This is a genomic window from Streptomyces sp. NPDC053076 (genome assembly GCF_044546845.1).
In the GTDB taxonomy this organism is placed as follows: domain Bacteria; phylum Actinomycetota; class Actinomycetes; order Streptomycetales; family Streptomycetaceae; genus Streptomyces.
The window spans coordinates 57672-163222 of sequence record NZ_JBITZL010000005.1; the positions used below are offsets into that span (position 1 = coordinate 57672).

Below are 105551 nucleotides of genomic sequence, written 5' to 3' on the forward strand. Positions count from 1 at the left end.
CGGCCCCGAGGACCCGGCGCCGCTGTACGCGCACGGCGGGGAGTGGGAGAAGGCATTCGTCGCGCACGAGTTCGACGACGCCGGGCGCCTCGGTCACCTCCTGATCCGCTACCCCGCCTACTTCCCGGACGGCGAGCCCGCGGCCCGCGCGCGGATCGAGCAGCTGCTCACCGCGAAGGCCGGGCGGAACCGCGAGTACCACTTCGCGTGGGACGAGGCGGGCAACCAGCTCACCGTCACCGTCCTCGCCCCGTTGCCCGCCGACGTCCCCGCCCAGCGCTTCGTCACCGCGCCCGGCGAGACCGTCCTCGGCTACACCGACCCCAGCGAGGTCCAGCGCACGCTTCCCCTCTCCTACGGAGAGGAACAGATCGACGTCCCGCCGGTCGTCTGGCGCACCGGCATCCGCTCCACCGAGCCGCACCTGCTGGCCATGGGCCATCCCGGCAGCGGCACGTCCACGCTGCTGCGCTCCATCGCCCTGCAGGCCCTCCAGTACGGCGACGTGCTGATCGTCGACGGCGGCGGCACCGGCGAGTACACCTGCCTGACCGGCCGGGACGGCGTACTGGCCGTCGAGTGCGCCCTCGCCGGGGCGCTGGCCAGCCTGGAATGGGCCGCGCAGGAGACCGAGCGGCGGCTGATCGCGATCAACCTGGCCCGGCAGGTGGGCGACCCACCGCCCGCCGACACCCGGCGCCCGCTGTGGCTCCTGCTGGACCGGCCCGGCGTCTTCGCGCACCTGGCGGCGACGGACGGCCGCAAGGATCCGCAGGCCCTGCTGCAGGTGCCGTTGCGGCACGGGCGGGCGGCCAACGTGACCGTGGTCGTGGCCGAGCAACTGGACAGCGCGGAGGGGCTCAGCGACGCGGTACGGCAGCACACGCGCGCGCGTGTCGTCCTGGGGGCCGCGACGCCCCAGCAGGTGGAGGCGGTGCTCGGGGTGCCGCCGCACACGACGCCGCCGACGCACGTGCCGCCCGGGCGGGGGTACGCCCGGCTGGGCTCCGGGCCGGTGCACCGGATTCAGGTGCCGCGTACGCCCGACCCCTACGACGACGCCACGAGCGACGCCGACCGGCAGGCGGTACTGGAGTTGCTGCCGCCACGGACCACCGCCAGGGAGGCCGAGCCGACGGATCTTTCGAAGCCGACGGATCCGGCGGAGCCTGCGGGCCTGGAGCCGGCAGGTCTGGAACCTGCGGGTCTGACCGCGCCTGCGGGTCTGGAGCCGGGCTGAAGCCTGCGGGTCCGGAGCCGACGGGTCTGGCCGAGCCTGCGGATCTCACCAAGCCGGCCGCCGAGAGGGCACCGGTGCCGGCGGAGGCCATGGCGGCCGAGAGTCAGCAGGGCTCCATGACCGGGGCCATGACGGCCGAGAGCCAGCAGCAGGGCGCCAGGACCGGGGCCATGACGGCCGGGAGTCAGCAGGGCGTCCCGGACCGGTGCCCACCGCGCTGCGGCCCCGGCCCCGGCCCCAGTCCTGGCGCTGGCCGACCCCGGCCCTGCCCCGCGGTCCTGGCCGGCCCCAGCCCCGACCCTGGCCTTGGCCGGCCCCGGCCCCGGCCCCGCCCCGGCTACGGCTACGGCTACGGCTACGGCTACGGCTATCGGCTATCGGCTACGCCACGAACGTCCGCGGAGACTCCCCCGCCCCCGTCGCCCCCGACTCCACCAGCCGCGCCGCGGCGGCGAGCCGAGCCGCCGCCTCGTCGGCCACCGCTCCCCCGACCGTGAACGGCAGCCGCACGTAGCCCTCGAACGCGCCGTCGACGCCGAAGCGAGGACCGGACGGCACGCGGACCCCGGCCCGCTCGCCCGCCTCGGCGAGACGGGAGCCGGAGAGACCGCCGGCGCGGACCCAGAGCGTCAGGCCGCCCCGGGGCACCTCGAACTCCCAGTCGGGCAGTTCCCGGCGGAGGGCGGTCACCAGGGCGTTACGGTTCTCGCGGGCCTGCGCACGGCGCAGCTCGACCGCCTCTGCCCAGCCCCCGGTGCTGAAGAGCCAGTTCACGGCCAGCTGCTCCAGCACCGGCGTGCCCAGGTCGGCGTACGCCCGCGCGGCGACCAGGCTGCGGATGACGTCCGGGGCCGCGCGCACCCAGCCGATGCGCATCCCCGCCCAGAACGCCTTGCTGGCCGAGCCGACTGTGATCACCGTGGAGCCGGCCGGATCGAAGCCGCACATCGGGCGGGGCATGCCGCCGTCCCGGAAGTCCTCCTCGAGCCAGAGTTCGGACATCGTCTCGTCGGCGACCAGGACCGTGCCGGCCGAGCGGGCGGCGTCCACCAGCCGGCGCCGCTGGTCCTCGTCGGCGAGCGCCCCGGTGGGGTTGTGGAAGTCGGCGACCACGTAGGCGAGGCGCGGCGCGGCCTCGCGCAGGATCTGGCGCCAGCGGTCCATGTCCCAGCCCGACAGCCCCTCGGCCATCGCGACCGGGACCAGCCGGGCGCCCGCCTCCCGCATGAGCTGGAGGATGTTGGCGTAGGACGGCGACTCCACGGCGATCCGCTCACCGCGGCCCGCGAAGAGGTGGCAGATCGCGTCGATGGCGCCCATCGCGCCGGTCGTCACCATGATCTGCTCCGGCATGGTGGGGATGCCGCGCGCGGTGTAGCGCTCGGCGATCATGGAGCGCAGGGCGGGCAGCCCGGCCGGGTAGTCGCCGTGCGTGTGCGCGTACGGCGGCAGTTCCTCCAGGGCGCCCCGCACGGCCCGGGTCAGCCACGGCTCGGGTGCCGGGAGGGAGGCGCAGCCCAGGTCGATCACCGAGCCGAGGGACTCCGGGGGCAGCGGTTCCAGGCCGCGGGCCGGAACCGGGTTGCCGGCCGGGACGGCGGTCCAGCTGCCCGCTCCGCGCCGGGACTCCAGGAAGCCCTCACCGCGCAGCGCCTCGTAGGCCGCCGCGACGGTGGTACGGCTGACGGAGAGGGCAAGGGCCAGTTCGCGCTCCGCGGGCAGGCGCGCGGCCACCGGGACCCTGCCCTCCAGCACGAGCAGCCGGATGCCGTCGGCGAGGGCGCGGTAGGCGGGTGGACGGCGGGTGCCGGGGCCGGCCGGGCGGTCCTGCTGGGAGGTGAGAAGGCGGGCGAGTTGCGCGGCCCCCACCGCTGAGGTCCACTGCGCCATGAAGATCAGTCCACCTTCCCTGAATTGGCCATGGATGGCGATTGTTTCCAAGCCACAGAGTGTCATGTGTCAGGCCACCGCCACCACCCCGGGGGGTACCTCGTGTCCGTTTCCAGCACCTCCGCTTCCGACCGCCGTCGGGGACGACGGTTGGTCCAGCTGTATGCGGGGCTGGTGCTGTACGGCGCGAGTTCCGCGCTGCTCGTGGCGGCGGGGCTGGGACTGGAGCCGTGGAACGTGCTGCACCAGGGGCTCGCGGAGCTGACCGGGGTGAGCATCGGTGTCGTGTCGATCGTCGTGGGCGCGGCGGTGCTGCTCCTGTGGATCCCCCTGCGTCAGCGGCCGGGGCTCGGCACGGTCTCCAACGTCTTCGTGGTCGGCCTCGCCATGGACGGCACGCTCGCGCTCCTGCCGGACGCGCGCTCCCTGGCCGTACGCGTTCCGCTCCTGCTGGCGGGGATCGTGCTGAACGGCATGGCGACCGGCCTCTACATCGCGGCACGCTTCGGTCCGGGCCCGCGCGACGGTCTGATGACGGGGCTGCACCGCCGCACCGGCCGCTCGATCCGGCTGATGCGGACGGGGGTCGAGGTGGCCGTGGTGGTCACCGGATTCGTCCTGGGCGGCACCATCGGGGTGGGCACCGTGCTGTACGCCGTGTCCATCGGCCCGCTGGCGCAGGCGTTCCTGCGGGTGTTCGCCGTGTCGCCGGCAGCGGCGGGCAGCACGGTCGTTGCCGGAGCGACACCCGAGCGGGTCATACTGCGTCCGTGACCCTCACGACACCGCCCCTGCGCCACCCGTACCTGGACCACCCCGGGCCGATCGCGTTCGCCCACCGGGGCGGGGCGGCCGACGGCCTGGAGAACACCGTGGCGCAGTTCCGGCGGGCGGTGGAGCTGGGCTACCGGTACATCGAGACGGACGTGCACGCCTCGGCGGACGGCCGGCTGGTCGCCTTCCACGACGCGACCCTGGACCGGATCACCGACGGCGCGGGCCGGATCGCCGACCTGCCGTGGGCACAGATAGAGCACGCCCGCGTGGACGGCCGGGAACCGGTGCCGCTGTTCGAGGAGCTGCTGGAGACCTTCCCCGGGGTGCGGTGGAACGTCGACATCAAGGCGGAGCCGGCACTGCGGCCCCTGCTCGACCTGATCGAGCGCACGGCCGCCTGGGACCGGGTCTGTGTGGGCTCCTTCTCCGAGGCCCGGGTGCTGCGCGCCCAGCGGCTGGCCGGGCCCCGGCTGGCCACCTCGTTCGGCACGCGCGGGGTGCTGAACCTGCGGCTGCGCTCCTGGGGGTTGCCGGCCGCGGTACGCCGGTCGGCCGTGGCCGCGCAGGTGCCCGAGGCCCAGTCGGGCGTGCCCGTCGTCGACCACCGCTTCGTCCGCGCCGCCCACGCGCGCGGATTGCAGGTGCATGTGTGGACCATCAACGAACCGGAGCGGATGCACCGGCTACTTGACCTCGGGGTTGATGGCATCATGACCGACCACATCGACATGTTGCGCAAGGTCATGGAGGACCGCGGCGTCTGGGTCTGACCGCCCGGCCGCACGGCCCGAGCCTTCGCAGGGCAGCGGGGAAGCGAGGGCACGGGTGGGCACCGACACCGTGCGGGCACGGACGGCGGACGAGAGCGCCGCACTCAGGCGCGAGCAGCGTGGCTGGTACGCCTACGACTGGGCCTGCTCGGTCTATTCGACGAGCGTCCTCACCGTGTTCCTCGGCCCGTACCTCACCGCGGTCGCCGAGCGGGCCGCGGACGGCCACGGCTATGTGCACCCCCTGGGCGTCCCCGTCCGCGCGGGCTCCTTCTTCGCCTACTCGGTGTCCCTGTCGGTGATCCTGGCGGTCGTCCTGATGCCACTGGTGGGCAGCGCGGCCGACCGCTCGGGCCGCAAGAAGCCGCTGCTCGCCGCGGCGGCGTACACCGGAGCGGCCGCGACCACGGGCATGTTCTTCCTGGACGGCGACCGCTATCTGCTCGGCGGGGTGCTGCTGATCGTGGCCAACGCGGCGCAGTCCGTCGGGATGATGCTCTACAACTCCTATCTGCCGCAGATCGCCCCGCCGGAAGAGCGTGACGCGGTCTCCTCCCGGGGCTGGGCCCTCGGCTACGCGGCGGGCTCCCTGGTCCTCGTGGCCGACCTGGTCCTGTACTCGGCGCACGACTCCTTCGGCCTCTCCGAGACCGCGGCGGTCCGGGTCTGTCTGGCCTCGGCCGGCCTGTGGTGGGGCGCCTTCACGCTCGTACCGCTGCGCAGGCTGCGCGACCGTCACGCGCGCGTGCCGCACGCCACGGCGCCCGGGCTGCGCCGGCTGGCGGCGACGGTCCGGGACATGCGCCGGTATCCGCTGACGCTGGCGTTCCTGCTGGCGTACCTCGTCTACAACGACGGCATCCAGACGGTGATCTCCCAGGCGTCGGTCTACGGCTCCGAGGAGCTGGGACTCGGGCAGTCCACGCTCATCGTGGCCGTGCTGCTGGTGCAGGTGCTGGCCGTGGCGGGGGCGCTGGCCATGGGCCGGCTGGCGCGGACGTACGGCGCACAGCGGACCGTCCTCGGCTCGCTGGTGGCGTGGACGGCCACGCTGGCGGCCGGCTACTTCCTGCCGGCCGGGGCGCCGGTGTACTTCTTCGTGCTGGCCGCCGGCATCGGCCTGGTCCTCGGCGGCAGCCAGGCGCTGTCCCGGTCGCTGTTCTCCCACCTGGTGCCCCCGGGCAAGGAGGCCGAGTATTTCTCCGCGTACGAGATGAGCGACCGCGGGATGAGCTGGCTCGGCCCGCTGCTGTTCGGTGTGACCTACCAGCTGACCGGCAGCTACCGTTCCGCGATCGTCTCGCTGGTGGCCTTCTTCGTCCTCGGCTTCGTCCTGCTCGCGCGGGTTCCGGTGCGGTGTGCGATCGGCGAAGCGGGTAACTCCGTTCCGGAGAGGATCTAGCGCCGATTTAGCACTCGGCATGAAAGGGCGGTAGTGTACGCGTTTGGCCTGCCAGGCGTACCGTTACTGCGCGTCAAAGATGCCGAAACGCTGGGTGACATCTGCTAGCAGATGTGACAAACCGGGCGCCTGTGGGTAGAACAAGGGGCGGCTACGACGGCGACGCATGGCCCGGAACGGGACCCGGAACGGGAATCTTTACCGCCGACCGGACGTTGACCGGATGACGACGACAGCGACACCTGTCCTGTGGGCGACAAGCCCGGGAGGCACGATTCATGAGTGAGCGAGCTCTTCGCGGTACGCGCCTCGTAGTGACCAGCTACGAGACGGACCGCGGTATCGACCTGGCTCCGCGCCAGGCCGTGGAGTACGCATGTGAGAAGGGGCATCGTTTCGAGATGCCCTTCTCGGTCGAGGCGGAGATTCCGCCGGAGTGGGAGTGCAAGGTCTGCGGGGCCCCAGCACTCCTCGTGGACGGCGACGGCCCTGAAGAGAAGAAGGCCAAGCCCGCGCGTACCCACTGGGACATGTTGATGGAGCGGCGCACCCGTGAGGAACTCGAAGAGGTCCTCGAGGAGCGTCTGGCGGTTCTGCGCTCGGGAGCGATGAACATCGCGGTCCACCCGAGGGACAGCCGCAAGAGCGCATAACGCGCACGACAGCACCAGTAACCGCGGGCGCCGTACGTGAAGACGTACGGCGCCCGCGGTTTCGTGCTGCCTGAAGGCGGGCTCGGACACGGCGCCCGGGCCGCGCCGGAGGCGGCGGCTCAGCGCGTGAGCGGGGGACGCCGCTCCCCCGGCTCGGGGCGGTCCTCCCGGATGACCTCGCCCTGCACCACCTTGCCGTCGGGCCGGTGCATGCGGGCCTGCTGGAACGCATCGCCCAGTCCGCCCGGTGCGGCCTTGCGGAGGCTGCTGTCCAGGGCGTTCTCCGCGAGACGGCTCACCGCCTTCTGGACCGGCGGCAGCAGCAGGAGCAGACCGGCCGCGTCCGAGACGAGGCCGGGGATCATCAGCAGCAGACCGCCGAGCATCATCAGGCCGTTGCCGCCGCCGCGCGCCGGCGAGCCGCCCTGCTGCAGTGCCTCGTTCAGGTTCTTGAAGGCGCGGCGGCCCGCCCGCTTGATCACCACGGAGCCCGCCACGAGGCCCGCGACGAGCAGCAGGAACACCGTGAGGCCACCCGTCGCCCCCGCGACGAGGATCAGCAACCAGATCTCCAGCACCAGCCACGCGGCCAGACCCAGCGGCAGATACCTGCGCAGCCGGGAGCGCCGGCGGCGGGCGGTGTACGGGGAGGTGGGAGCGCCAGTCGTCATGCTCCCAGTGTGCCTGGGCGCGGCTCAGCGCGGGATAAGGGTGTGATCGGCCACTGTGCGCCGCGTGCCGGGGCCTCGCGACCGCACGCACGCCGCGTGCCGGGGCCGCGCGACCCCGGCACGCTCGGGGGTGCAGCCCTAGGCTTTCTTGTCCTTGCCGGTGACCTTGCCGATGCGGTCCCCGACGCCCCAGGCCGTGACCCGCCAGAGCGCCTCGACGAGGATGTCCTTGCTCATCTTGGAGTCGCCGAGTTCCCGCTCGACGAAAGTGATCGGCACCTCGACCACGTGGTAGCCGGCCTTGACCGCGCGGCGGGCCAGATCGACCTGGAAGCAGTAGCCCTGCGAGGCGACCTCCCCCAGACCGAGGCCCTCCAGGGTCTCGCGGCGGAAGGCGCGGTAGCCGCCGGTGATGTCGCGCAGCGGAATGTCCAGGGCGAGCCGGGAGTAGAGGCTGCCGCCGCGGGAGATGAACTCCCGGGACTTGGGCCAGTTCACCACCCGGCCACCGGGCACCCAGCGGGAGCCGAGGACCAGGTCCGCGCTCTTCAGGGCGGTGAGCAGCCGGGGCAGTTCCTCGGGCTGGTGGGAGCCGTCGGCGTCCATCTCGATCAGCACGCCGTAGTCGCGCTCCAGGCCCCAGCGGAAGCCCGCCAGGTAGGCGGCTCCGAGGCCCTCCTTGCCCTTGCGGTGCAGTACCTGGACGTGGTCGTCCCCGGCGGCCAGCTCGTCGGCGAGTTTGCCGGTGCCGTCAGGGCTGTTGTCGTCCGCGATCAGTACGTGCGCTTCGGGGACGGCCTTGCGCACCCGGCCGACGATGGTCTTGATGTTCTCCGCCTCGTTGTAGGTCGGAATGATCACCAAGGCCGTGCCGAGCGGGCCGAACCGCCTCCCGTGGGCCTTGGCCGCGAGGGTACCGTCGCCGTCGTTCACTGCTGCCCCTTCGTGTCGTACACAGGGGTCCACCATAATGGCCGCGGCCTGGGAAGACGTGACATCGCGCGCGCAGGGTGGTGTCGATTTGAAAATACCGGGGTATGGATGTGCTTTTCCGTCCGTTCCCCTCGTGTTCCCGGCGCCTTCACACTTCGGGTGGTCCGGCACCTTCGCACCCCGTGTTCCCGGCGTCTTCACACCCCGTGCTCCCGGCACCTCGGCAGCACGACGGATGGGGGCCCGGCGCCCTTCGGGCCGACCTGGGACCCGCTGGCTGCGGATCGACCGAAAGCCGTTGTCTACTGAGCGCCCGGGCCCCACCCGGGTCACACCTGGCCGACCAGCTGGAACGTTCACTCGTCGGCGCGGACGCTGAGCCTGGCTCCCAGTGACGGTGCCCCGGTGCGGCACACCGTCCCTGACCCAGCGGCGCTGCGACGAGCCGTCTGAACGCTCCCCGGTCGGGCGTCCGGTGGTGGACTCGGACGAACCTACCGGCCTCTGGCCGCCGACTGTCAACAGCCTCCCGGCCTGGCAGGTCATCGTCGGCACCGGGGCCCGTGCGGAGGATGCGCAGGTCGGGCGGCCGGCCGCGGCGGGGGGCCGGCCCCGCGCCACCCCGGGAGATCACTCGCCCGGCCGTACGAACACCGTCCGTCCGCCCACCACGGTCCGCAGGCAGACCGGCAGGTCACGGCCCGGGGAGAGGTCGGGCAGGCCCGGTGTGCCCGAGCGCGGGTCGGTGGACCAGCGGGCCACCCGGTCGTCGGGAGCCTGCACGACCAGCTCGTCCGTGCGCCAGACGGCGTAGTCGGCGGGCGCACCCGGGACCAGGACGCCCGCGTCGTCGCGGCCGACGGCCCGCCAGCCGCCGCGGGTGTGCGCGGTGAACGCGGCACGGACCGAGATGCGGTGCTCGGGCGTGCGGTGGAAGGCGGCGGCCCGGACCGTGCCCCACGGGTCGAGCGGGGTGACCGGGCTGTCGGAGCCGAAGGCGAGCGGCACACCCGCGCGGAGCAGAGCGGCGAACGGGTTGAGGGTACGGGCCCGCTCGGTGCCCAGACGCTGGGCGTACATGCCCTCCTCGCCGCCCCACAGCGCGTCGAAGGCGGGCTGGACGGAGGCGATCAGCCCCAGCTCGGCGAAGCCCGCGACGGTCTCGGGGGTGAGCATCTCGGCGTGCTCGACGCGATGCCGGGCGGCGCGGATCCGGGCCAGGCCCGCCTTCTCGGCGGCGGCGCGCACGCCCTCGACCACGGCGGACACGGCCGCGTCGCCGATGGCGTGGAAGCCCGCCTGGAGGCCCGCCTCGGTGCAGGCCAGCACATGGGCGGCGACGGCGTCGGCGTCCAGGTAGGCGGTGCCGCAGTGGCCGGCGTCGGCGTACGGCTCGTGCAGGCAGGCGGTGTGCGAGCCGAGGGCGCCGTCGGCGAAGAGGTCGCCCGCGGCACCGGCCGCGCCCAGCTCGCGGGCCCTCGCCACGCCCTCGTCGGCGCGCTCGGCCCAGTAGCCGACCACGCGTGGTCCCGGCACCTCGGCGGCGAGCCGCAGCAGGGCGGTGAAGTCGTCCTCGGAGGAGATCTGCGGGCCACCGCACTCGTGCAGGGTGCCGATGCCGAGGGAGGCGGCGTGCGCCAGGGCGGTGCGCTGGGCCTCGGCGCGCTGGGCGGGGGTGACGGCGGCGAGGGCGGCCTCGCGGACGACATGGTGGTCGTCCCGGGTGAGCGGGGCGTCCTCCCGGGCGACGGTGCCGGGGACGAGGTCCAGCAGGGCCGTGGTGACGACCGCCGAGTGCACGTCGATGCGGGACAGGTACAGCGGTCGTCCGCCGGTGGCCGCGTCCAGTTCCGCGCGGGTCGGCGGCCGGCCGCCGGGCCAGCGGGCGGCGTCCCAGCCGTGGCCCAGCAGGACCCGGTCGTCGGGGCGGGCGGCGGCGAACTCGCGGACTCGCGCGAGGGCCGCCTCCAGGGAGGGGGCGCCGGACAGGTCGAGGCCGGTCAGGGCGAGGCCCGAGGCGGTGGTGTGCACATGGGCGTCGGTGAAGGCCGGGGTGACCAGGGCGCCGTCGAGGTCGACCACCTCGTCCACGCCGTCGGCGAAGGCGTCGGCGGCGCCCTCGGAGCCGACCCAGGCGACCTGACCGCGCTCCACCACCATCGCGGTGGCGAAGGGGTCGGCGGGGCTGTGCACCTCCCCGCGGCGCAGCAGGACGGTCTGGGGCTCGGCGGACTGCTCACTCATGCGGCAAGTCTCTCGCGCGCGCGGGGCACGCCGGGCACCGGGGCTCCCTCGCGCGCGGGGGCACCGGGCACCGGGGCGGCCGGTTCAGATCCTCGGGGGGCGCGCCTCGTACGGGGTGGACAGCACCACGGTGGTGCGGGTGGAGACGCCGGCCAGCGAGCGCAGCCGGGCCAGCAGTTCCTCCAGCTCGTGCGGGGTGGACACGCGCACCTTGAGGATGTAGTTCTCGTCGCCGGCCACGCTGTGGCACGCCTCGATCTCGGGGACGCCGGCGAGGCGGTCCGCGATGTCGTCGGGGGCGCTGGGGTCGAACGGTTTGACCGAGATGAACGCGGTCAGCGGCAGGCCGACGGCCTCGGGGTCGACCACCGCGGCATAGCCGCGGATGACGCCACGCTGCTCCAGCCGGCGCACTCGCTGGTGCACGGCCGACGTGGACAGGCCCGTGGCCTTGCCCAGGTCTGTGTAGCTCATCCGCCCGTCCTTGACGAGCAGCTGCACAATTTGACGGTCCAGCTCCTCCATGTCGGCACAACCTACAGTGCGCCTGATCTCCTCGGATACCTGAGAGGCGCAGGTCATTCCCCGTTCGGCAGAAAAACACCGGGAAGGGCACCCGCGCGCGTCATGTGACGAACGCCACATGACTCGAACAGGCTCCGTGATGGGTTCGTGATTACCGCCGAGAGCGGACGGGAAGTGCTTGCTGTGGTCGAGGCCGCAGCGCCTTTCACGGCCCAGCCTTAGGGGGAGAAATCCATGCAGAGTGCCCATCGCCCTGGTCGATCCGCGTCCGCACGGCAGCAGTCGGCCGCCGAGCCCGAGCCGGAGGGTGTCGAACCCGACGCCTTCGACGACGAACCGGATGCGTACGACACCTTCGAGATGTACCGGGTGATCTGCCCGGACTGCGCGCAGCCGATCGCGCTGCTGGCGGATGAGGAGTTCCTGCCGGAACACGCGCTGTGCGCCTCGCCCTGGAACCCGTTCGGGCTCACGGTGTGTGCGGGTACGGGCCGTTCGGCGGCCGACGCCCGCCCGGCGGACGAGTCCGTCGAGCCTCAGGAGCAGGACACGGCCCTGCTGCTCACGCTTCCCCAGGGTCTGAACTGGCGGACGCAGCCCTTCTCGCACGTCGGCGGCCCGGGCTCGCGCCCGATGCACGTGCCGGTGATGCGCCGCCAGGCCGCCTGAGCCGCCTCACCCCTGCCAGTACCTGCCCTGCACCATGGCGCGCAGACTGTCGTGGTGCAGGATCAGCGTGTCCGGGTCCGCGGGCACGGCGACCTCGCCGAAGTACGCCTGCCGGTAGGCGATGCGCAGCATGACGATCGCGTGCCGCAGGGCGGCGTACAGGGTGTAGAAGTCCATGTCCCGCGGGGGATGGCCGGTCAGGCGGGCGTAGCGGTCCTCGACGCGGTCGCGGCGCAGGAAACCGGGCAGTCCCCGCTGTCCGGAGCCGGCCGTGAGGTCGTGGAAGAACCGGTGCAGGTAGATCGTCCAGCCGAGGTCCACCTCGCGCGGGGCGAGCGCCGCCATCTCCCAGTCCAGGACGGCGACGGGCTCGAAGCCGTCGTAGACGACGTTCCCGATGCGCGCGTCACCCCAGGTGAGGACGGGCTCGCCGGGGTCGCGCGGCCACAGCCGCTCCAGCCGCTCGAACGCGGCCTCGATGAGGGGTGAGCGGGCGAGACCGTCGATCACCCAGGCGTAGTAGGCGCGTTGGGCCGTGACGTGCCGGCGCAGCGCGTCCCCCTGACCGGGCAGGGCCAGGAACCCGGCCTCGGAAACCGGGACCTGGTCGTGCAGCCGGGCCAGCAGCCCGACCGTGGCCGCTTCCAGGTGCTCGCGTTCGGCGTCGCTCGCCGCGTGCAGCCAACTGCCTTCGTAGGTGTACGGCATGACGTCCGGCGGCACCCGGCCGGCGACCCGTTCCATCACGAAGAACGGCGCCCCGAGCGGGCCCGGGTCCTCCTCCAGCCACAGCACCCGGGGTACGGGCAGGTCCGTCCGCTCGGCGACGAGCCGCAGGGTGCGGTACTGGCGGCCCATGTCGTACTCGGGGAAGACGGTGTATGCCGCGGGGTCCGCCGCCAGTCGCAACGCGCAGGAGGTGAGCGGGGGTTGCGGGTGGTCGATGTCGAACAGCAGGGTCTCGCTGGACATGCCGTTGGAGGCCGGTACGCTGACGCCGACCGCCTTGGCGCCGGGCAGCCGGGTGCCGAGCCAGGCGGTGAGGCGCCGGGTCAGCTCCCCGGGGTCCCGGGTGCTGGTGCGGGGGCGTGGTGCCGTGGCCATCTCGTCCTCCCTCAGGGCGCGACCGAGTCGAAGCCGGTGAAGCCGCTCGGGTCGTGCCGGCCGAACGAGCCGTGCTCGAAGATGCCGTACCCGGTCCGCCCGTCGAGCCGGAAGCGGGCGGAGTGGTCGGTGACGCCGTAGCCGGCCAGGGGGTGGGGCAGGGTCATGTCGTAGGTACGGCGGTCGGTCCAGCCGGGACCCCGCCAGGTGCCGTGCTGCCAGTCGTCCGCCGGCGGGTAGCCCGCGCCGAGCGCGAGCGGCGAGGAGGCCAGGATCTCGACGTCCAGTTTCCGCGGCGCCCGCGCGTCGCCGAGGTGGATGACCGCCCGTTCCGGCCGGCGGGTGCCGGAGCGGTAGCGGATCTCGGCCTGCGGCCAGCCCAGTTGACGGTCCCGCTGGCCGGGGCGGACGAGGGTGGCGTCGTTCAGGGAGCGGTGGCCGTCGGCGTCCTCCTGGGTGATGACCATCAGGAAGCGGTCGTCGAAGCGGACCGGGCTCCAGATCCAGTGGAAGCCCTCGGCGGGATGGTCCGCGGCGAGCCGGCCGCCGTCCTCGCCGGGTATCGGCCGTACGCCCCAGCTGCGGTCCCGGGTACCGGTCCAGTCGTCGGCGGTGACCTGGAACTCCGCTCCCCCCGCGCGGATCACGCCCTCCGCCGTGCCGGCCTGGACGTAGCGGCGCCCCTCCAGGGTGAGCCGGTCGCCCCGGCGCTGGAGGTGGTGCGGCTCCCAGAGCGCGGGGAAGGCGGCGGTCCAGGTGAGGTCGTAGGACAGCCGGTCGTCCTCGCAGATCAGGCGCAGCTCCTTGAGCGGCTGGGTGACCTCGATGCGCAGCGGGCCGACGGCGAGCCGCATCCGGTCCTCGCCCAGGGCGTCCGAGGCGCGCACGGCGTGCAGGGTGTCCCCGGCTCGAAGGGTGGCGTAGGCGTCGATCACCCCGAGGTTGGGGTAGACGCCGAGGCCGCAGATGAGCAGGGCGCGGCCCGCGTGGTCGAGGACGTGGAAGATGCAGCGGTCGTAGGCGTTCCGGTCGCCGGTCGCCACGTGCTTCATGGAGAGCGGCACCTGGTGCACGGGGTACTCGTCGAGCGGTACGGGACGGTCGTCGGCCACGGTCACCCCCTGGTCGATGGTCCGCTGACGGTACGTCAGCCGACTGGAGGAGGCCAGAGGGGGAACCGGACGTGTATGGACTGACGCTCGAATCCCTCGGGGGGTGACCTGTCCGGTCGTCGCCGCGTTGCCCAGGCATGACCCCCACGTACCCGGCGACCGGGCGTCAGCGCCGTATCTTCGTCCCTCGCCCGGCAGAATCGGTTCCGCCTCCCGCGCCGCAGGATCCGCCCATCTACCGCGATCTCCTGCGGACCTGGGCCGACCGGGGCCGCACGCTGCCGGGCCGCCATGACCCGGAGTGGGTCAGGCTGGCGGCCCCGACGGTCCTGACGGGCCAGTTCAGCGACCTTCTGGCCCCGCCACGTGACGGGCGATGACCATCCGCTGGATCTGGTTGGTGCCCTCGACGATCTGCAGGACCTTGGCCTCGCGCATATAGCGTTCGGCCGGGAAGTCGGCGGTGTAGCCGTAGCCGCCCAGTATCTGCACCGCGTCCGTGGTGACCTTCATGGCCGCGTCGGTGCAGTGCAGCTTGGCCATGGCGGCCTGCTTGGCGAACGGCCTGCCCGCGTCCCGCAGCCGCGCCGCGGCCAGGTACAGCGCGCGGCCCGCCTCGATCTGGGTGGCCATGTCGGCGAGCATGAAGCGCAGGCCCTGGAAGTCGGCGATGGGCCGGCCGAACTGGCGACGCTCGGTGGCGTAGCGGACCGCCTCGTCGAGGGCGGCCTGGGCGAGGCCGACGGCGCAGGCCGCGATGCCGAGCCGGCCGGAGTCGAGCGCCGACAGGGCAATGGAGAAGCCCTGGCCCTCGTCGCCGATGCGCCGGTCGTCGGGAACGCGGACCCCGTCGAAGTGCACCTGCGCGGTGGGCGAGCCCTTCATGCCCATCTTCTTCTCGGGCGCCGCACCGCTGAGGCCGGGCGCGTCGCCGGGCACGAGGAAGGCGGTGATCCCGCGCGGGCCCTCCTCGCCGGTACGGGCCATCACGGTGTAGAAGTCGGCGATGCCGCCGTGCGTGATCCACGCCTTGGTGCCGTCGATCACCCAGCCCTCGCCGTCCCGGACGGCCTTGGTGCGCAAGGAGGCCGCGTCGGAGCCGGAGGACGGCTCGGACAGGCAGTACGCGCCGAGCAGGCCGCCGCCGAGCATGGCGGGCAGGTGCTCGACCTGCTGCTGCTTGGCGCCGTAGGTGGCGAGCGCGTAGGACGCGAGCGTGTGGACGCTGACGCCGAGGCCGACGGTGAGCCGGGCGGCGGCCAGCTCCTCCAGGACCTGGAGGTAGACCTCGTAGGGCTGGTCGCCACCGCCGTGTTCGGCGGCGTACGGCAGGCCCAGCAGGCCGGACTCCGAGAGCAGGGTGAAGACCTCGCGGGGGAAACGTCCCGCGTCCTCCTCCTCCGCCGCCTTCGGCGCGATCTCGCGCTGGGCGATCTCCCGGACGAGGGCGAGCAGATCCCTCGCCTCCTCCGTGGGCAGTTGACGCTCCACCGGCTGCGGGTCGCGGTCGGACATGGCGTCGGGCTCCTCCCTGTTCGGATCACCGGTACGGCCCGTGGTGGGGGCGGTTCCGCCTGATCGTTCCGCTGTGCCGACGGCGCCCGCTCCCGGGTCTCGGAAGCTGCTGACCAGCGGCATGCGCTGTGAGTATGCCCGATCGGCGACCTTCCGTCACCAGTTAACGACCGCTCACTTCAGGAATCCAGTCCAGGGCCCCACGGGGGCGATATTGGTCCGAACCATTGACCGAATGGTCTAGTCCTCCTACTCTGCATGCCCAACGCTTTACCGCGTTCATGCCAATCGGCGCGCGTTTCCCTCTCCCCACGAGGAGACACCCGATGCACACTCCCCACCGCTCCCTCGTCCGGGCGCTCGTCTCGGCCGCGTGTACCGCCGCCCTCGGCGCCGGCTTGCTGGCCGGTTCGGGCACGGCGACCGCGGCGGCACCCACCGCCCCGCGGCTCGCGGCCGGCTCCAAGGTCGTCGGCTACTTCACCGAATGGGGCACCTACGACCGCAAGTACTACGTCAAGAACATCGAGACCTCGGGCTCCGCGGCCAAGCTGACCCACATCAACTACGCCTTCGGCAACGTCACCGGCGGCAAGTGCGCGATGGGCGACGCCTACGCGGCCACCGACCGGGCCTACACCGCGGCGGAGTCCGTCGACGGTGTCGCCGACACCTGGGACCAGCCGCTGCGCGGCAACTTCAACCAGCTGCTCAAGCTGAAGAAGAAGCACCCCGGCCTGAAGATCCTGTGGTCCTTCGGCGGCTGGACCTGGTCCGGCGGCTTCGGCGAGGCCGCGAAGAACCCGGCCGCCTTCGCGCAGTCCTGCTACGACCTGGTGAAGAACTCCAAGTGGGCGGGCGTCTTCGACGGCATCGACATCGACTGGGAGTACCCCAACGCCTGCGGCAACACCTGCGACACCAGCGGGCGCGAGGCGTTCAAGAACCTGATGGCCGCCCTGCGGTCGAGGTTCGGCTCCGGGAACCTGGTGACCGCCGCGATCACCGCCGACGCCACCAGCGGCGGCAAGATCGACGCGGCGAACTACGCCGGCGCCGCCCAGTACGTCGACTGGTACAACCCGATGACGTACGACTACTTCGGCGCCTGGGACACCGCCGGCCCGACCGCCCCGCACTCCCCGCTGAACTCCTACTCGGGCATTCCGAAGGCGAACTACTACACCTCGGCGACCATCACCAAGCTCAAGGGCCTCGGCGTCCCGGCCTCGAAGCTGCTGCTCGGCCTCGGCTTCTACGGCCGCGGCTGGACCGGCGTCACCCAGGCGGCGCCCGGCGGCACGGCCACGGGCCCGGCGACCGGAACGTACGAGCAGGGCATCGACGACTACAAGGTGCTCAAGACCAAGTGCCCGGCGACCGGCACCGTGGGCGGCACGGCCTACGCCAAGTGCGGGAACGACTGGTGGAGTTACGACACCCCGGCGACCGTCGCCACCAAGATGACGTACAAGAACCAGCAGGGGCTCGGCGGCACCTTCTTCTGGGAACTGAGCGGCGACACCGCGAACGGTGAGCTGATCAAGGCGATCAACTAGAGCGTGTCTCTTTGGTGAACTCATCAGTTGATCGGATGTGACTGTCCGCTTAGTGATCACTGATGCGATGTGGGACCGGATCGAGCCGCTGATGCCGGCCGATCCGGTCCGCGGGCGGCGGTGGGCCGATCATCGCCGCACGCTCGAAGCCATCGTGTGGAAGTACCGCACCAACTCGCCCTGGCGCGACCTCCCCGACGAGCTCGGCTCTTTCCAGACAGCTCACAAACACCGCACGCTCGGTCACCAAGACCGTCACCATCGAGCGCCCCGTCCCCGACGTCTACGCCTTTCTCGCCGACGCGGCCAACTGGCCCGCCTGGGCGATCGTCAACATTCAGGCGATCGAGCCCACCGACGAGCCGGACCGGTGGCTGATGACCACCCCGCAAGGCCCCGCCCGGCTCCGTATCCGCGGCAACGCCGAACTGGGCACCCTTGACCACGACTACGTCGACGAGCAGGCGTCCTGGCAGGTCCCCGCCCGCGTCGTGGCCAACGGCACCGGCGCCGAATTCATGATCACGTTCTTCCAGCCGCCGGCCTTCACTGACGCCTTCTTCGACGAGCAGGTCGCCCTGGTCGACACCGAGCTCGCCACCCTCAAGCGCATCTTGGAAACCGGCGCGTGAGCCTGCCCCCCTCACGACTCGCCGAGGCGGCCGACCAGCTCACCGAGCAGCTCGCCCGCCTCGGCACGCCCAGCGCGCCGCCTGGGACCGTGACTACGCCCTCCTCGGCCCCGCCGACCTCGTGACGGTGCAAGCGATGCTGCGAGGCGCCCGCACTTGGGCCCTGGTGGACACCCTCGCCGTCCATGGCGCCGGTGCCATCACCCTCCAGCACAAGGAAGCAGCCGGAACTGTCCTCGACCGCTGGGCCATCGACCAAGACTTCTGGCTCCGCCGCTCAGCCCTCCTCTGCGCGAAGCGGTCCGCCGCCTTCACGACACCGACCGGACCCGCCTGATCAACGCCTACCGCCGTACCCACCGCCACTGACCTCGTTCCCGCGCTATCCGCAGTCACCTGAGACGGCGCGGGATCGGTGCGGTTATCCTGCGGGCCATCCTCATCTGGGCACACCGCTAACAGAGAGACAGAACCTAGCCGGCACCCGAGGGGGCATCGGGGAGCGGAGGCGTCCGGCCTCCGCTCCCTCGCGTTCAGCCGTCCCGGCGGGCGGGCGGCGGGGCCGGACAGGCGGGCTCCAGCTCCTCGATGGCGCGCAGGGCCCCGCCGAGCGTCTTCACCAGCAGCTCGCGCATGGTGTCACGGGACAGCTCGGGGCGGTCGATCCAGTCCAGGGTTGCGCCCTCCACGCTGCACACCCAGGCGAGCAGGCCCATCCTGGCCAGCGGGGCGATGTCACCGCGGCCGTAGGCCCCTTCGGCGATGGTGGCGACGATGGCCTCGCGCACGCCGTCGCGGATCGCGTGCACCTCCGTGTCGAAGCCGACACCGCCGCTGACGATGGTGCGGTAGGCGGCCTGGTGGTTCTCCGCGTAGCGCAGATAGCCGTCGATGGTGCGGTGCACGCGGTCCACGGCGGGCAGTTGAAGGCCGCCGGCCGCGGAGGTGACCAGGTCGGCGACGGAGTCCCGGACGATCGCCAGGTAGTAGCCGCGCTTGGACCGGAAGTAGTAATAGATCAGGCCCTTGGCGACCTGGGCGTGGCGGGCGATGTCGTCCATGGACAGCGCGTCGTAGGACGTGTCGGCGAACAACTTCCGGCCGATGGCGATGAGTTCGGCGCGACGCGCCGCGGAACGCTCGGTGCCGCGCACCTGGGTGGCGGCACGCTGCTGCGGCATGTTCAAGATCGACCCCGGTCTAGGCGCGGCGGGACATCCGCAGTATGTCAGAACATGCCGCAGGCGGAGGCGGTCGGTTCAGAGCAGGCCGAGCTGGGTCACGAGCATCGCGAACACCGCGACGAGGACCCAGCCCATGACCTGCTCGACGATCTTCGGGCCGTCTTCCTGGGGGCCTCCCGTACGGACGCGGGTGGCGGTGGCCGGGTGTGCGGTCATGGTGTTACTCGCAGAGGTCGGACGTACACGGTCGAATCCCCCCGTACCTCCGTCCACCATGCCACCCGCGAGGCCGTTTGCGGCGATGAGCTTGGTCACACGCCCGGGAGAAGGTCAGTGCACGCCCACCGCGGCGAGCGCCTTGCGCTGGCCCGGGGTCGGGTGGGCGGGGAAGTAGAGGTAGCAGACCCCTCCGGTACCGGAGGCGACCTTGCCGGAGGCGTTGTACCGCTTGGTCCGGAGCCAGATGTTCTCGGTATGGCTACGCAACTGAGCGCCATCTGCGCGAACGACCCGGCGGGTCCTCACATCGTCTCTGACCTGCATGACTTAGCGAGGATTAGCCTGACATAGAGGTTCACAGAGGAGCGTGTTCGCTCATCCTGGATCTCCCCGAGCACTCCCTGCGGCATGCTCGCTCCCCAGAGACTCCCCAAAATCGCCCCCCTTGAAATGGCCGCTACCAGCCCTATTCATCCGCCGCGAGGCGCCCAGGTCGGTAGGGGCGTCCGGCGCGCTGAGCCGCTCTCTCGCGCTCACCCTCCATCGCGATCACGCAGTCCTCACAGGCGCGCACGTCCTGGAGGCCGCCCGCGGCCGGCCGGACCGTCACGGCGTGAGCCGTGGCCACCCTCCCTTTGCCGGGATGCCGGAAGCAGACTCCTAGCGCCCAGTCGTAGAGGTCGAGGATCTGCTGCCGGTTCATGCTGGTCTCCCGTCGGGGCGCGCTTATCTCTGCGGCGGGGGGTGGAGTTCGGGTTCCCGGTCGGCGCAACCGGATGCCGGGTGGCCTGCCGGTTCACTCTTTCGAGGGAACACATGTTCGATTAATGGACACTACATCGAGCCCTGCGGCATATGCCAGTGCAGGGCAGGGCGCCAGCCCATTTCAAGATCAAAGAATGCCCGGTAAACCGGGCTGACTTATGATCATGGTCGGCAGAACGTGTGTCGAGTGCCCACCCTGCCCGATGACGACGCGTGGCTCCGACGCGAGCGACAGGCCATCGGCGACCGCATCCGCGTCACCCGACTCCGCGACAACCGCACCCAGGAGTCCGTCTTCCTCGCCGCCGGCGTGAGCCGCTCCGACTACCAGGGGGTCGAGTCCGGCACCGCCGACGCGCGCATCACGACGCTCCTGAAGATCGCCGCCGTGCTTGGCGTGCACGTCACCGACCTCCTTCGAGACTGACCGCCGTTCAATGCTTACCGGAAGACAACATCTTGTTGAGGGTTCACGCAAGGGTTCAGCCTGCATTGATCTGACCCGTTACACCCGCTCCGTGACGCACTGCACACGCGCTGGCCAGGGTTTACCCCGCAGGCACGATCAGCGGCGCGGCATTGCCTGCGCGGCAGGCCGTCCGGGCTTCAGCTGCCGGTAGATCTCGAACAGGGCGTCCCCCGTCGTGCACGGCGGGGCGTCGGCGCTTCGGCAGTCGTCGCAGCCGACGGCGTGGGTTACATAGTCGCTGTACGCCTGCTGTACCGGGCTGAGGTCTGCTCGCGCGGACGGGTCCACGGCGGGGGTGTCGGGTCTACGCTCGTCCACGCTGACGGCTCCTTGCAGCTGTCGGCCACGCCCCCGGGTCGTGTCCGCGACCGCGGGGGTCCTTGCTGCTCACGAGCATGACATAGCACGCCATGGCGTACTACCGATCGCCAGAGCTGATCATGGCTGCCTACGGTCGACGCATGGAGTTCGCAGTAGATCGCCCCAGGTGGAGGCAGGTCCACGAGGTGATCGTGGAGCGGATCCGGGTCGGCGAGTACCCGCCCCGTTCGCGTGTGCCGTCGACGGTCGCGCTCATGGGTGAGTTCGGGATCGCCAACGTGACCGCACAGAAGGTACTGCGCCAGCTGCGGGCGGACGGGCTGATCTACACAGAGGTCGGGATGGGGTCGTTCGTCACAGACCAGCCGCAGCGATCCGAGTCCTAGGTGAGTGTCAGACCCGGCCGATACAGTCGGATCATGTCCACCACTCCCCCGCCCCCGGGCCCGCGGCCGGCTGCGGTCGTACAGGCGGAGATCCGTGCACTGTGGACGCACCGTGACAAGCGGCTGTCGGATGAGGAGCGGGCGCGGTACGAGGCGCTCGTCAAGGAGTACGCGGCAGCGGTGCGCGGAGGCGTGACGACCGCGGCGTAGGATCCGCACTCGTGAGCGACATCGACTTCCCCGACGACCTGGTGCAGCTGGAGCGTTCCGCGTGGGAGGCGGCTCAGCAGGGCGAGCTCACCGCCGAGCAGGCCGCCGAGGTGCAGGCCGGCATCACCGCGTTCGCCGAGGCGACCGGGCTGGACAGATACACGGTGGAGATGGCGCTGAAGCGGGTCGTCCGCCACCAGGAGCCCGGCGCCTGACAGCAGTCCGCCCCGTCCGGCGCTGTACGGACGGGGCGGGATCAGCGCCAGAGCATGGGCTGATAGTGCTACGAGCTTACGACTCGCCACTGACAACGCCGGGGCGCGTCGACAGTCGGTAGGTGCCAGCCGCGAAGAGCTCGCCTGCCGACGGCTGGGCTCGCTTGAGGGCTGCCGCCATGGCCGCCCCAGCTGCCGCTCCCGCCATCTGCACGCCGCTGAGCAGCTTTCCCTCGAAGGGGGCCACCGGGCGCAGCGGCAGTATCGGCCCTACCTCGTCGGCGTGCCGGTCGATCTGCTTCAACGCGCGGTCGCGGTTCGGGTGCGGTCGATACCCCATTGCGCCTCCTTCGTCCGCGCCAGGATGGCAGACGCTCACGTCCCCTCGGGCCAGCTCGTCAACGTCTCGCCGGTCTCCTCGTCGGTGAGGGTGACCTGGGCGTCGGGCAGGGCCCCGTGCTCGCCGATCCAGCGCGTGAACTTCCGGCGCGCGGTCGACTCACTCCCCCACCAGCCGTGCTGGATCGGCTGGCCGCCGGAGGAGAGGAGCAGGTGGTAGCGGCCGGGGTCCGGGTTGCTCGTCACGTCCCCCATCATAGAATCGAACACATGCACGACCTGCCGCCCGACCTGCCCCGGCTCCGCACCCTGGAGACCTGGCTCGCCTACACCCTCGACCGGGTCCGGCAGCAGATCGCCGCGGCCGAGCGGCAGGAGCAGGAGCGGCAGCACGGCGAGCAGGCCCGGCCGCCAGCGCCGGACTGGGTGCTGGAGCTCGGACTCAACCGAGACAGCCCCGCCGTGTACGTGCATGAGGGCGGCTGCTGGAATGCGGGCAAGCGGTCGAAGGGCGTCGACCGGTCGACCGCGCTCCGGGCGCTCGTCGAGGGCGTTGCCGCCTGCCCGCACTGCCGGCCAGACTCGGCGCTCGGCTACCTGGAGGGGTGACGGCAGCCGCATAGCCTCCCGTGGGAAGCCGGGAGGAGCGGCGGGTCCTGCCGCCCCCAGGACGGCAGGACCCGAAAGGCGAACCCACCCGGGGGTTGAATGGATCACCCGCATGCACACCATGCACCAGAAACCAGCCACATGGATAGACGGCGGCCGAAAATGAATGCACTGCTGCACGGCCGGTGACAAGTCGGGGGGACGACCCGTAACGTGAGCGCGCGGCCTGCCTCGTTCGCAGCGACCCTTCGGGGCGTGGGGAGTACCCCGCAGGCAGGCCGCACCCTTGCCTACAGGCCGATGTCCTCGCTAGCGGCGTCGGTCCACTTGTCGGCTTCGCGGATGTAGCCCCAGAAGGCGGGGCTGTTGGCGGCGTGCCCGGACTGGGCACGGATCTTCTCCTCGCGCTTCCCTGCGACGCGGGACGCGGTGATGAACCCGGCCCGCATGCTGTGCCCAGTCAACCGGACGGCGAGGCCGGCGCGTTCGGCGTTGCGGGCGATGATCTCGCGGACGGCTTCAGGGGAGAGGTGGCCGGCGCCGAGGTTGCCCCAGGTGTCGATGGCGACGAAGGCGGGCCCGGTCTCGATCCCGGCTGCGGCTTTCCAGGTGAGCCAGGCGCGGACGGGGCAGGTGTCGGGGTTCTTGCCATAGGCGACGGCGACGTTGCGCGGGGGACGGCCCTTCACGGCGGGGACGTCGATGGTGAGCCCCTTGCTGCCGATGGTGATGCCGTCGGCGCGGAGGGCGGCGACTTCGGCGGAGCGTCCGGCGATGGCGAAGGCGAGGAGCCACAGGGCGCGGTCGCGGAGTCCGGCGAGTCCTGCGGGGACAGCGGCGGCCATCTGCCGCAGCTGCTCGGGGGTGACGGCCGCTGCCTTGCCCCGTCCGCGCGCCATGCGCTCGGGGTCGTTCTTCAGCGGCTTGAGGGCCTGCCGCGCGGCGACGGTCGCCGCCTTCGGGACTTCGACGCCGTGCTCGTTCCGCGCGGTGACGGTGACGCCGGTGATCCTTCGGTCGATCGAGTTGGGCGCGGCGAGCTTGATTGTGTCGAGCCAGACGACGAACCCGACGAGGGTGCCCTTGGTGACGGCGGTCGACGCGATCCGCTTGCCGGTGCGCTCCCCCAGCCAGTCGTGGAACTCCTCCCACAGCGCCCAGTCGTTGGCGTAGCTGCGTTTCGTGTTGTGGGGGCGGATGGCGTCGAGGTGCTTGTCGGCGGCCTCTTCCATGGCTGCGAGGACGGCGAGCGTCGCAGCGTCGTAGACGGCGGGGGTGACATCCGGCTGGTGCGGGGCGAGGTCGGTCACGCGGTCTCCATTCGAGTACGGTACGGGCGTTGCCCCGGCTGCTTCCTTCCCATCGCCCACCTTTCGCGCGGTGTGGTTCCGCCCCAGATGCCCTGCCGGTCGGTGATGCCAACATCCCCTTCTGCCTGTAGAGCCCAGGCAAGGCATGCTTCGGTGACAGGACATCGCGCACAGATGGCCTTCGCTTGCTCGATTTGTGCTTCGTAGCGGGCGGATTCGCCGCGAGGCTCGAAGAGCTCCGGATCCTCGCGGCGGCATTCGGCTTCAGCATGCCAGGCGGGTGCAGTCACGAGCGGGCCTGTTCAGACGCCGCGGGCGAGGGCTCGGATCTGGCGGACAGCGCGGCTGGCGTTGTGTTCGGCGTCCCGGAGCACGCGGTCGGCCTTGGCGCGGAGCGCCTCAGCGAGGGCAGGCTTCATCCTCTTCGCGTCGACCTTGGCGTCGCAGAGTTCCACGAGCGCGTCACGGACTTCGGTGAAGAGGCCGACCATCTGAGCCTGCCATGCGATCCGGCCGGAGCGGGACTGGGGAGGCGTGGAGGCCTTGAGCGCGGCGTATGTCTTGGCGAGTCGCGCGTCGGCAGCCTGGATGCGGCTGTCCTTGCGGCGGTCGACCGTCGCGTAGAGCGCGCCCCACAGGTAGTTCTGGTTGGCGGAGTCGACGTAGTAGTTGCCGTCCGTGTCGATGTGGATCATTCGCTGCCACTGGGTGTCGAGCGCCCGGACGTCGTCGTCGGTGGCGTTGACCTGGGCTGCGATGTCACTCACGAAAACCTTGCTATTCATCTTCGTTTCCCCTGCTCGCTTTGCATTTCTGTACCTACAGAATGCGCCTGCCGTGAACCCTTGTCAAGCCGTCCGGCGAGATGGATGCTAGTTTCTGTACCTACACACACAAGGGGGAGAGATGGCCAGGCCAGCAACGGGCAAGACGCCGCTACGGAACATCCGAGTGCCCGACGAGCTATGGATCGCAGCGAAGCAGGAAGCACAGGCAGAGGGTCGCAGTCTGACCGACGTCATCGTCAGCGACCTACACCGCTACGTGACCCGACGGCGACGCGAGCGGGGCGCCCTGGACGGCGAGTCGCAGCGCTCGCGAGAGTCGGACAATCACCCGCAACTCGGCACCAGTGGACGGGTGATGGAGGTCGACCGGAGGAGTCGTTAGGTCCCCCCTTGCTTTTTCCTTAGGTACCCCCTAACGTTATGGGTGTCGAGAGGGAGCGCCCCTCCCCAACACACCAGGGGGAACCATGAACCGCACCGAGATCGCCCACCAGGTCAGCCTCACCCTCGGCGACAGCATCGAGTCCTTCGACATCGACGGCATCGTCGACGACCTGATCGCCGCCCACGACGGAGACCTCAACAGCATCGACGACTTCGACTCCCAGTCCTACTGGGCCATCGTGGAGACTCACGACACCGGCGCACAGGCTGAGGCCGAGGCGGTCCAGGCCCACTCCGACTACCTCCAGGCCGAGGCCGCGTGCAAGGAGGCCACCGCCAACCGGCAGGTCGCCTTCGCCAAGGCCATCGACGCGATGGGCCGCGGCGGCAACGCGATCCTCTCGCGGAAGGTCGGACTGTCCGCGCCGACCGTGAAGAGCATCGCCGACCGGGGCCGCTCCCAGCAGAACGGCTCCTGACAAAACGAAGCGCCCCCGCTCCCCTGCCGGTTAGCAGGGAAGCGGGGGCGTCTGTCACGCGGGGTCGGTGCCGTCGGTCCATGCGCCGTCCGAGTAGGCAGGCTCAAGGAACGGGTCGGTGACCGGCTCCGGAATGGGCGGCGGCTCTTCGCGGCCGAGGGCGACGAGCACCGTCATATCGGCGGCGCCGGGATCCTCCCGGGGCTGCACCGGGCGAGGCGGCTCAGGCAAGGGTCACACTCCAGTTCGGTTGTACTCGTCCACCAGGGGATGCGGCGGCTCGGGCTCGATCCCCGCACGCGTCATCTGCCGGCACCAGCGGTCGGCACTCCACGAGAACGCCCGCAGCACCGACTCCAGTCGGGACTGCCGAGTTCGCAGCTCCCCGTTCTCCTTGTCCACCCGCTCCACGGTCGCCTGCAGCACCGACAGGTCCGTGGCCCGTTGTGCCGGGGCCGCCTGGGTTTGCGCTGCTGCCTGCGTCGCCTCCGCTGTTGCTGCGGCTGCAGCCTTCGTGGCCCGCGCGGCGAACCAGCCCGCCACCACCATGCCCAGCGTGCCGAACCCGGCCACGATCCCGCCCCAGAAGCTCACGCGGCCCTGCCTTTCCGGGCGGAGCGCGGCACGTGGGGGACCGAGTACTCGGGCACCGTGGCCGCCCACACGATGACCCCGCAGTGCGAGGTCAGGTACCAGATCGCGACCCAGACGCCGCGGGAGTACGTGCCGCTGACAACCGCGGCGGTGTAGGCGATCGCCCACACAGTGGGGGGGATGAGGGCGGCCACGAAGCCCGCCCAGTCGCGGCCGACCTTGAAGAAGGCGAAGGTCGTCGTCACAAGACCGCAGGTGATCCATAGCCAGGCCCAGTGCTGCAGGCCGGCGACGTGCGTGAGCAGGTGGAGCCCCTCGGGTCCTGGTGGGTCGACGAGGAACCCGACGCCCCAGCACGTTTTACCGACGCCGAGGATGAGGAGGAAGTGGCCACGGCGGCCCAGCATCTTTCGGATCCGCCGGACCGCCTGGCACGGCACTCAGACCGCCGTCGGGCCGGTCGGTGTCGGGTCCTTGGACGGGGTGACCTGGGCGCGGGTCAGCAGGGTCAGCCCGGCGAGGACGACGGTGTTGATGGCGCCGATGGTGGCCTGGCCGACGTCGTAGCCGAACGCGGCGACGAGGACGGCGCCAGCTGCGACGACCGCTGTGAACGCCTGCGGTGCGATGGGCCGGGTCACGGCGGCGGCGGTAGCGCCGAGGATCGCGGAGACGGCGGCGACGATGGCCCCGGCCTGGTCCGCGGTCAGCCCGGTGAAGCCCAGGCTGACGATCAGGCCGAGGACGGCCGACAGGCAGTTCAGGATGACGACCGGTTCGCGCCCGAACAGTCTCATGATGGTCTCGTTTCTTCTCTGGTCACTTCGTGACGGTCCAGCCGTGCTTGTCGCCGAGCCTGGTAAGGCTGGTCGTGCCGGGGATGCCGTCGGCGTCGGTGCCGGTGTAGCCGAGCTTCTTCTGCCAGGCGGCGTAGGCGGTGATGGTCTTGGTGCCGTAGGAGCCGTCGACGTACTGGGAGGCGAGGAGGCCCTCGGCGTGCAGCGCTTTCTCGACGAGCAACACCTCGTTCTTGTACGTGGTGTGGCCCTGTGCGGCGGCCGGATCATGGCGGGCCGCGTACACGACGTGGGCCAGGCTGGCTTTGGGCTTGGTCGCCGGCTTCGACGGTGTGGGCGTACTGGCGAACAGGTTCGGCATCGGCCCCGGATCGACATGGGAATTGCCGGGGACCTGGTTGTGCCCGTAGTGGCCGCCGAGTTTGAGCCAGGCGTCGAGGCTGACGGTGTCGCGCGCGAAGTCGGTGGGGGTGCCGCCCGGCCAGACGTCCGGGATGCCGAGGCTGCGCAGCCACGCCATGATGCCGTCGAGTCCCTTGCAGGGCGTCTCTCGCACCGAGTTGTACCGCTTGCCGTTCACGATCTCGCCTTCGGTGAAGACGATCTCGATCTGCACGCAGTACTTCCCGGTGCGGTTCGTCTTCACCGTGCCGGCGTTCTGCAGCGACAGCGAGCGGGAGTCGGCGGGGAAGAACTGTGCGATCTCGCCGGTGAACGGGTCCCACAGCAGGTGGGGGGCTACGCTGGCGCCGCCGCCGGTGAACCAGCCCAGTTCGCGCGCGAACGTCCAGTCCTTGGCGTTACTGGTGATGTGCCAGACGGCGCGAGCGGGCCCGCCGCTCATCGCTCCGGTGTTGCCGAGGGAGTGTCGGGTCGCGCCCGGCATCCACAGATCGACCATGGTCGGGCCCCTTTCTGGGCATGAAAAAGGCGCCCAGATCCGGGGCGCGGGCGGGTTGGGGTGCGGTCAGGTGGTCTTGATGAAGACCACGTGCATGCGCAGGTCAGTCCCCTGGACGATGTCTGCGCTGGAGGTGCGGAGGGTGCAGATGCCGTCGGTGCCGACGACCCATCCGCCGCAGGCGCCGCCGTTGTCCCAGTGGCCGTTGATGGTGTCGTGGGTGGGGCGCCAGCCCGACGGCAGGGTGCAGACCACGATGTCGCCGATGTTGCCGCCGACGCTGTTGATGTCGGGGCCGGTCCGGGTGATGTAGATGTCGATCGTGGTCACGCGGCCCTGACGGAAGCCGTAGAAGTCGATCCTGGTCCAGCCGGAGGCAGCGGAGAGGCCGGTGGTGGTGCTGGTCAGGGACGGCTCGGGGGTGACCCAGGAGGAGCCGTTGTAGACGTCGAGGCGGTTGACGTCTTGCAGGTAGCTGGCCATGCCGTCGACCGGGGCTACGGCCCCAGTGAGGGTGGCACCGCGGGCGGACGAGCTGGCGAACCGTAGCAGCGACCGGCTCGCCAGCTTGTTGGCCAGCTCCTTCGCCAGCTTCTCCGCGTCGGGCGCGTCGGTGAGGCTGGCGATGTTGATGCCCTGCCCGTAGTCGTCTGTGGTGGGCACAGGCCCCCCTTTCTACGCGAGGCGGGTGACCCGCATACTCGAACCGGCCGCCAGGCGGGTGGCGATGCTGGCGCTGGTGGTGGACTGGGCCCACTGCAGGGCGCACGTCCCGGCCGTGGTGGTGGTGACGATGGCCTCTTCCATCGCGAAGCACTGCAGGACGCTGCTGTCACGGTTGCCGTAGATGCAGGCGGTGCTGAAGGCTTGGACGCCCCACCTGCCTGTGCCGCCGGATGAGGTGCCGGAGAGGATCTGCCCCTGGTCGGGGCCCACCGCGGACCGGTTGCCGGTTGCGCCGGTGGGCACGGTCCAGGCGGTCCGGAAGCGGATTGCGTCGGTGGCCGCGTAGTGCAGGTGCATCTCGACCTTGTAGACGGCAGACGCGTCCAGGGCGATCGTAAGGTCCGGATCGTCGGTGAGAGTGTTCGAGAACCGGTCCAGGTTGGCCGTCTTGTAGCGGTAGATCGGCGTGTACAGCGGGGTGCCGGAGCTGGCGAGCCGGCCGATGGCGATCCAGTTGCCGCTGCTGGACTGGCTGATGACTGCCACGTCGCCGACCGCGGGGGCGGCGTATGTGTTGAGGCATCGGCAGGGGATGCCGTCCGCTGTGACGGTTCCGTCGCCTGGTACTGCGGTGACTGTGGCGAGCCGCCAGTCCGCGCCGCGCACGGATGGGGTCCGCTCCCCCGCCCTGGTGGCCTGCTGCTTGAGCGCCCACGCGAGGTCGCGGTGGACAGCGTGTCCGGACTTCACGCGTCCTCCTTGGCGCTGATCGTGGTGATCGGGAAATCTCCGCCGATGTCCAGCGGGACGCTGAACGACGCCACTTGGTGAAGTTCTCGGGTGCCATCCGGGTGGACGACGCGGATGACGTCGCCCGGCTCCAGTGCTGGGTTCGGCAGGCTGGAGATGTCGCCGCTGGCGTTGGGGGCCTTGGCGTCGGCGAGCTTGAGGCGGGCTGCGTTCGTGCAGGCGGCGGTGGTCGTCAGTGTGGACGAGCTGTAGAACATCGGCCGCCGGCCGAACGGCCCGCCCCAGTACGTCGGTGAGCTGGTGTCGCTGTCGGTGACCAGGGCGCTGACGGGGGGCCGGTTGTCTGCGGTGTTCTCGCCGCGAGCCAGCACGCCGTTGTAGACGCCGTCGCTGGTCATGGCCCGGCTCGCTGAGATGTACGCCCCGCTCTCGGTGGCCTCGATCGACCACACCGGGGTGGCTGTAGCCAGGTCGGGCAGGGTGGAGATGACGAAGCTGCCGTCGGCGTTGCAGTACACCTCGGCGCCGGCCGCGGCAGCCACTTCCTGCGCCGCGGCCCAAGGGTCGGATTCGACGTCCCAGGTGCGGGTGCCGATCGTGGTGTCGGTGATCTGGCTGAGCACGGTGGCGTCAGGGATGCTGCGGCGGATCAGGGCGGTGACCGCGGTGACGACGGTGCCGGTCGCCGTATAGACGGCCGTGAGCTTGTCGTCGGCGACGATCGCCTCCAGGCCCTTGCCCTGCAGGGTGACGGGCCCGTCGGAGACGTCGCCATCCACCGAGTCGAGCCGGAACATGCCGAGCGGCACCAACTCGGTCGAGCCGTCGCCGTAGTCGACGCCGCGGCTGATCCGCAGCTTCGCTCCGTAGGTGGTGAGTTGGTCGGCCGGTGTCCGCGGGATCAGGGTGGGGTCGGCGATGGTGACGGTGCAGGTACGGCGGATCGCCTGCGAGCGGTCCACCTGCACGCTGCCACCCGTGATCTCCAGGTCGATGACCCGGCCGTCCGTGAGGAACAGCTCGACCAGCGTGACCGGCGTGTGGGACTCGGCGAGCCGGTCGAGGAAGCGGTCGGATACGGGGTACACGCGACCTCACTTTCGGCGGTCGAGGAGCACGTCCTCCCACGTCGCGTAGGTGTCGAGGACGTCCTGCCAGGTCGCGAACTCGGTGAGAACGTCCTGCCAGGTCCGGCCGCGGGCGCCTCCGATGCCCACCGTGACCGGCATGTCGGCCTCCACCACGGGCAGCGTCCACGCCCGCCACAGCTCCTGTGCCAGCCCAGTGATGCGGGCCTCGTCGACCTGGGCGACGGACACGTACATGTCCTCCACGCCCATGCCAGGTGCGGCCTGCCACAGCAGGATGTGGCCGGAGTCGAGCAGCGCGTGCAGCGCTCTGCGCTCCTCGTCAGAGCGGGTCCAGATCGCGAGGTCGCCCTCCAGGCCCTGCCGCTGGCCACTGAGGACGACCTTGTTGCGCCGGCCGCGGACGACGTAGCTGGCCTGCTCGATCGGCCGCTGCCAGTCCGGGGCCCTCGCCACCATGACCAGGACGTTCCGCTGCGGATTGCCAGGATCTTTGAGCCAGCAGGTGTTGGCGTCGGCGAGGGTGAGCGTGACCACCGTGGACGTCCGTGTCGACGCGAGCGTCCCGGGCGCCGAGTACAGCTGGACGTAGTAGGACACCTGTGTGTTGAGTGGCGCCTCGTGGTCCTCGATGACCAGCACGTCGGAGACGACGGCGTCCTGCTCGATCAGCCCGTCGGCGCCTCGCACCAGAGTGCGACTGCCGTCGGGGCCGATCCGGTACACGGTGATCAGATCGCCGACCGGCAGTTCCCGCAGGGTGAGCTGGATGTAGCCGTCGGAGTCGACCGCGGCGACCGCGGTCTGCGGCAGCACCTGCCACAGCGCGACAGCGTCCACGTACATCACGGAGGACGTGCTACCGGCCGCAGCCACCACCTCGACCGCCGCCTGGGCGGTGCCGTCAGGGGCCACTGCGTCGGTGACGAGCTGGTACCAGCTGCCGGAAGGCAGAGAGTACACGGTGCCCGTGCTGGCCCCGAGGTCGCCGCCGCTGCCGTCGTACCAGTGGATTTTCACCGTCACTGTCGCCCAGGAGCCGGATCCGACCTTGGCGACAATCTGGGCCCGCCAGTTCAGGCCGGGCGCGTCCGGCACAGTGAACTGCGGGGAGCGAATAGTCGAGGACGTGGCGGTCGCCGAGGAGACGGCGAGGCCGTAGCTGCCGTAGTAGCCCCCGGCGCCCCACGGGGTGGAACGGGCCAGCGTCGCCACCCCAGCCACGGTGGCCCAACCGCCGGTGTCCTGCTCAAAGCTCCCGTTGGCGTAGGGGATGACCGTGCCCGCCATGATCTCGGGGGCCACTTTGACCGCGACGGTTTCCAGGCGCAGCACCTGCCCGGCGGACGCGCCGTCGAGTCCAGCTGCGATGCCGCAGGTGACAGCGGCGGCTGGGGCTGTGGCCGACAGCAGCTGGCGATGCATGCCCGTACTCACCGGCGCCAGGTAGGCCCGCTGTGAGCTGATCTGGTTGCCGTTGGCGTCGTAGAACCGCAGTTCCAGCCACGCCTGCGCCGACAGTACGGGCGGCATCAGGTAAGCGTAGGCCAGGTACTCGACGCCGGGCGTTACCGTGGGCCGCTCCGTTGTCCGCACAGCGGCGTTGCCGGCGGCGACCACCGTCATGGCCACGGCGTGGCCGCCCGCGTAGTACCAGGTGGCAGGCCAGGAGAAGACAGGGGCCTGCCGACTGATGGTCGCGTTGACCTCGGCCGTCCACCCGGATGCGTCGATCTCCGTGCTCTCGGTGTTGAACGGGAACAGGTTGCCGTAGCTGCGGATCGGCAGCCCGAAATACACGTTCTCCCAGTAGTGGAAGACGTTCGATGCGGCCGGGGTGGACGACAGGATGACCTGCGCCCGAGTCGTCCCAGTCGGCGCCTGCCCGGCCACGCTGACCCGATGCCACGTCGTGGACGCGGATGTCGTGGTCAGTGACCAGGTGGTGCCGAGGATGGTGCCCGCCTTGTCAAGCCAGCGAATTCCGATCCGTTCCGGCACCGTCCCCGAGGCGTCCGCGAACGCGTAGTAGACGACCCCGGCGTTGACGAGGACGGAGCCGAGAATCCGAGCCTGCATCTCCCCGGCCGCCGTCGACTTCACCGCGAGGACACCGTCACCGACCCGGCCGCCGGTGCCCTTGGAGATGCTGCAGTTCAGCTGCGGCACCCAGCCCGTCACCACCGGGTCCATCGACGAGGTGGCCTCGGAGAGGAAGTTCCCCGGGATCGCCATTCAGGGACCTCCTCAGCTGGCGTTGAGTACCTGGATCAGCTCACCCTGCGCCGTGCGCACCTCGGCACGGGCGATGTTCCGGATCGGCTCGTTGCCGAGCCACACGTTCAGCGACATGCCATCGAGACTGCGGTCCGTGGCGGCCGTCATGGTCTGCCACTGGGCGTTGGTCAGGATGGCCTCAGGCTTGCCGGTGGCGTTCACCGCCGTCGTCACACCTGGCGGCAGCCAGCCGCCCGCGTCATAGCCGGCCGGCGGCCGGTTGGCGTTGGCCTGCTGAACGTTGGTGATGTTGCCGTACCGGCGGGTGATGTACCGGACGGCGGCGGCGACGTTGGCGACCGGGTCGAGGATGTTCCACGACGTGCCCGGCACGTGGTTGGAGGCGAACGTCGGCGGGATCACCTGCGCCAACCCCTGGCTGGGGATGCCGTTCTGGGCGTTGATGTCCCACCGGTTGATCGCGTTCGGGTTCCATCCGGACTCGCGCGAGATCAGTGTGTTCATGCCGGCGAGCCACTGGCCGACAGCGCCCGGCGGAGGGACGTGCGCGGCGGCGAGGGCCTGGCTGATGATGCTGCGGCGCCGGCCCGATGGGACCGTCCCGCCGATCGGTCCGCCCCCTCCTCCGCCGCTGTCGCCACCGAAGGTGACCAGGTCGACCAGGCCCTTGACCATGCTCTTCGGGATACCGATGGCCAACCGGCCGAACGCCGTGTTCTTGATGTCGTCGAGGGGCTTGATGAGTTTGCCGACGAGGTTGCGGATCGCCTTGGCCGGGTCCCGCAGGAAAGCGGTCGCCGACGAGAAGAACCCGCCGATCTTGCCTCCGATCTTTCCTCCGAAATCCTTGAGCTTGCCGAGGATGCCGCCGTCGGCCATGAGCTGGCCGCCGGCCTGCTCCCACAGGGACAGGGCGCGGGCCCGGTAGCGGGGGTCGGTGGGGATGACGAACTCAGGGTGCTGGGGCCTGCCTTCGCCGACGATCGCGGTGGGCCGGTTGAACACCCCGGGCCGGACCGGGACGGTGCCGCCCTGCGCGAGCAGCGGCAGCGTCTTCAGGTCCGGGACGCCCGGGATCCAGTCGGTGATCTTCCGCCAGATGCTGACCAAGCCTTCGTTCCACACCACCCGCAGCACCCAGTTGATGGGTGCCTTCGTCAGAGCCTTGATCCTGTCCCAGGCTTTTCCGATGGCGGTCTTCGCGTCGGAGAACGCGGTGGCCACGCGCCCGATGGCGGTCTTGAGTGCGTCGAACGCGGGCTTGATGCCCTTCCGCCACACGCCGTTGATGGCACCGCTGATCCCGTCCCAGACCGGTACAATGATCTTGTCGCGGAGCCACTTGGTGACGCTGGCGACACCGCTGACGCCAGCGTTCATCGAATTGAACGCCGGCCGGATGACGTTCTCCCACGAGCCCTTGATCGTCTGGCGGATGCCCTTCCAGACAGGCTGGATGATCTTGTCGTTGAGCCACCTGAATGCCGGCCCGAGATGCTCGATGACCCATGTGACAAGGTCGGCGACCACGGTGATCATCCCGGACAGCCAGCCGATCGCCGAGGCCATCGACGAAGCGAAACCCTGCACAAGGAAGTCCGCCAGCCTGATCAGCGGCGGCAGCAGCCACGACAGCACGTTGATCGCCAACTCCAGCACCAGAGCGACCAGCTGAGCCAGCGGCGGCACGATCGGCAGCAGAGCCAGCGCGAGCTGCACGCCAGCCTCGGCCAGCTGCAGGAGTGACGGCAGCAGCTGCATGAGCACGCCCGCCGCCATATCCAAGAGCATCCCGGCAATCTCGGAGATCACCGGGAACAGCGGTATGAAGGCGTCGACGAGGGTGAGCAGCGCCTCGGCCAGCGGGGGCAGCGCCTGCGCCAGCGTGGTCGCGATCAGCCCCGCGAACTCGCCGAGGATCGGAGCGATGTCACTCAGGATCGGTGCGAGCCGCTGCGCGAGCGACGCCCACACGTCTCCAAGCGGACCCACGATCGCCAGCAGCGCATCCGCGATCACACTGAACGCGTCGCCCAGGGTCGGCAGGATCGGGGCGAGTGCATTGAGCACAGTGGTGATGAGCTGCATCCCGACCGGGATCAGCGGCTGCAACGCGCCGAGCAGCTCGCTGAGTGCCGAGGCGAAGACGGTCACGATCAGCTCGGCGACCTTCCCAAGGAGGTCGACGAGCGGCGCGAGGAACGGTTCCAGCGCCTGGAAGACGGCGGCGATGATGTCGCCGACCATCACCAGGGCAGGGGTCAGCGCCTGCACCACTTCGGTGAGCGGACCGACGAGGACATCGACCAGCCCGGTCACCACGTCGATCACCGGGGTCAGGGCGGGCGCCAGCGCGTTGATGACGGCCGCGATCAGGTCGGCGATCGGCTGCAGCAGCGGAATCACCGACTCGACGATCTGAATGATCGCCGTGCCGACAGTGATGAGCACCGGGCCAAGCGCCTGAATGATCGGCATCAGGGCTGCCCCGAGCGCAGCCGCCAGCTGCTGCAGCACCGGGCCCAGGGTCTGGGCGAGCTGTGCGATGAAGCCGACGATCGACGAGACCAGCGGCACCAGCGCCTGCACTACCGCCCCGATCACGGGGACGATCGCGCCGACGATCTGCGCGACGCTGCCGAACAACTCCCGCAGGCTGGCCTGCATCTCCGGTGCGGCAAGGATGTTCTTCAGCTCACCGAAGACGGATCCGAGCACGCCGACGATCTGACCGCCCGCATCCGAGGCGGCCTTGAAGATCTGCGTCACGACACCGAACGCGTTGCCCAGCAGCGTGCCGAACTGGGAGAGGATCCCGAACGCGGTGTCGATGGCGTCCTGCAGGCCGCCGCTCTTGAACGAGGCTGCGAGGCCGTCGGTGAACGAGGTGATGGCGCCGGCGAACTGCTGCAGGAGCCGGTTGAACGCGGGCTGGGCGGCGACCGTGAGCTGGCCGAACGCGGTGATCAGCTGGCGAGGGGTGTCCTGGAAGACTCGCAGGTTGTCGTTGGCTCCCTGCAGGATCTGCTTGAGGATGCCGCTCTTGGCCATCTCCTGCACGCCGGCCGCCGCGTTCTTGGCGATGGTGTTCCAGATCCCGGCGGTGGCGGTGAGTTGCTCTTTCAGGATCGGCAGGGTGCTGTGGGCGAGCCCGGACACGGTGGTGTCGAGGCCCTTGAACAGCTCGTTCTGCACCGCCAGGCGCATGTCGTCCCAGGCCGGGGCAAGGCCCTGGATCGTGGTGACGAACGACCTCGCGTTGGGCGCGAGCTTGGCCATGGCCTGGTCGAACTTGCTTGTCTGTGCGGCAGCCGCGGCCTGCGCGTCGGCCACCGCCCGTGCGGCATCGGCGACGGCCTGCTCGGCGTCCCGGATCTGCCGCGCGCCGTCCTTGCGGGCCTCGACGACGCCGGCCTGCGCGTCAGCGACCTGCTGCTGGGCGTCGGCAACCTGCCGGGCCCCGTCGACCGCGGTCCGGCGGGCCTCCTCCCGCGCATCGCCGACCGCACGCTCGCGCTCTTCGACGTTCTTGTTGGCGTCAGCGATGCGGTCCTTGGCGTTCTTGACCTGCTCGGATCCGTCGACGCCGTCCCGGTTCGCCTTCTTCGTGTCCTCGGAGAGGCGCTTCGTCTCGGTGCGCTGCTCCTTGAGGTTGAGCTTGGCCCGCTCGTAGGCGATCTGTAGCTTTTCCAGCTGCTGCGGCGTGATCCCCGGATTGGCGCGCGCCTTGGCGAGCTCCCGCTGCGCCTCAGTGAGCCGGATCGCGGCCTCACGCTCGTCGAGCTTGGACTCGGCTAGCCGGTCGTTCATGTCCTGCAGTGCCCGAGACGCCTCCTGCCGGGCACCGTTCAGAGCCTGCTGTGCCTGCAGGGCGTCCTGCTGGGCGCTGCGGAGATCCTGCTCCGCGTCCCGGACCTGTCGCTGCGCGTCCGTCTGCCGCTGCGCGGACTCCTCGACCGTGCGGGCCAGGTTCTGCTCGGCATCCGCGACGGCGCGCTGAGCGTCACGGACGCGCTCGGCCGCCTGTACGCGCGCGTCCGCGAGGCCCTGCTGCGCCTTGGTCAGGCCGCGCTGCGCCGACTCGACGGCACGAGTGGCGGAGGCTGCAGCGTTGGCCTCGGCGGTGTGATCGGCGAACGCGGCCTTGAAAGCCTCCCCGACGCCGCTGAGGCCGATCTTCAGCGCGCCTGCAGCCGCGCCCGCAGTGGCGAGCGCAGGCGCGAGAGCCGCGGCACCGGCAGCAGCGGCCGACAGGTTCGCGCCGATCGCCACACCGGCCAGCGCGCCAAGCCCTTTGAGGCCCGCGCCGAACGCCTTGCTGAACGCACCTGCGCCCGAACGGCCGGCACTGGACGCGCGGGCGTTGACGGACCGGGACCAGTCGCCTTCGAACTCCGGGCGGATCGAGACGTATCCGCGTCCGACGAGGACACCGCCAGCGGCCACCGCGCACCCCCGTTACTGGTTCGCGGCGGGCCTTCCGAACACAGCCGCCAGCTGTTTCGCTCCGGATCCGTGCTTGCCTCCGAAGCGGATGACGTTGCTCTTCGTGCGCTGCTCGACGCCCGGCCGCGGGATGGGGTCCGGCGGCTTGAGACGGCCCGTCTTCTTCGGGTCGCCGCCGAGCTTCACCGTGGCGAAGGTGTTCTCACGGACCGCGTCGACCACGGCCGCCAGCAGATGCCGGTCCAGCGTCCACGCCTCTTCCTCAGGCGACGCCCCGCGTACCGCCCGCGCCGTCGCAGAGTCCTGCGGCAGGTACCGCAGGAAGACACGCAGCTCCCGCCACGACATCTCCCCGCGGTACAGCTCCAGCAGCGACCGGCCCGGCCAGTAGCGGGCGATGTCCCACTCGACGGCCTCCCCGTACTCCGTCAGGAAGCGGCGGAGGCCGGTGATTCCCCCGGCTCCAGCCCGGACCGCTTCTGCCACTCCTGGGCGATCAGCTCGATGTCGAGGAACGTGAAGCCGGCGGCGTACATCTCCTTCAGCTTCTCCGCGCCGAGGACGTCCCGCAGCACGCCGGGCACGTTGTTCAGGTCGCCGACGCGTTCCTGCAGCTCGAACGGCAGCAGACGCATCGGCGGCAGGGTGAAGGTGACGTCGTGCAGCTCGTAGGTGGTCGGCTGCGGCAGCGCATCACGGCGCTGCTTGGCGATGGAGTCGAGAGAGACGACTTCCGTGCCGGTGGTCTTGCTGGTCATGGTCTTCTCCTACGGGTTCGCGGGTTGACCCCGGCAGGCGCGACCCGCGTGCGTGCCTGCCGGGGAGAAGGGGTTACGCCGCGGCCCAGGCCGGGTCGTTGGACAGCCACACCGCGATCTCGGGCGCGGCGTCGGCGTAGGCCGAGACGGTCATCGGCAGGGAGACAGCGCCCGAGCGGGCCAGGGTGATGCTGTCGCGGTTGGTGACCTCGCCCCGGGAGACGATGAGCCGGTTGACGATGTCGCCGTCCGTCCACTCCAGGCCGATCGCGCGCTCGTCCGGGTCCGGGGCGGCGGGGATGGCCAGCTTGTGCACGCCGGTCGTGACGTCCGTCATGGTGGCGCTCGGGAAGTACAGCGTCACCGTGCTGGTCTTCAACTCGATGCAGGTGAAGCCCAGCGTCATGTCGACACCGGTCAGGATCTTCCGGACCGGGCTGAGGGACTGCCAGGCGTTCACGTCCTCGGTGTCTGTGCTGTAGCTCAGCTCGACGCCGTCGTCGGACAGATAGCCGAGATCCACCCAGCCCGCCGGCCAGGCCGACTCCAGGTCGCTCGGGGCGGTGGTGCCCTTCGGGGCGATGTAAACGTTTCCGTTCAGGCCAACGCGCACGTTGTCAGCGTCGAGAGCCACGGGATGCCTCCAGGCATAGCGAGGACCCGCACGGCCAGACGCCGACGGGTGAAATGGTCAGAGGGGGATGCGGGTTGGTCGAGCTATGCGGGGCGGACCACCATGCTCATCACGAGCACGTACCGCGGGATCGTGTCCGTCTCGGCCGATGCCTGATACGGCAGCCAAATCAGGCTGGTCTCATCTACGCCGTAGATGCGGGCCTCGCCCTGCGTGGTGCCCTGCGCGGCAATCAGTTGTGCTGAGCAGCTGGCCGCCAGGTCGCGGGCCTGTTTCTTCGTCGCCGCCAGGACGTCGATGTCGACGGTGCGGTCCGCGGTCACGGCTTTCAGTCGAGATCCGCCCCCGCCCAGGGTCACCGACACCACGCCTGCAGCCAGCCTTGACGCCAGATTCGCCGGCCACTCGGTGCCGATGGTCGTGCCGGACGGCAGGACGCTCTTCAGGTAGGCGACGGTGACCTGCTCGACGTCCGGCATCACCGCCGCCGACAGGCCGCCCCTCACCGCTTCTTCCGGCCCGTCTCAGGCTCCGGCTGTGCGGGGTCCTTGGCGGTCTGGGCCGGAGCCTGCTCCTCCTGCGGGGTCTCCTCCGCCGGTTTGGCGACCAGGCCGTCCCGGCGCAAAGCCTTCGCAGTGGCCTCGTCGACGTCGATGGATTCCCCCGGGGCCTTGTCCCCGTACCAGTTGGCGAGCGTGATACGCATCAGGCACTCCTCAGTGCGTCCAGGGCACGTCCCAGCGGACGGGCCTTCGGGGACCAGCCCGTCTGGGGACGGTCCCGGGATGTGGCCGGCCGGCCGGAGCCAAACTCGACCTGGCCCCACCAGCCTGCCGTCGCGCCGAACTCGGCCCGCCATCCGTTCGGCCGCATGCTTGCCGCCGAGTAGATGCTCTGTCGGTACTCGCCGTGCCGCTGCACCGCCGGATCATAGGTCGGGCCCGTGTACGAGGGGGCGATCGCGCGCGCGACATCCGCGCCTCGGTCCGCGGCATCCTTCAAAGCGTCCCGCATCTGCGAGGACCGGGCCAGCTCGTCGTACATGCGGGGGTTCGCCACGAACCGGAACGAGGTACGGGCCATCAGGCCACCACCCTCAGATCCGCCTCGACGTGGTGCACTCCCCCGCCCGGCGCGGGCCAGCGGGCCACCTTGCCGATGACCTGCATCGTCGTATCCCACGCCTTGACGCGGTCCGTCTCGCGCAGGTCGATATCCACGCCCCGCGGCGTGTACAGGCGCCAGCCGGTGACGACGACCTGCTTGTCGTCGGTGTCCTCGATCGACCCACCCTCCGGCTGCACGTTTACGCCGGACACCGGGATGCGGGTCGCACCGTCGCCCCAGTCCTCCTGCTTGTTGCCGTACTCGTCCTCGGTGGTGCCGGGCCGGACGATGACGATGTCCTGCAGGTACAGCATCAGCGGCTCCGCAGTTGCACGCTGCCCGCCGTGCGCCGGTACCGGTCCAGCACGCGCTGCTCCGTCTTCGACAGCAGCACACCCAGGTACTCGCCGACCGCCGGAATCAGATAGGTCACGGACTCGCCGCCCACCGATTCCGACCGGATACCGGATGGGTTGACGATGACCCGGTTCGCAGCCTGCATCACGATCGCCTGAATGTCCCCGGGCACCGGGTCCCAGCCGTGCGTGTAGGTGACGGTCACCTGCGGTGGCCGGTGCGCGGCCGGTGGGCGATCCCACGTCCACCGACGCACCAGGAGATCATTGCCGTCCTGCCACCAGTCCGACGTATCGGTGCCGTTCACCTTGACCTCTGCGATGTCGATGACCGGCCGCTGCGGCAACGTCACCAGCCCACTGCAGCGGTGCTGCACTGGATCCGCCCGACGCATCGTGAACGTGTCCGTCGTCGTGGCCTGGGTGATGTCCTGCCGGACGTAGGCCCGGATCACGCTGGATGCTTGGTCCAGCAGGGCCTGCGCCTGCTGCTCCTGCTCAGGCGTGAACGTCCTGCCGAGCAGGGTGGCAAGGTCGGCCACCGTCGCCAGCGAGGGGAGCACAGCCACGGCGGCCTCCCTCCGTCAGCGCGCGCGGGCGTCGTCGTCGAGCTTCTGCCGGACCTCGCGGGCGTACTCCGGGTCCGTCTCAGGGGTCGGCGCCCCCGAGGTGACGCCCTTGAGGGTGTAATTCTCGTTCGGCGTGGGGTCGACGGCGATACCGAAGTACCCCTGCCGTTCGGCCTCGTTGGTCGCGTTCTGGATCTCCTGGGCGACCCCGTCGTCCGGCGTCTCCTGGGTGGACTTGCTCTGCCTGCTGGTGCTCTTGGACTCGGCCATGGCCGATACCTCCCATGACAAAGCCCCGACACCCGGGCGGCATCAGGGCGGCGTGTGCGGGTTCGGTCAGGCGCCGACGGTCTTCAGCACGCCCACCGGGTAGCGGGATGCCTCGGTCGGCTGGTCGTTGTTGAGGGTGTTCGCGACCTGCCAGCCCACGCGGAAGGTAAGCCTGATCGCGGTCATGTCCTGCTGCGGCAGGTTATAGACGATCGCCCCAGTGTTGTCGGTGATGACGGCCTGGTCCAGCACCTTCATGGTGATGTCCTGGCGGACCCCAACGATGAACTGGCTCCATTCACCGGCGAAGAGGCGCACGCCATCCACGCCGACACCGCCCGCCACCGGGAACAGACCCCGCATCGGGTACATGACAGGGTAGCCGTCGATGGCGTCGAGGCTGCCGGACACGCGGCCGTCGTCGAGCTTGCGGCCCTGACTGTCGCGGGCGGCTCGCAGCTTGGCCTTCGCTGACGTCGCGGCGACGAAGCCGGTGACGTCGAAGCCGTCCTGCTCGACGACGCCGTACAGCTTGTCGATGTCGCCGAAGAAGCCGCCCTGTGTGGCGGTCGATCCCTCGTTGACCGAGTTGCCGGCCGCAGCCGCGGCGGACAGGATGTTCGTGGGGAACGAGGCGGGGGCGTTAGTGCCGAAGAACACGGCGGTGTCCAGGACCCGGCCGAACGCCTCGACGAGGAGCGGCATAGCCGTGTCCCAGATGTTCGCGTCGACATCGGCGAGGACGTTGTCCGGCACCGGCATGATCGTCGCGATCTCTTCGATGTTCAGGTACTTGTTCGTCCAGTTGACCTCGGTGGTCTGCTTCAGGCCCGTGTCACCGGTGACCCAGTACGCCATCGGCAGCGCCGACAGGACCGGGAAACGGACCTGCCCGGCCTGCACTGGCACCCGGCGGAACAGCTGGAGCACCGCGGACTGCTCGGTCGCCTTGCCGAGCATCTCGTTGGAGACTTCCTCGGGGATGAGTGCCTGCGAGTCGGTCCGCGAGGTCAGGTTGTTGTAGGCCACGATCCGGCCCATCCTTTCGGTGAAACCGGCCGGACCGTGCCGTGCCGGGGGTGAGTCAGCCCCGACCGGCCGTCTGCCGGATCAGGTCGTTCATGGATGCCGGGCGCGCCGTGTGTCGGACACCGCCGTCGTAGTTGGGCGTCTGCCGCTGCTGCGCGTTGAAAAGCGCGAGGAGCTTGTCGGCGTCCGCGGCCATCTCCTCAGGTGTGGAGCCCTGCAACCGGTCCGCCAGCTCGGCGGGGAGCTTTTTGTCGGCCGCAACTCGAAACCGCATCAGCTCCGACTGCGCGACGGCGGCCGACTGTTCGGCTGCGGTGGCCCGCTCGGCGAGTTTCTGTGCCTCGGTTTTGTCGCGGTCCTCGAACTCCTTGAGCTTCAGACGCAGCGTCTCGGCCTCCTTGTTGGCCTTCCGCAGCGCCCTCTCGACCTCCGGCGGGATCTTCGTCTCGCCGGACTCGTTCGGCCGCTCGGCGGCCGGTGCCTCCGTACCCTCAGGCGCGCCCGTCTCGGGCTTCTCCTGGGCGTCCGGGTTGGTGCCGTTCTCGTCAGCCATCGCGGCCGACTCCTTCCAATCGCCCCACCCTCACGGCAGGGACACTCAAGATCGGCTAGACGATGTAGCCGTACCGGCGCAGCAACCGCAGCTGCTCCGCGCGGTTGTCAGAAACCCGGAGAATTTCCTCCGGCATCAAGCGGGGCGTCGTCACCCGCGAGTAGCGCTGGCCCGGGAAGCGGGCGAACTCCCCGCCCGCGCGCCGCGCGCGAGAGCCGTACAGGCCGCGGCGAGTCGTCCCCTCGGACGTTGTCTGCAAGGAGCGGCCCGCCAGATGCGCTGTGCCCATACCTCGCCGGGCGTTGACCACCTGACCCACATCCGCGCCAGAGCGGACCGCGTCGGCGCCGGCCGCAGTGAACACCCGCCGCTGCTCCGACTCCGGCATCCGGGCGAACAGCTCCTGCGGTGACGGGACGTCCGGCCACTCGTGCTCGCGCAGCGGCAACGTCTGACAGTCGCAGTTCGGGTGCCTCAGGAAGCCCTCGCTGCGGCTGTACATGCGACCCGACAGGACGATGCACCGCGAGCACGCCGGCAGTCGCACCACGCGCACGTAGGCCACGCAGCTGCGGTGCGTGGCCATCGCCACCTGGTCCGCCGAGCGGGCCGTGTCCGCGACCGCCGTGGCCGCGTATCGGGCCATGTCGGCGAGCCCGCCGAGCATCGCCTCTTGCGTCGCCATCCCGGCGGCCAGCCGGCGTCGCACACCGATCGCCGGCAGGAATAGCAGCGTCTCCAGCGGGCCGCCATCCGGGGCGATGCCGGCGAACGCTGCCGCCACGAGCGTGGCCTCGGCGAGGGCCGAGCCGCCCTGCGCAGCCATCTGTGCTGCGATGTATGCCTGAGCGGCGTCCGCGACAGTGAGCTGCCCCTCGGTGACCGCGGCCAGGATGGCTGCGCCGGCTGCGCCTTCCAGGTCATCCTCGATGGTGGCGGCCGAGACGCCCTTCCATACCTGCTGGACGCGGGCCACGACGGAGCGGACGACCGTGGTCACCTGCTGGTAGCGGGTGTGCCCCAGCTCAGCTGGCGTTGCCATCGGCCGCCGCCTGGTCCGTCACGGTCAGGTCGGGCTTCGGCCCGAACAGACTCGCCGGGTCGCCGCCCAGCACCCTGGCCGCCGCCTGATCCCGAAGCTCCCCCCACTGGGCGATCTCCGTCTGCGAGGCCCCCCAGCGTTCCCACAGCGCCTCGTGCGGCACGCCGAGCGTGGCCATCTTCACCAGGGCATCGACGAGCTCACCCTCGGTGCGAAACTCCGGGTTGTGCCAGATCACCTCGATGCTCGACAGGTCCCGACCGTCACCGGCGGCCTGCAGATACAGGCGAACGACCTCCTCCAGCCCCTCGCCGAGCGGCCGGCATCGCTGCCGCACCTTGGCAACCAGGCCAGATTCCGTGGCCTTCAGGGTCTCGCCGTTGACATTGGACAGCTTGCCCAGCAAGTACTGCGCGGGGGTGCGCGTGCGCGCGGCCATATGCTGAACATCGGCCTCGATGGAGTCCAGGTACGGGCCCAGGTCGGTTGCCGAGAACTCGCCGATCTGGACGCCCTCGTCCTCGATCACCCACAGCCGGTCCACGGCCGCCTTGAACGGTTCGATCGGCTGCCCGTTGTCATCGACCGGCACCTCATAGCCGGTCATCCACCGCTGCCGAAACGCAGAGAACTCCTGCGCCATCAGCCTGTCGATCAGGGTTTTGTTGATGCGGTCCTGCACATCGAGGACATCCTCGATCTCACTGTGCGCCTCACCCAGCAGATCAGGTCGATTCACGATCTCTACCAGCGGCACAGCGTCCAGCGGGTTCGGCGCCGGCCACACTTCGCCGCGAACCTCGCGCGGCTCCCACCGCGGATCGGTCGACATACCTACCTGCGGTGCAGGAGCGCGGTACTTGAACAGCTGGCCGTCAACAAACAGCGTCGCCCAGACGTCCCCCGTCCAGTCATCGACGAACGTCTTCAGCCCAGCCCTACGCTTCCGGCGACTGCCAGCCTCGTAGGCGACGATCGCCTGCGTCACATCCTCGGCCGTGATGATCGGCGTCGCCGGATCATCGGGGTTCGGAGCCACCAGCGCGAACGCCCGGCCCACCTTGACCGCCTCAGTGATCAGCAGATCCGAGTCGGCATCCATCGCGGACGCCTGCCAGACCCGCCACGCCTCCTCGTCGCCGACATCCTCGTCACCCAGCCGGAAACCGTCCACCTGGATCCGCTCGGCCGTAGCGTCCACCACGAGACCCGTGTAGTTGGAGCGGGCCTGCTTCAGCAGCCGCTGGAACGCCGGACGCGCCTTGTCCTGGATCATCGGCAGTGGGTGGTCGCCTGAGTAGTACTGGCGCATCGTGTCCGCGTACTTACGGCGCTCGGCCAGCTGCTTCCACAGCCGCTCCACCCACCACAGCGGCTCACCCGGCTGAGGCTTCTGCAAGGGGGCCACGAGCACCCCCTCGCATCAGAATCCGACCGCAACCCGCGACTTCGCCTTCGGCCGTCGTAGGTATCCGTCCAGGGCCATCACCGTCGCCGCGACGCCGTCGATCCGGGCCTGGCTCTTGCGCCTATCCGGCTTGGTCGGCCGGTAGTTGTCGTTGCCGTCAGCGATCGTCTCCACGCAGCCGGCCATCCACCGCAGGATCGGATGCCCACCGTGCCGGAACCGCTGCTCCAGCAAGAGCCGGTCCAGCTCCTTGCAGGCCGGCGACAGACCGAGGAACGTCTGACTGATCGGCGTCACCTTCACGCCGCGCCGCGTCTCCCGGTCCACGTTCTGCACCAGCTGCCCGGCGAACATACGGTCGTAGCCGATCCACTGCATGTCGAAGTGCTTGCAGTCCGCCAGCACCTGGCGCTCGATCGTGTCGTAGTCGACCGCATCGCCCTCCGTCAGCTTCAGGAAACCCTCACGGGCCCACTGCGCCAGCGGCACCTGCAAGTGCCGCTGCAGCTCTTCCAGTCGCTCCGACGGCAGCCAGAACCGGGAGACGAGTTCAACCTCGACGCCCGGTTGCTTCGACTCCACCGCCAGCACCCACGCCGACAGGTCGGACACCGCGGACAGGTCCAGCCCGCCCCACGCCCGGCGCCCCTTGAGCACACCCTCGTCAACCATGCCGGCCACCCGATCCCACGACCGAACATCGATCCACCTGGTGCTGGCCTTCTCGCGGATGTTCAGCGACAGCCGGAGGAATGTCGGATAGTACGAGGGCGTGGCCTGCGCCTTGTTCGCCTCGCGCCGCAGATACGCCAGCGTCGGTGACGTGCCCAGCCCCGGATTCGCGCGCCGCCACGTCCGCTCGTCGAACGGGTCATCTGTCTCGTCCGCAGCCCAGATCACGCCGTAGTGCGCCGGATCCTGCACAACGTTCTCGGCGACCTTCCGCGTGTACGAGTGCTTCTCGTCGTAGATCGAGCCCTCTTGCGCGTCATCCGCCGTCGTGATGAACACGATCAGCGGCTGGTCGCGGGCGCCCGTGCCCGTCTCGATCGCGTCGATCAGATCCCGACTCTTGTGAACGTGGACCTCGTCGATCACCGCACCGGAGACGTTCAGGCCGTGGGCGGTCTCGGCGATCCTCGACAGGGCCCGGAAGACGCCACCCGTCCGCGGCACCCTGATGACGCTCGTGAGCACCTCAGCGCGGCCTTTCACCGCCTTCGACGTCTGCGCCATCCGCTTCGCGTCGTCGAACACACGCTTCGCCTGCTCGAGCGAGCCTGCCGCCGCGTACACCTCGGCACCGATCTCACGGTCCGCCAGCAGCAAAGCCAAGCCGATCCCCGACGACAATGTCGACTTGCCGTTCTTGCGGGGGACCTCGATCCACACCGCGCGGACCACCCGCACATCCCGCTCAAGCTCCGGGTCATGCCACAGCCAACCGAACACCGGCGCGATCACCCACACGAACTGCCAGGGCGCCAGTCGCAATGGCGTGCCACCCCAGCGGCCTTTCGTGTGCTTGAACGATTCGATCGCGGCCTTCGCCCGGCGGGCTGCCGTCACGTCGAACCAAGCCCCAGGCTGCTCCGGCATCTGGAACGCGGACACCAGCGGGCGGGACAGCAACGCGTCCGCGATCTCCTCATCCGACAGACCCAGCTCATGCAGCGCGGCCCGCGGCACCGGCAGACCCTCCGAGCAGTCCTCGACGGACAGCTGCTCAGTCGAACGGGTCGTCGTCGTCGCCATCGTCGCCACCCTCCGGCGGCGTCAGCCGGCCCCGCGCCGACGGGCTCAGCCCCAGCTCCCCGATGTAGCGCGCGAGCTGCTGCCGGTACTGGCCGGCGATGGTGGTGGCACCGTTCTTCATCCACCCACGCTCGCCCTGGATGAGCATTCCGTGCAGGGAGATCTCCCGCTCGCACTGGTCGATCCGGGCTACGCACACGCAGTAGTCCATGACCGTCTGCGTATCGACCTCGGCCAGGCCTGCCGTGAACTTCAGCACCGGGACGACGCGCCGCCACTCCCGGCGTGCGATCTCCCGGCAGCGCGCGTTGATCTGTCGCTGTCGGTCGTCGCCCCGGACTGTCGGGAAGAGGTCGAGCCAGTTCGGCTCCTCCAGCGCTGAAGGGGGAAGCTTCACACCCTCGCGGACCGGCCGACGCCCGGGGTTGCCCTCACGGACCACCTGCAGCGGCGGCTTCGGCCGCGGCCCTGAGACCGCCACGAGAGACCCCCTAACCGATCAGCATCAGTTGCTCTCCACCGCCCCGGTCGCTCTTGATCGAGTTGCAGAGGAAGTGGGCGGTCTGGACATTCGAGGGCTCATGCGTGCCGCCGCGGGCAAGCGGTATGACGTGGTCAATGACAGGGGCCCGCGGGTGCGGGACGACGGCTGTGCGAAGTACGGTCTTGCCGCAGAGACGGCAGCGCCATCCGTCCCGCTCGAAGACCTTCGCGCGTTGCACGGGAGCCACGAACGCGTCTCTCTGCAGGGCCCGGCGCTTCTCTTTCGCCGCACTGCGGGCGCACCGCTTTGAGCAGTAGCGCGCTGCTAGCTGGTCGACGATCACAAAGGATTCGCCACATCGGGCACACCATCCAGCTACCCACCGGCGTGCCCTCGCCCGTTCGCGGCACCGTGCACAACTCGGGTTTGGCGAACGGTCGATCCATCGATGGCCGCAGTCTCCGCACTCGCGCCACGGGACGATGCACTCCCGCTGAGGCCACTGGAGGAACCAGCGGCACTCGGTCGAGCAGACCACCCGTTCACGTGTGCTTGTTCGCGGCGTATCAGCCCCACAGACCCAACACTCAACCATGGGGTAGGCGGTACGGACGCCGTGCCGCCTCTTCCAATGCATTGAGCAGAGGCCACGCGCACGATGGGGGCGGCCGCAGTCAGCAACTCCACACAGCCGATTCAGCGCAGGTCTTCCACGTCCCATTGACGTCTCCCAGGCATGCGGAAGGCCCCGAGCCTGGGAATGCTCGGGGCCTTCCTTCCCGCGGGGATCAGCCGCAGGCGTCTACATGATCACTCCGCGCAAGTGCTCTGACCTGCGCTGCTACGAAGTTCTCTCCGGGGCGGTCCCCCGTGCGCGCGCGGGCGGGTGCGCCCCCACCCGGGTGCGCGGGCGCGGGCGCGCGCGAGATTTCCTGGCGATCAAATTTCGTTGATCAATTGCCTTTTGCTTTCCGCGTCCGGGCGGCCTTCTTCGCCATCCTTGATCGGTCCGCGTGCGTCTTCCCCGCGTTGGCGATCTTGGCGGCGCTGGTCTTGCCCAGGCGACCCTTGAGTGCCTCGTACACCTTGCCGCGACTGGCCACGATGCCTCGGATGCGGCCTCCGCTGCCCTTCGGCATGGCGATCACCTCCGCTCTGCGTTGAACCCGCCGGGCTGATGCTTGGCGGTCTCGCTGCTGTGGCATGGCTTACACAGGCCGCGGCCGTACTGCGGATCGTCGGCGTCCAGGCCCTCGCGCTCCAGCTGCTGCCTGGACTTGGGCCAATGGTCGGCCTCGGTGGCGGGCGCTCTGCGACACAGCACGCACACGGGCTGAGCGTCGAGTACGCCGCGCCTGAACCGGTCCTCATGCCGCTTGCCGTAGCCCCGCTGTCGTGCACCGCCACGGACACGGTTGTCACGGCCATGCATCGGGCAAGGCTTGGACTGGTCACAACCAGGCTTCGAGCAGGGAGGCTTGAGCCGTGAGGGCATCGCAACCTCCTGCCGTGCACTAGCCTGCCTGATCCGGAACCAGGGGGTTCCAGAAGTGAGGGGGGGTCTGTGATGGCCAGTGGCTGCCGTGATTGTCAGACGTGCACGATGCCATGGATCGCTCGGATGGGTCGCCACACGCTGTACCTGTTCACGTTGGCGTGGTTGATCAAGCCGGTGTTCTTGAAGAACTGCCCGCAGTGCAAGCACACGATGGGGCGGCATCAGCGTCGTCGTGACGGCTCGTTCCAGGACTAGACGTGCACCGCCTGGATGGTGACCTCGGCGTTGCTGACGTCGAAGGTGAGCGGGTTGCCGTAGTCGTTGGGACTGAAGGGCCCGAACACCTGCGTCTCACCAGCAGCCACGCTCTCCTGACGGGTGGGATTCGTGAGGCCGTCGACGGACCGGGACGTCTGGAACGTGATCGTGCGCGCCGTGCTGGCGCCGTTGGTGTTCTTGACGATGAGGATGACGCGACCGTCGTTGGCGATGCTGTTGCCGTTGGTGGCGTCGCCCGCGGTGCCCGCGGGCAGTGTGGTGCCGGCTCGTGAGGCTTGGATGGCGGTGAGGCTGGTGCGGGGCATGACGTCTCCTAGCTGGCGCCGAGCCACACGTTGTTGGCGTCGGGGGTGTAGCCGGACAGGGTGATGCTGGTGGGCAGGCTGGTCTGCCCGGAGGCCGACCTGCAGAAGCGGTACGAGCCCGCGGCCAGGTTGGCATTGCCGGGGGTGAAGGTCGCGCCCAGGGTCGAGCCGCACGCGAAGGTCGGCGACGTGGTCCCGTTGAACAGGAGCGCCAGGTAGTACCGCCCGGCGGCGGCGCTGTACGAGGACGTGAGGCTCATGGCCTTGTTGCCGGCCGAGTTCCACGTTGTCGACATGTCGCCTGTGACGCCGCGCCGTGTGCCGGTGGTGTCGTACAGCCCGGCCAGGCACTGGTTGGCGGTGAGTGTGGCCCCTGCGGTGCCGATGACCGCGTTGATCTTCGCGATGGTGGCGGCCTGCCTGAGCACGATCTCGATCAGGTAGATGAAGCCGGCGCTGAGCGTCGTGCCTGTGGCGGTGCAAGCGGCCGGATCGAAGGACCAGGTAATCAGACCCTGGTCGGCGGGCGTCCACACGTTGCCGTAGGCGGCGACCGTGGCATAGGTGGCCGACAGGTCCGGGATCTGCGCCGAGGGCACCTTGGTGCCGCTGTCGAGGCTGGCGACGCCGTTGGCGGCTGCTCGTGCGGTGGCGAGGAGGTAGCGGCTGTCGCCGGTGGTCTGGGTGAGTGCGCCGATCGCTGCGGGTGTGACGGGGTCGCTGCCGCCTGAGGCGTGACTGCTGGCGTGTGCGGTGGGGGTGCGGGCGTCGCTGAGGCGGCTGTCGGAGCCGCTGGCGACGGTGCCCGCTGTGGTGCCGATATTGAGCGTGGCGGCGCCGCCGAGGCCCAGGTTTGTGCGGGCCGTGCTCGCGTTGGAGAGGTCGGACAGGTTCGCGGTCTTGGCGAGCTTGCCGTCGGCGTAGGCGCGGTCTCCGTGCGGGTCGGTGGCGATCGTGTGCGCGGCGACTGCAGTGCTGGCTGCGCCGGCAGGGTCGGCGCCGACATCCGCCGCATCGAGAAGGACGTTGCCGTCACCGTCAGGTGCGACGCTGTTGACGGTGGCGACGCTGGCGTGGCCGGGTACCACGATGGTGGTGTCGACCTCGATGACGGTGGCAGGCTGGCCGCCGGTGACGTCGATCGCGTCGGGCGCATCCTCGCCGGTGACCTGGATTCTCACCGGGTCACCTCCGGCGATATGACGGCCCGGCCCTGCAGGATCCGCACCACGGTCGTGCCGTTGACCATCTCCAGGTCCCACACGCCGTTGCGGGTGAGGGTCTCCGTCTGGGCGGCGGGGATCGCGAGCCGCACAGCGTTGCCGAGGACGGTCAGGTAGGGGGTGAGGTCGAGGAGGAGGTCACCATCATCTGCGGGCGCGGAGCGGATCTGTGCGCGCGCGGACCAGCCGTCCCATGTGAAGTCGGCCGGGTCGGTGATCGTGTAGGTCTGCATGAACGTCGCGCCTTGCTCGATGCGGAGGTCCCATCGTCCGGCAGACATCTCGGCCACCTCCGGGATCGGTGAGCTCGCGGCGTCGGCCATGAGCGACGAAGCGGCGGTCAGGGCGGCGGTGGTGCGCGCGGACAGGGTCGGGGCCGCGTTCAGAGCCGCGTCGGCCGTAAGGGAGCTGTCGGCGTGGGCGGACATCGTAAGCGCCGCGGTGAGTGCGGTGTCGGCGGTGAGGTCCGCTGTGCCGGTCCATACGGCGCCGTTCGCCAGGGTGTTGACATTGTCGTAGGCGGCGTAGTCGGTGGCCCCGGCATCCCTGTGGACCCACAGGTCGAGGCGGCACTGCTCGGCGTAGTCCGTAACCCAGGAGGGTGTGGCGGCCGTCCGCCGGTTCGTCCACGTCGTGCCGTCCGGCGAGGTGTCCCAGTAGACAGTCCCGGCGCTCTCGCGGAGTCGCAGCCAGCGGTGGGTGGTCGAGCTGTAGGTGATCTCGACGGCGTTGTCGTCCCAGAAGCCGACGTTGGACTCGATGCGCAGCATGCCGCTGACGGCGTTGTAGTGGAAGCCGATGCTGGTGCCATCCACGGGCGAGACGACATGCATGTTGCAGCTGACGTCACTGCCGCCGGACGCTGCCGGAACCGCGGCAAGCTTCAGGTAGACGGTGGCCCCAGCGAAGCTCCACGACGGTCCTGTGCGGTAGCTGGCGAAGCCGCCCGCCACGGCGGGCACCCGGGCTTGGCCGCCGGTCTCGTTCGCGCCGCCGTAGCTGTCGCCCCAGTCCGGGCCGATCGTGCCGTCGTTGAAGTTGTCGACCAGCGTGGAGAGGCTCGGCACTGCGGCCTCCCTATGCCAGCGAGAACGCGAGCGCCGCTGCGACCAGCCTGAGCTCGTCGCCTGCGGCGACGGTGCGGGAGACGGTGAGCGGCCCGTACCAGAGCCGCACCGGCGTGCCGGCCGAGTCCCACACCTCGACGCCGACGACGGTGCAGGCGGGCATGTTCGTCCACACCAGGTCGGCCGAGTTGCTGGTGGCTCCGTTAACGGATGCGCCGACGGACAGGGTCTGCCGCGCGTAGCCGCCGCCGGTGACTTCGGTGCCCGCGGTCGCATCGTCACCGGCCGCGGTCACGAGGGCGACCTTGAGGGGGGTGGTGGGGGCTGTGGGGCTGCCGCCGAGGAGCCAGTCCAGGGCTCTGTTTTCCGCGGTGTTGGTCAGCGCGTCGGCCACGCGGCCTCCTTCAGCTGGGCGCCGCGTGGCGCGGGATGGGGGTCCCGCCGCCCGGGACGGAGAGCGGACGGCGGGACGATCAGGCGGCGCGGGCTGCCTCGCGTTCGGCGAGTACGCGCTTGACCTCGTCGAGGTCGGGCCGGTTGAACAGGGCCGGTATTCCGCGGCCTTGGCTCGGCAGGGCGGCTTCGAGGAGCCCGCGGTGCACCCACTGCCGGATGGTGGATTCGCTCACCTCGGCGTACTCCGCGGCCTGCTTCGGGTTCAGCAGGTCTTTCGGGTAGAGGTCGTAGAGGCGGCTCATCACACCCCCTGACATGCGAAAACCCCCGCCAGTTGTCGGCGGGGGCTCGTGTGGTTTTTGGGCGTGCAGTGTCCAAGCACCCCTAGTGTTACAGCAGGTCAGGGGCTATGGCAAGTAGATCCCTATTCGGTGCTCTTGGCATGTCGCTGCTTGCCTAGTTCGATGGCCTTGTCGGCTTCCTCGTCGGTGAGCTGATCGACGGGTTTGCCAAGTTCGGCGGCGAGTTCGTCGGCGGCCTTCCGGATCTCTTCGAAGGCCGGGTTCCACAGGCCGCTGGGCCCGAGGCGGCGAACCAGTGGGTGCTGGCTGCTGGCACCCGGCTTCACGCTGTCCGGGGTGTAGGGATCGGAGCCCATCGGCTTACCTCGGCGCGGCTTCATACGGCCATTCTCCTACTACTGGTTTGTGTTCTTGGCCAGAACAGTGGTGGTCAGGCCCATTCCCAGTTCTGGCGGGCACGGGCGGCTCGGTGGGCGGCGTCGCCGATTTCGGTGGCGAGGCTGCCCCAGTCGGCGGGCATGAGGCGGTGCCGGGCAGCCTTGTGAAGTAGGTCGCCGATGCGGGCGGCTTCCCGGGGCGAGATGCTGACCGGGCCAGCGAGGGAGCCGCCGAACAGGTCGGCGATCTCGCACCATTCGTGGCCGGTGAGGGTATCGGCGAGGTGCTGGCCGAGGTTGGAGATGGTGAGGGCGGACCGGGGGCCGCGGGCTCCGTGGCTGATGCTGACTCCCATGGTCAGCCCTTCCTGAGGTGCTTGAAGCGCTTCGGGAGCCGCTTCCCGGCGTCGATGACGGCCTGGTTGAGCCGCAGGTACTCCGGGGTCTCCGTCGTGATGCCGGCGGCGGCTTCGCGGGCCGCGTTCTCGTAGAGGGCCGCTTCGGCGCGGCGGAACTCGGCGAGGAGCCGGTTCTCGTCGGCGTACTCCTGGATGGCCTTCTTGCTGGGCTTGGGCATGGCTGTCTCCTTAGATGCTGCGGCTGTGGGCGAGTTCGGCGGCCTGGTCGAAGGCGAGGAGCACGGGCGCGGCGCTGGCCTGCTGTCGGTTCCAGGACGGGATGGTCTCGGCCTGCCAGTGCCGCTTGATGACTTCGAGGAGGAGGAAGCAGGCGTCGTCGGCCTGGCGGCGGCTGGCGGCCTCACGGCGAATGGCTCCGATCGCACACCGGCGCCCGTCTTCCTCGAGCATCGCCTCGCGCGACCAGCCGTCGGTCTGCAGGCGGATCCCTGCCCGGTGCAGGAGCGCGGCGATCGGCGTGGTGTACGGCGCAGGAACCGCGGTCTGCGGCAGGTGCGGCATGGTGATCTCGACCGGCTGCTCGGCGGGCAGGTGGGCGGTGTTGACCTCGAATCCGACGGCGGCCTGGTCGAGGCGGGCGTCCATGGTGAGGCTGGCGAGCGCGAGCCGGTCGTCGAGGGTGAGCGGTGCCGGGCGGGTTGCGGGGGCGCGGGTGAGCGTGGTCATGTGGGCTGGCCTTCTGCGCGGTGGCGTGTGGATGGGTGGCGGGGCGCCCCTGGGTTGCTGGCAGGCTTCAAGGGGCGCCCCGGCGGAGCTACTTGCGGCCGAGTGGCGTGGACGCGTTCGCCCATGACAGCTCGGACAGTTCGCTCGGGTGGGCGCCGCGCTTGTTCCGCTCGACAATCTCGTTGGCGATCCGTTCTGCCGCGGCGGCATCGCCGCGCTCCATGGCAGCTACGAACTCGCGGACGGACTGGTGCCTGTACTGCACTGTGATCTCCTTCGTGTGGCGGATGTCAGCGGCCGAAGCGCCGCTTCTTCGGGTCGGGCATGTCGGCAACCTGCTTCTCCAGGCCGCGGATCTCGGCTTCGTCGAGGTGGCCGACGTACCCCTTGGGGAGTGGGCCGGCGACCTGCGGGGCGGGTGCGGCAACGTTGCGGAGGCCGGCGGGCTTCTGCTCGTAGACGGGCCCGTACAGGCGGCAGATGTCCTCGGCGCTGTAGCCGCTCTCGGTGCAGGCGCTGCCGGTGAAGGGGAGCTTGCCGGTGAAGACGTACTCGCTGTACAGCTGCGCGTCCTCGTAGGGGGCGACACGGCGGGCCACGTCCATGACCACGTAGTAGGGCGTGTTGAGGCGGGCCTGCCGGGCGAACTTCTTCGAGTCGCGGGGCTGCCAGATGCGTCCAGCCATGATGATCTCCTGTCGGGTGCGAGTGAGCTTTGCCCTGGTTTGGGCGGTTCGATGGGTGGTCGGCGCCCGGTCGGCGTCTGGTTTGCGGTGGTATGTGACCCGGTCGAGGGCGCACGAGGTCGGTCCGTCGACCGATTCGAAGAGCGGTCGGACCGGGGTGCATACCGGGCTAAACTGGGTCAAGACCATGAGCTGGCCGGGTCCTGACCGGGTGGTTTGCCCTACTTGCCAAGCGCCTCGGTGAGCTGCTCGCTGGTGTAGCCGTTCGGGTTGGTCATGCCGTCGATCGCCCCGAGCTTTCGGGTGCCGCCTGCCTTCGCCTCACGGAGCCGGGCCTGCAGGTCCGCCTCGGTCATCCCCTGGTAGCGGTCGGGACGGTAGGCGGCGAGCAGCTCCAACAGCCGCGGGGTGCGGGCCCGGTCAACTCCGTCGGCGTCGAGGACAGTCAGGCAGTCGGTCAGCAGCTCCTTGCGCGCCGCTGCCTCCATGTCGGCCTTGCCGTACTCGGCGGCGAACCCGGTTAGCGTGCCAGCGTCGATGCGCAGCTGCCGACCACGCAGGCAGATCTCCCTGAACTCGGGGATCGTCATGAAGTCGGTCCGCAGGGTGACGTGGCCCTCCTCGCCGCCTTGGTCGAGGACGACGACTCCCTTCTGCGAGTCGATCAGCATGTGCGGTGCGGCGCCCGCTGCGACGGCGTCGTCTCCGAGGACCATGCGGGAGCTGGCGGCGCCCTTCACACGGAAGCAGGCGGTCTTGCGGCACACGTTGCGCAGCATGGTCGGCACGCTGCTGGCGTCGGGGCGCTGGGTGATGAAGAGGCCCATTCCGCCGGCGTACCGGCTGACGCGGACGTACCGGGCCATGGTCTCGACGAGGACTTCCTTGCCGTTGCGGCCCTTCTCCTTGCTGTCGGGGTCGTCGTCGGTCTTGATCTTCATCATGGCTGCGGCGTCCAGGAGCTCCTGCAGCTCGTCGACGATCAGCAGGGTCAGGCCGCGGTTCCACTCCTTGGCCAGCTCGGGGGTGAGCTTGCCTTCGGGGCAGCGCTCCGGCTGCTCCTCGGACAGCTGCTCCAGGCGCACGCCGACCTTCTGCATGTCGGCGATCAGCCCGTTGAGCAGGTCGAGGAAGGCGAGGATCTTCTCGGGGGTGTTGCCTGCCACGTAGGAGTGTGCGAACTGCTTGGTGGCGGCCCAGTCCGGGCCGGCCTTGCCGGTGGCGACGTGGACGGGCATGTTCGGGTCGAGGGCGGCGGCTGCTGCCACGAGGCGGGCGAAGAACGACTTGCCGTAGTCGGGCAGGCCGCCGAGGAGGATGGAGCACCACACCAGTTCCAGCAGGTGCCGGCCGCCGCGCGGGTCGGTGCCGAGCGGGATGCCGTTCTGCCAGAAGTCCCAGCGCTCCTGGGTGAGCAGCGGCGAGGGGACGGGCTTGGTCCCGTAGGGGTTGGCTTCGCTGGCGACCCAGAGGACGAAGCGTCCTTCGTGGCCGTCCTCGGAGGCGTCGGCGTGCATCTCCACCTGGGACTTCTTCACCCGCAGGGCCGAGGCGAGTTCCTCGGCGCGGGAGATGGCGGACGACGCCTTCATGCCGCCGGGCAGCTCCACGGTGGCGGTCCAGCCGGGCCCGGCGGGCTGAATGATGCCGACGAGACGGGTCTCGTCGCGCTGGGCTTCGCTGATGATCCCGGCCTTGACGAGGGCGGTGATGAGGTCGGCTTCCCCGAGGACGCGCCCGTCGTGCCGCTCGCCGAACGTTCCGATCGGTGTCGGCTCGCCGGGCTGGCTGCGGTCACGGCCGTGGAAGGCGCCGACCCCCCAGGTGCCGAGGAGCGCCACCGCGTCGAGCCACAGGCTGCCGGTGACGGCACCGAAGCCCACTCCCCCAGCGACCGCGCCGGCCGCGGCGGCGGTCTTGCCTAGGAAGGTCTTGCGGTGCTGCTTGTACTCGGCGCGGTACCGGTCGGCTTTGTCCTTGAGGCTGCCTGCCGCGTGCACGTCGCCGGCCGCGTCGCGCACGGCTTGGTCGGCATCGGCGATCAGCTGCGGGTAGTGGTTGTAGTAGCGCTCCAGCCACCGCCGGCCGAGCTGCCGGTAGCCGCGGAAGGTGTGCGGCAACAGCGCCAGGGAAGCGATCCGGTTGGTGCGCTCGGCGATGACACGCACCGACTCGATCGGCTTCCGGCTGGTCGGCTCGCCCTTGAAGACGGGCGTCTCGGCGGGCGGCGGGACGAGGGCGAGTGTGGCCCGTTCCTCGGGCAGCGGCATGGCCATGGCGGGGTCAGTCCTTCATCTCGGCGCGGACGGCGTCGCGGAGTCGGATGGCGTAGTCGTTGCGGCAGCCGACGGTCTCGCGGACGTTGCGGGCGGACAGTCGGTCCGTACCGCCGAGGGCTGCCGCAAGCTTCCTCACAGCTTCCAGATCTGCCTCGGCAAGGGGCTTCTGCGGCTCGCTGTCGGCCGTACTCGCAACCGGGCCTTTCCCTTTACCCCCAAGGGATTCACGGGCCTTGGGGGTGCCGCCACGCGGCCCGTCGCCGGGCCTGCCGGTAGAGGTTCCAGATCCCCCTCCGTCGCCGCCGTTGGGGCCGAACAGGTCGGCGAGGAGTAGCTCGACGGCGACTCGCTCCGGGGACTGCTCGGCGTGGGCGAGGACGGCGGAGACGTCGGCCTCGGCGTCGAGCCGGTCGGCGATGACGCTGGCGGTCACACCGAGCGGTGCGCCCTCGATGTCCCACCAGGCGCGAGCCCAGGCGTCCTCGGGCTTGAGGCTGCCGAAGGGGGCGGCGAGCAGCAGCTGCTTCTGCCGGTCTGCGACGGCCTCGAACTTCCGGCGACGGCCCTTCTCGTGCTTGGCGCGGGCCTTCTCCTCGGCGCGCTTCTTCGGGTCGGTTGCCGCGGCGGTAAGGGTGAGCACCCACTGGCGGACTTCGAAGAACAGCGGGCCGCCGAGGGTGACCGCGGCGAGGCCGAGGCCGGCTACTCGGGCGTCGGACTCGCTGACGCCGTGGCCGGTGAGGCTGAGCCCGTACTTGTAGTTGATGTTCGCGGCGAACCCGGCCGCGGCCAGCGACAGGGCCCGCAGCAGCCACCGCACCCAGACGGGCAGCTTCCGCTCGTCGGCGTAGGCGACACCGGCGGCCATCACCCAGGCGGCGCCCTCGACGGCGGGACCGATCGGGAACAGCATCCAGTGGATGGCGACGAAGTGCAGCACCTGCGCGGGCAGGGAGGCCAGCGCCGACAGGCCGACCAGCCCGAGCGTGCCCTTGCGGTAGACGTTGCCGGGGGTGAGGGTCTTCTCGCGGCGGGCCGCGCGCGCCTGACGGCGTTGGGCGCGGTCGCGGCGCTTCTGCGCCTTGATCTCGCGCTCTTCCTCGCGGTCCTTGCGACGCTCGGCGCGACGCAGCTCGGCCCGGTGCTCCTCGGTCAGGCGCTGCTGCTCGGCGTCGGCGGCCTTGTCGGCTCGGCGCTCCTCGAACCAGCTGCTCACGGTGATCGATTCCTCTCGGGTGTCAGTCGGCGGTCTGGACGGTGGGCGCGGGGCGGTGCTTCAACCAGGCGATGACGCCGGCCAGAAGCCAGGCGGGGCCGGGTACGGCGCCGAGGATCGCGGCGAGACCGGCGAAGGCGAGGCTGACCGGGGCGAGCGCGGCCGGCCAGGCACCGATCGCGATCAGGTACAGGCCCAGCAGGGCGACGGCGAGGATGCGGAGGAGCATGACGACCTCTCACAGGGTCGAGACGGATGGTGGATGGTGGATGGCGGGTGGCGCCCCGGGCCCGATTCGGTCGGGCACCTCGCGGCTGGGCCGGGGCTGGTGCCGGGCGCGGCTGGGGGATGTGCCGCGCCCGGCGGTCTAGTCGGCGTCCTCGTCGAGGTCGCCCCACTCCCACGCGAAGGAGCGCATCTCGTCGTCCTCCCAGTCGGGCGGCGGCTGGTCGGCCATCAGGCGGCGGCCGGCAGGTGCAGGCCGTCGAGCTCGTCGACGAGGCGGGGGCCGAGCGGGGTGACAGCGTCGACGGCCACCGCGTGGTCGCGGATCAGCTGCCGCTGCTCCGGGTCGGCGTCGATGTACTGGCGGATCAGACGGGCACGGTCCTGAATGGACATGACGGATCACGGATCCTCTCGGGATCGAACGGGGTGAAGGGGTGGGGTGCCGCGCTGGCGGACTGGCGGGGGATGGATGGATGCCGCCAGCGCGGCGGTACAGGGGGCCCTACTTGGGCCGGTTGCTGCTCGCCTTGTTCAGCTCGGCGAGCTTGCGACGCAGCTCCGCGTACTCGGCGGCGGTCACCGGTCGCCCCGCTCAGCGTCGAGGGCGGCGAGCAGGCCGTGCAGGACGTAGTGCAGGCCATAAGCGGCGCTGATCATCGCGTCCTGGTCGTGGATGTTCGCCTGGCCCTTCTCGGCGAGCACCTCGCGCGCCCGGTCGATGGCCCGCTGCAGCGGCGGGACGGCGACGTGCGCGTCCTTCTCCGGGTCGTGCAGCGGGTCGAAGGTGTCGGCCACGGTCACCAGCCCCGGATCTTCATCGCGCGGCGGCGGTCGGCCGGCTCGGTCGGCAGCGGCGGCAGGTCCGGCGTCGGCTCGACGCGGCGAAGGTCCACCGGCTTCTTCTCGGCGGCCATCACGCACCACCGATCAGGTGGAGCTGGCCGACGGCGGCGAGGGTGGCCCGCGAAGCGGCCATCACGTCCTGCGCGAGGACGAGACTGTCGAACTCGGCCCCCGACAGGTCCCGGGTGTCCATCGCGGCGGACAGCTCGGCGGTCCGGGCCGAGGCGACCTCGTAGCGGACGATCGCGCGAACCACCTCGGGCGCGGCGAGCGCCAGCTCCAGGCGGCGCATCGCGTCGACGGCGGCCGACGGAAGCGGGGCGGTGGGGGCGCTCATGCGACGACCGCCTCAGCCTCGGCCGCCACGTTGTGCAGGCGGGCGGTACGGATGAGCTGCTGCAGGTCGGAGGTCAGCTTGAGCAGCTGCTCCACCGCGTCCTCGGCCTGGTCGACGGTGAGGTGCGCGTCGTCGCTGCCGTCGTCGAGGACGATGTGCGCCTGCCGCAGCCGCTCGTCGTGCGCGGCCGGGTCCTGCTTGATCGTCGCGTACAGCTCGATCGCCACCCGGCCACCCAGGAACGAGCGGATGCCCAGGTGCGCGGTCTCGGAAGAGTGGACGACATCCTCGACGGCGATCTGCCGGTCGGCGACGTGGTCCTCGGTGCACCAGTCGGCGCAGGCGACGAACACGAGCTGCGTCGGCTGACCGGGACGGCCGATCGAGGCCGGAGCCAGGTGATAGCCCGGCGCGAGGGCCGGGAAGGCGGTGACGGTACCCAGGCTGGCCTGGGTAGACTGCTGTGTAGCCATGAGGGGTCCCTTCAGACAGTCCTCGTGGTAGGGCCGGCCTGAGAGGTAGGAGTCTCGGTGTCCGGCCCGATCTTCTTTTGTGCAGCGCCCGCGGACTCGGTCCGGTAGGAGTGGGCACGGCGATTAGGCCGCCGCTCGGCTTGCTCGGCGTCTAATTTGTTGCAGGACCACCATGGCACGGAGCCACCCCGAGCCGCAAGAACTGGCGCAACAAAGTAGACGCGGATTCTGGCCTCACGGCATGCGCGCGTGAGAGCATGCTGGTCATGGCAGCGAAGACTCCGACACTCGACTCCGCCCGCAGGGCAGCTCTTCTCCGCAAGGTCGACCGAGCCGCCGCTGCTCATGAAAGGACGCGCCGGCGCCTCGAAGAGGCGGTAGCTGAAGCCCACGAGGCCGGCATCTCGCTGACCGACGTCTCGGTACGCGCGGGCTACAGCCGGGAGTGGGTACGGAAAGCGACGATGCGCATCGGTGACACGCAAGAGTCTGCACTGCCTGCGGCTGACGATTTGGACCATGCCACTGAGTGAAGCCTGTGGCCTCCATGGCGGCCACGCGCATCCAGTGCAGTGCCGACGCAGCAGGAGTGCACTCGCAATGCAGGCGGCCCGAATCGATCAGGCAAAGGGGCGAAAGTGGACGTCATCGACACGTGGACCGGCCGCACAGCGTGCGCTCTGCAGCAGGCCCTCCGGATGACGAACGACGGCTTCGCCGACCACCTGGGGGTGGCCGTCCGCACCGTGGCCGGCTGGCATTCGTCGCCGGACATCGTGCCGCGAGCTGAGATCCAGTCCGCCCTGGACACCACCTACGAGAGGTCGAGCCCTTCGGTGCAGCGCCGCTTCAGTCTCCTAACCCGCCCCAAGCCGAACGCCGTCGAGGCCCAGGCCCTGCGCGTGGCGATCGCCGTCGTCACCAAGGACGACGAGGTGCTCCTCGTCTGCCGCCGCGGGTCGGATTCGCTCAGTTGGCAGTTCCCGGCCGGGGTTGTGAAGCCGGGCGCCTCACCTGCCGTCGTGGCAGTCGAGGAAACCCACGCTGAGACCGGCGTCCGCTGCACGGTCCGCGAGCAGTTGGGCTCCCGCATCCATCCCGTGACCGGCGTCGTCGCCGAGTACCTGAGCTGTGAGTATCTGCTGGGCGAAGCGGCGAACAGGGATCCGATCGAGAACGCCGAAGTGGCGTGGGTGCCTCGCTCGCAGCTGACCCGCTTCATCCCCGAGCAGTCCATCTACCCGCCCGTCCTGGAGGTACTGGCATGACCGAGACGACCACGAAGCCGGGAATCTCCGCGGCGATCATCACCGACGGCGACAAGGTGCTCATGGTCCGGCGCCGGGTGAAGGAAGGCGAACTGTCCTGGCAGTTCCCGGCCGGCGGCATCGAGGACGGCGAGACGCCGGAAGAGGCCGCGGTGCGGGAAACGCTGGAGGAGACCGGCCTCAAGGTTGAGGCCGCCTCGCTGATCGGTCAGCGGGTCCACCCGAAGACCGGCCGCGAGATGTCGTACACGGCCTGCCGGGTGATCGACGGCGAGGCCCACGTCGCCGACGCGGACGAGCTCGACGCGGTCGCCTGGGTGACGCTTGCCGAGATCCCCGAGTACGTGCCCTACGGGCTGTACGAGCCGGTGCAGGAGTACCTGGAGGCCACGCTCAGCGCGTAGCCGGACATGCGTGAAGGCCCCACCCGGGTGTCCGGGCGGGGCCTTCGTCATGTGGTGCGCTCGATGGCCAGGCAGTCGAGGTTGTCGGCTTCGAGGTCGATGGCGGCAGCGGCGGTGCGGAGGTCGCAGTCGGGGTCGTCGGCGAGGTCGCGGCAGCTGGTGGCGATGGCGCGGAGGAGGGCGACGACGGCGTCAGCTCCGATGTACGGGTGGCCGTCGGTGGCGGTGACGATGGGGAGCTGGCTGGTTGCGTGCTCGACGGGCTCGTCGGTCACAGCCACCTCCACCGGGCCGGTTCCAGGGTTTCGTCGTCGTCGGCGTTGTCGAGCCAGGCGTCGAGGCAGGGCTGGCAGAGCAGGGTGGCGTAGCCGTGCCAGTGGGTCCAGCGGGCGACGGCGGGCCGGGTGCGGCGTCGGCCGTTCTCTACGATCATCGTGCAGCACTGGCAGTTCATGCGGCGGCCCTTCGTGCGGGTGCGAGTCGGAGCATTTCGGCGTGCCCGTATTCGGTGCCGCAGTGCCGGCAGTCGATGCTGTCCATGTCGAGGCTGACGCGGAGTATCTGTCCGCACTGGCAGGCGACGGGGACTTTGACCGGGGGTTTCTCTGCGCCGGTGGCGGTGCGGCAGCGGCGGACGATCAGCCAGAGTTCGTCGGCGAAGTCGGCGAAGGCCGTGTGCGAGGCGGCGGCCCAGTTGAGGTTGAAGCGGAGGGTGCCGACGGCGTGGTCCAACCGCCGCTGGAGGGTGCCGGTCTCATCGACGGTGGCCCGACCGTAGGTCTCCCAGTCGCGGACCCAGCCTTCGAGCGGGCCGAGGATAGGACCCCGCTCGGTCTGCAAGTTGAGTACCTCCAAGCGCAACGGCAGGGGGGCCGTGCGGCTGCCGGAGACGGCGGGCCCGCCGGAGCCACTGCCGGGGTGGAGGCTGTCGGCGAGCCGGGCGTACAGCCCGTCGGGGCCGGCGAGCGTGGCGAGGTTGGCGGCGACCCTCTCGGTGCAGGGCCGGCAGGTCTGCTGCTCGGTGTCGTACAGGCCGGTGGCGCAGACGGTGCAGACAGCGTCCATGGCGGTGCCTTTCGTGCGGGCGGTGCGGGGCGATTCAGCGGGGCTGGGTGTCGTGGGCGAGGCTGATGACGAGGCGCATGCCGGTGAGGGCGAGGATGCGTTCGGCCCACGGGATGGTGAGGACGGCTCGGCCGGTGAGCATCTGGTTGACGTGCTTGTTGGACAGGCCGAGCCGACGGGCGGCTTCGGCTTGGCTGATGCCGTGGGTGAGGAGCGCGGCGGCTACCTGGGTGCGCAGGTCTTGTTCGGCGCTCACTGCGTCTCCCGGTAGCGGTGGTCCCAGGCGAGGTGGGGGTGGAGGATGTCGAGGGCGCGGTCGACCGGCGTGGGCTCGGGCGGGGCTGTCGGGTCGACGAGCCCCCAGTCGATGGCGATCTCGGTGGGGAGGGTGACGGGGATGCTGATCTGCTTGATCCTCGGTTCGCTGGTCACAGCCACTCTCCTGCGATCTTGACGTCGACGATGCGGTGGTACTGCCGTGCGGTCACGCCTTGCCGTCGGAGGTCGCGCCAGCGTGGGTCGACCGGGTCGGCCAGTTCTTCGGCGCCGCGCTGGCAGAGCAGCTCCCAGTCGTGCCACATGGGGTCGCAGTCGCCGAGGGCGAGCTGGTCGGCGGTCATGCGGCAGCCTGCTTAGACCGGGGCGGCAGCAACTCGACTTCGTGCGGGTGGATGAGCCCGCGGATGAGGCAGATGGCGATGGCGTGGGTGCGGTCTCGTGCGCCCAACTGCTCGTAGGCGAGACGGAAGTGGGACTTCACCGCGTCCTCGGACAGCCAGAGCTTCTTGGCGATGGCGGCGTTGCTGTAGCCGCTGGCGGCGAGGCGGAGCACCTCAAGCCGGCGGGGCGTGACTAGGCGCTGATCAGATGGAAGACCTCTCACGATCGCCTCCCGTCGTCCAGGAGGAGCCGGAGGCCCAGGTAGGCGGCGATGCAGATGAACGTGGCAATCCCGACGCCGACCGCCATCTCGGCCAGCTGGCCGGCGAGGACGGCGAGCCCTACGAAGGTGAGCGGGATGAGCGACAGCACGGCCCACCCGGCGGCGCGGCGAACGATGCGGGTCTTCACGACGGCCTCCGCTGCTGGGGTACGACCCGTCCACGGCTGTTCAACACGCCGTCGGCGCGGGCGAGGAGGAGTAGGGCGCGGCGGATCACCGCGCCGGGGCGTTGGCCGCGGCGGGCGTAGGCGGTGAGGATCGGTGGGCGGGTCATGGGCTGTTCCTGTCGTTGGGCTTCAGTGGCGCTGTGCGGGCCCGGGAGGGGGCGGACCCTCCCGGACTGCGTTCTCGGGCTGTGGGGCCGTCAGGCGGGCGCTGACGGCCTCTCTCGCCCCTCTGTGGAGGCCGCGCTGCCTCACGCGGCCCCGGACGGCTGCGGGCTAGCGGGACGTGACGCGTGCCGCTTCGTAGCGGGCGCGGGCCGCGATGAACGCCTCATCAGTGCCGCCCCGGTCGGGATGAGCGGCGGCCATGACGGCTTTCAGCTCGGCAAGGCTCGCCGGTTGCGCCTGCTCGATGACGGGTGGATTGAGGTAGACCCTCAGGTCGGGCTCCCACCAGCCAGCCGACCTCCGGACCACCTGGCCGTCCCGTTCGAGGGCCAGCCTGTCCACGAAGCGCTCGGGCCGACCGTCCCGCGTGCGGTAGTAGATCCGCTTCGGGGTCTTCTTCGTGACCTGGAACTGGACGACGCGCGTCGGGTGCCAGTCGTCGTTGCCGTCGTAGCCCTCAGCCTCAATGGCGTACAGGTACTCGATGCGGGTCAGGTCAGCCACGGCGCGTCTCCTCGTCCGTGTCGGGCTGCCCGGACCGCGGGGCGTCGTCGGCTCCGATTCCGAGGATGTGCATCGGGTTCATGGTGGGGGGCTTGAGGGCGCAGCCGCCCATGTAGGTGTGTTGCTCGCTGCACTGGCGACTGCACTGCGCCTCGCCGTCCTGTGTCGGGTCCTGCTGCGCCTCGCGGGCGAGTTCGTCAGCCCAGCCGCGCACCTGCTTGGCGGCGGAGCGTCGGTAGATCCGGGTCAGGCCGTCCTTGTCGCCCTGCTCGGCGTCAGCGGCGAGCCGATCGGCGACCTCGGCGTAGACGGCAGCGCGGTCCACGGACGGCCCGTCCTGCTGCGCCTCGCCCGCCAGACGACGCAGCCACCCGATCACCGTCTGCCACTCGGCGTAAGTCTGGCTCTCAGGGCGGAGGATGGCGACGGCTCGTGCGTCGAGGTGCTCGGCGAGGCTGGTCAGAGTCTGCGGGCGGACGTCGAGGGCGGTCTGCTGGTCGGGCGCGGGCAGCGCGGCGGCGAGTGCCTCGTCCCGCTGCCGCCCTGCCTCGTTCATGATCTGGATGGCGCGGATTGCGGTCCACGTTGCGACGTTGGTGTCGGCGGGGATCGGGCCAAGCAGCGCGGCCAGGACCGCGTCGGCGATGGCGAGGCTGCGGTGGCGGTCCTCCTGTCCGTAGGTCGGGTACAGCGCCCCGGCGATCCGCTCCCGCAGCGTGTCCCGGTCGGTGGCGGGCGCCGGGCCGGCAGAAGCGGCGGCGCTGGCCTCTGCGGGCGTCGGACCATGCCGGTCACCGAACGGGCGCGGCCACGCGCTGGGGTCGGCCATGAACGCGTGCGCCCAGTCCTGCCGATAGCCGCAAGCGGGGTCGGAGCAGTGCCAGCCGTCTCGGTGGGCCATCAGGACGACGCTCACGTCGTGCTGGTCGTTGCCGCACGTGAACGGGTGCATGCCGCCGTACTGCTGGAAGTTGTTGAGCGCGGTCACCTGCTCGGGCGTCCAGGGGGCGCGGATGGTGCGGGCGGTCTGTTCGGTCACGGTCGCTCCTGGTGGCTGGTGCGGGCGGTCGGTCGGGGTGTGGGAGGCTGGGGCCGGCCCGCCCGTGGTTGCTGCACGGGCGGGCCTTGCTGTGGGTGCGATCACGGCGTGGGCTGTTCGCACGCCGGGTCGCAGCACTTCTCGCGGGGGCCGTAGTGCACTGCGGGCTCACCGGCGAGGTCGAAGCCGTCATGCGTCACGGGGTCGACCTCAGGGTGGGTGAACCGGACCGGCTTTCCCAACTGCCGGGCGTAGGCGATCTCGGCACGGGTGGAGTCGCCGACGTAGTCGCCGACCACAAGCACCTCGTCGGCGAGGCGGATCTTCGCCCGGTGCAAGCCGTCCAAGCGGACCTTGCCGGCCTCAGCCTCGGCGGGGTTCTCCCACAGCGGGTGCGAGGTCTTCATGTCGCAGCCGGGCTTGACCACGATGTAGCCGCCCCAGGTCAGTTCGCGGTCGGCGTCGGCCATCTGCTGCATGAAGCGGGTGCTGCCGCAGATGGCGACGATCGTCGGGATGCCGAGCAGGGCCTTGCCAGTGGCGAGCTTCTCTTCTGGGGTGAGGAGCTGGGGGTACGACACGGGGTTCCTCCTGGTGGTTGGTGTGGGTGTGGTCACGGCCGGGCGGCGCGCTGGTGGCCGATCTGGCCGGACGGGTCGAGGTAGGCGAGGCCGTCGGTGGCGGTGAAGATCTCGCCGACGGCGCCGCAGTCGTTGCACTGGACACGGCGGGCGAGTTCGGCGCGGAGGCGGCGGATCTCGTCGGCCATCGCCTTGGCCATCTCCGGGCTCATGGCGGCGACGTAGGCGGCGTCGGCCTGGACCTGTGCCCAGTCCTCTTCGGCCGTCCAGTCGCGGTGGGTGGGGTCGTTGTCGAGGGGCTCCTCGTCGAGGCGGCAGATGGTGCGGCGGGCGCTGTAGCCGGTGCCGGTGTCCTCGAGGTCGGCGGCGATCTCGAGGAGGTTGTCGCCTCCGTACTCGTAGACGCCCCACGGTCCGGGGGTGGCGGCTGCGGCGCGGGCTTCGATGGCGTCGAGGTTGAGGGGCTGCGGGTCGTGTGGCATCGGGTCTCCAGGGGTGATCAGGGCGGGTGGTCAGGCGGTGGTGAACAGGTCGGCGGCATACGGCTCGTCGAGCCGGCGGGCGCCCTTCTCCGCGTACTGCTCGCGCTCTTCGATGCCGATGGCGGGACGACCGGAGCGGCGGGCGGCGTCGAGGGTGCTGCAGCTCCCGGCGAACGGGTCGACGACGAGACCACCCGGCCGGCAGCCGTAGGCGATGAGCGGGTCGAGGAGCGGCAGCGGCTTCTCGTCGGGGTGGCGGCGCTTGCCCCGCACCGACGGAACCTTGATCACGGAGCGCATGAGGCGAGTGCCGTCGTCGACGTAGGTGCAGGCGGCGATCGCACCGGTGTGCGAGGTCCGCGAGTCCCGGCCACGCGCGGACTTGTCCGGGCCGCTGTACGGAACGCGAGGCACGTCCTGGTGGGCGTCACTCCACGGAAGGCCGTGGTACCAGTGCAGGACGTGTTCGTGGACGCGCTTGAACCGGTCCGTCGCGAAGCCGGTGCCGTTGTGCTTCTCCCAAACGACGTTGACGTCACCGAGGATCGGCTCACCGTCCTCGTCATGGCCGACGACGTCCTGCGACAGTCGCCAGCCGGCGGCACGGAACTCGTGGGCGCGGTCGAGGAACATACGCTGGCTGCCGAAGCACCACATGGTGTTGGCGTACTGGGCGGCTACGTCGAGCCAGCCGGTGGGCCAGCGGTCCCAGCTGTGGGAGGTCTCGCCGAACGGCGGGTCGGCAACGAACAGGTCGGCTTGTATGTCGAGTTCGGGCAGTACCTCCTCCATCTTGCCGAGGTACAGCGTGACCTGGTCGTCGGCGCTGCGGTAATAGGGCTCGATCACGCGGGCTCCTTCGTGGCTGTGTGCCTGTGTGGCGGGCGGTGGTGGCGGAGGCGGGGTCAGGCGGCTGGGTGGTGGGTGCACGGTGGCGGTGTCGGCCCGGACGGGGCGGTACCGCACGGCCAGGCGCCGGGACGCGGGATGTGGTAGCTCGGCCTGTCGTCGTCCGTCGGGGGTTCCGGCTTGGCTATCTGCTTGCCGGCGAGCGCCGTGAACAGGTCGACGAGGGAGCCTTCTGCGATGACGGCCTCGAGGTCTTCGGCCCTGAAGTCGCCGGTCACGTGTGCGCCATGTCGCAGAAGCGGCTGTAGTGCAGCTGCGCGGCCACGGTGATGGTCGAGAGGGGGCCGGCACGGTGCTTGGCAACGATCAGGTCGGCCTCGCCGGCGCGCTCGGAGTCCCTGTCGTAGGCGTCCTCACGGTGGACGAGGATGACGAGGTCGGCGTCCTGCTCGAGGGACCCGGACTCGCGCAGGTCGGAGAGCATCGGCTTCTTGTCGGTGCGCTGCTCCGGTCCGCGGTTGAGCTGGCAGAGGACCACAACGGGCACGTCCAGGTCCTTGGCCATGAGCTTGATGGAGCGGCTCATCTCGGAGACCTCGACCTGCCGGTTCTCGGCGCGCTTCTTGCCGTGCGTTTCGAGGAGCTGCAGGTAGTCGATGACGACGAGGGACAGTCCGGTCTTCTGCTTGATCTGGCGGCAGCGGGCTTTGATTTGGCTAACGGTCCTGTTGGGGGTGGCGTCGATCGTGAGCGGCGCCAGGGTGAGTCGCTGCATTTGGTTGGCGAACGCCGCCCAGTCCTGCGGCGTCATCTGTCCGCCACGGATCTTGTGAAGGCCGATCTTCGCTTCGGCGGAGATGATGCGGTGCTGCACCTCGCGGCGCGCCATCTCGAGGCTGAAGAAGGCCGACGGAAGCCGATCGCGCAGCGAGCAGGCGCGGAGGAAGTCGACGCCGAGGGTGGACTTCCCGAGGCCGGGGCGCCCCGCGACGATGATCATCTGACCGCCGTGAAGGCCGTGGGTGAGAGCGTCGAGGTCGAGGAATCCGGTGGACAGTCCGGACTGGCGGCCCTCGCTCTGCAGCTTCTCCAGCTCCGCGACCACTTCGGGCAGGTCCTCGCCTAGGAGCGCGGAGTCGGCTTCCTCGTGGACCTTCATCACGCCTGCGAGCTCCGCTTGGGCGGCATCGTTGGCATGCTGGGCCTCACCGTCGCCGTAGCCGATCTCGGTGATGCGGTGGCCGGCCTCGACGATGCGGCGACGGATGGCGCAGTCACGGACGATCTCGGCGTAGTACTCGGCGTTCGCCGCGGTGGGCACAGAGCCGACGCACTCGCTGAGGTATCGGGCACCGCCGACCTTGCTCAGGATGCCGAGTTCCCGGAGGTAGTTGGCGACGGTGATCTGGTCGGCGGGCTCGTTCTTGCCGTACAGGTCGACGACTGCCCGGAAGATCGTCTCGTGCTGGGGGCGGTAGAAGTCGTCGGCGTCGGCTACCTCGATGACTTCTGCGATGGCCCGCTTCGACAGGAGCATGCCGCCGAGGACGCACATTTCGGCTGCGATGTCCTGCGGGGGGACGCGGTCGAACGTCTCGTCTTCCACTGGGGGTTCTCCTTCAGGCTGCGTGGTGGGTGTTCATGTCGGGGTGGCACTTGGGGCACGGGTGGCCGTTGCCTTGGTCGTCGTAGACGAGGCGGAGTCGGCCCTCGCGTTCGGCAGCTGGGGCACCGTCGGCGCATTCGCCGCACCAGGGCGGCAGCGGGGCGGACGGCTTGGGCGCCGACTTCTTGATCCGCCGCGGGAGGTCGCCGATCCGGATCCGCAGGATCTGGTGGTGGTTGCGGACGCCTTCCGGCTTCTCGGTGAGCTTGGCCGTGAGGTCGTCGTCGAGGTCCCAGCCCTGCCGTCTAGTCATGTCGAGCAGGTCCACCGCCATGGCGGTCGCCGTCCTCGGGCCCACGGTCCACGGGCTCGGGAGGCTTTCGAGGAAGTCGGCTGCCTCGGCGAGTTCCCTCTCCTGCTGCTGCCTCCGCTGCGTCAGCTCGGATGGCGCCGCAGGATCCGCGGGGACGCTGAGGGGAGGAGGGGATGAGGGGGGAGGGGTAGGGGGAGAACCTGTTCCCGCCTGACGGGACTGTGTTCTCCCCATTGGGGAGACTGTGTTCTCCCCTGGAGAGACTGTGTTCTCCCCTTCTCTCTCCGAAGGGGAGACTGAGTTCTCCCCTTCGAGGATCGGGAAGCGGTAGCGGCACTGCTTGCCCGGCAGCGCATACACCGGGCGCCCGTTCTTGTCCGTGGTGATCGGCACACGGACCTCAAGCCCGCGCTTCCCGAGTCGCTGGAGCGCGGCTTTCAGCGTGCCGGTGCCGGTGAGCCCAGTCCGCTCGGCCAGCGTGTGCACGTTGAAGTCAGGCCACGTGAGCCGGGTCGGGTCGCCGTCACGGACGTTCTCGCCGATGGCGACCAGCACCATGCGCTCGGCCGGCGTGAGGTCGGCAGGTGCGTGAAGGAGAACGGCGACGACTCGTTTGATCCCCATCACTGCACCTCCCTTCGCGGCATGGCGTCCAAGGTCACGGCGGTAGTCCTTCGGTTCATGGATCCGGCTGTCTCGATGGTCCGGATGAAACTGACAAATGGAGCGTCAGAGTCCGGTTGTGCTGCCGCTAGGGCCGGCCGCGCGGCCGGCGGCCCGCGGTCACGCGGCGAGGTCCTGCTCGGGGTGACGGAGGAGTTCCTGCTGGAGGTGCTGGCGGGTGACGCCGAGGCGTTCAGCGGCCTGTTCGATGCCGACGCCGTAACTGAGGAGTTCGCGGGCGTCGTGGGCGAGGTTGGCGCCGCGGCTGGAGGCGGCCCCCTTGGCGAGGGCGAGCTGCCGCCAGCGCTCCCGGGCCGGGAGGTCGCGGCGTTCGGCCAGCCAGGCGGCGTGGGCTGCCTCGCAGCGTGCGCACGTCGGGATGTCGTCGTTGGTGTGCGTCCACCAGCCGCGGTCGGTGCCGCAGTAGCCGGTCCACTCGGGGTGCGCGGCCGGGTCGTCGATCGTGTCGTCGTCCCAGGCGCCGGGCGGGGCCCAGCTGTGAGCGCGGGCGACCCCGAGGACCTTCTTGTAGGTGCCGACCCTGACACCGTGCTGGCGAGGGTCCTGGTTCCACAGCCGGTCGTAGGCGGCAGCCACGGCGACAGCGGTGACGCCGTAGATGCGGGGCTGGGCAAGAAGTTGGTTGACGTACATCGGGTGCCGGCCGATGTGGGGGCCGAGGCGGAGCTGCGGCCAGCCGTTGGCCATCAATGCCTGGAGTCGGCGCCGGGTACCGGTGGGGTCGACGTAGTAGGTGACAAGGTTCTCGGCGCGGACGCTGAAGATGCGCTTGGCGTTGATGAGGCGGATTTTCTGGGCGGGACCGCGGTTGGGGCCTCGGGTGTAGAGCAGGCCACTGACGACGGCGAAGCTGATACCGGCGTGGTCGGCGATGCGTTGGACGGAGACGCCGGCGGCCATGAGGTTGCGGACGTGGCGGCGGGCGGGCTCTGCGTCGATGAGGGGGCCCTTGGCGGGGTTGGAACTCACGGCTTCTCCTCCCGGCTGGCGGTGGGTTGGGTGTTGGTGCGGCGGCGTTCGCGCCAGAGGGTGCGGGCGGCCATGAGGGCGCCGGGGGCGAGGATGGCGAGGGCAATCCAGCGGGTGATCACGGCCGCCTCCCGCGGGCCCTGATGGCGAGGTCGATCGCGGCGCACGCTCCCCCGCCGACGGCACCCGCGGCGAGGACGGTGAGGCCCAGCACCCAGACGGGGAGCTCGATCAGGCGGCGCATCAGGCTGCCCGCTGCTTCTTGGCGCGGGCGGCCTGCCGGTCCTTGATGAACTCCCGGCCAGCAGCGGTCAGCTGGTAGACGTTGACAGGCTTGCCGTGCGCCCGCGGGTTGACCGACGGCTCGAATCCGATCCGGGTCAGCACCTGCGGGGTGCGACGGCGGGTGATGCTGGCGAAGTACAGGCCGCAGGCGGCCCGTCCCGTCTCGGGCAGCACGACCCACAGGTCGTTCGCGGAGAACGGCCGGCCGGTGCCTGCTATCGCGAGCAGGGCCTGGTCGAAGAGGGCCTCGGTCCAGTCGGTGACGGTGGCGTACAGGGCGGCCAGCTGCTTGTTGGCCTGCTGGCGGGCCTGCTCCGGGGTAAGCGTCATGACGTACTCTCCTGGGGAGTGACGGGGCCGCCTCGATTCCGGCGAGGCGGCCTCCGGTGTTCGGGCTACTCGTTGCTGCCAGCGCCGAGTTCGGGACGCTCGGGCTCGCTGAGGTACTCGGGCGGGACGTCGATGGCGTCCGGCTGCCAGTCGGTGCGCACGGTGCCGTCGTGGGCCATGGCGCGGGCCAGCTCGGCGCTCTTCGGCAGGGCCTTGAAGTGGTTACGCAGGACGGTCTTCTTGGCCATCTCGTCGTAGCTGTTCCGCCAGGCCGGGCTGTTCTTGGAGGGCATCTTCTGGCGGCGCTCTTCGATCTCCGCCGGGTACATGACCTTGAAGGTCCGGCCGCCGTTGATCAGGCGGGCCACGGAGTAGTAGGCGACAGCCTTGCCGCGGGGTCCCGTCTTGCAGGGACGGTGAACGAGCTTCTCCTCGAGGCCTTCCTCGTGCTCGAAGTAGTCGTTCTCGCGGACGGTCTCGACCTTCACCGACGACGCCATCGGGTGCTGGTAGAAGAGCGTCACCATGCCTTGGTAACCAAGCTGGAACGTGGCCTCCCCCTTGTAGGGGACGATGAACGCCTCCTGCGTCGGCGAGCCCGGCTCGAAGCCCAGCTGCGAGCAGGTCATCAGGGCGCCGAGGAAGGACTCGGTGGTGCACTCCGCGAGGTCGGGGTTCTTGCGGATCAACGTCAGGGCGATGCGGGCGATGCGGTCCGCGTCCATGTGCTTCGGCAGGGCGCGGGCGATCTCCGGCTTCATCCGTTCGATCTGCTGAGCCATGGTCGGCTTCGGCGGCTGCTCGCCGGCCTGCTGGACCTGGCCGACGTTCTCGGCGCGGCGGGCGACGGCGTTGCGGGCGCTGGTGCTCACTGCTGCTCCATGACGATGTTGAGGACTCGGGTGGGCTCGCCCCGGTAGGGCTCTGGGTCGAGGTCGGGGTCGGCTTCGAGGGCGGCGGTCTTCCAGCTGATCTGGCCCTTGCGGGGCCGCCACGTGTAGGCGAGTTCGCCGCGGATGTAGACGTCGGTGCCGTCGCCGGCCAGCGCCTTCAGGTGGTTGTCAGCGTCCGTGGCGGCGATGTCGGCGGCGGCCATCTGCTCGTGCGCGGTACGCCGGATGGCCAGCCACTTCTCGACCTCGGCGGCGTCGGCGATGACGTCCTTGCGGGTGGCGTTCGCGTAGAGCCGGTCGAGGAATTGCCCGGTGGAGACAGAGCCGTCGATGGGTGGCTGCACGCCGTCCTCCACCCAGCCCCAAAACTCGGTGGCGATCTCCAGCAGGTGTTCGATCATCTGCTCGTCGCGGTCGAGACGGTGAACGATTGTCCGCTGGCCGCCGATCAGGCATGCCGCGTAGCCGAACTGCCAGCCGGTGACAGCCATCTGCCACTGCATCTGAACCTGGACATCAACGGGGATCTCGTCGAGCCAATCGTTCAGGGCGTAGCTGGAACGGGTCTTGAGCTCAACAACCCCCATCTCGCCGTCCTCGATGGTGACCCGGTCGAGGTTGACGAGGGCCCAGGGAATGTCGGGGCGGCGGAGCGTGCCCGGGTTTTCGATGATGGGCAGGCCGGTCTTCTTGGTGAAGCGGCCGGCAACGAATGGCTCAAGGTCGTGCCCGTTCTCAGCAGCCTCGTCGAGGACGGGGTCGTTGCGGCGGGCTACGTCCTGGCCGCGCTTCGCGAACCAGACCTTCAGCGGGCTGGTGTAGATGTTCAGGCCGCAGATCGCGGGCAGATCTGATCCACCCAGGCCGGTCTGTCGGATGGCGTGCCACTCGTCGCTGGGCGCGTCCGGGCCGAGAACGACTGTGGCGCCGGATGGGAAGGACAGTCCCGTCGTGGGGCTGCTGAGGCTCATGTGACCCTCCTGAGGGTGTGCTGGGGGTGGCGGCTCGCCCCGGACGGGGGGTGCAGGGCGAGCCGCCTCGGAGGCCGCGGAGCGCGAGGGGGAGGCGCTCACGCGGCGTATGGGGGGTTGCGGTTCAGGCAGCGGCCGGCTGAGCGGGTTCCTCGCGGCGGGCAGCGAGCCAGGCGTCCAATTCGCGGCGCAGGGTGTCGTCCTCGCCGTCACGCCGGACTGGCATCTGGGCGCCGAGGAAGTCGGCGGCGACGATCAGCGTCGGCTTGCCCTCGCCCGTCGACCACATCTGCACCGGGCCGGGCAGGTTCTTCCAAGCGCCGAAAAACTTCGGCGTCATCGCCATCTGGGCGTCGGATGCGGGCCGCTCGATGGCAGCCAGCATCACCGTGCGCCAGTCGAACGACAGCTTCGCGAACGGGCTGAGGCCGATGGCGATGCGGCTGCCGGACTCGCCGGACAGGATCAGCTGGTCGCCGCTGCGCTCGAGGGTGACCGGCTTGGCGTCGAGGAGTCGGATTGCGGCCTCCAGCTCGGGCACCTGGCCGCGGTGCACGATGGCCGACCACGGCTGGTCGTCTCCGCCGGTGACCTGGGTGCGGGACACGGCGAGCGTGAACCGGTTGGTGGCGATGGCGTACAGGACGCCTCGCTCGTATTCGAAGGTGATGTTCTGGACGGCCTCGACGTCGGACTTCTCCCCCATGTGGGGCTTGGTCTGGGCGACGAGGCGGCTGAGGGCGTGGTCGGCGATGGTGATCACGTTTGGGTCTCCTGGCTACTTGAGGCGGACGGGCATGCACACGGCCCGGTAGGTGTCGTCGTCGACCGGCCGGATCAGCACCGGCTTGTTGGGGGTGGTGAACCAGACCTGCACCAGGCCGTCGACGGGGGCGAGCAGCGATCCGAGGAAGCCGGGCCGGTAGCCGCCCGTGAACCCGTCCAGGTCTGCGGCCTCCACGCCGATGCGACTGGCGCCCTTCGAGCCTTCGGTGCCGCCACTCACGGTCAGCTGGTCGCTGTCGAAGGCCAGGGTGATCGGCCGCTCTTCCTTGTCGTTGACAAGGCCAGCCCGCTTCACCGCTTCCAGGAGCTCGCTGGCGTCGACCCGCATCCAGCCGACCGCCTTGGCCGGGTCGGGGAAGAAGCCGTCGATGTCGGGGAACGGGGTGGCGATGGTGCGGCTCGTCACCGTGACCGTGTCGTTGGCCAGAGCGGCCACCGAGAGGTCAGGACTGGTGAACGCCACCCGCACAGGGCCGCCGGTCAACTGCTTGGCGGTGGCCGACAGGTTGGCGGCGGGGACCAGCAGGTCGCCCACAGCATCGCCGTCCGGGGTCCACGGGATGCGGTGTCGCACAATCCGGTATCGGTCGGAGGCGGACACGGTGAGGTGGTCGCCGTCGGCTGCTACGTGCACCCCGCGGAACCCTTCGAGGTTCCCGGCGGCCTCCTTGTCTGGCATTGAGGCCTGTGCTGCGTGCACCACCGCAGCGGCGAACAAGTCACCGTCCACCGTGCCCGCGGGCGCCGGGGCTTCGGGTAGGGCGGGGTAGTCGCGGCGGTCCATCGTCGGCAGGGTGAACGTGGTGCCCGGCGCGGTCAGGGTGGCCTCGTTGTCGTCGACGACCAGGTCGACGGGCCCGGCGGGCATGGCCGCGGTCACGTCGGCGAGGAGCCGGCCGGGGACCAGGACGTGGCCGGGCTCCAGGACGTCAGCGGCGAGGGTGGCGCGGGTGCTGGTCTCGTAGTCGAACCCGGAGATCGTCACCGCGTCGCCGTCGGTTTCCAGCAGGAGCCCGCCGAGGATGGGCTGCAGCGGGTTGTTGGGCAGGCGGCGATGTGCGCGGCGCGCGGCCTCCGCCAGCTGCTTCTGGTCGATGCGGAGTTTCACGCCGCCTCCGCCACGGTGTCGTCGTCGGCGTCGTTGCGGGTCTCCGGCTGGGCCCATCCCTCGGTCTGTACGGCGCTGTCGGGGAACAGGGCGTCCTGGGTGTAGTCGTTCACGGGTTCCTCCGTGGGATGCTGGTGGTGGATCCCCGGGCGATTGCAGCGCTCGGGGTTCTGCTTGTTCACCGGTCGCCCGTACCTGTCCGGCCGGGCGACCGGGAGTTCAGGCGGCGGTGCGTTCGAGGTGTTCGCCGCGGCCGATGGCGATGAGCTGCCGGGCGGTGTCCTCGGTGACGCACAGGTCGGCGGCGATGTCGGTCAGGCTGTGGCCGGAGGCTGCGAGCTCGGCGGCCATCACCGCCCAGGCGGGGACCCGGCGGCCGGTGGGCACGTAGTCCTGCCCGACCGCCGGCCCGTCCTGCTTGCGGCGCCTGACGGGGACGGTGCGCGGTTCCGGCTCCGGCCTGCCTTCGCGGGCGGCCGGCATCCAGTCCGCCTCCAGCAGCACCAGTTCGACGGGGCTGCTGTCGACGGTGACCTTCTGGCCGCACTGGCTGGGGCAGGTGGCGCACAGGGCGGCGGCCCGGTGCACGGCCTGCTGCCGCTGTGCGGTGGGCGCGTCGTCGAAGAGGACGATGTCGTACAGGTCCGCGTGACCCAGGCACGGCTTCACGACGCCACCTCCTCGTGGTCGACCGGCGAGACGTAGGGCAGGACGACGACCGGCGAGTACGGCCGGACCAGGTCGGTGGGCACCTCGCGGATCCGGGGCCGGGCGTTGACGACGGCCTGCCTCAGCCGCTCCTGCTCGGCCAGGGCGCGGATCGTCTTGTGCGTCAGCTCCCGGCAGTGGGCGACGAGCCCGGCCCGCTGTTCCTCCAGCCAGGCGATCCGCATGGCGTCCTGGCAGCCGCGGATCAGCGCGGTGTGCAGGTCGCGTTCGCGGTCTTCCAGGGCGGCGGTGAGCCGGATGTTGTCGGCCTCTGCGCGGCGGGCCCGCAGGTCCGTGTTCGCTGCACTGTGCTTGCCGGCGGCGCGGACGGATATCGCGATGCTCACGACACCTCCAAGAAGCTGTAGTCGATGTAGCCGGCGGCGAGGCTGGCCTCGTAGCTGGCGCTGATGCGGTCGGCGTGCGGTCGTTCGTAGGCGGCGACGATCGCCAGTTCCAGCTCGGCGATCCGGGCGCGCGCCCTGCGGTTGTGCAGCCGGGCGACCGCGTTGACGAAGCCGGCCATCGGCGAGGTGCGCGGGGTGGGCAGCGGGGCGGTCACGTGGCCACCTCGCGGGTGAGCTGGGCCAGCTCCCACAGCTCTCGGACCTCGGCGTCCCAGCGGGTGGGGTCGTCACCGAAGACGTGTGCGAGACCGGCGTGCAGGTCGGCGATGTCGTCGGCGGACGGTGCCGGCGGCGGCCACGTCGTCGCGCTCACCGCACCGGCTCCAGGTCGAGGCGGTCGATGGCGGCGATCCATGCGGCGCAGACGGCGGCCACCTGCACCAGCTCGTTCCGCAGCAGCGCCGGGTCGGTCTCGGCGAATGCCTCGGCAACCTCCTCGGCGAGGACCCCGCGCCACGTCGTCTCGCCTCGGCGGGCCATGGCCTGGCAGACCTCACGGGCAAGTTCGGCGCGCCCGTCGTCGCCGGCCAGGCCGGTGCCGTTGGGGTGGTTCTGCTCGCCCCACTTGGCGTCCTGTCGGGCTCGCTCGTTGGCGATGGCCGCCAGGACGGATGCGTCGGGTCCGAGGACGCGGCCCATGTAGACCGAGACGTCGGCGAGGAGGCGGGCTCCGAGGATGGTGCCCCAGTCGTCGGTGCCGAGTCGGATCGGCGTCTCCTGTATGGAGTGCTCGATGACGGCCGCGAGGGGCTTCAGCTCGGTGTAGTCGTCGCTCACTTCGCCTCCCTGGCACGGCGGTTGTCGGCTTCGCGGGCGGCGACCCACTCGGCCTTGCGTCGCCAGTAGCGACGACGAGCCCGCGCGTTCGTACAGGTCCGGCAGTCTCGGCGTCCGCCAGAGAGACGGATCGTGTTCGCCTCGTCGTAGGGGTGGCCCTGCGGGCAGTGCGTCTTGTTGACGTTGTGGTCGGTGCCGTGCCGCCGCTTGTCCCGGACGTTCTCGCCATGAGTGCCGTAGGCCAGGTTCGACAGCGCACAGTTCAGCGGGTTGCCGTCCAGATGCCGGATCTCAAGGCCGATCGGACGCGGTCCCAGGAACGCAGCGGCGACTATCTCGTGCACGTACCGCGACTCGCCCCGCCCCCTGCTCCACAGTTCGAGCTTCAGATAGCCGACCTTGGCGAGAGTGGGGCGCCGCAGGCCGCCCTTCGCGCCCTGGCGCGGGAGCGAACGGACGTCACCTTGCTCGTTCACCTCGTAGTCGAACTCATAGCCAGGCACAGGACGCCACACGGGTTCGGGGATCTCACTCATGACGCGGCCTCCTGCGCACGGCAGGTGTAGTCGAGGAGGGGCTCGACCCAGTGCCGCATCTCGGCGAGCTCCCCCGGCGTGGCCGCGGTACGGACGTCGACGTGGCTGAGGGCGATGCAGGCGCTGTGGCCGTGGACCCAGACGACCGCGGTGTGGCCGCCGAGGACCTCGGCCTTGCTGCGGGTCCAGGTGACGATGCGCTCGTCGTTGGGGAAGTCCTCGGGCCGGCAACCCGGGTATGCGACAACCGGGGTACCAACCGGGTGGACCCGGTTCCAGGCCTCGGCCTCCACCGTGGGCAGCGGCACGTCCAGACGGGACAGGTCGGTGGTCACGACAGCACCTCCGTGGCGTGCTCGGGGCGCAGCGGGAGGCGGCCGAGCTGCTTGTCGGCGCGGTGCCACTCGGCGAGCACGGTCTCCCGGTCACCCCAGTCCTCCACCGACAGCGGGGACACGGGGCAGCCGAAATACAGCTCGGCGCGGTCCGCGTCCGCCGCCGCCTCACGCACGTGCGCGGGCAGCTGGCTGGCGGAGAAGTAGCGGACGGCGTCCGGCGTCGGGATACGGAGGTCGCTCATCGGACACCGCCGCAGGTGCAGTTCGAGCTGATGCCGGCGGCGTAGGCGCACAGGTCGTCGTGGCCGCCGCGGGGCGGGAAGGGCTCCTCGGTGCGGGCCGCGTGCAGCGCCTCGCGGTGGTCGTCCATCGCGGCGTCGCGGTTGCCGGCCTTCTTCGACGAGTGGTTGATCGCGTAGCCGCCGAGGAAGAAGCCGTCGTGCCGCTTGTCGCTGCTCTCGTCGAAGATGACCGTGTCGTAGTAGCCACCACCGATCCGGATGGTGGACACGAGCAGGTTCTTGGTGCCGGTCTTGACCGGCGTCTGCCGGACGATGTCCGGGAGTCCGTTCTTGGATGAGACCATGGTGGTGGTCCACCTCTCTGTTCAGCGGATGGTGTGGGTGGATCGCAGGGGCCGTTCGCAGGCTTGGGGTTTGCGGGCGGCCTCTTTGTGTGCCGCGTCAGGCGGCGACGAGTGCCAGATCGGCCGGCCCGGAATCGACGCCCATCCAGGCGTTCAAGTCGGCAATCTTGTAGCGGTAACGGCGGCGGCCGTGGAGCGTTCCTTGCGGGCCGTATCCGTCACGGCGCCAGCGGTAGAGGGTCGTAACAGAGACGCCCAGGTAGTCGGCGGCGTCTTCACTCCAGAGCCAGCCCTTCGGCGGAGTCTTGGGCTGCTTGGTCTGCATCGGGTTCATTCCTCACTCGTGGGGGCAGACGGACGAGACGTTCGGTTCAGATTCGGAGACACTGGAGCCGCAAAAAGAACATTGATGGCGACTCCGAGGGCCTCCGCGAGGGCGATGGCGTCGAGCACGTCGGCTGTGCGCTGCCTGCCAGCCAGGAGTTTGTCTATGACTCCCTGGCCTACGCCTGAGGCTTCGGCCAGGCTGCGAACCGAGAAGGACTCTCCTCGGCCGGGGTTGAGCATGCAGTGCCTGAAGAACGGGATACTGCGCAGGGACCAACGTCGGCTCACGATTCCCCCGAGTGGTGCGGAGCTGTTTGCCTGACATAGCTAAGCACAACCGAGACGAGTCGTCTACAGACTGGAGACGGCCGAGGGTCGACTATCGGCACACTTCGTGGCTCGATAGCATGCGTCTGTAGACGGATCGTCTCCGATCCAAGATGGTTGTAGGGACTGAGCTGGTACTTTCCCGACATCCACCGCCCTCTATAGAGACAGTCGGTACTGACGTGACCCGAGAGGATGAGGACATGACGGCAGCGGCCACCGACCCGGAAGCCGGGACGGCAGCGCCGACCAAGGGTGCGCTCTCGCGGCTCATCCAGGACGCCAACGACCGCGGTCTCTCCTACTCGAAGATGTCCGCCCGGGCGGTCGACACCGAATCGGGCACCAGACTGTCCAAGCCCTACCTGCAGCGACTCGTCAGCAACCCGCCGGCCAACGCTCCCAGTCCTACACAGATGCGGGCGCTATCCAACGCGCTCGGCGTGAGCCTTCGCCGCATCAAGGCGGCAGCAGCAGAACAGTGGCTGGAATACGAGGTCACCGAACTGGCGGGCTACAACGACGAAGTCCGGATCATTGTGGGGCACTTGGCCGGAATGCCCGAGTCTGAGCTGCGACGCTGGCGCGCGATGATCGAAGCAGACGAGCGGGCCCGCCGCGAGAACGACTAGCGGGGACTCTCCTAGCGAAGCAGTCCCGCGACTGAAAAGTCCCTAAGTAGACATTCAGTTGAACGGATTGTCGCGGCCTGCTCACGGGACGTACCCTTCCCCAACCGTGCGCTTTCGGCCCATGTCGCCCGAGCGCACCGCAACAAGGGGAGGGTTCATGCTGCGCGTTGTCTACCGAACCGTCGACGATCTCGCCCCCGGCCGCTTGGTCAAGATAGAAGAGAGTCGCGGGCAACTGGACATCCAGCTCCACCGCGGCGCCAACATCAACGACATCACCCACGCCCTGAACGCCGAACTGCAAGAGTTCCTGGCGGGGTGCGGCTGGTTCCAAATCTGGCGCGGCCGGATCATCGGCGCTGACGACCCTGAGAGCCCACTCACCGTCCAGTACGTCACCGACCCCGACGTCGACTGGCGTGCATGCGTACAGGTCCGCGAGCTCCGGGGAGTCGTCCGCGTTCACGTCTGCCCCGACGCGTCACCAGACTGGTTCGCCAAGGTCCTCACCCAGTCCACCGAGCGATTCCTCGCCGGCGGCCAGTGGTTCCAGCTCTGGCAGGGTGAGATCGTCACGATGGATCCGCCCCAGAGGGGCGCAGCCTGACGCACGGACGCAAGGGGGCCACATGCCCGGGTACATCGAAGACCGGTGGATGACGAAGAAACCGGACCCGGTCACCGGCGAGAAGCGCAGGACGGAACGCTGGGGCAAGGGTCTTAGGTATCGCGTGGCCGGCATCCCCGGCGTGAAGGACCGGTCGTTCAGCAAGCTGCACGGTCCAGAGGGGGCCAACGCGTGGCTGGCGAAAGCCCAGCACGAGTCGTCCTCGGGCGAGTTCGTTGACCCGCGCCGCGGCCAGATGCTGCTGAAGGACTACATCACGGATGAGTGGTGGCCTCGCCGCGACTACGCAAACCCCACCACCGAGCGCACGGTGAAGGGGCGGGTGTGGAACCACATCGTCCCCCACCTGGGCGACTATCAGCTGAACGGGATCAAGACCGCCCAGCTTGCCGACTGGCTGAAGACCCTGAAGGCGACCGTCGGCCCCGGCACGGCGAACGAGGCGTGGGGATACCTGTCCTCCGTCTTTCAGTCGGCGATTGACGACGAGCGCATCACCCGCAACCCCTGCCGCAAGCAGACGACGCTGAGCGTGCCGTCCAAGCCTCCCGTCAAGCCACGCGCCTGGAGCAAGGAACAGGTGCTCGCTGTGCAAGAGGCGATGGATGAACGGTTCCGCCTCTGCGTCGACCTCGGCGTCGGGGCGGGCCTGCGTTCCAGCGAAGTCTTCGGCCTGTCGCTCGCCGACATCGACTTCGACGGCCGGCGCATTCTGGTGCGCCGGCAGGTCAAGAAGGTGGGCGCCAAGCTCGCCTTCGCCCTGCCGAAGGGCGAGAAGACCCGCGAGGTGCCGGTACCCGATTACCTCTTGAAGAGGATCGAGGAAGCCCTGGCGCAGCGGCCTGCGCAGGAGATCACGTTGCCGTGGAAGGACCCGAGGCCGCCTACGACGGAGCGCGAGGAGAAGGAGCGCAAGCCGCAGACGCACGCGCTGATCCTCACGGGCGCCCTCGGCGGTGCCCTCAGACGGGACAGCTTCGACACGCGGGTATGGAAGCCGGCCCTGGCGGGTGCCGGCGTGATTCCGCCGCCGGTGGAGACGAAGCAGCCGATCCGGCACCGGCCGGGAGTGAGCCGGACGGTGCTGAAGTATGTGGAGAGCCGGGAGAACGGCTTCCATGCGCTTCGGCACACGTTCGCGTCGGTACAGCTGGACGCGCGGGAGCCGATCGTGGCAGTCTCGAAGTGGCTGGGCCACGCGGATCCGTCGATCACCCTCCGGATCTACGCGCACATGATGCCCGAGGCGGACGGCCGGGGCCGCTCAGCGATGCAGAACTGGTTCGAGAACTCCTAGAAGTGGATCTCCCCAGACGCTCCCCAGGACGCGTTGATCAAGAGAAATGCCGGGTCTTCCCGCAAGCAGGGAGACCCGGCATTTGTCTGTCAGCGGACGCCTACTGAGGCCAGTGCAGCTCTCTGATGTGGTGAAATGTGGGCGGGGAAGTAGAGGTAGCAGACCCCTCCGGTAGCGGAGGCGACCTTGCCGGAGGCGTTGTACCGCTTGGTCCGGAGCCAGATGTTCTCGAACTCCCGGCGCAGATAGACCCGCCGCACCGCCTCGTCGCCGGGCGAGGCCGGATCGTTGGCGATCACGTCGCCGTCCGCGGTGAAGCCGATCACGGTCATCAGATGCCCGGAGGTGCCGTACCCGGCACCGGTCAGCTCCTCCTTCAGGAAGGACTGGGACGTTATGGCCGGGATGCCGGCCGCGATCAGCGTCTCCAGGTCGGTCAGGGAGGCGAGCCGGGTGACCACGCCCTGCAGGCCCTCGAAGGTGGCGGCGTAGGCCGCGTTGAAGGGCCAGTTGCCGCAGCCCTCGTACTGGTGGTCGTAGGTGAAGCGGGCCGCGTGGTCGACCTGCGGATCGGCGTAGGACGGATCGACCCAGGACAGCTGTTCGCGGGTGAGCCGGCCGCCCCAGTACTCGATGATCATCTGCGAGGAGGTCGGGCTGCACCAGGCCTCGCCACCGCCGTCGTACTCCGGGTACTGGCCCTTGTGGATCTCCTGCGAGTAGCGCGGAACGGCCAGTTCCTGGGCGAGGCCGGGGGCGGAGGCCGGGACGGTGAAGCGGTCGGGGATGTCGGAGCCCATCGCGCCGAGCCGCCAGACGGTCGGCGTGAGGTGCGTGTCCGGCCGGCGGTAGAGGGTGAGGCGCAGGCGGTACGCCGCCAGGCGCAGGCCGGTGCTCGCGTCGTCGACGGCGAAGGTGTCGGTCCAGACGGTGCTCCTGCCGTCGCTCTGACCGTCCACCGAGGTCCGCTTGATGTCCTGGTCACCGGCCGCCCAGCGGCCCAGCACGTACCAGGGCGTGTCGGTGCCGTCGGAGTACGTGCCGTGCAGCTCCACCTGGAGCCAGGTACCGGCGGGGGTGTGCGCGTTCCAGGAGGCGACGACCTCGGTCGCGGGCACGGTGAGGCGGTGCGCCGGGGAGGTCCAGGTGGCGTAGTCCCAGGTGGCGGTGGTGCCGGTGTGCGGGTCGGTGTAGTCGGTACGGCCGGCGGCGGCGCCGATGACGATGCCGGGCCGGCGGCCGGCGACGGCCCGGGCGCCCTGGGCGGTCCCGCCGCGCCAGTCGCGGTACGTGGTCCAGGCGTGGTAGTCGATCGGGCGGGCCTGCGCCCGGCCGGGGACGTCGGCGTCGGCGGCGGGGCGCCGTGCGGCGGCGGCAGCGGGGGCCGCTGCGCCGGTCACCGCCGCGGCGACGGCCACCGCCAGGACGGTTCTGCGGGACGGCTGTTCGGCTCTGCTCATGGGCGCGATGACCCCCAGGGTGTCCGAGTCGGGCTGGTCCGGTGCACGTTGTGCGCCAACTATGGAGCAGGCCGGACCCCCCTGCCAGCACTTCGGCGCATGCCACGCCAGGATTATTGGTCTTGGCCACTGGCAGGGGGACGGCCGCCCGGTCGGACGGCCCGGTCAGACCAGATCCATCGCCGCGACCTCGTCGGGGCGGCCGTAGCTGACCGGGCCCTGGAAGCGGCGGCGGGCGGTGGCGAACCACCACACCGTGGCCACCAGCAGGACGACGGCGAGGGCGATCGGCGCGTAGTTGAAGGAGTCGACGGTGATCGGCGAAGCCTGCGGCAGCATGAACAGCACACTGCTGAGCAGGATCCAGATCACCGCCAGCCAGCCGATGGGCCTGCCCCAGCGGCCCAGGTGCCAGGGGCCGGGCTGGAACGCGTCACCGAGCCGCAGCCGCAGGAAGATCGGCACGGCGTAGGCGAGGAAGAGCCCGACCACGTTGACGCTGACGATGGCGGTGAACGCCGTGTGCGACCACCAGCCCGGCACCACCAGAGCCAGCGAGCAGGCGACCGCGAGCCACACCGCCTTCACCGGTGTACGGGTGCGCAGCGAGACCGAGTGCCACCAGCGGGAGCCGGGCATGGCGCCGTCCCTGGAGAAGGCGAAGATCTGGCGGGTGTTGCTGGTGAGGTTGGCGAGACCGCAGAAGAGCATCGCGCCGATGACGATGAGGAGCATCACCTTGGCCGTGCGCAGGCCGAGGCCGTCGATGAGGATCTGGACGGGCGGCGCGGCGGCGCCGGACACCTTGGCGTAGTCGCCAATGCTATAGACCAATGCGAGCATCAGGATCAGGCCGGTGATCGCCGAATAGCCGATGGCTCGGGTGATGCCCTTCGGTGCGCTGACCGTGGCTCGGACCGTTTCCTCGGACATGTGGAAGCTGCCGTCGAAGCCCGTGAAGGTCCAGCTCGTGACCAGCAGGCCGAGCATGCCGCCGTAAAGCCCGTTCGTGAAACCGGTGTTGTTCTCGAAATGCGTGACGAAGGACGCCGACTGATGCTGGTCCGGCATCACGATGAGTGCGCCCACGATCACGACGAGTCCGACCAGCAGCCACCACACGGAAATGCGGTTCAGGAGGGCGACGAGCTGGACGGTGTAGGTGTTGGCGAGGCCCTGCAGGACGATGACCAGGGCCGTGATCAGCACCGTCTGGTGCGTGGTCGGCTGGTACGAGGGCCACTGCAACTGCACGAACACCTGGATGAAGGTGGCGGCGGCGTATCCGGTGGCGGCGGTGCCCCCGATCTGGCCCACGAAGTTCAGCCAGCCCGTGAACCAGGACCAGGCGCCCTTGTGCCGCTTGGCGAGTTTACCCGCGGAGAAGTACAGCGCACCGCTCGTCGGAAAGGCCGAGGCGACTTCCGCCATGGCGGCACCGATGAGGAGAACCATCACCGATACACCGATCCAGCCGAACACGAGAATGCGCGGGCCGCCCGCGTTCAAACCGAATCCGAAGGACGAGAAAATACCCGAGAGGATATTGATGATGGTGAAGGAGATCGCGAAATTGTCGAACGCGTGGAAGCGCCGGGTGAGTTTTCGCGGATAACCCATCGCGTGCAGGGTGGCGTCGTCGTCGAGCACGACGGTGTCCGCGGCCCGGGTCCACGCCCGGGGAGTCGACATCCGTTCCGACACAGATCGGCCTTTCTCTCGAGGGGCAGGGGGGACGAGCGGGGTCAGCCGGGCCCCGGGACGGGCAGGCCGCAGGCGCGCCGGGCCCGGGAGAGCTGCTCGGCGGGGTCGCCGAAGGCGCTCCAGGGCATGCGCGAGGCGTACGGGCCCATCACCGTGAGAACCGCCCGGGCCTCGAACTCGCGCTGGGCCATGACCAGCGCGTGCGCGAGGTAGGCCAGGTCGAGCACCGGCGTGAAGCGGTAACCGGCCACCGCCGGCAGCCAGTTCTGGTAGATCGAGAGCGCGGTGGAGCGCCACTGGGGCTGCTCCCAGACCTGGTCGGCGAGCAGCTGGGTGGGGTTGTAGCTCTCCACCAGGGCCACCAGGGGCAGCAGCCGCAGAGCGGAGTCGCCGGGCGCCCGCTGGCTGAGGAAGGCGGCCACGTCCCAGGCCGCGGTGACCGAGCCGCCGTACCGCGTGAAGAAGCAGGACAGGAAGCGGTGGTGGGCCTCGCGGTGCCAGGGGTCCAGGGAGAGGATGTGGGCGAACAGCCGCCAGGGGCCGGGCGGTGCGGTGAGCAGTCCCTGCGGGGCCGGGTCGCGCAGCCGGTGCAGCCGGGCCATGGCGAGCCGGGCGACCCAGGGAGTGGGGTCGGCGGGGGCCGCGTCGGCGGCCCGGTCGCAGGCGGCCAGCGCGATCCGTTCCAGCGCCTGCGCTCTCTCGTCGCGCGCGTCGGCGGCCCGCAGGGCGCGCTGTACCGCGACCCGGGCCCACATCAGCGCGGCCTCGGGTGTGGGCTCCTCGTCGAGCCAGCGTTCCACCAGGTCGGTGCCGGCCGCCTCGGAGGCGAGGACCAGCGAGCGGTGGGCGCGCAGCGCGAAGTCGGCGCGGGTCTCGGCCAGCGCCTCATGGGCGTATCGGTAGCGTCCGGCGCGCACATCGACGCATACGCTCGCCAGGGTGCGGTCGTCGGCCGCCGGATGCCACACGTAGTGCCCCTCGAATAACTCCGCGGCCATGTCCCCCTGCCAGTTCCCATGCGACGCATCACGTTGCGCAGGAGGCACCTTACTCAGCGTGGAGCACACCCGGAACGCCGAATTCGACATTTCGGTCAGAGGATTCGGAATGTTTATCGATGCCCTTGACTGGCCGCCGGCCGGTGATTCAAAACGCGACTTTCCCGGCCGCCGGGACGCCCACCGGTCCAGCCACTATGGGCCACTACTAGACTGTTTCGCGGAAAACCCCCCACACCGCATCACACCTCGGGAATCGCCATTCACGACCTCGCCGCCCGGCTGCGCGGGCTCCCCCCTTCGCTGGGACCGGTCCGGCTGATCGGCGTCGACGGGCACGCGGGATCCGGGAAGTCCACCTTCGCCGGAGGACTGGCGCGGGCGCTGGGCGGGGCTCCGGTGCTCCACCTCGACGACATCGCCAGCCATGCACAGCTCTTCGCCTGGACCGGGCGGCTCATGACCGAGGTGATCGAACCGCTGGCGCGCGGCGAGGAGGCGCGCTTCACCCCCTATGACTGGCGGGCCCGCGCCTTCGGCGCCCCGCGCCCGCTGCCGGCCGCACCCGTCGTCCTGATCGAGGGCGTCGGCGCCGGCCGCCGTGCGCTGCGGCCGTATCTGGCCGGGCTGCTGTGGATGGAGTTGTCCCAGGAGGAGTCCTGGGCGCGCGGCCGGCTGCGGGACGGGGCGGAGCAGCGGGAGTTCTGGGACGGCTGGGTCGCGGCGGAGCGCGCGCACTTCGCCGCCGACCCCTCGCGCCCCCACGCCGATCTCCTGGTGTTGCAGCGACAGGAGGGGTACGAGGTGCTGCCGGGACCGCGGGTGATCGCCGGCGCCGGGCCGGATATGACGCTGAGTGATGGGCCATCCGCGATGTGGTGAAGTTGTGAAGAGCCTTGCGGGGCAACTTCTCCGAGAGCTCAACTGTGCTTGACCCGGGGGCCGTACAGGACTTACGTTCTCAATGTGCGGCTTTCGGAGTCGCCCACCGACACGAAGCCCCCGGTTGTTCCCCCGTGACCGGGGGCTTCGTTCTGCCCGCAGGACCGGATTCCCGGGCGCTGCGCGCACCGGCCCTCTCACCCTGGGTCACGAAACGCCGTGCGCCCCGTCTGCTCCCACCTCGCCGAACGCCCTGTGCGGCACCCTTCGGCGCGCGCGGGTACCGCGGGTACGATGCCCTCGGTGCGGCCTTCGGGCGGCTGCCCCGCGCACCGGCAACTCCGGTCCGCGGCACAGCGGTTCGACCGCGGCGACCATCGGGCGACTGCCCGGCGGTGAACCACGGGGGCACGGTCTGTGGGGGGACGTGATGGACTTCGGCACGCAGGGCCCCGAGGCCCCGGCCGACCTCGCCTGGCTGCGAGGTGTGGACGCCTACACGATGGGCGCCTACCCGCAGGCGGAGGAGGAGTTCCGCACCGCGGTGCGGATGGACCCGGGCATGGCGGACGGCTGGCTCGGGCTGCACGCGCTGCGGGTCGACACGACCACCGCGCTGCTGCGGATGTTCCGGCACCGCGACCGGTTCGGCGAACAGCGCGCCCGGCACCGCCGTGCCCTCAACTCCTGGTACTGGCTGGGCTGGTGGGTGCAGCCGGTGCTGGAGAGTCCGCGTGATCTGCTGCTGGCGCACGCCTCCCACTGGCTGGACGGCCGGCATGTGCCCGAGCTGGACCGCGCCCTCGCCGGGCTGCCACCGGTCGACGCCGACGCCCAGGTCCGCTTCCTGCACGCCTGCCGCGCCTATCTGGTCAAGGACTGGGAGCAGCTGGTCCGGCACACCGACCCGCTGCTGGACGACCCCATGCTCGGCATCGAGGCCGGCCTGTTCGGGGGCATGGCCCGGGTCCGGCTGGAGATGTACGGCCACGCCGAACCGCTGCTCTCGGCGGCGCTGATGCGGTGCCGCAGCGAACAGCCGCAGCGCAAGGAGCTGCGGTACTGGCTGGCCCGGGCCCATGAGGGCACCGGCCGCAGCGCCGCGGCACTCCCCCTGTACCGGGCGGTGCACCGGGTCGACCCGGCCTTCATGGACACCTCCGCCCGGCTCGCCGCGATCGCCGAGGGCGACGGGTACGACGACGCGGCCGATTTCGTCGCGATCACCCTGACCGGCGCCGGACAGGACACGGTGGACGGCGCGGACCTGTTCGATCCGCTGTTCGGGGTGGAGGGCCGCGATCTGCGGCTGCCGGAGCCCGACCTGCCGACCGGGCCGCTGCCGTCGGTGACCGATCCGTCGGTGCGGAGGAAGACGGGGGTCGCCGGGGTGTCCGCCGCGCCGATCCCGGCCGGGCCGACCGATCCCGGCCTACTTGAGGAGGCGCTCGCCGAACTGGAGCGCATGGTCGGGCTCGAACCGGTGAAACGCCAGGTCAAGGCGTTGTCCGCGCAGCTCAACATGGCGCGGTTGCGGGCCGGTCAGGGGCTGCCGGTGCAGCCGCCCAAGCGGCACTTCGTCTTCTCCGGCCCGTCCGGCACGGGCAAGACCACGGTCGCGCGCATCCTGGGCCGGGTGTTCTACGCCCTGGGCCTGCTCGGCGGCGACCACCTCGTGGAGGCCCAGCGGGCCGACCTGGTCGGCGAGTACCTCGGGCAGACGGCCGTGAAGGCCAACGAGCTGATCGACTCCGCGATCGGCGGGGTGCTGTTCGTGGACGAGGCGTACTCGCTGTCCAACTCCGGGTACGGCAAGGGGGACGCGTACGGCGACGAGGCGCTGCAGGTGCTGCTGAAGCGGGCCGAGGACAACCGGGACCACCTGGTGGTGATCCTGGCCGGCTACCCCGAGGGCATGGACCGCCTGCTCGCCGCCAACCCCGGCCTGTCGTCCCGCTTCACCACCCGGGTGGACTTCCCGTCGTACCGGCCGCCGGAACTCACCGAGATCGGGAAGGTCCTCGCGGCGGAGAACGGCGACCTGTGGGACGAGGAGTCGCTGGAGGAGCTGCGTTCCATCGCCGGGCACGTGGTCGATCAGGGGTGGATCGACGAGCTGGGCAACGGGCGCTTCCTGCGGACGCTGTACGAGAAGAGCTGCGCGTACCGGGATCTGCGGTTGTCGACGTACGCCGGGTCGCTCTCCCGGGAGGACCTGGCGACGCTGCGGCTGCCCGACCTGATGCAGGCGTACGGGGAGGTGCTGTCGGGGCGGGGGCCGCACGATCCCCCGGGTATGTGAGGCGCCCCGGTGGGTCGCCGGGGAACCGCGCGAGCCACCCACCAACCGGCCGGCAGCCGCACAGCTCCCCGTCACCACCCCGGGTCAGCCGGCGAGTGCTCCCTCCGGCTCCCCGCTCACCCTCGGCTCCGGCATGTCCCGGTGTGCCGGGTCCCGGACCTCACCCACCAGCATCTCCAGGACGTCCTCCAGGGCCACCAGACCCAGCACCCTGCCCGTCGCGTCCGCCACCTGGGCCAGGTGCGTGGCCGCCCGGCGCATCACGGTGAGGGCGTCGTCGAGCGGCAGCTCGGCGCGCAGCGTGGCCATGGGGCGCCAGACGTGCTGCGGGACGGCCCGGGCGGAGTCCTCCAGGTCGAGGACGTCCTTGACGTGCACGTACCCCATGAAGGGGCCCTTCTCGCCGGCGGCCACCGGGAAGCGGGAGTAGCCCGTGCGGGCCGTCAGCTCGACGATCTGTCCCGGGGTGACCGACGGGGTCACCGTGACCAGGGACTCGCGGCGCAGCAGAACGTCCGTCACCGGGCGGGAGCCCAGTTCCAGCGCGTCCTCCAGGCGCTCCCGCTCCTCGGGACCGAGCAGGCCCGCCTGGCCGGAGTCCTCCAGCAGCCGGTTGAGCTGCTCGGTGGTGACGACCGCCTCCACCTCGTCCTTCGGCTCGACCCGGAACAGCCGCAGGACGGCCCGGGCGCAGGCCCCGAGGGACACGGTGATCGGCCTGCAGAGGCGGGCGAAGTACACCAGGCCGGGGCTGAGCCAGAGCGCCGCCTTCTCGGGCGCCGCCATGGCCAGGTTCTTCGGCACCATCTCGCCGATGACCAGGTGGAAGAAGACCACCGCGGCCAGGGCGATGACGTAGCCGAGGGGGTGGATCACGCCGTCCGGGAGGTGAATCCACTCGAACAGCGGCTCCAGCAGGTGCGCCACCGTCGGCTCGGCGACCGCGCCGAGCGTCAGGGAGCAGACGGTGATCCCGAACTGGGCGGCGGCCATCATCTGCGGCAGGCGTTCGAGGCCGTACAGCACCTGGCGGGCCCGGGCCGTGCCGAGCGGTTCGATCTGGCTGCGGCGGACGGAGACGAGCGCGAACTCGGCGCCGACGAAGAAGCCGTTGGCGAGCACGAGCAGCGCGGCGAAGACCAGTTGCAGGGCGCTCATCGGGCCGCCTCCAACACACCGGCCGCGGGGACCGTCCTGACCAGGCGGACCCGTTCGGCGCGGTAGTGGCCGACCTGGCGGACCGAGAGCCGCCAGCCGGGCAGTTCGGCCCGGTCACCGGGGGCCGGGATCCGGCCGAGCAGATCGGCGACCAGCCCGGCGACGGTCTCGTACGGTCCCTCGGGCACGTCCAGACCTATGCGCTGGAGGATGTCGACGCGGCAGCTGCCGTCCGCGTCCCAGGCGGGCCTGCCGTCCTCGGGCGGAGCGGGGGCCAGCTCGGGCATGTCCTTGGCGTCGTGCTCGTCGCGGACCTCGCCGACCAGTTCCTCGACGATGTCCTCCAGGGTGACCACACCGGCCGTGCCGCCGTACTCGTCCACGACGACCGCGATGGGCTGCTCGCTGCGCAGCCGGGCGAGCAGCGGCTGGACCGGCAGGGTCTCGGGGACCAGGAGCGCCTTGCGGGCGATACGGCCGACCGGCGTACGCAGCCGGTCGTGGACCGGGATGGCCAGCGCGTCCTTGAGGTGGGCCATGCCGACGATCTCGTCGATCTTCTCCCGGTAGACGGGGAAGCGGGACAGGCCGGTGGCCCGGGTGAGGTTGACGACGTCCTCGGCGGTGGCCGAGTCCTGCAGCGCGCTCACCCTCACGCGGGGGGTCATGACGTGCTGCGCGGTCAGCTCGCCCAGGGACAGGGTGCGGACGAACAGGTCGGCCGTGTCCTGCTCCAGGGCGCCGGCCTGGGCGGAGTGCCGGGCCAGTGAGACGAGCTCACCGGGGGTGCGGGCGGAGGCCAGCTCCTCGGCGGGCTCGACGCCGAGGGCGCGGACCAGCCGGTTGGCGACCGTGTTCAGCGCGGAGATCACCGGGCGGAACAGACGGGCGAAGCGGTGCTGGGGGCCGGCGACGAAGCGCGCGACCTGGAGCGGCCGGGACACCGCCCAGTTCTTGGGTACGAGTTCGCCGATCACCATCTGGATCGCGGAGGCCAGCAGCATGCCGACGACCACGGCGATGCCGGAGGCGGCTCCCTTGGGGAAGCCGAGCGCGGCGAAGGGGCCGCGCAGCAGCCCGGCCAGGGCCGGCTCGGCGAGCATGCCGACGACCAGGGAGGTGATGGTGATGCCGAGCTGGGTGCCGGAGAGCTGGAAGGACAGCTCTTTCAGCGACTCCACGACCGTACGGGCGCGGGCGTCGCCGTCCGCGGCGGCCTTCTCGGCGTCCGGGCGCTCGACCGTCACCAGGCCGAACTCGGCCGCCACGAAGAAGCCGTTGGCGAGGATCAACAGGAACGCCGCTCCGAGGAGCAGCAGGGAGATGGTCACGCTGCCACCGCCTTCCCGCTGTGTCGGGCAGGGGTGGCGCAGGTACTACAGGACGATCCGTCCATCGCCGGGGGGAGTCACTCCTCGGGTAGCAGGAGCCCCCGTGCACCGGGCGGCGCGCAGGGGCGGAGGCGCAGCGAGACGGCCTCCGCCCACCAGATTAATCAAGATCTGGGTTCGTGCGGCAGGCCGGAGGGGCCCGAGTGGGCCTCGGCGAGGGCGCGCAGGGTCTTGGCGTCGGCGATGGCCCGCTGCTTGGCGACGCCCGGCTGGATGCCGAGCGCGGGCAGGCTGGTGCCGTCGCTGAGGTCGAGGAAGACCCAGGGGTCGCCCGGCCGGAGGTTCACCCGCAGGATCTCCGCCCAGGCCAGGCGGCGCCTGCTGACGATGTTGACCACGGTGACACCGGAGTCGTCGGCGACCACCTTCACCCGGGCCAGCTGGGCCAGGACCCAGAAGATGAGCGCACCGGTGATGATGAAGGTGAGCCGGTCGCCCGGTCCGAGGTGCTCCAGCGACATCGCGATGCCGCTCATCACCAGGAACATCACGACACCGGCGGTGAGCAGGATCACCCGGGTGCGGCCCGGCCGGAAGGTGGCGGGCAGGGTGGGCAGGTCGGACATCGGTGGGCGTACCCCTCTACAGGCGGCAGGCGTGGATGGCCGTGGTCAGGATGGCGCGGGCGCCGATGCCGTAGAGGTCGTCCATGATCCGCTGGGCCTCCTTGGCGGGGACCATGGCGCGGACCGCGACCCAGCCCTCGTTGTGCAGCGGGGAGACGGTCGGGGACTCCAGGCCGGGGGTGAGGGCGACGGCCTTCTCCAGCTGCTCGACCCGGCAGTCGTAGTCCATCATCACGTACGTCCGGGCGACCAGGACGCCCTGGAGGCGGCGCAGGAACTGCTGGACCTTCGGTTCCTCGGCGTCGGCACCGGTACGGCGGACGACGATCGCCTCGGACTTCATGATCGGCTCGCCGAAGACCTCCAGGCCCGCGTTGCGCAGGCTGGTGCCGGTCTCGACGACGTCCGCGATGACCTCGGCGACGCCCAGCTCGATCGCGGTCTCGACGGCGCCGTCCAGGTGGACGACGGAGGCGTCGACGCCGCTGTCGGTGAGGTGCTTCGCGACGATCCCCTCGTAGGAGGTGGCGACCGTGCGGCCCTTGAGGTCCTCGATGCCGTCGGCCGTGCCCGGCTTGGCGGCGAAGCGGAAGGTGGAGCGGGCGAAGCCGAGCGGCAGGATCTCCTCGGCCTGGGCGCCGGAGTCGATCAGTAGGTCACGGCCGGTGATGCCGATGTCGAGGCGGCCGGAGGAGACGTAGATCGCGATGTCGCGGGGGCGGAGGTAGAAGAACTCGACCTCGTTCTCCGGGTCGACGATGCGCAGTTCCTTGGACTCGCGGCGCTGCTGGTAGCCGGCCTCATGCAGCATCTCCGCCGCAGGGCCGGACAGGGAACCCTTGTTGGGGACGGCGATGCGCAGCATGGGGTCGGCTTCCTTCGCGTTGGGCGGTGTGGGTGCGGGCCGGCGGTCTTCACAGGTGGGCGTAGACGTCGTCCAGGGAGATCCCGCGGGCGACCATCATCACCTGGACGTGGTACAGCAGCTGCGAGATCTCCTCGGCAGCCGCCTCCTTGCCCTCGTACTCGGCGGCCATCCAGACCTCGGCGGCCTCTTCGACGACCTTCTTGCCGATGGCATGAACGCCCTTGCCGACCAGCTCTGCGGTACGGGAGGTGGCGGGATCGCCCTGGGCGGCCTTGTGCTGGAGCTCGGTGAAGAGCTCCTCGAACGTCTTCTTGGACATGGTGAGCCCCACCCTAGCCGTTGTGGTGGCCGACCTAGTGCCAAGGTTCGGATACTGAGCGCAGCGTGGCCGCGGTCGCCACTGCCGCCGTCACCGCCTCGTGGCCCTTGTCCTCGTTCGAGCCCTCCAGTCCGGCCCGGTCCAGGGCCTGCTCCTCGGTGTCGCAGGTGAGGACGCCGAAACCGACGGGGACGCCGGTCTCGACGGAGACCTGGGTGAGGCCCTGGGTGACGCCCTGGCACACGTAGTCGAAGTGGGGGGTGCCGCCCCGGATGACGACGCCGAGGGCGACCACGGCGTCGTAGCCGCGGCCCGCGAGGACCTTGGCCGCGACCGGCAGTTCGAAGCTGCCGGGGACCCGGATCAGCGTGGGCTCGTCGATGCCCAGTTCGTGCAGGGCGCGCAGGGCGCCGTTCACCAGACCGTCCATCACCTTGTCGTGCCACTGCGCCGCGATGACGGCGACCCTGAGGTCGCTCACATTGCGTACGGACAGCTCCGGTGCACCCTTGCCGCTCACGTCTCTCCTCAGTGCCTTCTTGCTTACTGGTTGCCACAGGTGGCCGCGGACGCGGCCGTGGGGGCCGACACGGCGGGCGTGTCGAGCCAGGGCAGGTCGTGCCCCATCCGGTCCCGCTTGGTGCGCAGGTAGCGGAGGTTGTGCTCGCCGGCCTGGACGGGCATCGGCTCACGGCCGGTGACCTTCAGGCCGTGCCGCAGCAGGGCGTCGCTCTTGTCGGGGTTGTTGGTCATCAGCCGGACACCGCGCACGCCGAGATCGGCGAGGATCTGGGCGCCGGCGGCGTAGTCGCGGGCGTCGGCGGGCAGGCCGAGTTCGAGGTTGGCGTCCAGGGTGTCGTGGCCCTGCTCCTGGAGCTCGTAGGCCCGCAGCTTGGACAGCAGGCCGATGCCGCGCCCCTCGTGTCCGCGCAGGTAGACGACGACACCCCGGCCCTCGGTCTGGATGCGTTCCAGGGCGGTGTCCAGCTGGGGGCCGCAGTCGCAGCGCAGGGAGCCGAAGACGTCGCCGGTGAGGCATTCGGAGTGGACGCGGACCAGGACGTCCTCGCCGTCGCCGATCTCGCCGTGGACGAGGGCGACGTGCTCGACGCCGTCGAGGGTGGACCGGTAGCCGTACGCGGTGAAGGTGCCGTGCCGGGTGGGCAGGCGGGTCTCGGCCTCGCGGCGCACGGTGGGCTCGCTGCCGCGGCGGTAGGCGATCAGGTCCTCGATGGAGATGATCGTCAGGCCGTGCTTGCGGGCGAACGGGATCAGCTCGGGCAGGCGGAGCATGCGGCCGTCCTCGCCGGCGATCTCCACGATGGCGCCGGCCGGGCGCAGGCCCGCGAGCCGGGCGAGGTCGACGGCGGCCTCGGTGTGGCCGTTGCGGACGAGGACACCGCCGGGCCTGGCGCGCAGCGGGAAGACATGGCCGGGGCGGACGAGATCGGTGGGCTCGGCGGTACCACTCGCCAGCAGCTGGAGGGTGGTGGCGCGGTCGGCGGCCGAGATGCCGGTGCTCACGCCGTGGGCGGCGGAGGCGTCGACGGAGACGGTGAACGCGGTCTTCATCGACTCGGTGTTGTCCTCGACCATCTGCGGCAGCCGCAGCCGGTCCAGCTCGTCGCCCTCCATGGGGGCGCAGATCAGGCCCCGGCACTCACTCATCATGAAGGCGACGATCTCGGGGGTCGCCTTCTCGGCGGCGATGACGAGGTCGCCCTCGTTCTCCCGGTCCTCGTCGTCGACGACGACCACGGGGCGGCCCGCGGCGATGTCGGCGATGGCCCGCTCGACGGGGTCGAGCGTGAAGTGCTCGATGCCGTCGGTCTCGTACAGCAGCGGTGCCGAGGTCATGCCGGCGCTCCTTCCAGTGCGGGCTGCGGGCCCCTGCGGGAGCGCAGCCACCAGTCGCGCATGCCCCACAGGACGAGTGCGCCGTAGATGACGTAGACGAAGCCGGAGAAGGCGTAGCCGTTGGCGAAGTTGAGGGGCACGCCGACGAGGTCGACGAGCAGCCAGGCGAACCAGAACTCGACCATGCCCTTGGCCTGGGCGTACATCGCGACGATGGTGCCGACGAAGATGTAGGCGTCCGGCCAGGGGTCCCAGGAGAGCTTCGGGTAGGCCGTGAAGAGCAGGGCGACGGCGACCGTGCCGGCCGCGGCGGCGACGACCATGGCGCCGCGCTCGCGCCAGGTGGCGAACCGAGGCGCGATGTGGCCGTCCGCGCCCTTGTCCCGGCCGCGGTTCCACTGCCAGAAGCCGTAGCCGGCGACCGCCATGACCACGGCCTGCTTGCCGGCGCTGCCGGTCAGGTGGCCGTAGAAGGCCGCGAAGAGGATCAGGCCGGAGGCGAACTGCACCGGCCAGGTCCACAGGGAGCGGCGCCAGCCGAGGGCGAGGCCGACGAGACCGAGGATGTTGCCGATCATGTCGGACCACAGGATGTGCTGCCCGAACAGGGTGAATGCCTCGGTGTTGAGCGAGTTCACCGGCCTGCCCCCTGTCCGGCCGCGAGCAGGCGCTCCACGTACTTGGCGATGACGTCCACTTCGAGGTTGACCGGGTCGCCGGGCTGCTTCACGCCGAGCGTGGTCAGGGCGAGGGTGGTCGGGATGAGGCTGACGGTGAAGTGGTCGGGGCCGGCGTCCACGACGGTGAGGCTGATGCCGTCGACGGTGATGGACCCCTTCTCCACGACGTAGCGGGTCAGGGCCGCGGGGAGGGAGATCTTCACGATCTCCCAGTTCTCGGAGGGGTTGCGCGCCAGGATCTCGCCGGTGCCGTCCACGTGCCCCTGCACGATGTGGCCGCCCAGGCGGGCGCCGACGGCGGTGGGGCGTTCCAGGTTGACGCGGGAGCCGACGGTGAGGGCACCCAGGCTGGAGCGGTTCAGGGTCTCGGCCATGACGTCGGCGGTGAACTCGTCGCCCTCGTGCTCGACGACGGTGAGACAGACCCCGTTCACGGCGATGGAGTCGCCGTGCTGCGCGCCCTCGGTCACGACGGGGCCGCGGAGCCGGAAGCGGGAGGCGTCGCCGAGGTTCTCGACGGCGGTGACCTCACCCAGCTCTTCGACGATTCCGGTGAACACTTCCCGGGTCCTCCTGCCTCTTCGGGCACGGACTCCGGGGCCTGTCGATGACGACAGAGTCACGGGTGAGCACACACCGGAGGCGTCGCCGGAACGGACCCGTCCGCGTAGGGACGAGCCCAGATTCGGCGGCGCGCACACGGAAACACGCGTGCCCGCCCGCCGCGCACTGCCTCCCATCCGGACTTTAACCGTCGGTCCAGGAATTTCACCTGGTCAACCGGCCGCTGGAAGCGACCGGGTCGCGGACTGTAACCGCCGGTTCGGACTTTCACCGACCCCGGAGTGCGCTGCTTCTGGTACAGGGCCAGTGTGCCACGCCCGGTACTCGTCCATACGGGTGAGCGGTGTGGGCTCGCTCACAGTGCGTACCGCTGACTTCGCGCCATGCGGTCAGCCTGGCCAACTGAACTGCCGGGGCAGTCCGTTGACGTCGGTCCGGACCCATTGACCGTACTGGTCTAGTCCTTTTAGGGTGCGGACGGGCCCGGCGGCGGTGACGACGGCCCTTGCCCGTCGCCGGGCCGTCAGGACTCGGGCAGCGCTCCGGCAGGGCTCCGGGGAGGCGGCGCGTGACATCGTCCGAAATCCGCCGGCCCATGTCACGTTTACGGGCGGCTGTCCGGTCCCATGCGACGAAGGGGGTGTTCCCGCGGGAGCGCCCGGGCGTCGAAAGGGACGGAGAACGGCATGACCACGATCCTGGTGACCGGCGGAACCGGAACCCTCGGCCGGCTCGTGACGGAGCGACTGCGGGCGGACGGGCACGAGGTCCGGGTGCTCAGCCGGCACACGCCGCCCTACGCCGTCGACCTGCGCGCGGGCGGAGCCGGCCTGGACGCGGCCATGGCCGGCGTGGAGACGGTCGTGCACTGCGCGAGCAACCCCCGGGGCGGCGACGAGCAGGCCGCCCGGAACCTGCTCGCGGCGGCCCGGCGGGCCGGGGTGGGCCATCTCGTCTACATCTCGATCGTGGGCGTCGACCGGGTGCCGTTGAGCTATTACCGGACCAAGTTCGCGGTGGAGCGGCTGGTCGAGGAGTCCGGGCTGGGCTGGACCGTGCTGCGGACGACCCAGTTCCACGATCTCCTGGCGGAGCTGTTCGCGGGCCTGGCCAAGTTCCCGGTGGTCATGGCCCCGGCGGGGGTGCCGGACCAGCCGATCGAGGTCGCCGAGGTGGCCGAACGGCTGGCGGAGCTGGCGCTCGCGGCACCGGCCGGGCGGGTGCCGGATCTGGCCGGCCCCGAGATCCGCACGCTGGACTCGCTGGCCCGCGTCTGGCTGCGGGCGACCGGCCGGCGCCGCCCGGTGGTGCAGGTGCCGCTGTTCGGCAGGGCGTACCGCGCCTTCCGGACGGGGAGCCACCTCGCGCCGGACCGGGCGCTGGGCAAGGTGACCTTCGAGGAGCACCTGGCGCGGCGGTCCAGGGGTGGGGGCGGGCGCTGAGCACCCATCCGGGTGAACTGCGAAACCCCTCCCCTCGGGAGAAAGCCCCGATGCCGCGCCGGCCGGGCCCTAGCGCTCCGGTGGGGTGAACAGGTCGTCCTGGGCCCGCTCCCGGGCGGTGAGCAGCGCTCCGCGCAGTACGGCCGTACCGCCGAGGCTGCTCGGCCGTACCTCGGTGACCAGGGGTGACATCCGGCGCAGCCGCTCCCCCACCAGTTCGGCGAGCACCTCGCCCCCGGCCTGGCCGACCTCTCCGCCGAGCACCACACACCCGGGATCCAGGACGGCCACCACCGAGGCCGCGCCGACGGCGATCCGGTCGGCCAGGGCGTGGAGGAAGCGGCCGGCCGGACCGTCGCCGGAGACAGCGGGCACCCGTGCGGTGCCGGCGTCCGGTCGACCCGCGGGGTCCTCCGTCTCTCGGTCCACCGCATCGGACACCCCGCGGGCCGTCCCCCGGCCGAGGGCTCCCCCCGACGCCTCCTCGGCCACCACCCCGCGCGCTGCTCCGACCGGCACCACCCCGCCGCCCCCTGTCCCCGCCGACGCCACCTCGGCCACCGCACCGCGTACCGCCTCCCCCGACGCCACCTCGGCCACCGCACCGCGCCCCGCCCCCGCCGACGCCACCTCGGCCACCGCACCGCGCCCCGCCCCCGCCGACGCCACCTCGGCCACCGCACCGCGTACCGCCTCCGCCGCCCCCGGGCCGTCCGGGGAGGCCGGCACGGGCAGGCCGCACTCCGCCGCCAGCGCGACGACCGCCGCCGCCCCGGTGAGTGAGTGGAAGCCCCCGTCGCAGTCGGTCGCCGAGGGCAGCGCGCCGGTTCCCGGGACCGGCAGGAAGCCGATCTCGCCGGTGCCGCCGGAGGCGCCGCGGCGCAGGGTGCCGTCCAGGACGACCGCGGCGCCGACGCCGTGGCCCAGCCAGAGCAGGACGAAGGTGTCCCGGTCGCGGGCGGCGCCCTCGCGCTGTTCGGCCAGGGCGGCCAGGTTGGTCTCGTTCTCGACGGTGACCCGGGCGCCGGGCAGCCGGTCCTGGAGGGCGGCGGCCAGACTGCGGTGCCAGGCGGGCAGGCCGGCCGAGTCCCGGAGGTCCCCGGTGACGGGGTCGATCAGGCCCGGCGCGCCGATGCCGACGGTGTGCAGCCGCCCCCAGGCTCGAACACCCTCGCGCGGGGGCGCCCCCAGGGCGCCGGCCTCCTTCACGGCGCTCTCGACCGCGGCCACCGCCTGTTCCACGGCGGGCCCGGTCCCGGTGTTCCCGCCGATCGGCGCGGACGCCTCGGCGAGCACCCGCCCGACCAGGTCGGAGACCAGGACGAAGACGCCTTCGGTGCGGACGTCGAGCGCGGCGAGACGGGCGCGGTCGGCGACGATGCCGTAGAGGCGGGCGTTGGGCCCCCGGCGCTGCTCGCCGGACTCGCCGACCACCGTGATCAGCCCGGAGGCCGTCAGCCGGTCGACCAGGTCGGCGACCGTCGGCCGGGACAGTCCGGTCAGCTGCTTCAACTGCCCTGCGGTGAGCGGGCCTTCCTGCTGCAACAGCCGCAGGGCCAGCCGGTCGTTGATGGCCCGGGCGGTGCTCGGTGATGCGGGCATGACGGGGATCCTCCCAGATCGGTGGCCCCGCCGGCCGCATGGGACGTACAACCAACTATCTATCAGGCAGGGTTCCTGATAGTTTACGCCGCGTTGCGGGGAGGGCCGAGCAGGGAACCTCGGGAGGGGCAGGACATGAGTGACGTGAGCCATGCGCGCGACGAGGTGAGGCGCGCCCGGTACGCCGTGGCGGCCGTGTTCGCCGTGCACGGCGCCGTGACCGGTTCGTTCGCGACGCGCGTGCCGTGGGTCCAGGAGCACACCTCGCTCGGCACGGGTCAGTTGGGATTCGCCCTGGCCTTCACGGCGTTCGGCGCCTCGTGCGCGATGCCGCTGGCGGGCCGGATCAGCCATCGCTTCGGCAGCCGTACGGCCCTGCGCGGACTGCTGGCACTGTGGACGCTGTCCCTGGTGCTGCCGTCCGTCGCGCCGAATCTCGTCACCCTGTGCCTGGCGATGTTCACCTATGGCGCGACCGCCGGCATGGCCGACGTCGCGATGAATGCGCTCGGCGTGGAGATCGAGCGGCTGCTCGGCAAGTCGATCATGTCGGGGCTGCACGGCATGTGGAGCGCGGGCGCCCTGATCGGCTCGGCGGCCGGCACCCTGGCCGCCCATCTCGGCGCGGACGCGCGCCTGCACTTCGCCCTCGCGTCGGCCGTCCTCACCCTGCTCGGGTTCGCGGCCTGCGGCTGGGTGCTGGACCTTCAGCCCGCCGAGGGCGAGGAGCCGCCCCCGCGGTTCACGCTGCCACCCCGCTCCGCGCTGCTGATCGGCGCGGTCGGCTTCTGCGCGGTGTTCGCCGAGGGTGCGAGCCTGGACTGGTCGGCGGTGTTCCTGCGGGACCGGCTGGGCAGCTCGGCCGGGCTGGCGGCGGCCTCCACCACCGGGTTCATGCTGACCATGGCGGCGGCCCGGATCGCCGGGGACGCGGTGGTGAATCGCTTCGGCGCGGTCCGCACCGTGCGGGCCGGCGGTGTCCTGGCCGTGCTGGGCGGCCTGCTGATCGTGCTCGCCGGGCATCCGGCGGTGGCGATGGCCGGGTTCTCGCTGATGGGGCTCGGCATCGCGGTGGTCGTACCGCTCTGCTTCGCGGCGGCGGGGCACGCCGGTCCCCACCCCAGCCAGGCCATCGCGGGCGTGGCGACCATCACCTACACCTCGGGGCTGATCGCGCCGAGCCTGATCGGCGGAGTGGCGCAGGCGACCAGCCTGATGGTGTCGTTCTGCGTGGTGACGGTGCTGGCGTGCGGGCTCGCGGTGTTCGCGGGCGTGCTGCGCACCGCCGAGCGCGGGGGCCGCGCGGAGGTCAGTCCGCGGGCCGCAGCAGTGCCCGGCCCGCGGCCCTGAAGGTCTCGCTCCAGGGCGCGGGGCGCATGGTCGTCGCGTCCAGCCGGACCAGCACCCGGGCGCCCTGGGCGTAGGTCTCGGTCCCGTCGGCCGAGCAGAACCGGAAGCCGTAGGTGAGGCCGGTGGTGCCGAGCCGTTCCAGCCAGAGGTGGACGGCGTAGGTGCCGGGGCGGGTCACCGGAGCCTCGTAGCTGATGCGCAGTTCGCGGACCGCGTTGCAGGCGTCGCCGGCCGCCACCCAGTCGCCGTCGAACCGGACGCCGTACTCGTTCCACAGCTCGGTCCAGGCGCGCTCGACCATCAGCGGGTAGCGGGCGTTGTGCAGCAGCCCGAGCGCGTCGAGGTCGTCGAAGTGGACGGTGACGGGGATCAGCCGGCCGTGGGAGACGGCGGGGGCGATCGGGGCTTCGGCGGTCACGGGAAGGGCTCCTGAGCAGCGCTGGCGGGGTGGCGGCACCCCCGTACCCCACCATACTAAGCGACCGCTCAGGAGCCTGGCCGGGAAGCCTCCAGGCCGGCGGGGGTCAGCCCGCTATCGAGTCCAGCTGCTCGGCGGCGGGGCGCAGCGCCCAGAGGTCTCCCCCGGGCGGCGCCTGGAGCCTGGGCACGGCCGCCTCGGCCGCCGGATCACCGGCGTCGGCCGCCGCGTGCACCACGTCGGTCGCCGCATACCGGTAGAACTCCAGCTCCGGGTGGGGCCAGGCGGACGCACCGGTCGCGGCCGGCAGCAGATAGTCGACCGCCTTGACCAGGCTCTGCCCGTCCGGCCCGCGATGGTCCCAGAGGTTCACGCCCACGTGCCGGCCGATGGCCGCGAGCCGGGTGTAGGCGACCAGGTCGAAGGCCGAGTAGTGCCAGCTGCGGGTGCGGGCCAGTTCCTGGGGCTGGCTGCCGTCGGCCGCGATCTGCGGGTCGATCCGCCTGGCGCCCGCGTCCAGCACGGTCCGCCGGGCGAGGGCGGTGTCGCCGGTGGCGTAGGCGAGGGCGGCGAGTTGCATGTCGTAGAAGGTGCCGTGGTTGTTGGCGGCGGCACCCTCCTCCTTGCCGAAGCCGCTGTTCTTCAGCCAGCCGAGGAAGTCCTTGTTCCACTGCGCCATGGCGGTCCGGTCCCCGGCCGTCCAGCCGGGCGCGCCGGCGGCGAGGACGGCCTGCGCGTCCAGCACGCTGGTGTACGACTGGGAGAAGTCGATGATGCCGAGGGCCCGGCCGTCGTACTTGCACGGGATGAACTGGGCGTGGTCCAGGTTCGGGTTCATCCGGGTGGCCGGGTCCAGGAACCAGGTGCGCAGGATCTGCCCCGCCTTCTCGGCGTAGCCGTGCCTGCCGGTGTAGTACCAGGCGAGCGAGAGGTCGTACGTCGAGTCGAAGACCTTCTCCGCGTCCTGGCGGTCCGTGCCGCTGTCGACCTCCGGGTTGCGCTGTCCGTCGCGCTGGACGTAGGGGCAGCCCCAGGGGTTGCCTGCGGTGGGGGTGGTCGTCGGCCACCAGTAGGGGGCCTGGCTCAGATAGTCGTGGACGTCGCCGCCGGGGGCGGGCTTCGGCTTGTCGACGACCGTCCAGGGTCCCTGGTCCAGCCAGGCGTCCGCGCGGGTGGTCAGGGCCGCGAGCGCGCGCCGGAGCGCGGGGTCGTGGGCCACCCGGGCCCGGGTCCGCTCCAGCCGGGGGCCGTCCAGGACGGCGGTCCGCGGCGGCTTGGGCGCGGCGTGTGCCGGCGGCCTGGACGCGGCGTGCGCGGCCGACTCGGGCGCGGCGTGCGCGGCCGGGACGAGGGCGGCTCCGAACGTCACCACCGCGGCCAGCAGTACGGCCGCACGGGATCTTCCACTCATCAAGCGCTCCGATCTGTCCTCGATCAGATACATGAATGCTGTTCATGTGCACGACCGTGCGAGCGTAGAGCCCCCGGATACCCCTGACAATGGTCCGGACCCTCTTCACGTACGTAAGAAAGCGAAACCCACCATGGACCTCGGCGTGCGCTGGAAACTGCACGGTGACGGGCGCACGCCCGCACCCGGAGCGGTGGTACGCCCCGACGAACGGCTCTCCTGGCCCCGTACCGTGGGCCTGGGTGCCCAGCACGTGGTCGCGATGTTCGGCGCCTCCTTCGTCGCCCCGGTGTTGATGGGCCTGGACCCCAATCTCGCGATCATGATGTCCGGTGTCGCGACCGTGATCTTCCTGCTGGCCACCCGCGGCCGGGTGCCGAGCTACCTCGGCTGCTCCCTGTCGTTCGTGGGTGTGGCCGCGGTCATCCGCGCCCAGGGCGGTACGAGCGCGACCGTGACCGGCGCGGTCCTCGTCGTCGGTGCCGTGCTGTTCCTGGTGGGCCTGGCCGTGCAGCGCTTCGGCGCGCGGATCATCCATGCCGCCATGCCGCCGATCGTGACCGGCGCGGTCGTCATGCTGATCGGGTTCAACCTGGCCCCGGTGACCGCCTCCACCTACTGGCCCCAGGACCAGTGGACCGCCCTGCTGGTGATGCTCTTCACCGGTCTGGCGGTCGTCTGCCTGCGCGGTTTCTGGTCACGCATCGCGATCTTCCTCGGCCTGGTCTTCGGCTACGGCATCTCCTGGGCGTTCGACCGGATCTTCGGGAAGATCCACTCCATGAGCCCGAGCGGCAAGGTCGCCGACCACTGGCGGCTGGACCTCTCCGGCGTCTCCAGGGCCGACTGGATCGGACTGCCGTCCTTCCACGGGCCCTCGTTCCAGTGGTCGGCGATCCTGGTCGCGCTGCCGGTGGTGATCGCCCTGGTCGCGGAGAACGCGGGTCACGTCAAGGCGGTCGGCGAGATGACCGGCGACCCGCTGGACGACCAGCTCGGTACGGCGATCTCGGCGGACGGCGTCGCCTCCGTGCTGTCGACGGCCGTCGGCGGCCCGCCGAACACGACCTACTCGGAGAACATCGGCGTGATGGCCGCGACCCGCGTCTACTCCACCGCCGCCTACTGGGCCGCCGCCGGCTTCGCACTGCTCTTCGGCGTGTGCCCGAAGTTCGGGGTGATCGTGGCCGCGATCCCGGGCGGGGTCCTCGGCGGCATCACCGTCATCCTGTACGGCATGATCGGCCTGCTCGGCGCCCAGATCTGGCTCAACGCCAAGGTGGACCTGCGCAACCCGCTGAACCTGGTGCCGGCCGCCGCGGGCATCATCATCGGGGTCGGCAACGTGAGCATGAAGTTCACCGAGAACTTCTCGCTCAGCGGCATCGCCCTCGGCACCCTGGTCGTCATCACCGGCTACCACGCGCTGCGCGCCTTCGCCCCGGCCCACCTGAAGGAGCAGCAGCCGCTGCTGGACGAGGGCACGCCCTCCTACGACCCGAAAGCGGGCACACAGGGGCCGCGCGCCGAGTCGTAGGGCCACACGGCCGCACGCTCGGCGCCACGTGGCAGGCACACGACCGCACGCTCAGCCGACCCGAAGGCGGGCACACAGGGGCCGCGCGCCGAGTCGTAGGGCCACACGGCCGCACGCTCGGCGCCACGTCATAGGCGCACGATCGTATGCACAGCGGGACGTCGTAGGCGCACGGTCGCACGCTCGCCGGCCCCGGCGTTCCCCCGTTCCGGCGAAGTACCGGGCCGGTCGGCGCGCCGGCCGGCCTCGGGCTGGGACGCTTCCCCCATGGCGCAGCCGGCACACCTCACCACCTCCGTCGACGCCGTCGACGCCGTCGTCGCGCGGATGCGCGCTCTCGACGCGGTCCTGCCCGCCCGGGACGGCGTCGCCGTGTTCAACCGCGTCTACCTCGCCGTCACCGAGGAGGTCGACCGGCGGCTGACCGCCGGGGAGTTCCCGGACCCGCGCGCGGCGAGCGCGCTGGACGTGCGGTTCGCCGAGCGCTATCTGGCGGCGGTCGACGCGGCTGCCGCGGGCCACCGCCCGCCCGCCTGCTGGCGGCCCCTGTTCCAGCTCCGCCGCCATCCCGGGGTCCGGCCGCTGCAGTTCGCGCTGGCCGGCATCAACGCCCACATCGGGCACGACCTGGCCCTCGCCGTGGTCGACACGTGCCGTGCGCTCGGCTGCCGGCCGGCGGATCTGGAGGACGAGTTCGACCGGGTGGGCGAGCTGCTCGGATCGTTGGAGGAGCGCATCCGCGAGGAACTGATGCCGGGCCCGGACCTGTTCCAGATCGCCGACCCGCTCACCCACCTGCTCGGCTCCTGGAGCCTGGAGCGGGCCCGGGAGGCGACCTGGACGGCGGCCCGTGCCCTGTGGGCGCTGCGGCACTGCGCCGACGTCGCCGAGGAGTTCACCGAACGGCTGGACGCGGCCGTGGGGTTCGCGGGCCGGATGCTGCTGACACCCCTCGCCGACTGATCGGGCCGCCATGCCGCCGACACCCCTCGCCGACCGATCCGGCCGCCATGCCGCCGACACCCCTCGCCGACCGATCCGGGCGGATGCCGCCCCGAGCGGTGAGGCGTCGCCGCCGGGGGGTTGGAAAAGGCGCGGGCGGCCGGAGTCGGAGGCCGGCCGCCCGCGCCCTGGTCCGTTCCCGGGTCAGTCCTCGGGAAGCTCCACCGGCGCGATCTCGTCGTAGACGTCACCCGGGCCCGGGTTCGCCGCGTCCGTCTCGCCGCCGAAGTGGTGCATGACGCCCCAGACCGCGTTCAGCGCGGTCTGGATCGCGCCCTCGGCCCAGCCGGCCGTCCACGAGATGTCGTCGCCGGCGAGGAAGATGCCCCGCTTGTCCTCGGGCAGCCGGTCCTGCATGAAGTGCGTGAACAGGCGCCGCTGGTAGCGGTAGTGGCCGGGCAGGTTGGCCTTGAACGCGCCCATGAAGTAGGGCTCGTTCTCCCAGGAGACCGTCACCGGGTTGCCGATGATGTGCTTGCGGATGTCGACCTTCGGGTAGATCTCGCCGAGCGACTTCAGCATGACCTCCATCCGCTCGTTCGCGGACAGCGGCAGCCACTTCAGGCTGTCGTCGCACCAGGTGTAGGAGAGGCAGATGACGGCGGGCTTGTCCGGGCCGTCGTCCAGCAGGTAGGTGCCACGGGTCATGCGG

Annotated in this window: 142 protein-coding genes, 3 pseudogenes and 1 riboswitch (2 of these 146 cut by a window edge); of the genes and pseudogenes, 29 read left to right on the top strand and 116 right to left on the bottom strand. The window is 70.5% G+C overall.

Annotation, left to right across the window (positions count from 1 at the left end; all coding sequences use genetic code 11):
• Positions 1-1240, top strand: partial view of a hypothetical protein gene (locus tag ACIGYR_RS21320; RefSeq protein WP_399600357.1) — the 3' portion only. It extends 407 nt beyond the left edge of the window; only the last 1240 of its 1647 coding nucleotides appear in the window; the start codon falls outside the window, past its left edge; its stop codon occupies positions 1238-1240.
• A 381-nt stretch (positions 1241-1621) separates the two neighbouring features.
• On the opposite strand, the gene ACIGYR_RS21325 is transcribed toward ACIGYR_RS21320, so the two are convergent.
• Positions 1622-3130, bottom strand: a complete 1509-nt coding sequence (locus ACIGYR_RS21325; RefSeq protein WP_399600360.1) for a PLP-dependent aminotransferase family protein — start codon at positions 3128-3130, stop codon at positions 1622-1624.
• Positions 3131-3160: 30 nt separating this feature from the next.
• On the opposite strand from ACIGYR_RS21325, the gene ACIGYR_RS21330 reads away from it, so the two are divergent.
• From ACIGYR_RS21330 to ACIGYR_RS21345, 4 genes are all read left to right on the top strand, one after another.
• Complete coding sequence (locus ACIGYR_RS21330; protein ID WP_399600362.1) at positions 3161-3904, top strand: YitT family protein; 744 nt, start codon at positions 3161-3163, stop codon at positions 3902-3904.
• Entirely contained in the window at positions 3901-4677 is a 777-nt protein-coding gene (locus tag ACIGYR_RS21335; RefSeq protein WP_399600365.1) for a glycerophosphodiester phosphodiesterase, read from the top strand. The genes ACIGYR_RS21330 and ACIGYR_RS21335 overlap by 4 nt, the downstream gene beginning before the upstream one ends.
• Before the next feature lie 55 nt (positions 4678-4732).
• The gene (locus ACIGYR_RS21340; protein ID WP_399600367.1) at positions 4733-6079 is read left to right on the top strand and encodes an MFS transporter; all 1347 of its coding nucleotides are present in this window, start codon (positions 4733-4735) and stop codon (positions 6077-6079) included.
• A 278-nt stretch (positions 6080-6357) separates the two neighbouring features.
• Positions 6358-6732 carry an RNA polymerase-binding protein RbpA gene (locus ACIGYR_RS21345; protein ID WP_009187548.1) on the top strand — a complete coding sequence of 125 codons (375 nt, stop codon included), beginning with the start codon at positions 6358-6360 and terminating at the stop codon, positions 6730-6732.
• A 119-nt stretch (positions 6733-6851) separates the two neighbouring features.
• Here ACIGYR_RS21345 and fxsA read toward each other — a convergent pair whose 3' ends face one another.
• The 4 genes from fxsA to ACIGYR_RS21365 all read right to left on the bottom strand — a co-directional run bounded on the left by fxsA (position 6852) and on the right by ACIGYR_RS21365 (position 11105).
• Entirely contained in the window at positions 6852-7403 is a 552-nt protein-coding gene (gene fxsA / locus ACIGYR_RS21350) for an FxsA family membrane protein (protein ID WP_391844823.1), read from the bottom strand.
• Between the two features lie 138 nt (positions 7404-7541).
• Positions 7542-8336, bottom strand: a complete 795-nt coding sequence (locus tag ACIGYR_RS21355) for a polyprenol monophosphomannose synthase (RefSeq protein ID WP_399600371.1) — start codon at positions 8334-8336, stop codon at positions 7542-7544.
• 630 nt (positions 8337-8966) lie between these two features.
• Positions 8967-10580, bottom strand: a complete 1614-nt coding sequence (locus tag ACIGYR_RS21360; protein WP_399600374.1) for an amidohydrolase — start codon at positions 10578-10580, stop codon at positions 8967-8969.
• A gap of 84 nt (positions 10581-10664) precedes the next feature.
• Positions 10665-11105: an Lrp/AsnC family transcriptional regulator gene (locus tag ACIGYR_RS21365; protein WP_391844817.1), complete on the bottom strand. Its 441-nt coding sequence runs from the start codon at positions 11103-11105 to the stop codon at positions 10665-10667.
• Between the two features lie 234 nt (positions 11106-11339).
• On the opposite strand from ACIGYR_RS21365, the gene ACIGYR_RS21370 reads away from it, so the two are divergent.
• Positions 11340-11774 (top strand): hypothetical protein, encoded by a 435-nt coding sequence (locus tag ACIGYR_RS21370; protein ID WP_391844815.1) that lies wholly within the window; start codon positions 11340-11342, stop codon positions 11772-11774.
• A gap of 6 nt (positions 11775-11780) precedes the next feature.
• Here the strand turns inward: ACIGYR_RS21370 and ACIGYR_RS21375 are convergent, their stop codons facing one another.
• From ACIGYR_RS21375 to ACIGYR_RS21385, 3 genes are all read right to left on the bottom strand, one after another.
• Entirely contained in the window at positions 11781-12878 is a 1098-nt protein-coding gene (locus tag ACIGYR_RS21375) for a phosphotransferase family protein (RefSeq protein WP_399600377.1), read from the bottom strand.
• Between the two features lie 11 nt (positions 12879-12889).
• A complete protein-coding gene (locus ACIGYR_RS21380) occupies positions 12890-13990 on the bottom strand; it encodes a hypothetical protein (RefSeq protein ID WP_399600380.1) in 1101 nt (366 codons plus the stop codon).
• A 342-nt stretch (positions 13991-14332) separates the two neighbouring features.
• Positions 14333-15505 carry an acyl-CoA dehydrogenase family protein gene (locus ACIGYR_RS21385; protein WP_391844809.1) on the bottom strand — a complete coding sequence of 391 codons (1173 nt, stop codon included), beginning with the start codon at positions 15503-15505 and terminating at the stop codon, positions 14333-14335.
• Positions 15506-15831: 326 nt separating this feature from the next.
• Here ACIGYR_RS21385 and ACIGYR_RS21390 point away from each other — a divergent pair, with 326 nt between their 5' ends.
• The 5 genes and pseudogenes from ACIGYR_RS21390 (at position 15832) to ACIGYR_RS21410 (ending at position 18033) form a co-directional block, all read left to right on the top strand.
• Complete coding sequence (locus ACIGYR_RS21390) at positions 15832-17064, top strand: glycoside hydrolase family 18 protein (RefSeq protein ID WP_399600382.1); 1233 nt, start codon at positions 15832-15834, stop codon at positions 17062-17064.
• Positions 17065-17101: 37 nt separating this feature from the next.
• Positions 17102-17293 (top strand): annotated as a pseudogene (locus ACIGYR_RS21395) (transposase); the annotation flags it as partial.
• A 148-nt stretch (positions 17294-17441) separates the two neighbouring features.
• Positions 17442-17696 (top strand): hypothetical protein, encoded by a 255-nt coding sequence (locus ACIGYR_RS21400; protein WP_399600385.1) that lies wholly within the window; start codon positions 17442-17444, stop codon positions 17694-17696.
• Complete coding sequence (locus ACIGYR_RS21405) at positions 17693-17821, top strand: hypothetical protein (RefSeq protein WP_399600388.1); 129 nt, start codon at positions 17693-17695, stop codon at positions 17819-17821. Before ACIGYR_RS21400 ends, ACIGYR_RS21405 begins: the two co-directional genes overlap by 4 nt.
• 11 nt (positions 17822-17832) lie before the next feature.
• A complete protein-coding gene (locus ACIGYR_RS21410; RefSeq protein WP_399600391.1) occupies positions 17833-18033 on the top strand; it encodes a DNA alkylation repair protein in 201 nt (66 codons plus the stop codon).
• Between the two features lie 196 nt (positions 18034-18229).
• On the opposite strand, the gene ACIGYR_RS21415 is transcribed toward ACIGYR_RS21410, so the two are convergent.
• The 4 genes and pseudogenes from ACIGYR_RS21415 to ACIGYR_RS21430 all read right to left on the bottom strand — a co-directional run bounded on the left by ACIGYR_RS21415 (position 18230) and on the right by ACIGYR_RS21430 (position 19802).
• Complete coding sequence (locus ACIGYR_RS21415; protein ID WP_391844801.1) at positions 18230-18877, bottom strand: TetR/AcrR family transcriptional regulator; 648 nt, start codon at positions 18875-18877, stop codon at positions 18230-18232.
• Between the two features lie 78 nt (positions 18878-18955).
• Complete coding sequence (locus ACIGYR_RS21420) at positions 18956-19096, bottom strand: SCO1431 family membrane protein (RefSeq protein ID WP_391844799.1); 141 nt, start codon at positions 19094-19096, stop codon at positions 18956-18958.
• A 114-nt stretch (positions 19097-19210) separates the two neighbouring features.
• Positions 19211-19357 (bottom strand): annotated as a pseudogene (locus ACIGYR_RS21425) (peptidase C39 family protein); the annotation flags it as partial.
• A 208-nt stretch (positions 19358-19565) separates the two neighbouring features.
• Positions 19566-19802, bottom strand: coding sequence for a hypothetical protein (locus tag ACIGYR_RS21430; RefSeq protein ID WP_399600395.1), 237 nt, complete (start codon positions 19800-19802; stop codon positions 19566-19568).
• A 249-nt stretch (positions 19803-20051) separates the two neighbouring features.
• Between ACIGYR_RS21430 and ACIGYR_RS21435 the strand changes: the two genes are divergently transcribed.
• Positions 20052-20291, top strand: coding sequence for a helix-turn-helix domain-containing protein (locus tag ACIGYR_RS21435; RefSeq protein WP_399600396.1), 240 nt, complete (start codon positions 20052-20054; stop codon positions 20289-20291).
• 138 nt (positions 20292-20429) lie between these two features.
• On the opposite strand, the gene ACIGYR_RS21440 is transcribed toward ACIGYR_RS21435, so the two are convergent.
• On the bottom strand, positions 20430-20651 hold the full coding sequence (locus ACIGYR_RS21440; RefSeq protein ID WP_399600397.1) for a hypothetical protein: 222 nt from the start codon (positions 20649-20651) through the stop codon (positions 20430-20432).
• A gap of 143 nt (positions 20652-20794) precedes the next feature.
• Between ACIGYR_RS21440 and ACIGYR_RS21445 the strand changes: the two genes are divergently transcribed.
• Genes ACIGYR_RS21445 through ACIGYR_RS21455 form a run of 3 tightly spaced genes read left to right on the top strand, consistent with a single transcriptional unit; the run spans position 20795 to position 21465 of the window.
• Positions 20795-21040 (top strand): GntR family transcriptional regulator, encoded by a 246-nt coding sequence (locus ACIGYR_RS21445; protein WP_399600399.1) that lies wholly within the window; start codon positions 20795-20797, stop codon positions 21038-21040.
• 33 nt (positions 21041-21073) lie between these two features.
• A complete protein-coding gene (locus tag ACIGYR_RS21450; RefSeq protein ID WP_399600401.1) occupies positions 21074-21250 on the top strand; it encodes a hypothetical protein in 177 nt (58 codons plus the stop codon).
• 11 nt (positions 21251-21261) lie between these two features.
• A complete protein-coding gene (locus ACIGYR_RS21455; RefSeq protein ID WP_399600402.1) occupies positions 21262-21465 on the top strand; it encodes a hypothetical protein in 204 nt (67 codons plus the stop codon).
• 76 nt (positions 21466-21541) lie between these two features.
• Here the strand turns inward: ACIGYR_RS21455 and ACIGYR_RS21460 are convergent, their stop codons facing one another.
• Positions 21542-21805 (bottom strand): hypothetical protein, encoded by a 264-nt coding sequence (locus ACIGYR_RS21460; protein ID WP_399600403.1) that lies wholly within the window; start codon positions 21803-21805, stop codon positions 21542-21544.
• A 35-nt stretch (positions 21806-21840) separates the two neighbouring features.
• Positions 21841-22050 carry a hypothetical protein gene (locus ACIGYR_RS21465; protein ID WP_399600405.1) on the bottom strand — a complete coding sequence of 70 codons (210 nt, stop codon included), beginning with the start codon at positions 22048-22050 and terminating at the stop codon, positions 21841-21843.
• Positions 22051-22074: 24 nt separating this feature from the next.
• Here ACIGYR_RS21465 and ACIGYR_RS21470 point away from each other — a divergent pair, with 24 nt between their 5' ends.
• Positions 22075-22413 (top strand): DUF6233 domain-containing protein, encoded by a 339-nt coding sequence (locus ACIGYR_RS21470; RefSeq protein ID WP_399600406.1) that lies wholly within the window; start codon positions 22075-22077, stop codon positions 22411-22413.
• A 290-nt stretch (positions 22414-22703) separates the two neighbouring features.
• Here the strand turns inward: ACIGYR_RS21470 and ACIGYR_RS21475 are convergent, their stop codons facing one another.
• The 3 genes from ACIGYR_RS21475 to ACIGYR_RS21485 are packed head-to-tail and all read right to left on the bottom strand — an operon-like array spanning position 22704 to position 24490.
• Positions 22704-23723 (bottom strand): tyrosine-type recombinase/integrase, encoded by a 1020-nt coding sequence (locus ACIGYR_RS21475; protein ID WP_399600409.1) that lies wholly within the window; start codon positions 23721-23723, stop codon positions 22704-22706.
• Complete coding sequence (locus tag ACIGYR_RS21480; protein ID WP_399600412.1) at positions 23720-24013, bottom strand: WhiB family transcriptional regulator; 294 nt, start codon at positions 24011-24013, stop codon at positions 23720-23722. The genes ACIGYR_RS21475 and ACIGYR_RS21480 overlap by 4 nt, the downstream gene beginning before the upstream one ends.
• A gap of 12 nt (positions 24014-24025) precedes the next feature.
• Complete coding sequence (locus ACIGYR_RS21485) at positions 24026-24490, bottom strand: hypothetical protein (RefSeq protein ID WP_399600414.1); 465 nt, start codon at positions 24488-24490, stop codon at positions 24026-24028.
• A 488-nt stretch (positions 24491-24978) separates the two neighbouring features.
• On the opposite strand from ACIGYR_RS21485, the gene ACIGYR_RS21490 reads away from it, so the two are divergent.
• On the top strand, positions 24979-25374 hold the full coding sequence (locus ACIGYR_RS21490) for a hypothetical protein (protein ID WP_399600417.1): 396 nt from the start codon (positions 24979-24981) through the stop codon (positions 25372-25374).
• 54 nt (positions 25375-25428) lie between these two features.
• Here ACIGYR_RS21490 and ACIGYR_RS21495 read toward each other — a convergent pair whose 3' ends face one another.
• The 45 genes from ACIGYR_RS21495 to ACIGYR_RS21715 all read right to left on the bottom strand — a co-directional run bounded on the left by ACIGYR_RS21495 (position 25429) and on the right by ACIGYR_RS21715 (position 59413).
• Complete coding sequence (locus ACIGYR_RS21495) at positions 25429-25605, bottom strand: hypothetical protein (RefSeq protein ID WP_399600420.1); 177 nt, start codon at positions 25603-25605, stop codon at positions 25429-25431.
• A gap of 3 nt (positions 25606-25608) precedes the next feature.
• Entirely contained in the window at positions 25609-25968 is a 360-nt protein-coding gene (locus tag ACIGYR_RS21500) for a hypothetical protein (protein ID WP_399600423.1), read from the bottom strand.
• Complete coding sequence (locus ACIGYR_RS21505) at positions 25965-26375, bottom strand: hypothetical protein (protein WP_399600426.1); 411 nt, start codon at positions 26373-26375, stop codon at positions 25965-25967. Before ACIGYR_RS21505 ends, ACIGYR_RS21500 begins: the two co-directional genes overlap by 4 nt.
• Before the next feature lie 33 nt (positions 26376-26408).
• Positions 26409-26765, bottom strand: a complete 357-nt coding sequence (locus tag ACIGYR_RS21510) for a hypothetical protein (RefSeq protein WP_399600428.1) — start codon at positions 26763-26765, stop codon at positions 26409-26411.
• 22 nt (positions 26766-26787) lie between these two features.
• Positions 26788-27666 carry an endolysin gene (locus ACIGYR_RS21515; RefSeq protein WP_399600431.1) on the bottom strand — a complete coding sequence of 293 codons (879 nt, stop codon included), beginning with the start codon at positions 27664-27666 and terminating at the stop codon, positions 26788-26790.
• A 66-nt stretch (positions 27667-27732) separates the two neighbouring features.
• Positions 27733-28329 (bottom strand): hypothetical protein, encoded by a 597-nt coding sequence (locus ACIGYR_RS21520; RefSeq protein ID WP_399600433.1) that lies wholly within the window; start codon positions 28327-28329, stop codon positions 27733-27735.
• A gap of 12 nt (positions 28330-28341) precedes the next feature.
• On the bottom strand, positions 28342-29082 hold the full coding sequence (locus ACIGYR_RS21525; protein ID WP_399600436.1) for a hypothetical protein: 741 nt from the start codon (positions 29080-29082) through the stop codon (positions 28342-28344).
• Complete coding sequence (locus ACIGYR_RS21530) at positions 29079-30170, bottom strand: DUF5047 domain-containing protein (protein WP_399600439.1); 1092 nt, start codon at positions 30168-30170, stop codon at positions 29079-29081. Before ACIGYR_RS21530 ends, ACIGYR_RS21525 begins: the two co-directional genes overlap by 4 nt.
• Positions 30171-30176: 6 nt before the next feature.
• Positions 30177-32405, bottom strand: a complete 2229-nt coding sequence (locus ACIGYR_RS21535; protein WP_399600442.1) for a hypothetical protein — start codon at positions 32403-32405, stop codon at positions 30177-30179.
• 12 nt (positions 32406-32417) lie between these two features.
• Complete coding sequence (locus tag ACIGYR_RS21540) at positions 32418-36854, bottom strand: transglycosylase SLT domain-containing protein (protein ID WP_399600445.1); 4437 nt, start codon at positions 36852-36854, stop codon at positions 32418-32420.
• A 12-nt stretch (positions 36855-36866) separates the two neighbouring features.
• Positions 36867-37340 (bottom strand): hypothetical protein, encoded by a 474-nt coding sequence (locus ACIGYR_RS21545; protein ID WP_399600448.1) that lies wholly within the window; start codon positions 37338-37340, stop codon positions 36867-36869.
• Positions 37283-37612 (bottom strand): hypothetical protein, encoded by a 330-nt coding sequence (locus ACIGYR_RS21550; protein WP_399600450.1) that lies wholly within the window; start codon positions 37610-37612, stop codon positions 37283-37285. The genes ACIGYR_RS21545 and ACIGYR_RS21550 overlap by 58 nt, the downstream gene beginning before the upstream one ends.
• A 73-nt stretch (positions 37613-37685) precedes the next feature.
• Positions 37686-38246, bottom strand: a complete 561-nt coding sequence (locus tag ACIGYR_RS21555) for a hypothetical protein (protein WP_399600453.1) — start codon at positions 38244-38246, stop codon at positions 37686-37688.
• 83 nt (positions 38247-38329) lie between these two features.
• Positions 38330-38752, bottom strand: coding sequence for a hypothetical protein (locus ACIGYR_RS21560; RefSeq protein ID WP_399600456.1), 423 nt, complete (start codon positions 38750-38752; stop codon positions 38330-38332).
• On the bottom strand, positions 38749-38952 hold the full coding sequence (locus tag ACIGYR_RS21565; protein WP_399600459.1) for a hypothetical protein: 204 nt from the start codon (positions 38950-38952) through the stop codon (positions 38749-38751). The genes ACIGYR_RS21560 and ACIGYR_RS21565 overlap by 4 nt, the downstream gene beginning before the upstream one ends.
• Positions 38952-39329: an HK97 gp10 family phage protein gene (locus ACIGYR_RS21570; protein ID WP_399600462.1), complete on the bottom strand. Its 378-nt coding sequence runs from the start codon at positions 39327-39329 to the stop codon at positions 38952-38954. Before ACIGYR_RS21570 ends, ACIGYR_RS21565 begins: the two co-directional genes overlap by 1 nt.
• Positions 39329-39667 (bottom strand): hypothetical protein, encoded by a 339-nt coding sequence (locus ACIGYR_RS21575; protein WP_399600465.1) that lies wholly within the window; start codon positions 39665-39667, stop codon positions 39329-39331. The genes ACIGYR_RS21570 and ACIGYR_RS21575 overlap by 1 nt, the downstream gene beginning before the upstream one ends.
• Entirely contained in the window at positions 39667-40272 is a 606-nt protein-coding gene (locus ACIGYR_RS21580) for a hypothetical protein (RefSeq protein WP_399600467.1), read from the bottom strand. Before ACIGYR_RS21580 ends, ACIGYR_RS21575 begins: the two co-directional genes overlap by 1 nt.
• A gap of 21 nt (positions 40273-40293) precedes the next feature.
• Positions 40294-40548, bottom strand: coding sequence for a hypothetical protein (locus tag ACIGYR_RS21585; protein WP_399600470.1), 255 nt, complete (start codon positions 40546-40548; stop codon positions 40294-40296).
• A gap of 66 nt (positions 40549-40614) precedes the next feature.
• Entirely contained in the window at positions 40615-41577 is a 963-nt protein-coding gene (locus ACIGYR_RS21590; protein WP_399600472.1) for a phage major capsid protein, read from the bottom strand.
• A 55-nt stretch (positions 41578-41632) separates the two neighbouring features.
• Positions 41633-42130, bottom strand: a complete 498-nt coding sequence (locus ACIGYR_RS21595; RefSeq protein ID WP_399600475.1) for a hypothetical protein — start codon at positions 42128-42130, stop codon at positions 41633-41635.
• Between the two features lie 55 nt (positions 42131-42185).
• On the bottom strand, positions 42186-43172 hold the full coding sequence (locus ACIGYR_RS21600; RefSeq protein WP_399600478.1) for a hypothetical protein: 987 nt from the start codon (positions 43170-43172) through the stop codon (positions 42186-42188).
• Complete coding sequence (locus ACIGYR_RS21605) at positions 43156-44580, bottom strand: phage portal protein (protein WP_399600481.1); 1425 nt, start codon at positions 44578-44580, stop codon at positions 43156-43158. The genes ACIGYR_RS21600 and ACIGYR_RS21605 overlap by 17 nt, the downstream gene beginning before the upstream one ends.
• Positions 44581-44595: 15 nt before the next feature.
• Entirely contained in the window at positions 44596-46335 is a 1740-nt protein-coding gene (locus ACIGYR_RS21610) for a terminase large subunit (protein ID WP_399600484.1), read from the bottom strand.
• Positions 46307-46816, bottom strand: coding sequence for a phage terminase small subunit P27 family (locus ACIGYR_RS21615; protein WP_399600487.1), 510 nt, complete (start codon positions 46814-46816; stop codon positions 46307-46309). The genes ACIGYR_RS21610 and ACIGYR_RS21615 overlap by 29 nt, the downstream gene beginning before the upstream one ends.
• Before the next feature lie 10 nt (positions 46817-46826).
• Positions 46827-47540 carry an HNH endonuclease gene (locus ACIGYR_RS21620; RefSeq protein WP_399600489.1) on the bottom strand — a complete coding sequence of 238 codons (714 nt, stop codon included), beginning with the start codon at positions 47538-47540 and terminating at the stop codon, positions 46827-46829.
• A gap of 232 nt (positions 47541-47772) precedes the next feature.
• Positions 47773-47958 (bottom strand): hypothetical protein, encoded by a 186-nt coding sequence (locus ACIGYR_RS21625; RefSeq protein ID WP_399600492.1) that lies wholly within the window; start codon positions 47956-47958, stop codon positions 47773-47775.
• 610 nt (positions 47959-48568) lie between these two features.
• Entirely contained in the window at positions 48569-48901 is a 333-nt protein-coding gene (locus ACIGYR_RS21630) for a hypothetical protein (protein ID WP_399600495.1), read from the bottom strand.
• Positions 48902-48909: 8 nt separating this feature from the next.
• On the bottom strand, positions 48910-50082 hold the full coding sequence (locus ACIGYR_RS21635; RefSeq protein ID WP_399600498.1) for a hypothetical protein: 1173 nt from the start codon (positions 50080-50082) through the stop codon (positions 48910-48912).
• Positions 50079-51191 carry a hypothetical protein gene (locus tag ACIGYR_RS21640; protein ID WP_399600501.1) on the bottom strand — a complete coding sequence of 371 codons (1113 nt, stop codon included), beginning with the start codon at positions 51189-51191 and terminating at the stop codon, positions 50079-50081. Before ACIGYR_RS21640 ends, ACIGYR_RS21635 begins: the two co-directional genes overlap by 4 nt.
• Positions 51192-51201: 10 nt before the next feature.
• Complete coding sequence (locus ACIGYR_RS21645; RefSeq protein WP_399600504.1) at positions 51202-51585, bottom strand: hypothetical protein; 384 nt, start codon at positions 51583-51585, stop codon at positions 51202-51204.
• A 79-nt stretch (positions 51586-51664) separates the two neighbouring features.
• Positions 51665-51889, bottom strand: a complete 225-nt coding sequence (locus ACIGYR_RS21650; RefSeq protein ID WP_399600507.1) for a helix-turn-helix domain-containing protein — start codon at positions 51887-51889, stop codon at positions 51665-51667.
• A gap of 122 nt (positions 51890-52011) precedes the next feature.
• Positions 52012-52269 (bottom strand): hypothetical protein, encoded by a 258-nt coding sequence (locus tag ACIGYR_RS21655; protein WP_399600509.1) that lies wholly within the window; start codon positions 52267-52269, stop codon positions 52012-52014.
• A 50-nt stretch (positions 52270-52319) separates the two neighbouring features.
• Complete coding sequence (locus ACIGYR_RS21660; RefSeq protein ID WP_399600510.1) at positions 52320-52622, bottom strand: hypothetical protein; 303 nt, start codon at positions 52620-52622, stop codon at positions 52320-52322.
• Between the two features lie 2 nt (positions 52623-52624).
• On the bottom strand, positions 52625-52843 hold the full coding sequence (locus ACIGYR_RS21665) for a hypothetical protein (RefSeq protein WP_399600512.1): 219 nt from the start codon (positions 52841-52843) through the stop codon (positions 52625-52627).
• Between the two features lie 10 nt (positions 52844-52853).
• Positions 52854-53351: a hypothetical protein gene (locus ACIGYR_RS21670; RefSeq protein WP_399600515.1), complete on the bottom strand. Its 498-nt coding sequence runs from the start codon at positions 53349-53351 to the stop codon at positions 52854-52856.
• Positions 53352-53439: 88 nt separating this feature from the next.
• The gene (locus ACIGYR_RS21675; RefSeq protein ID WP_399600518.1) at positions 53440-53616 is read right to left on the bottom strand and encodes a hypothetical protein; all 177 of its coding nucleotides are present in this window, start codon (positions 53614-53616) and stop codon (positions 53440-53442) included.
• Between the two features lie 25 nt (positions 53617-53641).
• A complete protein-coding gene (locus ACIGYR_RS21680) occupies positions 53642-54037 on the bottom strand; it encodes a hypothetical protein (RefSeq protein WP_399600521.1) in 396 nt (131 codons plus the stop codon).
• Positions 54038-54258: 221 nt separating this feature from the next.
• Positions 54259-56313 (bottom strand): hypothetical protein, encoded by a 2055-nt coding sequence (locus ACIGYR_RS21685; protein WP_399600523.1) that lies wholly within the window; start codon positions 56311-56313, stop codon positions 54259-54261.
• 7 nt (positions 56314-56320) lie between these two features.
• Positions 56321-57532: a hypothetical protein gene (locus tag ACIGYR_RS21690; protein ID WP_399600526.1), complete on the bottom strand. Its 1212-nt coding sequence runs from the start codon at positions 57530-57532 to the stop codon at positions 56321-56323.
• A 22-nt stretch (positions 57533-57554) separates the two neighbouring features.
• A complete protein-coding gene (locus ACIGYR_RS21695; RefSeq protein WP_399600528.1) occupies positions 57555-57761 on the bottom strand; it encodes a hypothetical protein in 207 nt (68 codons plus the stop codon).
• A 227-nt stretch (positions 57762-57988) separates the two neighbouring features.
• Positions 57989-58153 (bottom strand): hypothetical protein, encoded by a 165-nt coding sequence (locus tag ACIGYR_RS21700; RefSeq protein WP_399600530.1) that lies wholly within the window; start codon positions 58151-58153, stop codon positions 57989-57991.
• Between the two features lie 183 nt (positions 58154-58336).
• The gene (locus ACIGYR_RS21705) at positions 58337-58561 is read right to left on the bottom strand and encodes a hypothetical protein (RefSeq protein ID WP_399600533.1); all 225 of its coding nucleotides are present in this window, start codon (positions 58559-58561) and stop codon (positions 58337-58339) included.
• 112 nt (positions 58562-58673) lie between these two features.
• Complete coding sequence (locus ACIGYR_RS21710; protein ID WP_399600535.1) at positions 58674-58940, bottom strand: hypothetical protein; 267 nt, start codon at positions 58938-58940, stop codon at positions 58674-58676.
• Complete coding sequence (locus tag ACIGYR_RS21715; protein ID WP_399600537.1) at positions 58937-59413, bottom strand: DUF6907 domain-containing protein; 477 nt, start codon at positions 59411-59413, stop codon at positions 58937-58939. Before ACIGYR_RS21715 ends, ACIGYR_RS21710 begins: the two co-directional genes overlap by 4 nt.
• A gap of 266 nt (positions 59414-59679) precedes the next feature.
• On the opposite strand from ACIGYR_RS21715, the gene ACIGYR_RS21720 reads away from it, so the two are divergent.
• From ACIGYR_RS21720 to ACIGYR_RS21730, 3 genes are all read left to right on the top strand, one after another.
• Complete coding sequence (locus tag ACIGYR_RS21720) at positions 59680-59946, top strand: hypothetical protein (protein ID WP_399600539.1); 267 nt, start codon at positions 59680-59682, stop codon at positions 59944-59946.
• A 105-nt stretch (positions 59947-60051) separates the two neighbouring features.
• Positions 60052-60681, top strand: coding sequence for an NUDIX hydrolase (locus ACIGYR_RS21725; RefSeq protein WP_399600541.1), 630 nt, complete (start codon positions 60052-60054; stop codon positions 60679-60681).
• Positions 60678-61085 carry an NUDIX hydrolase gene (locus ACIGYR_RS21730; RefSeq protein WP_399600544.1) on the top strand — a complete coding sequence of 136 codons (408 nt, stop codon included), beginning with the start codon at positions 60678-60680 and terminating at the stop codon, positions 61083-61085. The genes ACIGYR_RS21725 and ACIGYR_RS21730 overlap by 4 nt, the downstream gene beginning before the upstream one ends.
• Positions 61086-61132: 47 nt before the next feature.
• Here the strand turns inward: ACIGYR_RS21730 and ACIGYR_RS21735 are convergent, their stop codons facing one another.
• From ACIGYR_RS21735 to ACIGYR_RS21915, 37 genes and pseudogenes are all read right to left on the bottom strand, one after another.
• Entirely contained in the window at positions 61133-61360 is a 228-nt protein-coding gene (locus ACIGYR_RS21735) for a hypothetical protein (RefSeq protein WP_399600546.1), read from the bottom strand.
• Complete coding sequence (locus tag ACIGYR_RS21740) at positions 61357-61518, bottom strand: hypothetical protein (protein WP_399600547.1); 162 nt, start codon at positions 61516-61518, stop codon at positions 61357-61359. Before ACIGYR_RS21740 ends, ACIGYR_RS21735 begins: the two co-directional genes overlap by 4 nt.
• A 17-nt stretch (positions 61519-61535) precedes the next feature.
• Positions 61536-62150 (bottom strand): hypothetical protein, encoded by a 615-nt coding sequence (locus ACIGYR_RS21745; RefSeq protein ID WP_399600549.1) that lies wholly within the window; start codon positions 62148-62150, stop codon positions 61536-61538.
• 34 nt (positions 62151-62184) lie between these two features.
• Positions 62185-62406 (bottom strand): helix-turn-helix domain-containing protein, encoded by a 222-nt coding sequence (locus ACIGYR_RS21750; protein ID WP_399600552.1) that lies wholly within the window; start codon positions 62404-62406, stop codon positions 62185-62187.
• Positions 62403-62582, bottom strand: a complete 180-nt coding sequence (locus ACIGYR_RS21755; RefSeq protein ID WP_399600555.1) for a hypothetical protein — start codon at positions 62580-62582, stop codon at positions 62403-62405. The genes ACIGYR_RS21750 and ACIGYR_RS21755 overlap by 4 nt, the downstream gene beginning before the upstream one ends.
• Positions 62579-62770 carry a hypothetical protein gene (locus tag ACIGYR_RS21760; RefSeq protein WP_399600557.1) on the bottom strand — a complete coding sequence of 64 codons (192 nt, stop codon included), beginning with the start codon at positions 62768-62770 and terminating at the stop codon, positions 62579-62581. Before ACIGYR_RS21760 ends, ACIGYR_RS21755 begins: the two co-directional genes overlap by 4 nt.
• Entirely contained in the window at positions 62767-63033 is a 267-nt protein-coding gene (locus ACIGYR_RS21765; RefSeq protein WP_399600560.1) for a response regulator transcription factor, read from the bottom strand. Before ACIGYR_RS21765 ends, ACIGYR_RS21760 begins: the two co-directional genes overlap by 4 nt.
• Positions 63030-63221 carry a hypothetical protein gene (locus ACIGYR_RS21770; RefSeq protein WP_399600563.1) on the bottom strand — a complete coding sequence of 64 codons (192 nt, stop codon included), beginning with the start codon at positions 63219-63221 and terminating at the stop codon, positions 63030-63032. The genes ACIGYR_RS21765 and ACIGYR_RS21770 overlap by 4 nt, the downstream gene beginning before the upstream one ends.
• Positions 63218-63367: a hypothetical protein gene (locus tag ACIGYR_RS21775; protein WP_399600565.1), complete on the bottom strand. Its 150-nt coding sequence runs from the start codon at positions 63365-63367 to the stop codon at positions 63218-63220. Before ACIGYR_RS21775 ends, ACIGYR_RS21770 begins: the two co-directional genes overlap by 4 nt.
• A 166-nt stretch (positions 63368-63533) precedes the next feature.
• Positions 63534-63929 (bottom strand): hypothetical protein, encoded by a 396-nt coding sequence (locus ACIGYR_RS21780; protein WP_399600568.1) that lies wholly within the window; start codon positions 63927-63929, stop codon positions 63534-63536.
• Positions 63922-64968 (bottom strand): hypothetical protein, encoded by a 1047-nt coding sequence (locus tag ACIGYR_RS21785; protein ID WP_399600570.1) that lies wholly within the window; start codon positions 64966-64968, stop codon positions 63922-63924. The genes ACIGYR_RS21780 and ACIGYR_RS21785 overlap by 8 nt, the downstream gene beginning before the upstream one ends.
• A gap of 200 nt (positions 64969-65168) precedes the next feature.
• A pseudogene (locus ACIGYR_RS21790) lies at positions 65169-65549 on the bottom strand (hypothetical protein); the annotation flags it as partial.
• Between the two features lie 32 nt (positions 65550-65581).
• A complete protein-coding gene (locus ACIGYR_RS21795; protein WP_399600572.1) occupies positions 65582-66031 on the bottom strand; it encodes a hypothetical protein in 450 nt (149 codons plus the stop codon).
• Between the two features lie 30 nt (positions 66032-66061).
• Positions 66062-66880 carry a DNA-methyltransferase gene (locus ACIGYR_RS21800; RefSeq protein ID WP_399600575.1) on the bottom strand — a complete coding sequence of 273 codons (819 nt, stop codon included), beginning with the start codon at positions 66878-66880 and terminating at the stop codon, positions 66062-66064.
• Positions 66881-66936: 56 nt separating this feature from the next.
• Complete coding sequence (locus ACIGYR_RS21805) at positions 66937-67158, bottom strand: hypothetical protein (RefSeq protein ID WP_399600577.1); 222 nt, start codon at positions 67156-67158, stop codon at positions 66937-66939.
• On the bottom strand, positions 67155-68486 hold the full coding sequence (dnaB, locus tag ACIGYR_RS21810; protein WP_399600580.1) for a replicative DNA helicase: 1332 nt from the start codon (positions 68484-68486) through the stop codon (positions 67155-67157). Before dnaB ends, ACIGYR_RS21805 begins: the two co-directional genes overlap by 4 nt.
• 13 nt (positions 68487-68499) lie before the next feature.
• A complete protein-coding gene (locus ACIGYR_RS21815; protein WP_399600581.1) occupies positions 68500-69423 on the bottom strand; it encodes a hypothetical protein in 924 nt (307 codons plus the stop codon).
• Between the two features lie 159 nt (positions 69424-69582).
• Positions 69583-70452, bottom strand: coding sequence for a hypothetical protein (locus ACIGYR_RS21820; RefSeq protein ID WP_399600583.1), 870 nt, complete (start codon positions 70450-70452; stop codon positions 69583-69585).
• Positions 70449-70574 (bottom strand): hypothetical protein, encoded by a 126-nt coding sequence (locus ACIGYR_RS21825; protein ID WP_399600585.1) that lies wholly within the window; start codon positions 70572-70574, stop codon positions 70449-70451. The genes ACIGYR_RS21820 and ACIGYR_RS21825 overlap by 4 nt, the downstream gene beginning before the upstream one ends.
• Positions 70571-70696 carry a hypothetical protein gene (locus ACIGYR_RS21830; protein ID WP_399600588.1) on the bottom strand — a complete coding sequence of 42 codons (126 nt, stop codon included), beginning with the start codon at positions 70694-70696 and terminating at the stop codon, positions 70571-70573. Before ACIGYR_RS21830 ends, ACIGYR_RS21825 begins: the two co-directional genes overlap by 4 nt.
• On the bottom strand, positions 70696-71067 hold the full coding sequence (locus ACIGYR_RS21835) for a hypothetical protein (protein WP_399600590.1): 372 nt from the start codon (positions 71065-71067) through the stop codon (positions 70696-70698). Before ACIGYR_RS21835 ends, ACIGYR_RS21830 begins: the two co-directional genes overlap by 1 nt.
• A gap of 65 nt (positions 71068-71132) precedes the next feature.
• Positions 71133-71939, bottom strand: a complete 807-nt coding sequence (locus ACIGYR_RS21840) for a recombinase RecT (protein WP_399600593.1) — start codon at positions 71937-71939, stop codon at positions 71133-71135.
• Positions 71936-72931 (bottom strand): YqaJ viral recombinase family protein, encoded by a 996-nt coding sequence (locus tag ACIGYR_RS21845; RefSeq protein ID WP_399600596.1) that lies wholly within the window; start codon positions 72929-72931, stop codon positions 71936-71938. Before ACIGYR_RS21845 ends, ACIGYR_RS21840 begins: the two co-directional genes overlap by 4 nt.
• A 124-nt stretch (positions 72932-73055) precedes the next feature.
• Positions 73056-73694, bottom strand: coding sequence for a hypothetical protein (locus ACIGYR_RS21850; protein WP_399600599.1), 639 nt, complete (start codon positions 73692-73694; stop codon positions 73056-73058).
• Positions 73695-73709: 15 nt separating this feature from the next.
• Positions 73710-74825 (bottom strand): DNA polymerase III subunit beta, encoded by a 1116-nt coding sequence (gene dnaN, locus ACIGYR_RS21855; RefSeq protein ID WP_399600600.1) that lies wholly within the window; start codon positions 74823-74825, stop codon positions 73710-73712.
• Complete coding sequence (locus tag ACIGYR_RS21860) at positions 74822-75007, bottom strand: hypothetical protein (RefSeq protein ID WP_399600603.1); 186 nt, start codon at positions 75005-75007, stop codon at positions 74822-74824. Before ACIGYR_RS21860 ends, dnaN begins: the two co-directional genes overlap by 4 nt.
• Before the next feature lie 37 nt (positions 75008-75044).
• On the bottom strand, positions 75045-75494 hold the full coding sequence (locus ACIGYR_RS21865) for a hypothetical protein (protein WP_399600605.1): 450 nt from the start codon (positions 75492-75494) through the stop codon (positions 75045-75047).
• The gene (locus ACIGYR_RS21870) at positions 75491-75880 is read right to left on the bottom strand and encodes a hypothetical protein (protein WP_399600607.1); all 390 of its coding nucleotides are present in this window, start codon (positions 75878-75880) and stop codon (positions 75491-75493) included. The genes ACIGYR_RS21865 and ACIGYR_RS21870 overlap by 4 nt, the downstream gene beginning before the upstream one ends.
• Positions 75877-76095, bottom strand: a complete 219-nt coding sequence (locus ACIGYR_RS21875) for a hypothetical protein (RefSeq protein ID WP_399600609.1) — start codon at positions 76093-76095, stop codon at positions 75877-75879. Before ACIGYR_RS21875 ends, ACIGYR_RS21870 begins: the two co-directional genes overlap by 4 nt.
• On the bottom strand, positions 76092-76253 hold the full coding sequence (locus ACIGYR_RS21880) for a hypothetical protein (RefSeq protein WP_399600612.1): 162 nt from the start codon (positions 76251-76253) through the stop codon (positions 76092-76094). Before ACIGYR_RS21880 ends, ACIGYR_RS21875 begins: the two co-directional genes overlap by 4 nt.
• Positions 76250-76717, bottom strand: a complete 468-nt coding sequence (locus ACIGYR_RS21885; RefSeq protein WP_399600614.1) for an NUDIX hydrolase — start codon at positions 76715-76717, stop codon at positions 76250-76252. Before ACIGYR_RS21885 ends, ACIGYR_RS21880 begins: the two co-directional genes overlap by 4 nt.
• Complete coding sequence (locus ACIGYR_RS21890) at positions 76714-77253, bottom strand: NUMOD4 motif-containing HNH endonuclease (protein ID WP_399600616.1); 540 nt, start codon at positions 77251-77253, stop codon at positions 76714-76716. Before ACIGYR_RS21890 ends, ACIGYR_RS21885 begins: the two co-directional genes overlap by 4 nt.
• Positions 77250-77588 carry a hypothetical protein gene (locus ACIGYR_RS21895; protein WP_399600619.1) on the bottom strand — a complete coding sequence of 113 codons (339 nt, stop codon included), beginning with the start codon at positions 77586-77588 and terminating at the stop codon, positions 77250-77252. Before ACIGYR_RS21895 ends, ACIGYR_RS21890 begins: the two co-directional genes overlap by 4 nt.
• The gene (locus ACIGYR_RS21900; RefSeq protein WP_399600622.1) at positions 77585-77833 is read right to left on the bottom strand and encodes a hypothetical protein; all 249 of its coding nucleotides are present in this window, start codon (positions 77831-77833) and stop codon (positions 77585-77587) included. Before ACIGYR_RS21900 ends, ACIGYR_RS21895 begins: the two co-directional genes overlap by 4 nt.
• Positions 77830-78177, bottom strand: coding sequence for a hypothetical protein (locus tag ACIGYR_RS21905; protein ID WP_399600625.1), 348 nt, complete (start codon positions 78175-78177; stop codon positions 77830-77832). Before ACIGYR_RS21905 ends, ACIGYR_RS21900 begins: the two co-directional genes overlap by 4 nt.
• Before the next feature lie 97 nt (positions 78178-78274).
• The gene (locus tag ACIGYR_RS21910) at positions 78275-78502 is read right to left on the bottom strand and encodes a helix-turn-helix transcriptional regulator (protein ID WP_399600627.1); all 228 of its coding nucleotides are present in this window, start codon (positions 78500-78502) and stop codon (positions 78275-78277) included.
• Between the two features lie 5 nt (positions 78503-78507).
• Positions 78508-78744 carry a helix-turn-helix domain-containing protein gene (locus tag ACIGYR_RS21915; RefSeq protein WP_399600629.1) on the bottom strand — a complete coding sequence of 79 codons (237 nt, stop codon included), beginning with the start codon at positions 78742-78744 and terminating at the stop codon, positions 78508-78510.
• Between the two features lie 290 nt (positions 78745-79034).
• Here ACIGYR_RS21915 and ACIGYR_RS21920 point away from each other — a divergent pair, with 290 nt between their 5' ends.
• From ACIGYR_RS21920 to ACIGYR_RS21930, 3 genes are all read left to right on the top strand, one after another.
• The gene (locus tag ACIGYR_RS21920; protein ID WP_399600632.1) at positions 79035-79463 is read left to right on the top strand and encodes a hypothetical protein; all 429 of its coding nucleotides are present in this window, start codon (positions 79035-79037) and stop codon (positions 79461-79463) included.
• A 157-nt stretch (positions 79464-79620) separates the two neighbouring features.
• Positions 79621-80070 (top strand): hypothetical protein, encoded by a 450-nt coding sequence (locus ACIGYR_RS21925; protein ID WP_399600635.1) that lies wholly within the window; start codon positions 79621-79623, stop codon positions 80068-80070.
• 22 nt (positions 80071-80092) lie between these two features.
• Entirely contained in the window at positions 80093-81388 is a 1296-nt protein-coding gene (locus ACIGYR_RS21930; protein ID WP_400014290.1) for a tyrosine-type recombinase/integrase, read from the top strand.
• A gap of 89 nt (positions 81389-81477) precedes the next feature.
• Here the strand turns inward: ACIGYR_RS21930 and ACIGYR_RS21935 are convergent, their stop codons facing one another.
• The 3 genes from ACIGYR_RS21935 to ACIGYR_RS21945 all read right to left on the bottom strand — a co-directional run bounded on the left by ACIGYR_RS21935 (position 81478) and on the right by ACIGYR_RS21945 (position 85550).
• Positions 81478-82848 (bottom strand): peptidase C39 family protein, encoded by a 1371-nt coding sequence (locus ACIGYR_RS21935; RefSeq protein WP_399600639.1) that lies wholly within the window; start codon positions 82846-82848, stop codon positions 81478-81480.
• A gap of 165 nt (positions 82849-83013) precedes the next feature.
• Positions 83014-84540, bottom strand: coding sequence for an amino acid permease (locus tag ACIGYR_RS21940; protein ID WP_391844796.1), 1527 nt, complete (start codon positions 84538-84540; stop codon positions 83014-83016).
• Positions 84541-84593: 53 nt separating this feature from the next.
• Positions 84594-85550, bottom strand: coding sequence for a hypothetical protein (locus tag ACIGYR_RS21945; protein ID WP_399600642.1), 957 nt, complete (start codon positions 85548-85550; stop codon positions 84594-84596).
• A 261-nt stretch (positions 85551-85811) separates the two neighbouring features.
• On the opposite strand from ACIGYR_RS21945, the gene ACIGYR_RS21950 reads away from it, so the two are divergent.
• The gene (locus tag ACIGYR_RS21950; RefSeq protein WP_399601342.1) at positions 85812-86432 is read left to right on the top strand and encodes a uridine kinase; all 621 of its coding nucleotides are present in this window, start codon (positions 85812-85814) and stop codon (positions 86430-86432) included.
• Positions 86433-86862: 430 nt separating this feature from the next.
• Entirely contained in the window at positions 86863-88734 is a 1872-nt protein-coding gene (locus ACIGYR_RS21955; RefSeq protein ID WP_399600644.1) for an AAA family ATPase, read from the top strand.
• Between the two features lie 84 nt (positions 88735-88818).
• Here ACIGYR_RS21955 and ACIGYR_RS21960 read toward each other — a convergent pair whose 3' ends face one another.
• From ACIGYR_RS21960 to ACIGYR_RS22000, 9 genes are all read right to left on the bottom strand, one after another.
• Positions 88819-89892, bottom strand: a complete 1074-nt coding sequence (locus ACIGYR_RS21960) for a hemolysin family protein (RefSeq protein ID WP_399600647.1) — start codon at positions 89890-89892, stop codon at positions 88819-88821.
• On the bottom strand, positions 89889-91223 hold the full coding sequence (locus tag ACIGYR_RS21965) for a hemolysin family protein (protein ID WP_399600649.1): 1335 nt from the start codon (positions 91221-91223) through the stop codon (positions 89889-89891). Before ACIGYR_RS21965 ends, ACIGYR_RS21960 begins: the two co-directional genes overlap by 4 nt.
• A 164-nt stretch (positions 91224-91387) precedes the next feature.
• On the bottom strand, positions 91388-91849 hold the full coding sequence (locus tag ACIGYR_RS21970) for a PH domain-containing protein (RefSeq protein WP_391844787.1): 462 nt from the start codon (positions 91847-91849) through the stop codon (positions 91388-91390).
• A gap of 16 nt (positions 91850-91865) precedes the next feature.
• A complete protein-coding gene (gene hisG, locus ACIGYR_RS21975; RefSeq protein ID WP_399600652.1) occupies positions 91866-92714 on the bottom strand; it encodes an ATP phosphoribosyltransferase in 849 nt (282 codons plus the stop codon).
• Positions 92715-92763: 49 nt separating this feature from the next.
• Positions 92764-93036, bottom strand: coding sequence for a phosphoribosyl-ATP diphosphatase (locus ACIGYR_RS21980; RefSeq protein WP_019983911.1), 273 nt, complete (start codon positions 93034-93036; stop codon positions 92764-92766).
• Positions 93037-93070: 34 nt separating this feature from the next.
• On the bottom strand, positions 93071-93556 hold the full coding sequence (gene ribH / locus ACIGYR_RS21985; protein WP_391844784.1) for a 6,7-dimethyl-8-ribityllumazine synthase: 486 nt from the start codon (positions 93554-93556) through the stop codon (positions 93071-93073).
• Between the two features lie 23 nt (positions 93557-93579).
• Complete coding sequence (locus ACIGYR_RS21990; protein WP_399600656.1) at positions 93580-94893, bottom strand: bifunctional 3,4-dihydroxy-2-butanone-4-phosphate synthase/GTP cyclohydrolase II; 1314 nt, start codon at positions 94891-94893, stop codon at positions 93580-93582.
• Entirely contained in the window at positions 94890-95531 is a 642-nt protein-coding gene (locus tag ACIGYR_RS21995) for a nicotinamide riboside transporter PnuC (protein WP_399600659.1), read from the bottom strand. Before ACIGYR_RS21995 ends, ACIGYR_RS21990 begins: the two co-directional genes overlap by 4 nt.
• The gene (locus ACIGYR_RS22000; protein WP_399600661.1) at positions 95528-96133 is read right to left on the bottom strand and encodes a riboflavin synthase; all 606 of its coding nucleotides are present in this window, start codon (positions 96131-96133) and stop codon (positions 95528-95530) included. The genes ACIGYR_RS21995 and ACIGYR_RS22000 overlap by 4 nt, the downstream gene beginning before the upstream one ends.
• Before the next feature lie 162 nt (positions 96134-96295).
• Positions 96296-96426, bottom strand: a riboswitch (FMN riboswitch).
• A gap of 397 nt (positions 96427-96823) precedes the next feature.
• On the opposite strand from ACIGYR_RS22000, the gene ACIGYR_RS22005 reads away from it, so the two are divergent.
• Positions 96824-97579, top strand: coding sequence for an SDR family oxidoreductase (locus tag ACIGYR_RS22005; RefSeq protein WP_399600664.1), 756 nt, complete (start codon positions 96824-96826; stop codon positions 97577-97579).
• Between the two features lie 69 nt (positions 97580-97648).
• On the opposite strand, the gene ACIGYR_RS22010 is transcribed toward ACIGYR_RS22005, so the two are convergent.
• Positions 97649-99181 carry an ROK family transcriptional regulator gene (locus ACIGYR_RS22010; protein ID WP_399600667.1) on the bottom strand — a complete coding sequence of 511 codons (1533 nt, stop codon included), beginning with the start codon at positions 99179-99181 and terminating at the stop codon, positions 97649-97651.
• Between the two features lie 135 nt (positions 99182-99316).
• Here ACIGYR_RS22010 and ACIGYR_RS22015 point away from each other — a divergent pair, with 135 nt between their 5' ends.
• Positions 99317-100531, top strand: a complete 1215-nt coding sequence (locus tag ACIGYR_RS22015; RefSeq protein ID WP_399600669.1) for an MFS transporter — start codon at positions 99317-99319, stop codon at positions 100529-100531.
• Here the strand turns inward: ACIGYR_RS22015 and ACIGYR_RS22020 are convergent.
• Both ACIGYR_RS22020 and ACIGYR_RS22025 read right to left on the bottom strand, forming a co-directional pair.
• On the bottom strand, positions 100491-100949 hold the full coding sequence (locus ACIGYR_RS22020; protein WP_399600672.1) for an acyl-CoA thioesterase: 459 nt from the start codon (positions 100947-100949) through the stop codon (positions 100491-100493). The genes ACIGYR_RS22015 and ACIGYR_RS22020 overlap by 41 nt on opposite strands.
• A 106-nt stretch (positions 100950-101055) precedes the next feature.
• On the bottom strand, positions 101056-102360 hold the full coding sequence (locus ACIGYR_RS22025; RefSeq protein ID WP_399600675.1) for an alginate lyase family protein: 1305 nt from the start codon (positions 102358-102360) through the stop codon (positions 101056-101058).
• Between the two features lie 133 nt (positions 102361-102493).
• Here ACIGYR_RS22025 and ACIGYR_RS22030 point away from each other — a divergent pair, with 133 nt between their 5' ends.
• The gene (locus ACIGYR_RS22030) at positions 102494-103897 is read left to right on the top strand and encodes a uracil-xanthine permease family protein (protein WP_399600678.1); all 1404 of its coding nucleotides are present in this window, start codon (positions 102494-102496) and stop codon (positions 103895-103897) included.
• A 267-nt stretch (positions 103898-104164) separates the two neighbouring features.
• Positions 104165-104860, top strand: coding sequence for a DUF5995 family protein (locus ACIGYR_RS22035; RefSeq protein WP_399600681.1), 696 nt, complete (start codon positions 104165-104167; stop codon positions 104858-104860).
• Positions 104861-105043: 183 nt separating this feature from the next.
• Here ACIGYR_RS22035 and ACIGYR_RS22040 read toward each other — a convergent pair whose 3' ends face one another.
• On the bottom strand, positions 105044-105551 hold the 3' end of the coding sequence (locus ACIGYR_RS22040) for a flavin monoamine oxidase family protein (RefSeq protein WP_391844767.1). It continues 1190 nt past the right edge of the window; the window shows 508 of its 1698 coding nt (coding positions 1191-1698); the start codon falls outside the window, past its right edge; the stop codon is at positions 105044-105046.

Bases quoted from the DNA above. Each gene is read 5' to 3' on its own strand.
- ACIGYR_RS21325 (WP_399600360.1), bottom strand. From the start codon at position 3,130: ATGGCGCAGTGGACCTCAGCGGTGGGGGCCGCGCAACTCGCCCGCCTT.
- ACIGYR_RS21330 (WP_399600362.1), top strand. From the start codon at position 3,161: ATGGATGGCGATTGTTTCCAAGCCACAGAGTGTCATGTGTCAGGCCAC.
- ACIGYR_RS21345 (WP_009187548.1), top strand. From the start codon at position 6,358: ATGAGTGAGCGAGCTCTTCGCGGTACGCGCCTCGTAGTGACCAGCTAC.
- fxsA (WP_391844823.1), bottom strand. From the start codon at position 7,403: ATGACGACTGGCGCTCCCACCTCCCCGTACACCGCCCGCCGCCGGCGC.
- ACIGYR_RS21360 (WP_399600374.1), bottom strand. From the start codon at position 10,580: ATGAGTGAGCAGTCCGCCGAGCCCCAGACCGTCCTGCTGCGCCGCGGG.
- ACIGYR_RS21365 (WP_391844817.1), bottom strand. From the start codon at position 11,105: ATGGAGGAGCTGGACCGTCAAATTGTGCAGCTGCTCGTCAAGGACGGG.
- ACIGYR_RS21370 (WP_391844815.1), top strand. From the start codon at position 11,340: ATGCAGAGTGCCCATCGCCCTGGTCGATCCGCGTCCGCACGGCAGCAG.
- ACIGYR_RS21375 (WP_399600377.1), bottom strand. From the start codon at position 12,878: ATGGCCACGGCACCACGCCCCCGCACCAGCACCCGGGACCCCGGGGAG.
- ACIGYR_RS21385 (WP_391844809.1), bottom strand. From the start codon at position 15,505: ATGTCCGACCGCGACCCGCAGCCGGTGGAGCGTCAACTGCCCACGGAG.
- ACIGYR_RS21390 (WP_399600382.1), top strand. From the start codon at position 15,832: ATGCACACTCCCCACCGCTCCCTCGTCCGGGCGCTCGTCTCGGCCGCG.
- ACIGYR_RS21400 (WP_399600385.1), top strand. From the start codon at position 17,442: ATGACCACCCCGCAAGGCCCCGCCCGGCTCCGTATCCGCGGCAACGCC.
- ACIGYR_RS21410 (WP_399600391.1), top strand. From the start codon at position 17,833: ATGCTGCGAGGCGCCCGCACTTGGGCCCTGGTGGACACCCTCGCCGTC.
- ACIGYR_RS21415 (WP_391844801.1), bottom strand. From the start codon at position 18,877: ATGCCGCAGCAGCGTGCCGCCACCCAGGTGCGCGGCACCGAGCGTTCC.
- ACIGYR_RS21420 (WP_391844799.1), bottom strand. From the start codon at position 19,096: ATGACCGCACACCCGGCCACCGCCACCCGCGTCCGTACGGGAGGCCCC.
- ACIGYR_RS21430 (WP_399600395.1), bottom strand. From the start codon at position 19,802: ATGAACCGGCAGCAGATCCTCGACCTCTACGACTGGGCGCTAGGAGTC.
- ACIGYR_RS21445 (WP_399600399.1), top strand. From the start codon at position 20,795: ATGGAGTTCGCAGTAGATCGCCCCAGGTGGAGGCAGGTCCACGAGGTG.
- ACIGYR_RS21450 (WP_399600401.1), top strand. From the start codon at position 21,074: ATGTCCACCACTCCCCCGCCCCCGGGCCCGCGGCCGGCTGCGGTCGTA.
- ACIGYR_RS21460 (WP_399600403.1), bottom strand. From the start codon at position 21,805: ATGGGGTATCGACCGCACCCGAACCGCGACCGCGCGTTGAAGCAGATC.
- ACIGYR_RS21470 (WP_399600406.1), top strand. From the start codon at position 22,075: ATGCACGACCTGCCGCCCGACCTGCCCCGGCTCCGCACCCTGGAGACC.
- ACIGYR_RS21490 (WP_399600417.1), top strand. From the start codon at position 24,979: ATGAACCGCACCGAGATCGCCCACCAGGTCAGCCTCACCCTCGGCGAC.
- ACIGYR_RS21505 (WP_399600426.1), bottom strand. From the start codon at position 26,375: ATGCTGGGCCGCCGTGGCCACTTCCTCCTCATCCTCGGCGTCGGTAAA.
- ACIGYR_RS21510 (WP_399600428.1), bottom strand. From the start codon at position 26,765: ATGAGACTGTTCGGGCGCGAACCGGTCGTCATCCTGAACTGCCTGTCG.
- ACIGYR_RS21515 (WP_399600431.1), bottom strand. From the start codon at position 27,666: ATGGTCGATCTGTGGATGCCGGGCGCGACCCGACACTCCCTCGGCAAC.
- ACIGYR_RS21535 (WP_399600442.1), bottom strand. From the start codon at position 32,405: ATGGCGATCCCGGGGAACTTCCTCTCCGAGGCCACCTCGTCGATGGAC.
- ACIGYR_RS21550 (WP_399600450.1), bottom strand. From the start codon at position 37,612: ATGACCAGCAAGACCACCGGCACGGAAGTCGTCTCTCTCGACTCCATC.
- ACIGYR_RS21565 (WP_399600459.1), bottom strand. From the start codon at position 38,952: ATGCGTATCACGCTCGCCAACTGGTACGGGGACAAGGCCCCGGGGGAA.
- ACIGYR_RS21570 (WP_399600462.1), bottom strand. From the start codon at position 39,329: ATGGCCCGTACCTCGTTCCGGTTCGTGGCGAACCCCCGCATGTACGAC.
- ACIGYR_RS21575 (WP_399600465.1), bottom strand. From the start codon at position 39,667: ATGCTGTACCTGCAGGACATCGTCATCGTCCGGCCCGGCACCACCGAG.
- ACIGYR_RS21585 (WP_399600470.1), bottom strand. From the start codon at position 40,548: ATGGCCGAGTCCAAGAGCACCAGCAGGCAGAGCAAGTCCACCCAGGAG.
- ACIGYR_RS21595 (WP_399600475.1), bottom strand. From the start codon at position 42,130: ATGGCTGACGAGAACGGCACCAACCCGGACGCCCAGGAGAAGCCCGAG.
- ACIGYR_RS21600 (WP_399600478.1), bottom strand. From the start codon at position 43,172: ATGGCAACGCCAGCTGAGCTGGGGCACACCCGCTACCAGCAGGTGACC.
- ACIGYR_RS21610 (WP_399600484.1), bottom strand. From the start codon at position 46,335: ATGGCGACGACGACGACCCGTTCGACTGAGCAGCTGTCCGTCGAGGAC.
- ACIGYR_RS21620 (WP_399600489.1), bottom strand. From the start codon at position 47,540: ATGGGACGTGGAAGACCTGCGCTGAATCGGCTGTGTGGAGTTGCTGAC.
- ACIGYR_RS21625 (WP_399600492.1), bottom strand. From the start codon at position 47,958: ATGCCGAAGGGCAGCGGAGGCCGCATCCGAGGCATCGTGGCCAGTCGC.
- ACIGYR_RS21630 (WP_399600495.1), bottom strand. From the start codon at position 48,901: ATGCCCCGCACCAGCCTCACCGCCATCCAAGCCTCACGAGCCGGCACC.
- ACIGYR_RS21650 (WP_399600507.1), bottom strand. From the start codon at position 51,889: ATGAGCCGCCTCTACGACCTCTACCCGAAAGACCTGCTGAACCCGAAG.
- ACIGYR_RS21655 (WP_399600509.1), bottom strand. From the start codon at position 52,269: ATGAAGCCGCGCCGAGGTAAGCCGATGGGCTCCGATCCCTACACCCCG.
- ACIGYR_RS21660 (WP_399600510.1), bottom strand. From the start codon at position 52,622: ATGGGAGTCAGCATCAGCCACGGAGCCCGCGGCCCCCGGTCCGCCCTC.
- ACIGYR_RS21665 (WP_399600512.1), bottom strand. From the start codon at position 52,843: ATGCCCAAGCCCAGCAAGAAGGCCATCCAGGAGTACGCCGACGAGAAC.
- ACIGYR_RS21670 (WP_399600515.1), bottom strand. From the start codon at position 53,351: ATGACCACGCTCACCCGCGCCCCCGCAACCCGCCCGGCACCGCTCACC.
- ACIGYR_RS21680 (WP_399600521.1), bottom strand. From the start codon at position 54,037: ATGGCTGGACGCATCTGGCAGCCCCGCGACTCGAAGAAGTTCGCCCGG.
- ACIGYR_RS21685 (WP_399600523.1), bottom strand. From the start codon at position 56,313: ATGGCCATGCCGCTGCCCGAGGAACGGGCCACACTCGCCCTCGTCCCG.
- ACIGYR_RS21695 (WP_399600528.1), bottom strand. From the start codon at position 57,761: ATGCTCCTCCGCATCCTCGCCGTCGCCCTGCTGGGCCTGTACCTGATC.
- ACIGYR_RS21700 (WP_399600530.1), bottom strand. From the start codon at position 58,153: ATGTCCATTCAGGACCGTGCCCGTCTGATCCGCCAGTACATCGACGCC.
- ACIGYR_RS21710 (WP_399600535.1), bottom strand. From the start codon at position 58,940: ATGAGCGCCCCCACCGCCCCGCTTCCGTCGGCCGCCGTCGACGCGATG.
- ACIGYR_RS21715 (WP_399600537.1), bottom strand. From the start codon at position 59,413: ATGGCTACACAGCAGTCTACCCAGGCCAGCCTGGGTACCGTCACCGCC.
- ACIGYR_RS21720 (WP_399600539.1), top strand. From the start codon at position 59,680: ATGGCAGCGAAGACTCCGACACTCGACTCCGCCCGCAGGGCAGCTCTT.
- ACIGYR_RS21730 (WP_399600544.1), top strand. From the start codon at position 60,678: ATGACCGAGACGACCACGAAGCCGGGAATCTCCGCGGCGATCATCACC.
- ACIGYR_RS21740 (WP_399600547.1), bottom strand. From the start codon at position 61,518: ATGATCGTAGAGAACGGCCGACGCCGCACCCGGCCCGCCGTCGCCCGC.
- ACIGYR_RS21745 (WP_399600549.1), bottom strand. From the start codon at position 62,150: ATGGACGCTGTCTGCACCGTCTGCGCCACCGGCCTGTACGACACCGAG.
- ACIGYR_RS21760 (WP_399600557.1), bottom strand. From the start codon at position 62,770: ATGACCGCCGACCAGCTCGCCCTCGGCGACTGCGACCCCATGTGGCAC.
- ACIGYR_RS21775 (WP_399600565.1), bottom strand. From the start codon at position 63,367: ATGACCCGCCCACCGATCCTCACCGCCTACGCCCGCCGCGGCCAACGC.
- ACIGYR_RS21795 (WP_399600572.1), bottom strand. From the start codon at position 66,031: ATGCCACACGACCCGCAGCCCCTCAACCTCGACGCCATCGAAGCCCGC.
- ACIGYR_RS21815 (WP_399600581.1), bottom strand. From the start codon at position 69,423: ATGGGGATCAAACGAGTCGTCGCCGTTCTCCTTCACGCACCTGCCGAC.
- ACIGYR_RS21830 (WP_399600588.1), bottom strand. From the start codon at position 70,696: ATGCGCCGCCTGATCGAGCTCCCCGTCTGGGTGCTGGGCCTCACCGTC.
- ACIGYR_RS21835 (WP_399600590.1), bottom strand. From the start codon at position 71,067: ATGACGCTTACCCCGGAGCAGGCCCGCCAGCAGGCCAACAAGCAGCTG.
- ACIGYR_RS21845 (WP_399600596.1), bottom strand. From the start codon at position 72,931: ATGAGCCTCAGCAGCCCCACGACGGGACTGTCCTTCCCATCCGGCGCC.
- ACIGYR_RS21890 (WP_399600616.1), bottom strand. From the start codon at position 77,253: ATGAGTGAGATCCCCGAACCCGTGTGGCGTCCTGTGCCTGGCTATGAG.
- ACIGYR_RS21900 (WP_399600622.1), bottom strand. From the start codon at position 77,833: ATGAGCGACCTCCGTATCCCGACGCCGGACGCCGTCCGCTACTTCTCC.
- ACIGYR_RS21905 (WP_399600625.1), bottom strand. From the start codon at position 78,177: ATGGTCTCATCCAAGAACGGACTCCCGGACATCGTCCGGCAGACGCCG.
- ACIGYR_RS21910 (WP_399600627.1), bottom strand. From the start codon at position 78,502: ATGCAGACCAAGCAGCCCAAGACTCCGCCGAAGGGCTGGCTCTGGAGT.
- ACIGYR_RS21915 (WP_399600629.1), bottom strand. From the start codon at position 78,744: ATGCTCAACCCCGGCCGAGGAGAGTCCTTCTCGGTTCGCAGCCTGGCC.
- ACIGYR_RS21920 (WP_399600632.1), top strand. From the start codon at position 79,035: ATGACGGCAGCGGCCACCGACCCGGAAGCCGGGACGGCAGCGCCGACC.
- ACIGYR_RS21925 (WP_399600635.1), top strand. From the start codon at position 79,621: ATGCTGCGCGTTGTCTACCGAACCGTCGACGATCTCGCCCCCGGCCGC.
- ACIGYR_RS21930 (WP_400014290.1), top strand. From the start codon at position 80,093: ATGCCCGGGTACATCGAAGACCGGTGGATGACGAAGAAACCGGACCCG.
- ACIGYR_RS21935 (WP_399600639.1), bottom strand. From the start codon at position 82,848: ATGAGCAGAGCCGAACAGCCGTCCCGCAGAACCGTCCTGGCGGTGGCC.
- ACIGYR_RS21940 (WP_391844796.1), bottom strand. From the start codon at position 84,540: ATGTCGACTCCCCGGGCGTGGACCCGGGCCGCGGACACCGTCGTGCTC.
- ACIGYR_RS21945 (WP_399600642.1), bottom strand. From the start codon at position 85,550: ATGGCCGCGGAGTTATTCGAGGGGCACTACGTGTGGCATCCGGCGGCC.
- ACIGYR_RS21955 (WP_399600644.1), top strand. From the start codon at position 86,863: ATGGACTTCGGCACGCAGGGCCCCGAGGCCCCGGCCGACCTCGCCTGG.
- ACIGYR_RS21960 (WP_399600647.1), bottom strand. From the start codon at position 89,892: ATGAGCGCCCTGCAACTGGTCTTCGCCGCGCTGCTCGTGCTCGCCAAC.
- ACIGYR_RS21970 (WP_391844787.1), bottom strand. From the start codon at position 91,849: ATGTCCGACCTGCCCACCCTGCCCGCCACCTTCCGGCCGGGCCGCACC.
- hisG (WP_399600652.1), bottom strand. From the start codon at position 92,714: ATGCTGCGCATCGCCGTCCCCAACAAGGGTTCCCTGTCCGGCCCTGCG.
- ACIGYR_RS21980 (WP_019983911.1), bottom strand. From the start codon at position 93,036: ATGTCCAAGAAGACGTTCGAGGAGCTCTTCACCGAGCTCCAGCACAAG.
- ACIGYR_RS21990 (WP_399600656.1), bottom strand. From the start codon at position 94,893: ATGACCTCGGCACCGCTGCTGTACGAGACCGACGGCATCGAGCACTTC.
- ACIGYR_RS22005 (WP_399600664.1), top strand. From the start codon at position 96,824: ATGACCACGATCCTGGTGACCGGCGGAACCGGAACCCTCGGCCGGCTC.
- ACIGYR_RS22010 (WP_399600667.1), bottom strand. From the start codon at position 99,181: ATGCCCGCATCACCGAGCACCGCCCGGGCCATCAACGACCGGCTGGCC.
- ACIGYR_RS22015 (WP_399600669.1), top strand. From the start codon at position 99,317: ATGAGTGACGTGAGCCATGCGCGCGACGAGGTGAGGCGCGCCCGGTAC.
- ACIGYR_RS22025 (WP_399600675.1), bottom strand. From the start codon at position 102,360: ATGAGTGGAAGATCCCGTGCGGCCGTACTGCTGGCCGCGGTGGTGACG.
- ACIGYR_RS22030 (WP_399600678.1), top strand. From the start codon at position 102,494: ATGGACCTCGGCGTGCGCTGGAAACTGCACGGTGACGGGCGCACGCCC.
- ACIGYR_RS22035 (WP_399600681.1), top strand. From the start codon at position 104,165: ATGGCGCAGCCGGCACACCTCACCACCTCCGTCGACGCCGTCGACGCC.